Origin of the sequence: Neiella holothuriorum, from assembly GCF_019457915.1 — a bacterium.
Classification (GTDB): Bacteria; Pseudomonadota; Gammaproteobacteria; order Enterobacterales; family Neiellaceae; genus Neiella; species Neiella holothuriorum.
In genome coordinates this window covers 1-83,290 of record NZ_JAHZSS010000021.1, presented here as the reverse complement: position 1 = coordinate 83,290, position 83,290 = coordinate 1, and the positions used below count along the sequence as shown (strand labels likewise).

General features: G+C 49.1%; 70 protein-coding genes. 39 read left to right on the top strand and 31 right to left on the bottom strand.

Features of this window, described 5'->3' with window-relative positions; genetic code table 11:
- Positions 1-95 precede the first annotated feature (95 nt).
- The 3 genes from K0504_RS15070 to K0504_RS15060 form a co-directional block, all read right to left on the bottom strand.
- Positions 96-2,159 (bottom strand): extracellular solute-binding protein, encoded by a 2,064-nt coding sequence (locus tag K0504_RS15070; RefSeq protein WP_220104977.1) that lies wholly within the window; start codon positions 2,157-2,159, stop codon positions 96-98.
- A 286-nt stretch (positions 2,160-2,445) separates the two neighbouring features.
- Positions 2,446-4,509: an extracellular solute-binding protein gene (locus K0504_RS15065; RefSeq protein WP_220104976.1), complete on the bottom strand. Its 2,064-nt coding sequence runs from the start codon at positions 4,507-4,509 to the stop codon at positions 2,446-2,448.
- 351 nt (positions 4,510-4,860) lie between these two features.
- Complete coding sequence (locus K0504_RS15060) at positions 4,861-5,037, bottom strand: DUF3545 family protein (RefSeq protein WP_220104975.1); 177 nt, start codon at positions 5,035-5,037, stop codon at positions 4,861-4,863.
- Between the two features lie 350 nt (positions 5,038-5,387).
- On the opposite strand from K0504_RS15060, the gene pgi reads away from it, so the two are divergent.
- From pgi to yaaA, 6 genes are all read left to right on the top strand, one after another.
- Positions 5,388-7,037 (top strand): glucose-6-phosphate isomerase, encoded by a 1,650-nt coding sequence (gene pgi, locus K0504_RS15055; RefSeq protein WP_220104974.1) that lies wholly within the window; start codon positions 5,388-5,390, stop codon positions 7,035-7,037.
- A 122-nt stretch (positions 7,038-7,159) separates the two neighbouring features.
- Positions 7,160-8,029: a Dyp-type peroxidase gene (locus tag K0504_RS15050; protein ID WP_220104973.1), complete on the top strand. Its 870-nt coding sequence runs from the start codon at positions 7,160-7,162 to the stop codon at positions 8,027-8,029.
- A gap of 67 nt (positions 8,030-8,096) precedes the next feature.
- Positions 8,097-8,546, top strand: coding sequence for an META domain-containing protein (locus K0504_RS15045; RefSeq protein ID WP_220104972.1), 450 nt, complete (start codon positions 8,097-8,099; stop codon positions 8,544-8,546).
- A 56-nt stretch (positions 8,547-8,602) separates the two neighbouring features.
- Positions 8,603-8,788: a hypothetical protein gene (locus K0504_RS15040; protein ID WP_220104971.1), complete on the top strand. Its 186-nt coding sequence runs from the start codon at positions 8,603-8,605 to the stop codon at positions 8,786-8,788.
- Positions 8,789-9,198: 410 nt separating this feature from the next.
- Positions 9,199-10,650: an alanine/glycine:cation symporter family protein gene (locus tag K0504_RS15035; protein WP_220104970.1), complete on the top strand. Its 1,452-nt coding sequence runs from the start codon at positions 9,199-9,201 to the stop codon at positions 10,648-10,650.
- A 67-nt stretch (positions 10,651-10,717) separates the two neighbouring features.
- Entirely contained in the window at positions 10,718-11,491 is a 774-nt protein-coding gene (yaaA, locus tag K0504_RS15030) for a peroxide stress protein YaaA (RefSeq protein WP_220104969.1), read from the top strand.
- Positions 11,492-11,618: 127 nt separating this feature from the next.
- Here the strand turns inward: yaaA and K0504_RS15025 are convergent, their stop codons facing one another.
- A complete protein-coding gene (locus K0504_RS15025; protein ID WP_220104968.1) occupies positions 11,619-12,473 on the bottom strand; it encodes an MOSC domain-containing protein in 855 nt (284 codons plus the stop codon).
- 16 nt (positions 12,474-12,489) lie between these two features.
- A complete protein-coding gene (gene srmB / locus K0504_RS15020; RefSeq protein WP_220104967.1) occupies positions 12,490-13,839 on the bottom strand; it encodes an ATP-dependent RNA helicase SrmB in 1,350 nt (449 codons plus the stop codon).
- 155 nt (positions 13,840-13,994) lie between these two features.
- On the opposite strand from srmB, the gene K0504_RS15015 reads away from it, so the two are divergent.
- From K0504_RS15015 to brnQ (K0504_RS15005), 3 genes are all read left to right on the top strand, one after another.
- On the top strand, positions 13,995-14,711 hold the full coding sequence (locus K0504_RS15015; RefSeq protein WP_220104966.1) for a tRNA1(Val) (adenine(37)-N6)-methyltransferase: 717 nt from the start codon (positions 13,995-13,997) through the stop codon (positions 14,709-14,711).
- A gap of 112 nt (positions 14,712-14,823) precedes the next feature.
- A complete protein-coding gene (brnQ, locus tag K0504_RS15010) occupies positions 14,824-16,146 on the top strand; it encodes a branched-chain amino acid transport system II carrier protein (protein ID WP_220104965.1) in 1,323 nt (440 codons plus the stop codon).
- Between the two features lie 88 nt (positions 16,147-16,234).
- Positions 16,235-17,572, top strand: coding sequence for a branched-chain amino acid transport system II carrier protein (brnQ, locus tag K0504_RS15005; protein ID WP_220104964.1), 1,338 nt, complete (start codon positions 16,235-16,237; stop codon positions 17,570-17,572).
- 49 nt (positions 17,573-17,621) lie between these two features.
- Here brnQ (K0504_RS15005) and fldB read toward each other — a convergent pair whose 3' ends face one another.
- The gene (fldB, locus tag K0504_RS15000; protein WP_220104963.1) at positions 17,622-18,149 is read right to left on the bottom strand and encodes a flavodoxin FldB; all 528 of its coding nucleotides are present in this window, start codon (positions 18,147-18,149) and stop codon (positions 17,622-17,624) included.
- A gap of 76 nt (positions 18,150-18,225) precedes the next feature.
- Between fldB and K0504_RS14995 the strand changes: the two genes are divergently transcribed.
- From K0504_RS14995 to recJ, 4 genes are all read left to right on the top strand, one after another.
- Positions 18,226-18,699: a methylated-DNA--[protein]-cysteine S-methyltransferase gene (locus tag K0504_RS14995; RefSeq protein ID WP_220104962.1), complete on the top strand. Its 474-nt coding sequence runs from the start codon at positions 18,226-18,228 to the stop codon at positions 18,697-18,699.
- A 1-nt stretch (position 18,700) separates the two neighbouring features.
- Positions 18,701-19,603 carry a site-specific tyrosine recombinase XerD gene (gene xerD / locus K0504_RS14990; RefSeq protein ID WP_225918172.1) on the top strand — a complete coding sequence of 301 codons (903 nt, stop codon included), beginning with the start codon at positions 18,701-18,703 and terminating at the stop codon, positions 19,601-19,603.
- Between the two features lie 72 nt (positions 19,604-19,675).
- Positions 19,676-20,404 (top strand): thioredoxin fold domain-containing protein, encoded by a 729-nt coding sequence (locus tag K0504_RS14985; protein WP_220104961.1) that lies wholly within the window; start codon positions 19,676-19,678, stop codon positions 20,402-20,404.
- A 13-nt stretch (positions 20,405-20,417) separates the two neighbouring features.
- Positions 20,418-22,145: a single-stranded-DNA-specific exonuclease RecJ gene (recJ, locus tag K0504_RS14980; protein ID WP_220104960.1), complete on the top strand. Its 1,728-nt coding sequence runs from the start codon at positions 20,418-20,420 to the stop codon at positions 22,143-22,145.
- Positions 22,146-22,191: 46 nt separating this feature from the next.
- On the opposite strand, the gene K0504_RS14975 is transcribed toward recJ, so the two are convergent.
- Positions 22,192-22,635 carry a DUF6491 family protein gene (locus tag K0504_RS14975; RefSeq protein ID WP_220104959.1) on the bottom strand — a complete coding sequence of 148 codons (444 nt, stop codon included), beginning with the start codon at positions 22,633-22,635 and terminating at the stop codon, positions 22,192-22,194.
- 202 nt (positions 22,636-22,837) lie between these two features.
- On the opposite strand from K0504_RS14975, the gene prfB reads away from it, so the two are divergent.
- The 3 genes from prfB to K0504_RS14960 all read left to right on the top strand — a co-directional run bounded on the left by prfB (position 22,838) and on the right by K0504_RS14960 (position 26,555).
- A complete protein-coding gene (prfB, locus tag K0504_RS14970) occupies positions 22,838-23,935 on the top strand; it encodes a peptide chain release factor 2 (protein ID WP_220104958.1) in 1,098 nt (365 codons plus the stop codon).
- Positions 23,936-23,948: 13 nt separating this feature from the next.
- A complete protein-coding gene (gene lysS, locus K0504_RS14965; RefSeq protein ID WP_220104957.1) occupies positions 23,949-25,448 on the top strand; it encodes a lysine--tRNA ligase in 1,500 nt (499 codons plus the stop codon).
- Between the two features lie 522 nt (positions 25,449-25,970).
- The gene (locus K0504_RS14960; RefSeq protein WP_220104956.1) at positions 25,971-26,555 is read left to right on the top strand and encodes a DUF5610 domain-containing protein; all 585 of its coding nucleotides are present in this window, start codon (positions 25,971-25,973) and stop codon (positions 26,553-26,555) included.
- Positions 26,556-26,603: 48 nt separating this feature from the next.
- Here the strand turns inward: K0504_RS14960 and K0504_RS14955 are convergent, their stop codons facing one another.
- Positions 26,604-29,165 carry a LamG-like jellyroll fold domain-containing protein gene (locus K0504_RS14955; RefSeq protein WP_220104955.1) on the bottom strand — a complete coding sequence of 854 codons (2,562 nt, stop codon included), beginning with the start codon at positions 29,163-29,165 and terminating at the stop codon, positions 26,604-26,606.
- 369 nt (positions 29,166-29,534) lie between these two features.
- On the opposite strand from K0504_RS14955, the gene K0504_RS14950 reads away from it, so the two are divergent.
- Both K0504_RS14950 and K0504_RS14945 read left to right on the top strand, forming a co-directional pair.
- Complete coding sequence (locus K0504_RS14950) at positions 29,535-31,610, top strand: M13 family metallopeptidase (RefSeq protein WP_220104982.1); 2,076 nt, start codon at positions 29,535-29,537, stop codon at positions 31,608-31,610.
- Between the two features lie 97 nt (positions 31,611-31,707).
- Positions 31,708-32,571 (top strand): DUF3014 domain-containing protein, encoded by an 864-nt coding sequence (locus K0504_RS14945; RefSeq protein WP_220104954.1) that lies wholly within the window; start codon positions 31,708-31,710, stop codon positions 32,569-32,571.
- A gap of 69 nt (positions 32,572-32,640) precedes the next feature.
- On the opposite strand, the gene K0504_RS14940 is transcribed toward K0504_RS14945, so the two are convergent.
- Together K0504_RS14940 and K0504_RS14935 are read right to left on the bottom strand one after the other, a co-directional pair.
- The gene (locus K0504_RS14940; protein ID WP_220104953.1) at positions 32,641-33,612 is read right to left on the bottom strand and encodes a diguanylate cyclase; all 972 of its coding nucleotides are present in this window, start codon (positions 33,610-33,612) and stop codon (positions 32,641-32,643) included.
- The gene (locus K0504_RS14935) at positions 33,609-34,613 is read right to left on the bottom strand and encodes a response regulator (RefSeq protein WP_220104952.1); all 1,005 of its coding nucleotides are present in this window, start codon (positions 34,611-34,613) and stop codon (positions 33,609-33,611) included. The genes K0504_RS14940 and K0504_RS14935 overlap by 4 nt, the downstream gene beginning before the upstream one ends.
- A gap of 462 nt (positions 34,614-35,075) precedes the next feature.
- On the opposite strand from K0504_RS14935, the gene acnB reads away from it, so the two are divergent.
- Together acnB and K0504_RS14925 are read left to right on the top strand one after the other, a co-directional pair.
- Positions 35,076-37,676, top strand: a complete 2,601-nt coding sequence (gene acnB, locus K0504_RS14930; RefSeq protein WP_220104981.1) for a bifunctional aconitate hydratase 2/2-methylisocitrate dehydratase — start codon at positions 35,076-35,078, stop codon at positions 37,674-37,676.
- A gap of 197 nt (positions 37,677-37,873) precedes the next feature.
- Positions 37,874-38,395 carry a DUF2058 domain-containing protein gene (locus K0504_RS14925; protein ID WP_220104951.1) on the top strand — a complete coding sequence of 174 codons (522 nt, stop codon included), beginning with the start codon at positions 37,874-37,876 and terminating at the stop codon, positions 38,393-38,395.
- A gap of 72 nt (positions 38,396-38,467) precedes the next feature.
- Here the strand turns inward: K0504_RS14925 and K0504_RS14920 are convergent, their stop codons facing one another.
- Both K0504_RS14920 and msrP read right to left on the bottom strand, forming a co-directional pair.
- The gene (locus tag K0504_RS14920; RefSeq protein WP_220104950.1) at positions 38,468-39,082 is read right to left on the bottom strand and encodes a protein-methionine-sulfoxide reductase heme-binding subunit MsrQ; all 615 of its coding nucleotides are present in this window, start codon (positions 39,080-39,082) and stop codon (positions 38,468-38,470) included.
- Between the two features lie 8 nt (positions 39,083-39,090).
- Positions 39,091-40,050 carry a protein-methionine-sulfoxide reductase catalytic subunit MsrP gene (gene msrP, locus K0504_RS14915; protein ID WP_220104949.1) on the bottom strand — a complete coding sequence of 320 codons (960 nt, stop codon included), beginning with the start codon at positions 40,048-40,050 and terminating at the stop codon, positions 39,091-39,093.
- Between the two features lie 110 nt (positions 40,051-40,160).
- Between msrP and K0504_RS14910 the strand changes: the two genes are divergently transcribed.
- From K0504_RS14910 to K0504_RS14900, 3 genes are all read left to right on the top strand, one after another.
- A complete protein-coding gene (locus tag K0504_RS14910; protein ID WP_220104948.1) occupies positions 40,161-40,523 on the top strand; it encodes a YacL family protein in 363 nt (120 codons plus the stop codon).
- A 259-nt stretch (positions 40,524-40,782) separates the two neighbouring features.
- Positions 40,783-41,121 (top strand): P-II family nitrogen regulator, encoded by a 339-nt coding sequence (gene glnK / locus K0504_RS14905; RefSeq protein WP_220104947.1) that lies wholly within the window; start codon positions 40,783-40,785, stop codon positions 41,119-41,121.
- Positions 41,122-41,159: 38 nt separating this feature from the next.
- A complete protein-coding gene (locus tag K0504_RS14900; protein WP_220104946.1) occupies positions 41,160-42,440 on the top strand; it encodes an ammonium transporter in 1,281 nt (426 codons plus the stop codon).
- 341 nt (positions 42,441-42,781) lie between these two features.
- Here the strand turns inward: K0504_RS14900 and argR are convergent, their stop codons facing one another.
- Positions 42,782-43,249, bottom strand: a complete 468-nt coding sequence (gene argR, locus K0504_RS14895; protein WP_220104945.1) for a transcriptional regulator ArgR — start codon at positions 43,247-43,249, stop codon at positions 42,782-42,784.
- 241 nt (positions 43,250-43,490) lie between these two features.
- Here argR and mdh point away from each other — a divergent pair, with 241 nt between their 5' ends.
- On the top strand, positions 43,491-44,426 hold the full coding sequence (gene mdh, locus K0504_RS14890; RefSeq protein WP_220104944.1) for a malate dehydrogenase: 936 nt from the start codon (positions 43,491-43,493) through the stop codon (positions 44,424-44,426).
- Positions 44,427-44,530: 104 nt separating this feature from the next.
- On the opposite strand, the gene ispB is transcribed toward mdh, so the two are convergent.
- Positions 44,531-45,502, bottom strand: a complete 972-nt coding sequence (ispB, locus tag K0504_RS14885; protein WP_220104943.1) for an octaprenyl diphosphate synthase — start codon at positions 45,500-45,502, stop codon at positions 44,531-44,533.
- Positions 45,503-45,741: 239 nt separating this feature from the next.
- On the opposite strand from ispB, the gene rplU reads away from it, so the two are divergent.
- From rplU to K0504_RS14860, 5 genes are all read left to right on the top strand, one after another.
- Positions 45,742-46,053, top strand: a complete 312-nt coding sequence (rplU, locus tag K0504_RS14880; protein WP_220104942.1) for a 50S ribosomal protein L21 — start codon at positions 45,742-45,744, stop codon at positions 46,051-46,053.
- A gap of 18 nt (positions 46,054-46,071) precedes the next feature.
- Positions 46,072-46,326, top strand: a complete 255-nt coding sequence (gene rpmA, locus K0504_RS14875; protein ID WP_087507105.1) for a 50S ribosomal protein L27 — start codon at positions 46,072-46,074, stop codon at positions 46,324-46,326.
- 150 nt (positions 46,327-46,476) lie between these two features.
- Entirely contained in the window at positions 46,477-47,658 is a 1,182-nt protein-coding gene (cgtA, locus tag K0504_RS14870) for an Obg family GTPase CgtA (protein WP_220104941.1), read from the top strand.
- A gap of 114 nt (positions 47,659-47,772) precedes the next feature.
- On the top strand, positions 47,773-48,255 hold the full coding sequence (folA, locus tag K0504_RS14865; RefSeq protein WP_220104940.1) for a type 3 dihydrofolate reductase: 483 nt from the start codon (positions 47,773-47,775) through the stop codon (positions 48,253-48,255).
- A gap of 112 nt (positions 48,256-48,367) precedes the next feature.
- Positions 48,368-48,763, top strand: a complete 396-nt coding sequence (locus K0504_RS14860; RefSeq protein ID WP_220104939.1) for a DUF3718 domain-containing protein — start codon at positions 48,368-48,370, stop codon at positions 48,761-48,763.
- A gap of 76 nt (positions 48,764-48,839) precedes the next feature.
- Here K0504_RS14860 and K0504_RS14855 read toward each other — a convergent pair whose 3' ends face one another.
- The 7 genes from K0504_RS14855 to lptD form a co-directional block, all read right to left on the bottom strand.
- Entirely contained in the window at positions 48,840-50,864 is a 2,025-nt protein-coding gene (locus K0504_RS14855) for a methyl-accepting chemotaxis protein (RefSeq protein WP_220104938.1), read from the bottom strand.
- A 111-nt stretch (positions 50,865-50,975) separates the two neighbouring features.
- Positions 50,976-51,785 carry a symmetrical bis(5'-nucleosyl)-tetraphosphatase gene (locus tag K0504_RS14850; protein ID WP_220104937.1) on the bottom strand — a complete coding sequence of 270 codons (810 nt, stop codon included), beginning with the start codon at positions 51,783-51,785 and terminating at the stop codon, positions 50,976-50,978.
- A gap of 10 nt (positions 51,786-51,795) precedes the next feature.
- Entirely contained in the window at positions 51,796-52,179 is a 384-nt protein-coding gene (gene apaG / locus K0504_RS14845) for a Co2+/Mg2+ efflux protein ApaG (RefSeq protein WP_220104936.1), read from the bottom strand.
- Positions 52,172-53,005 carry a 16S rRNA (adenine(1518)-N(6)/adenine(1519)-N(6))-dimethyltransferase RsmA gene (gene rsmA, locus K0504_RS14840; protein WP_220104935.1) on the bottom strand — a complete coding sequence of 278 codons (834 nt, stop codon included), beginning with the start codon at positions 53,003-53,005 and terminating at the stop codon, positions 52,172-52,174. The genes apaG and rsmA overlap by 8 nt, the downstream gene beginning before the upstream one ends.
- Positions 53,002-54,006 carry a 4-hydroxythreonine-4-phosphate dehydrogenase PdxA gene (gene pdxA / locus K0504_RS14835; RefSeq protein ID WP_220104934.1) on the bottom strand — a complete coding sequence of 335 codons (1,005 nt, stop codon included), beginning with the start codon at positions 54,004-54,006 and terminating at the stop codon, positions 53,002-53,004. The genes rsmA and pdxA overlap by 4 nt, the downstream gene beginning before the upstream one ends.
- Positions 54,007-54,012: 6 nt before the next feature.
- Positions 54,013-55,314, bottom strand: a complete 1,302-nt coding sequence (surA, locus tag K0504_RS14830) for a peptidylprolyl isomerase SurA (protein ID WP_225918169.1) — start codon at positions 55,312-55,314, stop codon at positions 54,013-54,015.
- 142 nt (positions 55,315-55,456) lie between these two features.
- Complete coding sequence (gene lptD / locus K0504_RS14825) at positions 55,457-57,781, bottom strand: LPS assembly protein LptD (protein WP_220104933.1); 2,325 nt, start codon at positions 57,779-57,781, stop codon at positions 55,457-55,459.
- Between the two features lie 118 nt (positions 57,782-57,899).
- Here lptD and K0504_RS14820 point away from each other — a divergent pair, with 118 nt between their 5' ends.
- From K0504_RS14820 to djlA, 3 genes are read left to right on the top strand one after another with little or no spacing between them, the layout of a single operon-like run.
- Positions 57,900-58,913 (top strand): aminoglycoside phosphotransferase family protein, encoded by a 1,014-nt coding sequence (locus K0504_RS14820; RefSeq protein ID WP_220104932.1) that lies wholly within the window; start codon positions 57,900-57,902, stop codon positions 58,911-58,913.
- Positions 58,910-59,602, top strand: coding sequence for an N-acetylmuramate alpha-1-phosphate uridylyltransferase MurU (murU, locus tag K0504_RS14815; protein WP_225918168.1), 693 nt, complete (start codon positions 58,910-58,912; stop codon positions 59,600-59,602). The genes K0504_RS14820 and murU overlap by 4 nt, the downstream gene beginning before the upstream one ends.
- Position 59,603: 1 nt before the next feature.
- Entirely contained in the window at positions 59,604-60,422 is an 819-nt protein-coding gene (djlA, locus tag K0504_RS14810; protein WP_220104979.1) for a co-chaperone DjlA, read from the top strand.
- Between the two features lie 28 nt (positions 60,423-60,450).
- On the opposite strand, the gene K0504_RS14805 is transcribed toward djlA, so the two are convergent.
- The 4 genes from K0504_RS14805 to rapA form a co-directional block, all read right to left on the bottom strand.
- On the bottom strand, positions 60,451-60,966 hold the full coding sequence (locus K0504_RS14805; protein ID WP_220104931.1) for a hypothetical protein: 516 nt from the start codon (positions 60,964-60,966) through the stop codon (positions 60,451-60,453).
- Positions 60,967-61,028: 62 nt separating this feature from the next.
- The gene (locus tag K0504_RS14800) at positions 61,029-61,754 is read right to left on the bottom strand and encodes a DUF3530 family protein (RefSeq protein WP_220104930.1); all 726 of its coding nucleotides are present in this window, start codon (positions 61,752-61,754) and stop codon (positions 61,029-61,031) included.
- A gap of 53 nt (positions 61,755-61,807) precedes the next feature.
- Entirely contained in the window at positions 61,808-62,482 is a 675-nt protein-coding gene (locus tag K0504_RS14795) for an RluA family pseudouridine synthase (RefSeq protein ID WP_220104929.1), read from the bottom strand.
- Between the two features lie 74 nt (positions 62,483-62,556).
- Entirely contained in the window at positions 62,557-65,454 is a 2,898-nt protein-coding gene (gene rapA / locus K0504_RS14790) for an RNA polymerase-associated protein RapA (RefSeq protein WP_220104928.1), read from the bottom strand.
- A 218-nt stretch (positions 65,455-65,672) separates the two neighbouring features.
- Here rapA and K0504_RS14785 point away from each other — a divergent pair, with 218 nt between their 5' ends.
- Entirely contained in the window at positions 65,673-67,055 is a 1,383-nt protein-coding gene (locus K0504_RS14785; protein WP_220104927.1) for a PhoH family protein, read from the top strand.
- A gap of 20 nt (positions 67,056-67,075) precedes the next feature.
- Here K0504_RS14785 and K0504_RS14780 read toward each other — a convergent pair whose 3' ends face one another.
- Positions 67,076-68,029: a hypothetical protein gene (locus K0504_RS14780; RefSeq protein ID WP_220104926.1), complete on the bottom strand. Its 954-nt coding sequence runs from the start codon at positions 68,027-68,029 to the stop codon at positions 67,076-67,078.
- 295 nt (positions 68,030-68,324) lie between these two features.
- Between K0504_RS14780 and K0504_RS14775 the strand changes: the two genes are divergently transcribed.
- Positions 68,325-68,849 carry an EF-hand domain-containing protein gene (locus K0504_RS14775; protein WP_220104925.1) on the top strand — a complete coding sequence of 175 codons (525 nt, stop codon included), beginning with the start codon at positions 68,325-68,327 and terminating at the stop codon, positions 68,847-68,849.
- A gap of 96 nt (positions 68,850-68,945) precedes the next feature.
- Here the strand turns inward: K0504_RS14775 and leuD are convergent, their stop codons facing one another.
- The 4 genes from leuD to leuA are packed head-to-tail and all read right to left on the bottom strand — an operon-like array spanning position 68,946 to position 73,605.
- A complete protein-coding gene (leuD, locus tag K0504_RS14770) occupies positions 68,946-69,551 on the bottom strand; it encodes a 3-isopropylmalate dehydratase small subunit (RefSeq protein ID WP_220104924.1) in 606 nt (201 codons plus the stop codon).
- A gap of 2 nt (positions 69,552-69,553) precedes the next feature.
- A complete protein-coding gene (leuC, locus tag K0504_RS14765) occupies positions 69,554-70,951 on the bottom strand; it encodes a 3-isopropylmalate dehydratase large subunit (RefSeq protein ID WP_220104923.1) in 1,398 nt (465 codons plus the stop codon).
- Between the two features lie 3 nt (positions 70,952-70,954).
- Positions 70,955-72,049: a 3-isopropylmalate dehydrogenase gene (gene leuB, locus K0504_RS14760; protein WP_220104922.1), complete on the bottom strand. Its 1,095-nt coding sequence runs from the start codon at positions 72,047-72,049 to the stop codon at positions 70,955-70,957.
- Entirely contained in the window at positions 72,046-73,605 is a 1,560-nt protein-coding gene (gene leuA / locus K0504_RS14755) for a 2-isopropylmalate synthase (RefSeq protein ID WP_220104921.1), read from the bottom strand. Before leuA ends, leuB begins: the two co-directional genes overlap by 4 nt.
- A gap of 399 nt (positions 73,606-74,004) precedes the next feature.
- Between leuA and K0504_RS14750 the strand changes: the two genes are divergently transcribed.
- Positions 74,005-74,799: a sulfite exporter TauE/SafE family protein gene (locus tag K0504_RS14750; RefSeq protein ID WP_220104920.1), complete on the top strand. Its 795-nt coding sequence runs from the start codon at positions 74,005-74,007 to the stop codon at positions 74,797-74,799.
- 168 nt (positions 74,800-74,967) lie between these two features.
- Here K0504_RS14750 and K0504_RS14745 read toward each other — a convergent pair whose 3' ends face one another.
- On the bottom strand, positions 74,968-75,825 hold the full coding sequence (locus K0504_RS14745) for a thioredoxin family protein (protein WP_220104919.1): 858 nt from the start codon (positions 75,823-75,825) through the stop codon (positions 74,968-74,970).
- A gap of 156 nt (positions 75,826-75,981) precedes the next feature.
- Here K0504_RS14745 and K0504_RS14740 point away from each other — a divergent pair, with 156 nt between their 5' ends.
- From K0504_RS14740 to K0504_RS14725, 4 genes are all read left to right on the top strand, one after another.
- On the top strand, positions 75,982-76,323 hold the full coding sequence (locus tag K0504_RS14740; RefSeq protein WP_220104918.1) for an Hpt domain-containing protein: 342 nt from the start codon (positions 75,982-75,984) through the stop codon (positions 76,321-76,323).
- Positions 76,324-76,346: 23 nt separating this feature from the next.
- A complete protein-coding gene (locus K0504_RS14735) occupies positions 76,347-77,561 on the top strand; it encodes an FIST signal transduction protein (protein ID WP_220104917.1) in 1,215 nt (404 codons plus the stop codon).
- Between the two features lie 2 nt (positions 77,562-77,563).
- Complete coding sequence (locus tag K0504_RS14730; RefSeq protein WP_220104916.1) at positions 77,564-78,988, top strand: response regulator; 1,425 nt, start codon at positions 77,564-77,566, stop codon at positions 78,986-78,988.
- Between the two features lie 196 nt (positions 78,989-79,184).
- A partial coding sequence (locus tag K0504_RS14725; protein ID WP_220104915.1) for a retention module-containing protein occupies positions 79,185-83,290 on the top strand: 4,106 nt, incomplete at its 3' end.

Here is an 83,290-nt window from a genome sequence, read left to right as displayed (position 1 = left end):
GAACAAGTGCACAAAAAAGCCAGCGTTGAAGGAACGCTGGCTTAATAAAAACCGTCAACTTATTTTAGGACGGCACATTAACAAAGCTCTATAGGTTATTCCCTTGGCTTCATGTAGCCCGCAGCCATCAGACGTTGTTCGGCAAATACCTGTGATGAGGTAAGCGAGTGATTGACGCTGATCTTTCCAGTCAGCGCCCGATTGATTTGATAGCCAACTTCTGTACCCAGGGATGGGAATTCATTGATATCAATATACTGAATGCCTTGATAGGGCGAAGGCGGCAAGGTGCTGTCCTTAGTGCTAGCGTTCATAATGCTGCTCATAACCAACGGTGCAAAAGGGGCGATAGCTTGGTATTGCTTCGAAGCATAAGTTGAATAACGCGTACCCGGTGGAACGGCAACCCAGCCAAATGTGTTGGCTACCAGCTCGATGTATTGTTTTGACGTTGCCCACGTAATTAGCTGTTGTGCTTCTTGCTTTAACTTTGACGAACTTGGGATGGCGAGAGACCAAGCCCAGAGCCATGCATTGCCTTTATCCGTCACTGCCGATGGTGCTTCTGTTACGGCTACTTTGCTCGCGACTTTGGAGCGCGATGGATCATACAAAAGGCCGGCAGCGACCGTTGCATCTATCCAAATGCCGCAATGGCCGGCAGCAAACAATTCTAAGTTTTCGGCATAGCCATTTTGATGAGCGTTGGGTGGGCCATAATTTTGTAGTAACTGGATATAGTGACTGATGGCTTGTTTCCATGGTTTGGAGGTCATCGTAGGCTGCCAATCCATGTTGACCCACTGACCGCCATAAGCGTTTACCATGGTTGATACGAAGGCCATGTTTTCGCCCCAGCCGGCCTTGCCTCGTAAGCACACGCCGTAAACTTGGTTTTCGGGATCATGAATTGCCTGCGCATAACGCAGAATGTCATCATAACTTGGCTTCTCCGCCATTTTCAGCCGAGCCTTTTCAAACAGGTCGGTGCGATAGTAGGTAAAACTAGTTTCTCCGTAAAATGGCAATGCCATGAGAGAGCCCTTGTATGACAAGCTTTCTCTAATTGGGAGAATGAGATCCTCGATATCATAATGGCTCGGTAAATCACCAAAAGGCGTCAACCATCCTTTGGGAGCCCAAGTTGACGCTTCCAAAGAGCCGATGGTCAGCACATCATACTGGCCGGCGCCGATCGCCAGATCACTTAACAGCCGCCGTCTCAGGGTGTTTTCTTCCAATACGTGCCATTCAAGCTTGATGTCGGGATGCTGGTTTTCGAAGTGAGTGGACAAGCGCTGCATCGCCAACATGTCGTCATTTTCAACGGTTGCGATACGAATGACTTTTTTGTCGTTGGGCTGCTCGAACGTATATAAACCGTGGCTATACAGGATCTGTTGCAACTGACCGGACTCACGCACTTTGGTAAGGCCTTCATTAAATTGGAAGGCCAAGTATTCGGCGTTGTACTGGTGGCGATTAAATGCAACATGGAAATCCAATGGCGCCATGCCCGCATCATCGAAATCAAACTTGCCGATAAGTTCGGGGATACTATCGACCATTAAGTCGGCAGCGGTAAATTTGTCGATGAACACAAAATCGAGGCGGCCTAACGCTAACATTTCCAACAGCGTTTGATTATCGTCTTTGATAACTATTCGCGCTTGTGGAAATCGTTGCGGTGCAAGGCGAGACAAGCTACCGCGAATCACGCCAATGGTTTGCCCTTGTCCTTCAGAGTTTATAGGAGAGGATTGTTGAGTGCGTTTTAATAACCCAGGTTGAAAGCCTGGCATCGGATCCGAGTAGATAAAATCTTTGGCGAGCTGGGCGTCATAAATGACAGGAAACATGGCATGAGTAATGCCCCTATATGCCAAGCTTTGGGCACGCTTTGGCGCATGTATTTGAACTTCGGCTGCGCCGAGCGAGCTTTGTCCAATGGATGCTTTGACAATCTCAGTAATTGCACCTTGCTGATGAAGGTGAATGCCTACGTAAGGGCTTAATTCATACGTTGAGAGATTGATTGTAGGCGCAGCGAAGCAATGGCCAGACAATAAGGCGAGGCCAAGTAAATTTGCGACATGAAAACGGCAGGCCCTTTTACTGCGCAAGCAACTTCGCTTGAACAGATCAACAATTAAGCTCACTACGGTGCGCCCTCTGACTGCGTTTCTAGGTTCTATGATGTTGAGCTGTTTTAGAGCATATATCGGATTGTATGCAATATGTATTTTTACTCGGTTCAAAAATGTAGGAATCGGCGCTAGCCCACGTTTCATGTCGATAGATAAGAGAGGTTGTGGCTCGCAACATAAAGATTGTGAGGAGAGCTGTCTTATTGGGCAAGCACTTTCGAGCGCAGTGCGGATAACCTCAGTTGAGGTTGCCATGAATGTGGCCAACAGGCGTTTCGCTCATGGATTACTCCGCCTCTTATTTGTCTTGCTCATTTGATGGTGCGTCGGTCTCTGTGTCTTGGTGGTCTTGGGGGTGGTAATTCGCTAATCTCATTTTTGCCTGCACGAAACGTTGCGCTGCGAGCAAGGCTTGCTCAACCGTCTTTTCGCCTCGCAGCACTTGAGCAGCTTGCAATCCAACTTGGGTACCAATGGCCGGAAACTCGGCAATGGCCGCAAACTGAATGCCACTGTATGGCGATGGTGGCAGGGTATTGTCAAATGGTGTGGCGTTTTCAATGTACTCAAGAATATCAGGTGAAAATGGCGCCGCAGCGCGGTATTTTTCTGACGCATAGGTTGAATGACGGGTGCCCGGCGGCACAGCGATCCAACCCGACATTTGGGCAACCAACTGGATGTATGCAGGGGAGGTGGCCCAGGCAATAAATTCCAGTGCTTCGGGTTTTAACTTTGATGACGACGGCACAGCCAGTGACCAAGTCCATAGCCAGCTTGAGCCTTTGCTGGTAATCGCTTTAGGAGCGGGGGCCATAGCCACGCTGTTGCTGACGGTTGATGTTGTGGGTGAAAACAAGGTGCCCGCAGCTACCGATGCGTCAATCCAAATGCCGCACTTACCGGCCGCAAACAACTGTAAGTTTTGCTTGTAGCCTTTTTCCTCAGGGATGGGAGGGCCGTAATTAACCAGCAATTCGTGATAGCGACTTAGGGCTTTTTGCCAAGCCTCTGTCGTTAATTGAGGCTGCCACTGCATATCAAACCATTGTCCGCCATAGGCATTGGCCATGGTCGACAACAGAGCAATGTTCTCGCCCCAGCCGGGCTTTCCGCGTAAACATATGCCGTATGTTCCTGCTTGCGGATTATGAATGGCTTTGGCGTATCGTAAAATATCGTCGTAGCTAGGGTGAGATGCCATCGATAACCCTGCAGTGGCGAATAAGTCAGTGCGGTAGTAGGTAACACTGGTTTCGCCATAAAACGGCAAAGCGGTCATATGGCCGTCAAAGGTTAGGCTGTCACGAATCGATGTAATGATATCGTTCTCTAGGTAATCATCGGGCAAGTTAGCGATAGGGGTAAGCCATCCGCGCTTGGCCCAAGTAGCCGCCTCATAGGCGCCTATGGTCATCACATCGTATTGACCTTTGCCGATGGCCAGCTCACTAAGTAATCGACGCCGTAAAATATTCTCATCCAACACGTGCCACTCAAATTGGATGTTTGGATGCTCAAATTGGTAAAGGTTGGCCAATTTTTGCATGGTCAACATTTCATTGTTGGCGACGGTGGCGACACGCAAAACTTGCTTGCCTTTGCTTGCCGTAAACAATGACAAGCCATGTTGATAGTAGATTTTCTGCATGTCGCCGGAGGCGATCAGTTGATTCAAATTCCGATTAAACTGCGCCGCTAGATTTTCAGCATTGGCGAACGAACGGCTAAACGCTAAGTGAAAATCAACGCTTAAGGTTGTCGACTCAACAAATTCGAGCTGACCGATCATTTCTGGGTATTGATCGACCATTAAATCCGCAGCGGTGAATTTGTTGATAAGGATAAAGTCGAGCCGATCAGCCATCAGCATTTTTAACAGAATTTGGTTGTTAGCTTTTTCATGAAATGTCGCACCAGTAAAGCGTTTGGAGATAACTGGTGGTATGGCGCCCCGCACGATGCCGATGGATTTGCCCACTAACGTGAGTGACGAATGTGGTTGCCCGGTTTTTTTGCGCAACAGACCAACTTTAATGCCGGGAATCGCATCGCTATATACCAATTTGCTGCTGAGTTCTGCATCGTAAACCGCCGGAAAAACCGCATCTACCAGCCCCTGAATCGCTAACTCCTTCGCGCGAGCGGCTTTATAGAAGGAAATGTCAGCGCTATATGGGGTCTGCTGCAATGCCGCTGAGACAATTTCGCTGGTTGCCCCCAGTTGCTCTAACTGGCTGCCCACATAGGGATGAAGTTCATAGGTTGCGACTTTCAACGCGGTCTTTGCCTGAACATGTCCGAGCGTGGCAAGTGATAAGAGAAATAGCGACAAGGCTAATAGTTGCAGCCGTTTGCTCATTGCCCACCCAACTGAACGAATTGTTGCATTGCAAACCTCTCGGTAAGAACTTTTGGTTGCCGCTAGCGAATGGACAACGCTTGGTGGCACAGGTCATTGTGATTCAGTGCAAGAGCGATAACAGAAATCGACCATGTTAATGAGCGACCTCGCGGAGACTTTTAGTTTAGTACAGGTTCAAAGGGCGGCGGTAAGTCTATGAAAAGTGTGATGTCGCGTGATCGAATTAGCAGAGTGCTGAGTCAATGAGGTTTGACGCCATGGCATTCATTAGCGCGCAGTAAGCCAGTCTCCAAGTGGTGACGTTTAGGCGGTGGTGGATAACAAAAAGCCCCGCAAGCGGGGCTTTTCCTACAGCTCTAGTTCTGAGACAGCGAAGTCGTCGCCCCAGTCTAGTTCCTGTAGTTCTTTCTTTAAGCGGTATTTTTCTTTGAGAGATTCAATTTCGCGCCATTTGCGTTTATTGCGAGTTGCGCGGCCCGGTTTATCATAGGAGTGTTCGGAGTAACCAAATTCCAATCGTTCCATTGTGCATTCCCCAAAAAAATGCTCAAACATCGTGGTGATGTCATTAAAAAATGACACTGTTTTGATATCACAGCAGGATGAAAAGTAAACGACAAATGTTGCATTTATGTGACGCTGCTCATTCGCAATGAAATGGGGTGAGATCAAAGACTAATTTCAGTAATATGCGAACCTCTCTGCTATCTTTTCCCGGCAAGCCAGCAAGGGCGCTACGCTTGCATGAGGTGAAGTCAAACCAACAAGTTGTACACTGTCACCTTAATACTTCTAACAAATTTGCCAATGTCACCAAAGGATTGGCAAGGTAAACGTGTGCATCGCTAGCTCGAGCTCGAATTAGAGGAGAACCCATGCTCAAATCAATTAATCCGTCACAAACACAAGCCTGGTCTGAACTTGGCGAACACGCTGGTGCAATGAAAGAAACCAGTATCAAAGCCCTGTTCGGCGAAGACAACGAGCGTTTCAACAAATATTCGCTTCAATTCGAAGACATTCTGTTTGATTACTCAAAAAACCTTATCACAGACGAAACCCTGACTAAGTTGTTTGCCCTCGCTGAACAAACTGAGTTGAAACAAGCCATTGCCGCTATGTTTGGGGGCGAAAAAATTAACGCCACCGAAAATCGCGCGGTTCTGCACACGGCATTGCGTAATCGTAGCAATACGGAAGTCGTTGTGGATGGCGAAAATGTGATGCCATTGGTTAATGCCGAATTGGCTAAAATGAAAGCCTTCTGTGAAAAAGTTCATAGTGGTAGCTGGACCGGCTATACCGGCAAAGCCATTACCGATGTTGTGAATATTGGTATTGGTGGCTCAGATTTAGGGCCAGTGATGGTGACCGAGTCACTCAAGCCATACTGGAAAAACGTCACCCCTCACTTTGTTTCTAACGTTGATGGCACTCATATTGTTGAGATCCTGAAGAAGGTTGACCCAGAAACAACCTTGTTCCTTATTGCCTCTAAAACATTTACCACGCAAGAAACGATGACCAACGCCCACAGTGCGCGCGATTGGTTCTTAAATGCTGCTGGCGATGAGGCTCACGTTGCCAAACACTTCGCAGCCCTTTCCACCAACAAAGATTCAGTGGTTGCGTTTGGTATCGATGCCGCCAATATGTTCGAATTCTGGGATTGGGTCGGTGGTCGGTACAGCTTGTGGAGTGCGATCGGTTTGTCGATTGCTTTGACCATCGGCTACGACAACTTCGAAGCTATTTTGCAAGGCGCTCATGAAGTTGACCTGCACGTTCAGCAAGCTGACTTCGCTGAAAATATTCCTGTGTTGATGGCGCTGTTAGGCATTTGGTATGGCAACTTCTTTGATGCCGATTCCGAGGCCATTCTGCCGTACGACCAATACATGCATCGTTTTGCTGCTTATTTCCAGCAGGGCAATATGGAAAGCAACGGTAAATACGTTAGCCGTAGCGGTGAAGCCGTTGATTACCAAACTGGCCCAATTATCTGGGGCGAGCCCGGTACCAATGGTCAGCACGCGTTTTATCAGCTGATTCACCAAGGCACGAAACTGATCCCATGTGACTTTTTAGCGCCTGCTGTTAGCCACAACCCTACGGGTGATCACCATCCAAAATTGTTGGCTAATTTCTTTGCACAAACCGAAGCGCTGGCATTTGGTAAAACCAAACAGCAAGTGGAAGCTGAATTTGCCGCAGCGGGTAAATCTGCTGCAGACGTCGCTGAACTAGTGCCGCATAAAGTCTTCGAAGGAAATCGCCCAACTAACTCGATTTTATTCAAGCAAATGACGCCGGCGACGTTAGGCCGCTTGATTGCCTTATATGAACATAAGATTTTCGTTCAAGGCGTTATCTGGAACATCTATAGCTTTGATCAGTGGGGCGTCGAATTGGGCAAACAATTAGCCAGCCAAATTTTGCCTGAGTTAGACGATGATGCAGACGTTAGCAGTCACGACAGCTCTACCAATGGCTTAATTAATACCTATAAAGCTTGGCGTAAGTAAGGCTTAGGTCAGATAAAAGGCCGCTTAAGCGGCCTTTTTTGTTTGTAAACAATGTCATCTTAACAATCGCAATCTAGGATTAGAGTTTTCGTTAGCTCGTTTTAATGTGTAGGAGAACATCCATGCAATCTGCAATTCTGCAGCCGATTCCCCAACATGGCATTTATCTGTGCCTCGACAAATTACCTGAAATCCCTTTAAGCCAAGCAATTCATTGCGTTCAGCAATTGGAATTGTCTGCCGAGCATGTCCTTGGTTTAGGGGCGTCGTTGATCCCTGCTGGTTCGACTGCAGCTATTGATGTTTTCCCTGCCATGGCCGGCCCTGGTGTGACGGTACCTTCGACGCAAACCGATTTATGGATTTGGTTGCGCGGTGAAGAGCCTGGCCCATTGGCGATTGAAGCGCAATTAATGGTGTCAGAACTGAGCGAATGCTTTGATTTGATTCAGCAAACGCAAGCCTTCAAACATGGTTCGGGACGCGATCTGACCGGCTACGAAGATGGCACTGAAAACCCTGAAGGGGATGACGCTGTAGCAGCGGCATTTGCTGCAAATAAAGGCGAAGGACTTGATGGCAGTAGTTGCGTTGCGGTGCAGCAATGGGTGCATGATTTAGCGTCGTTTTCCATGCATTCGCAAGATCAAAAAGACAACATGATTGGCCGCCACCTATCGGACAACACTGAATTTGATGCGCCAGCCAGCGCCCATGTGAAGCGCACGGCGCAAGAGCAATTTACGCCTGAAGCATTTGTGGTGCGTCGCTCAATGCCGTGGGCCGAGTCTTCAGAAGCCGGTTTAATGTTCATTGCGTTTGGTCACTCGACCTTAGCGTTTGAACAACAAATGCGCCGCATGGCTGGATTGGATGATGGCATTGTGGATGCGTTGTTCCGATTCACACGACCAGTAACTGGCGGTTATTTCTGGTGTCCGCCACGTTCAGGTGATGCGTTCGACTGGCGCGCAGTTGCGATTGGCGACTAGATTGACCTAACAGCTTTGCGTGGGGCAACGCGCAAGCAAGGATCGATACTCAATTTCTGGAGGCAACATGTTGAAAGTTTGGTTGGTAACCATCATGGCCGTGTTAGCTGGCTGTTCATCAACAACTCAGTTACAGGGAAAAGTGCCCACCGAGGAGGAACTTGTCCATCATCATTACAATTTGGAATGGGTGGATGGTAAACCGCTCAGTGAGTTGGTTGAGATGGAATTAACGCCCGGCAAGCGGCCAGATATTGAGTTTCAAGAAGGGTTTCGGTTGGCAGGTATTGCCGGCTGTAATCGATTCATGGGGCAAGGCAGCATAAAGCAAGCCGCTTTGTATATGGCTCCTGGGCCATCAACACGGATGGCTTGTTTGGGCGAATTGTCGCAAGTCGAGCAGACCGTTTTTCAGGTGTTGAACGATGGCGCGCAAATTCGTATCAAAGGCAATCAACTCATATTGATGCATCAAGACCATAAGTTAATTTATGAATTGGCTGACTATGTGCAATAAAGCCAAAGGGTCATAGAGAAAGCTTAAACGGATGATGGCGCACCAGGAGGTGATTCATGTATGAGCATAATGGCAGTGGGCCGCGAGATATCAAACAAGCATCAATGCTGATGGCAGGCGGAAAATTACTAGGTTATGCGGCCGGACAGCAACTCGCCAAGATGCCGAAAACCATCATTGTGTTATTTGTCGGGCTAATTGTGTTGTACGGTTTGCCGTTTATATTGCAGCTGTTTTACTAAGCCCATTTGACCGCTTGATGTTGCGTCATACTATTACGCCATAAAAAAAGGGAACCGAAACTTTCGGTTCCCTTGAATGGCAAATAGCTGCCAATAGAGCCAGACGAGATTGTGCGACCCTGACCAGACCAGTGCATGGTCGCAACACTTGAGCAAGCTAACTCCCGCTCAGGAGTAATTCTCAAGTTGAAATCATCATAGATCCTATTTTTTATTAATGCAAATGATAACTATAATCATTTAATAAATTTATTGGGTATTACCCAATAAAGGCTTGGCGCGCGCGTCGAGCTTTGTTAAAACGCGTTCTCCATTTGAACTAAGCTGTTACATACAGCGTTCATCGTCACCACAACTGGCGCGAGTCATTGCTAGCTACCGCTAAGTTACTTTCGAATTAAAGGAACCACATGTTTGAGCAAACAATCGATTTCATGAATGACATCTTGTGGGGTAAGTTGCTGATTTACCTACTGCTCGGTGTTGGTCTTTTGTTCACTGTGCGATTGGGCTTCATTCAGTTTCGCCATTTTGGCCATATGTTTTCTGTGCTCAAACACAGCCGCCAAGCTGATAGCAATGGTATTTCCTCATTTCAGGCGTTGTGCACCAGCTTAGCGGCGCGAGTCGGCACGGGTAACTTAGCCGGTGTAGCGGTGGCGTTATATTTAGGTGGGCCGGGTGCCATTTTTTGGATGTGGCTGATTGCTTTAATCGGTATGGCAACATCGTTTGCCGAATCGAGTCTGGCGCAACTTTATAAAGTGAAAGATGACGACGGTAATTTCCGTGGCGGGCCTGCTTACTACATGGAGCGGGGCCTTGGGCAACGTTGGATGGGCGTTGCTTTTGCCATCTGCCTGATTATTGCCTTTGGCTTAGTGTTCAATGCGGTGCAAGCCAATGCTATTGCCAATGCGGCGCAGGTTGCGTTTGGCTGGCAGAGTTACCAAACCGGGATCTTAGTTCAGCTGCTCACTGGGCTTATTATTTTTGGTGGCATTCGCTCCATTGCTCGCTTCGCGGAGCTGATTGTTCCCTTTATGGCGTTAGCCTATCTACTCATAGCGTTAGTGGTGGTGGTTGCCAATCTTAGCGAATTGCCAGCGGTATTTAGCCTGATCTTTAAGAGTGCTTTTGGTTGGCAAGAAGCGGCCTCTGGCGGATTAGGTTATACCATTGCGCAGGCCATGATGAACGGTATTAAACGCGGCTTGTTCTCTAACGAGGCCGGCATGGGGAGTGCGCCTAATGCTGCCGCAACCGCTTCACCTTATCCGCCGCACCCGGCGTCGCAAGGCTATGTGCAGATGCTTGGTGTATTCGTTGATACCATTGTGATTTGTACCTGTACCGCATCGGTTATTTTGATTTCCGGTGCGCTGCAACCTGGCTCTGAAGTTTCTGGTATTGAGCTGACCCAAATGGCACTGGGGAATGAAATTGGCGACTTTGGTAAGTACTTTATTGCGGTTGCGATTTTCTTCTTCGCCTTCACGTCGATTGTGGCGAACTACTCCTATGCCGAGACCAACCTCATTTTCCTTGAGCACCAACACCCACGCGGTTTGCAGTTTTTCCGCTGCTTTGTGTTGGCGATGGTGATGTTCGGTGCCATGGCTGAACTGCCCATTGTTTGGAAAATGGCCGACTTATCGATGGCCTTCATGAGCATCATTAACCTCACCGCCATGGTGCTATTGTCTGGCGTCGTCGTGAAGTTGGCAAACGACTATAACGAGCAGCGTAAGGCGGGTAAATTGCCCACTTTTGACCGCAGTAAATACCCTGAGTTAGATAAAGATCTAGCGGATGATATCTGGCAACCAGAGGTGACTTCGAACCATATCGACAAGCCCTGATATTGCTGATCTGGTAGGTTGCTATGTTATAGTGCCTACCAGATTTTGACTCATTTGGACGCCAGTAATGCTTGTTGTTATCTCCCCGGCTAAAACGCTCGATTTTGAATCCGCACCCACTACAGAAACCTACACCCAACCTGCATTGTTAGAACACTCAGCTGAGTTAATTGAACATTGCCGAGCGCTGGCGCCCGCCGATATCGCCAAGCTCATGAAAGTATCTGACAAGATCGCCGGTTTGAATGCCGCCCGATTTGCCGAGTGGCAATCAACATTCACGCCAGAGAATGCTAAACAAGCCGTGTTGGCCTTTAAAGGGGACGTATATACAGGTCTTGATGCGCAAAGTTTAGATGAAGCGAGCTTCGCCTATACCCAACAGCATCTGCGTATTTTATCGGGTTTGTATGGCGTGCTGCGGCCACTCGATTTGATGATGCCGTATCGTTTGGAAATGGGCACTAAGCTTGCCAATGAACGAGGTGCGAATTTATACGCATTTTGGGGCGACATCGTTACCGATGCGGTGAATCAAGCGCTTGAAGCACAGGGCGATGATGTCCTAATCAATTTAGCGTCCAACGAATACTTCAAAGCGGTTAAGCCAAAGCTGTTACAAGGGCGCGTGGTTACCCCAGTATTCAAAGACTGCAAAAATGGCCAATTCAAAATTATTAGCTTCTATGCCAAAAAAGCGCGCGGCCTCATGACCCGTTACATTATTGATAACCAGCTATCTAATGTAGAGCAGCTCAAGCAATTTGATACTGACGGCTATTACTTTAGTGAAACGCAGTCATCGTCCGATGAGCTGGTGTTTTTGCGTGACGAGCAATAAACATTGAGCCAAAAGAGCTGAGCTATGGGCTAGGAATTCCAATGGTTGAGCAACCAGCTGGTTGCTCTCCGATACGGCTCGCTCAACCGCGAAGGGCATAAGCAAACTATCACTACATGTGGGTTGGTTAACTGTCAGCCCGCAGACCATCACCCACTTCAATCAATTCGCCAATGCCACGGCTGATAATTGCATTCTGGCCAAAATAGGCGCCGCTGCCATTTCCCAAACTGTCAAACTCGATGAGTGCTTTTAGTGGCAAGCCTTGCTCCGGACGGGCTCCGGTTTGTTGATCGGTAGTGATCATCGGGCAGCGCTCGCACGGTTTACGCAGAGCAAATTGATAGCGGTTGGCTTGCTCACTCAATTCACTGGTTTGATTTTCTTGCCAAGCCGGCCAGTCGGTGACGACCACGTTGGCGCGAAAGCGATTCATGGACAGCGGCGTTAATTCTTTGGTTCGCAAGAAACGGTTGAATTGATCCAACGATGCGGTATTGCTCACCAAGATGGGGTAACCATCGGCAAAGGCCACTTGGCTTTGTTCGCCTGACCACAAATGCTTGGTACTAACAGGGCGAACGGAATCGTCACCAAAACGAACCAGTCGAAGGCCTTCTTTACCTGTGGCGTCGGCAAGCCATTGGCTTACAAGATCACCCTCGTCATAGCCTTTGACGTTATCCCGCCAGACCGTTACTTGCTGTGGGCGGCTGACATCGTAATCATAACAAATCGCGATGCTGCCATGCTCCGCATGATGGAGATGCAAGGCTTGGTCGGTCAATTCCGTTTGAATTTGTGCCAGTTGTGGCAATTGCCGCTGAGTAATAAAGCGTCCGTCAGCGTTGACCAAAACCCATTGGCGATCGGCAACTTTGTCACGCCAACGAAGTCCGGTGGTGCCTAGCGTGGCGCTCGCCACACTGAAACCTGCCAACGATTTAACCGGATAAATATAAAGAGCTGATACCACCGCCACGGCAAAACCTCGTTTTCTATTCGTCGCTGGTTGGCTTGGCTGCCGATGGTTTCGGTGAGCCAGAGCCATCCTGTTTAGATTTTAGCCAGCGCGGTGCACCTTTGTTCTTCTTATCGCGTAGTCGCTGCTTCGCCGGTTTCACCGCATCGGCTAATTTTTTCTGATTTTTTTTCTTCTCAGATTTTTTAACCGGTTTGGCTTTTTTACCAATGGCCGCTTCTTTATGTTTGGGGCGTAAGCCTTTAACAAAACGGCGAGGTAATGGCTCGTCGATGTAGCGCTCGATACGATCCAGTTGCGGCATATCATGGGCTTCAACCAATGAAATGGCGGTGCCTTTGGCGCCCGCTCGCCCCGTTCGACCAATTCGGTGAACATACACATCAGCGGTGCGCGGCAGGTCAAAGTTGATGACATGGCTAATATCGCGCACGTCAATGCCTCGAGCAGCAACATCCGATGACAAAATACAGCAGCGCTCTTGTTCGCTGAAACGCTGAAGTGCTTCATTGCGCTTGTGCTGATCCATGCTGCCGCGGATCTCAAATGGCTCAGTACCTTGGCTGCGCAGCCAATCACCTAACTCTGCTAGGCCGGCGCGGGTTTTACCAAATACAATGATTTTTTGAGCCTGATCGGACGTTAAGTAGTGCAACAACAGCTGACGCTTGTGATCGATGTTGTCGGCGATGTGAACCCACTGGTGAATGCGATTCTTTTCACTGCGAGGCACTTGCGTAGCTTCAATTCTGACGGGCTCTTCGAGCAAGCGCTCGGCAAAATCCGCGACCAAGTTTCCTTCCAGCGTAGCTGACAGCAACAGCGTTTGTTTGCGCCAACGGGCTTCGGCAGCAATGATTTCTACATCCTGACCATGACCCATTTCGAGTGTCCGGTCGGCTTCATCAATGATCAGCAGTTCAACACTGCGCGGATCAACGAGTTCCTGATTTAGGTATTCCAGCAATCGGCCCGGGGTGGCAATCAGCACATCGATATTACGACGTAGCATTTGCGAGTATTCAGCGTGATCAACACCGCCGGTGAGCACTCGGCAGTCGAGGTGAGTAAATTGACTCAAACGCTCGGCATATTCCAATACTTGAGCGGCTAGCTCGCGCGTTGGCACCAATACTAGTACCCGAGGCGGGCCAGATTTGGCGCGCGGAAAATCCAGCAAATGCTGTAATGCTGGCAATAAATAGGCCGCTGTTTTGCCGGTCCCCGTAGGCGCATTGGCCAAGACGTCAACGCCGTCTAATACGGTTGGCACCATGTGTTGCTGAATGGTGGTTGGGCGTTTATAGCCGCTGGCGGACAGGGCTTTTAATAATTTTGATGATAGGTCGAGTTCGGCAAAATCCATGGCATGATTGTCGGCTGTCTATGGAGCCCGATAGTATACCCGAAGTCAGCCAATGGGGTTTGACTTTCATATGATTAATACGGCTTTGTGGTGAACGATAGGTTTGTGGCGCCCAAACATTGAGCTAAATAGCGAGATTAAGTAGCAATAACATCATGAGTGGATTTCAGTGTAAGGCATTTTATGTGGGTCACGATCGGTGTGGCATGAAAGTGGGCACCGATTCCTTGTTGCTCGGCAGTTGGGTGTCGCTCAGTGAAACTCGTCAGGTGCTCGATATTGGTACCGGTAGCGGGATTTTGGCGTTAATGATGGCGCAGCGTTTAACTGAACAAGGCACCGCCAATGCGATTGTTGATGCCGTTGAACTCGATACGGCTGCGGCGCAGCAAGCGGCTGACAATTTTGCTGCATCGCCTTGGACCGATAGGCTCACTGCCATCCAAGCCGATATTCTGCAATGGAGCAGTCAAACGCGGTACGACTTGGTGATCAGTAACCCGCCATATTTCGTTGCAGGTCAACAGCTTGCTTGCGAGCAACGTCAACAAGCCCGCCTTGAATCGTCGTTAACGTTGGCGATGGTACTTACCCGTGCAGAAGGTTTGTGCAGTCAGCAAGGGCGCATTGGGTTAGTTTTACCCCTAGAGCGTCTTGTTGATGTGTCGGCATGGGCTGATAACAACGGTTGGTATGTGGCGCGCACCTTGTCGATTCGAGGTCGGCAGAATAAACCTGTTAAGCGAGTACTAATAGAATTGACGCGCGAGTCGATTGCGCCGGACCATCAAACCCTGACCATTCATGATGCCGACAATCAATATAGTGAGGCTTTTCAAGCGCTGACACGGCGGTTTTATCTAGCTTTTTGAGTATTGCGGTCTGGTGTTGGCATGGTAAGGTTGCAAGTTATTTTTAGTTGTTCTGTAAATATATCGGGACAGTCTTGTCAACTTGCTACGACTGACCGAGAAGGAAGATGAGTTGAAACAGTTCTCAACGGCCGACACTTTGGGCTTTGGCTTTATGATAATGGCCTTTTTTCTAGGCGCTGGTAACTGGATTTTCCCGCCGATGGCTGGTTATCTGGCTGGCCAAGAAGTGATGCCTGCCACGTTTGGCTTTCTGCTGACCGCCGCCGGTTTACCATTGCTCGGTATCATCGCCCTCGCTTATGCTGGTGGTGGCTTTTCTGCACTCGGCCGCTACTTACCTAACTCGATGAGTGTGCTGCTGGCCTTGGTGATTTACCTGATTATGGTGCCGGGCTTCGGGATCCCTCGTACTGCACTCGTTTCTTTTGAATTAGCCGTTAAACCGTTCGTCGAAACCCCAGATTCTGCAGTACTACTGGCCTCATTCTCGGCCGTTTATTTTGCATTGGTGTTCCTAATTGCCAGTAAGCCGGGTCAGCTACTCGACACCGTTGGCAAAATCATCGCGCCGCTCATGTTGTTGTTGGTGGCCGTATTAGGCGTAAATCTGTTGTTGTCACCATTGGGTGATATTGGTCAGGGTGAAGGCAAATTTGCCGAGTCACCCATGATTAACGGCTTTCTTGAAGGCTACATGACCATGGATTTGCTCGCGGCAATGTTATTTGGTGTCTTGCTTATCAATACGCTGAAAGATAAAGGTGTGAGCGATCATAAATCGCAATTCAAGGCGCTGTTTTACGGTGGTTTAATTGCTGCTTCAGGTCTTGCGCTGGTGTACTTCATCTTGTTTTACATGGGAGCGATTAGCGGCCCTGTGGCGGAAGGTGCTGCCAACGGTGGTGAAATTTTTGCCCGCTATATGGCGGCGTCTATGGGGCCATTTGGCCAAGCAATTTTGGCGTTGGTGATCACCCTGGCTTGTCTTACAACCGGTGTGGGTGGCTGTTGTGCGTTTGCTGAATATCTTGATGAGCGTTCTAACAAAATTCCCTATCGACCCACATTAGCCATCATTGTGGTGGTGTGTTGGGCCATGGCCAATATCGGCTTGGACGAGTTAATCGCGCTGTATATTCCTGTATTGGTTGCCATTTACCCCATTGCTATCAGCGTGGTGTTACTCAACATTGTGGCGCATCGATTACCAAACCCTGTTGCGACCTTCCGCTGTGTTGTCGCGACAGCTGCCATTTTCGGGCTGTTTGATGCGGTTGCAGCTGCTGGCGTTTTGGCGGAATTACCCGGCCATGATTTGCTTTCGCTGGTGCCTTTGTTTGACAGCGGTATGGGCTGGTTGGTGCCGTCAATCGTCGCATTGCTATTGAGTTTTATCGTGCCTCGTTCAGAGCCAACCAAAGAAACGGCGTAGACCGTGTTTGAATCCCCGTGGCGACACACTAAAACTAAAATTAGTCGCTCCGGGAGTTGTTGTAACTACACCATAATTAGAGATCGACATGACAGATACGCGTCTCAATAAACAGAATATTTTTGCTTTAGGATTCATGACGTTCGCGTTCTTTTTGGGCGCGGGCAATATTATCTTTCCACCTTTGGCGGGGCAGCTAGCCGGTAGCGAAGTAACGCTGGCGATGCTCGGTTTTTTGGTGACGGCAGTTGGTTTGCCATTGCTGACGTTAATCGCGGTGGCAATTGCTGGCGGTGATATGGAGTCGGTTACGCGGGACTTGCCTCGAGCTGTTGCGGTGACTATCACGGTCGCCATTTTTATTGTGATTGGTCCGGCATTCGCATTGCCTCGCACCTCACTAGTCGCCTATGAAACAGGCATGAAGCCTTTATTTGGTGAAGACGCCGTGCCGTTGTGGGCCTATACCATAGGGTTCTTTTTAGTTGCTTCCGCATTGGCATTGCATCGTGGTTCGCTGATTGATTACATCGGTAAAATATTGACGCCAATTCTCATCGTGTTGCTGGCGATTCTGGGAATTTCGGTGGTGGTTGAGCCGCTTGCTCCGCTTGGCGCCATGACCGATGGCACGGCCATTTCTGCAGCGTCAGAAGCTTATCGCAGCGCGCCGTTTAGCAAAGGGTTCATCGAAGGCTACAACACCATGGATACCTTTGGTGCTCTGATGTTTGGTGTGCTGATTGTTGATGTGCTGCGGAAAAAAGGCGTCAATGATCGTGGTTTTCAAGCCAGCTATTTAATTCAGGCCGGTATCATTGCCGCTATTGGACTGGCACTGGTGTATATGTCGCTATTTTATTTAGGTGCGACCAGTGGCACGGTTGCCGCCGGTGCTGATAATGGCGGTGAGATCCTCGCTAAATATGTACAAGGCATGTTCGGCCAACCGGGCCAGTGGATTTTGTCCGCAGTGGTGACTCTAGCCTGTTTAACCACAGCGATTGGTTTAACGGGGGCTTGTAGTGATTACTTTGCCAACTTACTGGGCATGCAATATCGCACATTGGTTGTTGTGTTCGCGGCGGTTAGTGCTTTGGTTGCCAATGTTGGCCTGAGCTACCTGATTGCGGTTTCTATTCCGGTGTTGATCGCCTTGTACCCAGTCGCAGTTGCGCTGGTGGTACTGAACCTAGTGCGGCGCTATTTGAATCACCCAAAACAGTCGTTCCGTTGGGTCATTGGCATTGCGCTTGTGCTGAGCTTACTGGATGCCATCAAAGCTGCGAAAGTACCGGGTACCACAACGTTGGTTGAGACGGCGAGTCACTTGCCATTGTTTGGCTATGGCTTGGCTTGGTTGATCCCTGTGACTGCTGCGGTGATTGTGGCGTTGGCATGGCCGGATCGATCATCCAAAGATTAATTCAAACAAAAAAGCCCGCATCGCGGGCTTTTTTATGGCTGACGGTTAGTTATTCAATCGCCCAAGCTTCAAGTTCTTCAAGTAGTTGGGCGCACCATTTCTGAATGCGTTCTTCGGTCAAGTCAAATTGACTATCTTCATCCAGGGCGAGGCCAACAAACTGACTGTCATCGGCAGTGAGTGCTTTGCTGGCATTAAAGTCATAGTCATCGCCATTGGGCCAAAAACCAATCCGTACGACACCGTTGCCGTCAATGGCATCGTGGAGCATGCCCAAAGCATCTTGGAACCAATCAGCATAGCCTTCTTGATCGCCTAAGCCATACAAAGCGACAATTTTGCCCGACAAATCGAGACCAGAGACCTGCGACCACTGGCTTTCCCAGTCTTCCTGAAGTTCACCATAATCCCAGGTGCTGATGCCAAAAATAAGAATGTCGTATTGCTCGGTATGGCTAAGCGAGACATCTTTAATATTGTGAATATCCACCAAGTCGGTGGTTAACAATTGCTGGATTTTCTCGGCTGCCATTTCGGTGTAGCAAGTCGAAGATCCGTAAAAAAGGCCAATTTTCATCTTGAATTATATGTAGGGTTCAGCGTTAAATCGGCACCATGGTAACAGAAATTTAAGCAAGGCTGGCAAGGGCATCATGGTTAATCGAAGTGAATTAGTATCGCCCTGGGGCCGTTGGCAGTTACAAGACGATGGTGACCATATTATTGCGCTTGATTATTGGAGCCAACAATCAGACCACGACCATCACAACGAGCCACTTTCGCCATTAGCCATTGAAGCGCAACAGCAATTAGACGCTTACCTCCACTCAGCCGCGTTCCAATTTAGCCTGCCTTTAAAAGTCAAAGGCACACCTTTTCAGCAAAAACTATGGTGCCACCTCCAAGCTATTCCAGCGGGTGAAGTACAAACATACGGTGAGGTGGCTAAGTTACTCAATTCCGCTGCGCGTGCTATTGGTGGTGCCTGCCGGGCCAACCCCATTCCGTTATTTATTCCGTGCCACAGAATTGTTGCCAAAGGTGGTTTGGGCGGGTTTTCCGGCCATACTCAGGGCGAACGTATTGATTTAAAGCGTCAATTACTAATGCACGAAGGAGTGTGTTGATTTGGCTAAGCCGTCATACCCAGAATTAGACGTTTTTCTTGATGCCATGTGGATCCAGCGCGGCCTGAGCGATAATACGCTGCAAGCTTACCGAACTGATCTAACCAAGTTATTTGACTGGCTGGCCAAGCAAAACATCAACTTGGCAGCGGTGAGTACGGCTGATATTCAACACTACCTTAGCCTGCGGCATGAGCAGGGGCTAAAAGCTCGCTCCACGGCTCGCGCTCTGTCCACCATGCGGCGCTTTTTTCAATACGCGGTGGCGCAACAATGGTTGACGGTCAACCCCATGGCCTTAATTGAAAACCCTAAGTTGCCAAAGCCATTGCCGAAAAGCTTGAGTGAACAACAGATTGAACTATTGCTGGCGGCACCGAATCCCGAAATAGCCATGGAATTGCGCGACAAAGCCATGATTGAACTCATGTACGCCACCGGCCTGCGGGTGTCTGAATTGGTCAACATGACGTTGAGTGATGTGTCGCTTCGGCAGGGCGTGGTGCGGGTAACCGGTAAAGGTGGCAAAGAACGCATCGTGCCGATGGGCGAAGAAGCGCTGCATTGGCTAACATCGTATGTGCAGCTGGCGCGCGCGGAATTACTCAAAGGCTGTGACAGTGACGCTATGTTTCCCGGTCGGCAAGGTAACAGCATGACGCGGCAGACTTTTTGGCATCGGCTGAAACATTATGCAACACGTGCAGGGTTGCAATCGTTGCCATCACCCCACATGTTAAGGCATGCTTTCGCCACACATTTGCTAAACCACGGCGCTGATTTGCGGGTTGTACAATTATTGCTGGGTCACTCCGATTTATCGACCACGCAAATATACACCCATGTGGCAAATGCCCGATTACAGCAAGTACATGCTCAACACCACCCCAGAGCACAAGGTTAACGGTGCCAGGAGATGGCGATGAACCGCGTTGGTGTTGGCACATTACTATCAAAATTAATAGGTTGTCATTTCATGTTGAAATTGTTGTCGGCGCTTGGCGCCATTGTGTTGAGCTTCTCGGTGATGGCCCAAGCGGCAGACGTTAAAGACGATGTTGAAAATCGTGTGCGTGCCAAAGTCATCGCCACTTTTGGTGAAGCGCCTCGGATGATCGTGCCAGCACCACTGCCAGGCTACACGCAGGCAGTGACCTCGCAAGGCAATTTCTTTGTGTCGAATGACGGCAACTACATGATTTATGGCCGCTTGTTTGAATTGAAAGATGGCTTAGTGGAAATTACCGATAGCGGCCTCAATGGTTATCGGGCTGAACATATTAGTGAGCTGAAACAGGACACCATCAGCTATCCAGCCAAAGGCGATGAGAAGTACAGCGTGTATGTTTTTACAGACATTACCTGCGGCTTTTGCCGTAAAATGCACCGCCAAATTGAAGACTACCAAGAGTTGGGTATTTCTGTTCACTACCTGGCGTGGCCTCGTTCCGACCAATCGATGGCTGATATGCAAAAAATCTGGTGTGCTGACGATAAAGTAGCTGCGCTGAGCGATGCAAAGTTACACGGCGAAGTGCCTGAGCAAGTGTGTAAAACTGACGATCAAACTGTTCAGGAGCAGTGGATGATGGGCTCTCAATTTGGCGTGCGTGGCACCCCAGCCATTATGCTCGACAATGGCGCAATGATCCCGGGTTATCGTGAGCCTGCAGACCTATTGGAAGCCCTCGGCAAGCTGAAATAAGCTAGGCGCTGCCATGTCGGACATTACTATTCGGCGACGTCAGGTCGCCGACTCTTCACTACCTGACTCCATCCATCCTATTTTACGTCGTGTTTATCAGGCTCGTGGTATCACTCAACCTGAGCAGCTTGACCATTCTGCTCGGTTCTTGCTGCATGTCAGCGAACTCGCCGGTATGGAGCAGGCTGTTGCGCTACTGAGCAAGGCCATGGCCAACAATCAGCGCATTACCATTGTTGGCGACTTTGATGCCGATGGCGCGACTAGCACGGCGTTGTGCGTATTGGCGCTAAAGCGTTTTGGTCATCATAACGTGGGCTATTTGGTTCCTAATCGATTTGTGACTGGCTATGGTTTGACGCCGCCAATTGCTGATCAAGCGGCAGCTATGGGAACCGACCTGCTGGTAACCGTCGATAACGGCGTGTCTGCGATCTCTGGCGTAGCCCGAGCCAAAGCGTTAGGCATGCAGGTACTGGTTACCGATCATCACTTACCCGGCGACGAACTACCGGCAGCCGATGCCATGGTGAATCCAAACCTCCATCACTGTGAATTCCCATCGAAGAACTTGGCGGGTGTTGGCGTTGCGTTTTATTTAATGGCGGCATTGCGACAGCACTTAGCAGACCAAAGTTGGTATCAACAACAGCCCATTAATTTGGCTGAATTGCTAGATATTGTGGCGGTCGGCACGGTGGCCGATGTGGTGTCGTTAGATCATAACAATCGTATTTTGGTGAATCAGGGGTTGCAACGGATCCGTGCGGGGCGCTGTCGACCGGGGATCTTAGCGTTGGCGCAAGTTGCCAAACGTGAGCCCGCCAAACTGCAAGCAAGTGATTTGGGGTTTGCCATTGGCCCACGGCTCAATGCCGCAGGGCGATTGGATGATATGGCGTTAGGCATTGAATGTTTGCTGACTGACGATTGGCATCAAGCACAATCAATGGCGCAGCAGCTGGACGAGTTGAATCTGGCGCGCCGTGATATTGAACGGGGCATGGAGCAAGAAGCGCTGCAAGCGTTAGATAAGCTTCTTGCTGGCGCTGACTTTGAGCAATTGCCGCCGGTGATTTGTTTATATCAGGCCGATTGGCACCAAGGGGTGATTGGTATTCTTGCTGCTCGAGTTAAGGAGCGTTTTCACCGCCCTGTATTGGCATTTGCAGCCGATGATAATGGCATGCTCAAGGGCTCAGCACGTTCGGTGCAGGGTGTGCACATGCGCGATATGCTGGCTGCTTTAGATACCAAATACCCGCAACTGATTGAGCGGTTCGGGGGCCATGCCATGGCCGCCGGTTTGTCGATTCAGGATTCGCAATTTCAAGCATTTCGAGACGCTTTGAATGAAGTGGCTGCGGATTGGATCACCGACGATCACCTCAACCACATTTTACTCAGTGATGGTGAATTAGCCGCGGAAGACATGAACTTACCGCTCGCGCAGACTTTGCGTGACGCTGGTCCGTGGGGGCAATCCTTCCCTGAACCTTTGTTTGACGGTGAATTTCGTTTGGTGCAGCAGCGTATTGTTGGTGAGCGCCATTTAAAAATGGTGTTGCAGCCGGTTGGCTCAGAAGCGGTGTTTGATGGTATTGCCTTTAATATTGATACCGGATTATGGCCTGATGAGTCGGTGCAACGAGTCCACGTTGCTTATCAGTTGGACATCAATGAATTTCGAGGCAATACCCAAGTTCAATTGCTGGTCAAAGCGATTAAACCAATGCAGTAGCGAGCAGGCATTGCTCGCTCTGGTTTATCGATAAGTTCAGGCCAGCTTAATTTCTTTCATTTGCAGCATCGGCCTTGGCTTTTGCGTCCTTAACCATTTGCCGTACACGCTCTAATTCTTCTTTACCATCAACCTTGTAAATGGTTCGAATGGGGATGCCAACCTTGATTGCCGTATCCAGCGCATACAACCGAGTTTGGCCTGCCACAATATCGTTGCCGCGTCTGACAATGCCAATTCCGCCGTGGAACTTAAAGGCACTGTCTGGTCGCGCCAACACCAAAATATATTTCGTGTTGATGGTGTCCGATAGCATGATCACCTGATCATTCATCGGTGACATACTGAATGAGCGGGACGGGAAGAAGCGCTCTACATTGGTTAACTCAGGGAAGTCATAATCTGCCTCGACTTGGCGACTGCCAGTGCCAGCACAGCCGGTGATAATGACCGCGAAAACTACCAGTAGCGTAAGTTTTAGGTGTTGCATGGGAAGACTCTAAATCAGCTTTCATTCAATAGTATTTAAGACCAAGGTTAGCGCGAGTTGTTCCCCTAGCGAGCCGATGCGCTTTTTAATGGCGCTGTATTCGAACATTGACAGCCGTTAGCCGGCCTTAGCCTCTATTCAAGGCACGGGTGATCCTGTACAATTCCGCGGCTAAATTTCACCTTGGGCTGAGACTCTCCACATGTTCGAAATTAATCCGGTTCAAAACAAAATTGCCGATATGCGCGATCGCGGCAATGCGCTGCGCGGTTACCTTGATTATGACGCCAAGGCTGAACGCCTTGAAGAAGTCATGCGGGAACTTGAGTCGCCAGAGGTTTGGAATGAACCTGAGCGCGCACAAGCGTTAGGTAAAGAGCGCTCGGCTCTGGAAGTGGTCGTTGAAACCATTGATGCGCTCGAACAAGGTTTGGAAGATGTAGAAGGTCTGCTAGAGCTTGCTATTGAGGCAGAAGACGAAGATACCTTCCATGAAGCGGAAGCTGAATTGGAAGGGCTGGAAAGCAAGTTGGTGAAGCTTGAATTCCGACGCATGTTCTCTGGCGAGCAAGACCAATGTGATGCTTATATCGATTTACAATCAGGCTCGGGCGGTACCGAGGCGCAAGACTGGTGCAACATGCTGTTGCGCATGTACCTACGCTGGGCTGAAGCAAAAGGCTTTAAAGCCGAGCTGATTGAAGTGTCTGAAGGTGAAGTTGCCGGTCTTAAGTCGGCCACGGTTCGTGTTTCTGGCGAATATGCTTACGGTTGGTTGCGCACCGAAACCGGCGTTCACCGCTTGGTCCGTAAAAGCCCGTTTGACTCCGGTGGCCGTCGCCACACCTCGTTTTCCAGTGCATTCGTTTACCCAGAAATTGATGACTCCATTGAAGTGGACATCAACCCGGCGGATTTGCGTATTGACGTTTATCGCGCCTCGGGCGCTGGTGGTCAGCACGTGAACAAAACCGAGTCGGCTGTTCGTATTACTCACTTGCCAACCAATATTGTGGTGCAGTGTCAGAACGACCGTTCGCAACATAAAAACAAAGACCAAGCCATGAAGCAGCTAAAAGCCAAGCTTTATGAGTTTGAATTAATGAAACAAAACGCTGAAAAACAAGCCGCGGAAGATGCCAAGTCAGACATTGGCTGGGGCAGCCAGATCCGCTCGTATGTGCTTGATGACAGCCGTATTAAAGATTTACGAACCGGTGTTGAAAACCGCAACACTCAAGCCGTCCTCGATGGCGATCTCGACCGATTTATTGAAGCCAGCCTGAAATCTGGCCTGTAAAGGAAACCGCTCCATGACTGACATCCAGCAAGATGAAAACAAGCTGATTGCCGAGCGTCGCGCCAAACTCGATGCGATTCGTGAGAACTGCCCGGCCAATGGCCACCCGAACACGTGGCGTCCAAGCCATCAGTCTGCGGCATTGCAAACTGAGTTTGGTGACAAAACCAAAGAAGAGTTGGCCGAGCTTGGCCACGTTGTTGCGATTGCTGGCCGGATCATGGCTAAACGTGGTCCATTCCTAGCGATTCAAGACGTTACCGGTCGCATTCAAGGTTATGCTGCCAAAGACGTGCAAAAAGAATTGAAAGCGATTGGTGGCCTAGATATTGGCGACATCATTGGCATCAAAGGCCAGCTGCACAAATCAGGTAAAGGCGATCTGTATGTTGATATGGCCGAATACCAATTGCTGACCAAAGCACTGCGTCCGTTGCCGGAAAAATTCCACGGCCTGACGGATCAAGAACAACGTTACCGTCAGCGTTACGTTGATTTGATTGTGAACGAAGAATCACGCAACGCGTTTAAAGTGCGGTCGAAGCTGGTTGCCGGTATTCGCCGCTACATGGAGTCAAAAGACTTCATGGAAGTTGAAACGCCAATGATGCAAGTGATCCCTGGCGGCGCGACGGCTCGCCCATTTGTTACTCATCACAATGCGCTGGACCAAGAAATGTTCCTGCGTATCGCGCCAGAGCTTTACCTTAAGCGTTTGGTTGTGGGTGGTTTTGATCGCGTATTCGAAATCAACCGTAACTTCCGTAACGAAGGTTTGTCGCCACGCCATAATCCAGAATTCACCATGATGGAATTCTACATGGCGTATGCTGACTACAACGATTTGATGGATTTGACCGAAGACATGCTGCGCACTGTTGCCATTGAGGTGTTGGGCTCATCAAGCATGCCTTACGGTGAAGAGACTGTTGAATTCGGCGGAACTTATCCGCGCTTGAGCATGCTCGACGCCATTAAGCAATACAACCCAGATCATGCCGACATTCAGTCGCTGGATTACGACAAAGTACAAGACCGTGACTTCATGGTTGCGATTGCTAAGTCGGTTCACGTTCAGCCAGAAACTTTCTGGACTTGCGGCCAGCTGTTAGAAGAAATCTTCGGTGAAACCGCAGAGCCAAAACTGATTCAGCCGACCTTTATCACGGAGTACCCAGCTGAGATCTCTCCGTTGGCACGCCGTAATGATGACAACCCATTCATCACCGACCGTTTTGAATTCTTCATTGGTGGCCGCGAAGTGGCCAACGGCTTCTCGGAGCTGAACGATGCTGAAGACCAAGACGCGCGCTTTAAAGCACAGGTCAATGCCAAAGATGCCGGTGACGATGAAGCCATGTACTACGATGCTGACTACATCACTGCACTAGAGCACGGCTTGCCACCAACAGCGGGTCAGGGCATTGGTATCGATCGCTTAGCGATGCTGTTTACCAACACGCACACCATTCGTGATGTGATTTTGTTCCCAGCGATGCGTCCGCAAGGTTAAGGTAATTGTTACCCTTCGATACCTTCCTTCGACAGGTTCAGGATCGACGAGGCGAACACTAGTGCGCCGAGCTGTATGAATGACTCTTTTAAAGCCAGCCTCCGGGTTGGCTTTTTTATGTTCAGGACGAACGGTATCCGTCCTTAGGTCCGTAAACAGCACATCCATGTGCTACTTCTGCCGCGGGTGCATGGATGCGCAGGAGCGGCGATGTTCAGGACGAACGGTATCCGCCCTTAGGTTCGTAAACAGCACATCCATGTGCTACTTCTGCCGCGGGCGCATTGACTTAACTACGAGCGCAGGAACGGCGATGTTCAGGACGACGGCCAGCCGCGAATGAGTGAATACCGTTGGTACTGAGGTATCGCAATTTCAGTCGCTGTTGTTGTGTTTTGTTTGCATTTGTTGGTTTGCTGCTCTTAGCACGTTAAATGATCAGTTTTTGCGCTATTTTTACTCAATACTTTGTCAATTCTGCCGATAACATGGCTAATTGAATTACGACGTTTGGAAACCATCATGGCTATTACTCCTTTATCAACAACGTCGCTCTACCGGAATGTTGAGCAGACTAAAACTGCGACTAGTGCAGACACGAGCAAGGATGCCTTAGGTTCAAATTATGAGCAGCAACAAGCCGCTAAAAATACGGCGATTGTTGAAGCGCAGTTAGAAGTCAGCATGCAGGCGGGTAACCAGCCTATGGAATTGCTGTACCGCTCGGCGCTTGATGCCATTAATGAAGAGTTAGCGCCGGTATTTGGTGACAATGCTGCCCAACAGGCGGTTGATGATGGCGTTGATGTGTCGCCTGAAGCCACGGCCGATCGAATTGTTGCTGGTTCCACTAAATACTTTGAAGCCTTCCTCGAAGTAAACACCGATCTTGATGGTGAGGCTGCCGTTAATGAATACATGAGTATCATTTCTGGCGCTGTGGACAAAGGCTTTGAGGAAGCGCACGACATTCTCGATAGTTTAGCGGTGCTCGAAGGCGATATCGCCAACAACATCGATGCCACATACACCTTGGTGCAAGAAGGTTTACAGCAGTTTATGCAAACGCAGCTCGATAACTTCGCGCCGCCAGCGGCAAGCGAATAATTGTTTAGTTTGAAAGTAAAAAGCCCAGCTCTCGCTGGGCTTTTGGGTTTATGGGGCTCGCTCGGCTAGGCGGTAAATTTCATCGTTGGTCAACGTACGGCCATAGAGCTGAACATCATCAATGGCCCCGTCAAAAAATTCAGCCACGCCTTTGGTACCTGCGATGACTAAATCGCCAGTGCCGCTGCCATCTTTGGCTGATCCGGAACCAGCTAATTCACCGTTGTGATACAAATAACGTTTGCCTGCGCTGCCATCTTGCATCACCACGACATGCTGCCATTCGTCAGCAAGTGCCGGGCTCGTGGTTAAGTGGCCTTGCTGAGCGCCAAACACTAACTCGCCGTTCGGACTAAGCCATAAGCCCCACCAGTTGCCTAAATCGCGAGATTTAGTGACCACGCCCTGCCAGCCATTTTCAATCTGTTTTGGCTTAAACCACACTGACAGGCTGAAGGAGTCATTAGTTGAAAAACGCAGCTCCGAGCTGTCGGGGATTTCGATATAAGTTGTCGCACCATCAAATTCGACTCCGGAATGAGTATTCAGACGCCATGCTAACGAGTATGGTTCTGCTGATACTTGCCCGGTATGCTGGCCGGCAACTTCATCGGTTACTTTTCCGGGGACATCGCTATATCTTGATGCAGGATCTTGATCGAACAACCAGCTGCCTATTCTCCCTTCGGACACAGGCGGAAATTCGTGATCGAAATAGACAGTTACCCTTGATGGTTCCGATAGCTGACCAAATATATCTCGGGTGATCAGTGTCAGTTGATCTTGCGCAACGCGCTTGAGTAGCACGTAGGCAGAGCCGTCGCAGCATGACTCTAGCGATTCGCCCGTTAGTGAAAAGTCGAGCGGAATACCTGGATCAGACCAAGTCATTGGCGTGGTTGGGTATTGATAGCCTTTTTTATCTGCTAGGTTCAGTAGTTCGAAACCGCCGTTCCACGGATCAATAGCCTGGTCATAGAAAATGTCAGTGTCATTGGGAATCTCAAGTGTCAGGGATGTGTCGATGGCTTGGCGCGTCAATGGTGGACTGACGGTTGCCAATTGCATCACTTCGTCTGCAGTGACGCCGCCTTTGTAGATGCGTACATCATCAATGAGACCTTTGAAGTATTCGCTCACACCGCCAGCGCCGCCGAATATGAGTTGACCGCTTCCGGTTTGTGGGAGTGGTTCTGATTCGGCTTGCAATGTGCCGTCAACGTATAGTTGCCGTGTATTCTCAGTGTTAACTAAGGCTATGTGATGCCAGCCCGGGGTTACTTGATTGCCGTGCAGGTTATCACCACCGAAAACCCACTTGCCGTCGGGAGAAATCCAAAGACCAAGCCAAGGTGCTTGTTCGCGCGATTGAGTGACGATACCCGCCCAGCCTTGCTGATCGCCATCGGCTTTAACCCAAAGTGAAATCGTATAATTGTACCCTAACCACCAGGTTGGAATAGGGTCTAAAACAAGGGCATCATCGACACCGTCGAAAGACAATGCTTTGCCAAACTTGCCATCGACCAAGCTCGGGCCATTGGCTGGTAAAACGATATCGTTGTCAAATGACCAGTAACGTAGATCTTGCTTCACAAAATCGAAAGGCCATGGTGCAGTGTAAGGGTTTGGGTGTAATTGCGGGAAACTGGCTGTTAAATCGTATTCAACCGTCACCACATCGCTCATTTCGTTATCGTCGCCGTAGCTGCGCGCTTTGACGGTCGCTTGGCCGCCGTCAAACTGTTGTTCATCGATTACAAATGCTTCGGCATAGAGAAGGCTGCCAGTATCAGGCTCGCTACCATCGAGCGTGTAATAGGTCGTTCCTGTGGTCGTCAGTTCGACTTGCACATAGGTTACATAGAGCCCTGAGGGGTAGGTAAACTCGGGATCCGAAAAGGTGACAGGCGGCTCTTCGCTATCACCTGAGTCGTCAGTATTATCTAGATTAACCAGCGCTAAAATTTGCTCGTTGCTGAGCGCCACATCGTAGAGCTGAACTTCATCGAGTGCGCCTTGAAAACTTTCTGATACGCCACTTGCTGCACCAAATATTAGATCGCCCGTGCCGTTGCCGTTCGTCGCATTGTCGGTAGCGGTGAGCACCCCATCAATGTAAATATCTCGCGTTTGACTCGAGCCTTGTTGGACCAAAGCGATGTGATGCCAGCTAGTGTCGGCCGCGCCGCCGCTAAAATTACTGGTGCCAAAGATCCAATTTCCTGAAGGAGATAACCACAAGCCATACCATGGTGCTTGCTCTCTAGATTTGTTGACGATTCCTTGCCAGCCACTATATGGCGTATCGGATTTAACCCAAGCGGCTAACGTAAAGCTTTGATTGGCAGTAAAGCGAAGGCCGGGGTGATCCGGCACGGTGACTCGATCATCAATGCCATCGAAATATAAGGCTTGGCCTTGTTTACCCTCAACTGACTGCGCACCACTAACGGTGCCTGCGTGCATGTCAGACGCTTCATTGAGTGCTTGGTTGGCCGATAGCTCGTCAAATGACCAGTAACCAATAGGCGGGGGAGTGGCCCCACATGACAATGAAAGGGGAGCCAGTAGGGCAAAAAGACAAAAAGTTCTAAATTCTATCGTCATCTGATTCGCATTCCTTTGTAAAAGCTCGTTAAAGCACTTGCTTGCATCCGTGAACCTCCAATGAGTCTAGGCTCGGTTCAGTGCGGAACGACCGGAATATTGAGAATCTTTTGGTCTAAAAGAGATGAGTAAAACACACTCTAGTTATATGTTTAACTTCTTGATTAGATATAAAAAAATTAGATTTTATTGGTTCTTTGTTGGCCATTTCATTTTATCGTTATGGATTCAAGCAGTTGAAATGATCTCGTGACGACATCATGGTTGAAAGTGTTACAAATCGTGTCGAGCAATCGATTATTGGCGCAATCTTCAATACCATCAAACCCTACCGATGAAACCTCACAAGGACTCAGGTTAATAATGAAAATGAATAAAACCTTACTCGCTGCCAGTATTGCGCTGGCGGCAATGACTTCAGCTTGCTCCGATAACAAGCAAACAGCTGCGCCAGAAGTGACGCCAGAAGCTGCCGCAGTGGAAGCTGCGCCAGTACTTAAGTCAGGTATCACTCAAGAAAACTGGGATGCCAGCGTTCGCCATCAAGATGATTTTTATCTGAGTGTAAATGGCGCTTGGCTGAAGAATACTGAAATTCCTGCTGATCGCTCTAACTACGGCAGTTTTACTGTGTTGTTAGAAGAATCTCAGTTGGCGCTGCGTGAAATTATTGAACGCGCTGCGGCAAGCGAGCAAGTGACGGGCTCTGAAGGTCAGAAAGTAGGTGATTTTTATAAAACCTTTATGGATGAAAAAGCCGTTGAAGAAGCGGGTCTGAAGCCTATTGCTGCCGACTTGGCTGCCATTGATGCGCTGACCTCGCATTCGGACGTTGCTGCCAAGCTGGGTGAAATCTTGGTCAATGGTGGTGGCTCTTTGTTTGGTTTTTATGTCAACAATGATGCCAAGCAATCTGATCAGTACATTGTCTACTTATACCAATCTGGTCTGGGCCTGCCTGATCGCGATTACTACAGCAAAGAAGATGAAAAGTCAGAAACCTTACGCCAGCAATATCGTGACTATATTGCCGATATGCTAGATAAAGTTGGCCACGCCGATGCTGCTGATGCTGCCTCTGCGGTTATTGCATTGGAAAGCCAGCTTGCTGAAGCACACTGGACACGCGTTGAGCGCCGTGACGCCAACAAGTCTTATAACAAAATGACCAGCGAAGAGTTGGCCGCCTTGTTAGGCGATTTTGATTTTGCCGCCTATGCCAAAGCTGCAGGGATTGATAGCGTCACCGACTACGTGGTGCGTCAGCCAAGCTACATTGAAGCTGTTGGTGCCATGTTTGTTGATGTGCCAGTTGAACACTGGAAAGCCTATCTTAAAATGCGCCTGCTGAACTCGGTCGCCGATTACCTGAGCTCAGAATACGTTGACCGTAGCTTTGAATTCTACGGTAAGACGTTACGTGGGATTCAAGAGCAAAAACCTCGCTGGAAGCGTGCGGTTGAAGATGTTGACAGCATGATGGGCGAAGCCGTTGGCAAGCTCTACGTGCAAGAGCACTTTAAGCCAGAAGCGAAAGAGCGGATGGAAACACTGGTTGAAAACTTGATCAAGGCATTCGAAGTGTCGATCAAAGATTTGGACTGGATGACCGAAGAAACCAAAGTTCAGGCACTGGAAAAACTCGCTAAATTTACGCCAAAAATTGGCTATCCAGATAAGTGGCGTGATTACTCTGCCCTAGAAATTGTTGCTGGCGATCTGGTGGGCAATATTCGTCGCTCTGCCAACTACGAATATCAATTCATGTTGAACAAATTGGGCGAGCCAATTGATAAAACTGAATGGCACATGACGCCGCAGACAGTGAACGCTTACTACAACCCAGTGAATAACGAAATCGTATTCCCTGCCGCTATTCTGCAACCGCCATTCTTTGATATGGAAGCAGACGATGCCGTTAACTATGGTGGAATTGGCGCGGTTATTGGCCATGAAATTGGTCACGGTTTCGACGATCAGGGCAGCAAATATGACGGCGACGGCAATTTGCGTAACTGGTGGACTGATGCTGACCGTGAAGCTTTTGAAGAGCGCACATCTCGCCTAGTAGAACAATACAATGGTTATTACCCATTCGAAGACGCACACGTAAACGGTGAGTTCACCTTGGGTGAAAACATTGGTGACTTAGGTGGTTTGTCGGTGGCTTATAAAGCACTGCAACTGAGCCTGAATGGCGGCGAAGGGGAAGTTATCGATGGCCTAACAGCAGATCAACGCTTCTTTATGGGTTGGTCTCAGGTGTGGCGTCGTAACTACCGCGAAGAAGAATTACGCCAGCGTTTGGTGACCGATCCGCATAGTCCTTCGCACTATCGTGTGATTGGAGTGGTTTCGAATATTCCAGAATATTACCAAGCGTTTGATGTCAAAGAAGGGGATGCCATGTACATTGCCCCAGAAAATCGTGTGAAAATCTGGTAATTGTTTGGTAGAGCAGTAAATTTCGCTTGCTGCTCTTACCAATTTAAGCGATGTTAACGGCACCGGTCTGGTGCCGTTGTTGTTTTCGAGGAACTCTATGTCCGCCACTCAAATCCGAAACTTGTTAATTGCCCTTGCTGCTGTCGCTGTGGTGGCAATTGGCGTTGTTGCATGGTTAGCAAAGTCTGGCAACGAAGCCGTTGTTGCGCCGTTGGACGTCACGCCTGAGCCTGCCGTTGAAGTACTTCCTGAACCCATTGTGGTGCCAGAGCCCGACGTGGTGGAACCAGAGCCGCAGCCGGTCGTTGTTGAGCCCGAGCCTGCTCCAATGCCAGAACCCGAGCCTGAACCTAAAGTATTTGATTTTGAGTTGCCGCCGTTAGCTTCCAGTGACGCGACCTTGCTTGAGGCGCTGCAGCAGAAAATAGTTAGCAAAAGCATTGGCTTGTTGGTGGACGAAGCGCTAATCGAGCACTTTGTTGCCTCTGTAGATGCGTTATCGCGTGGGCAAATTACCTATAATTTACTACCGGTTGAACGTCCGGTCGGTCGCTATAAAGTGATTGAAGCTGAGGGTAAATTGTATGGTTCAACGGCAAACATTGCGCGTTACCAACCTTATTTAGACCTAATGACGGCGATGCCACGAGAGCACTGGCTTGCTTTCTATCAGCATGTTTACCCGTTGTTACAACAAGCCTATGAACAATTAGGTTATCCCGATCAGGCATTTCATGGGGTGTTTTTGCAAGCTATCGAACGTTTGCTTGCGACGCCAAAGCCTGGTCCGTCAATTGAATTAGAGCAACCGCATGTTATGTATGAGTATGCTGATGAGGCTTTGCAGAATTTAACGCCTGCAGATAAGTTGATGACGCGTTTGGGGCCGAATCTGAATGGCAAGGTTCGACTGTTGTTGTCAGGCTTACAGCAGCCGTTGCAGGAATGGCAGCCTAATTAGCGGGTTGTGTTGTATTGAGCGCACGAAGATAACAATTAAAAAAGGACGGCTTAGCCGTCCTTTTTTATATTAACCGTCTAAATAGGGTTTGCTTTCGCTCATGGTTACGCGGTTTCGCCCTTCGCGCTTGGAGGTATAGAGGGCTTCATCAGCTTTTTCTAACCAGTTCTGATGAGACTCAATATCCGCTGAGTTTTGGGCAATGCCAACACTGATAGTCAGGCTGATGGAATGCTGTTCAAATTCAACGGCTTTTTTCTCAACCACCTTACGCAAGCGTTCAGCAAAGTAGAGCGCCTGGTCTGGCTCCGTATCCAATAGCAGTACGGCAAACTCTTCGCCGCCATAGCGTCCTGCGATATCAGTGGTGCGCTTGGTGCGCTTGATGCGGCGAGCCACTTCTCGAATCACTTCGTCACCGGCAAGGTGCCCATATTCGTCATTGATTCGTTTGAAGTGGTCAATATCAAGCATGATCAATGTACTGGGTCGTTTGGAGCGCTGCATGCGCGCGTACTCTTGGCGCAACTGCTCTTCCCAATGGCCCCGATTAAACAACTGAGTGAGGGCGTCGGTGCGACTAATTTCCTGCAATCGGCTATTCGCCAGCTTTTGCTCAATCTTGTTAACGGCTTCGTCAGTTACATCGTAAATAATCAGTGCGATATGCTCGACTTCGCCGGTCAGTGATTCCAGCGGTACAACCGTCATGTTTTGGTACATGTAGCTTGATGAGCCGGTGATCGGTCGATAATTCTGAAAGCGGAATACATACGGGCGTTGCTCCCAAGTGGTAAAGGAGCGTGATTTTAACAGTCGAGCGCTATCTAGCTTATGGCGGAACCATTTCTCAGGCAGGTCGGGGTAGACCTTGAAAATTTCCCGGTTGCGTACTTGATCGGGGGCGAGTCCTGAATGGTTTTTCATGAAACCATTCCATACTTCAATGCGATAATTTTTATCAAGCACCACCAAACCCACATCAATGTGGTGGATCATGGTGATCATCCAGTGCATTTCGCGGAAGTCACTACTACTCATGACTCCTCCAGCAAGTATTTAATATTTTCACGAAGCACAGGCAACGACTCTTCAGTGAACACCAACAACAAATCACAATTGATTTCGTGGGTTTCTACTTTGTAATTAATTTCAATCGCAAGGTTTTTTTGCCAGCGATTTTGGTTGGCGGCAATAAGATCTTTTACCTGACAATGTTGCCCCAATACAACGGGGTGGCCTTGGCTAAAGTGCACATGCAACATATCTGCGATGCCCTTTAAGCAAGCACCAATTAAGATATTGGACAAGTCCATCAAGACTTCAATTTCGCCTTGTGAATCCATGTAGCCGTCGTGACCCAGTAATTCCGCCATGTCATCGAAGCGTGTGTCATCGAATAACAAGAACGCTTCGCCTGAAATTCCATCGCCAATAAAACCCTGGCAGACGGCAGATAAGGTGCTGTAATCGCTAACGGCTTGGAGAGCCATGTGCAATTCGGAGCTTTCCAGGATATTAACGTTTGGAATGGGCAGTTTGACAAACAGGTTAAGAATTTCCGCCATTAAACCGCCGGCCCGTCCCATGGCAACGTTGGCCAATTCGCGGTAGGCGTCCATTTCTGACACTTCCATCTCTGAAAAGTCAGCGCCGGCGTCAGTTTTACCTTGACTGGTGTACCAACCATGGCGTTCAAGAATATGTTGGATTTCAGCTTTGCTAGCGGGTTTGCGCAGGAACTCTGCAGCACCCAACGCGGTGACACGTTCTAAGGCTTTGGTTTGAATGTCGCCCGATACCACCACAATGTCTGGGCGCTCGGCATCGTGTTGTAACTTCTCAAGGACCTGATAACCATCCATGACCGGCATGGTGAGGTCGAGAAACATTAAATCAATTTGTTGAGTCTGACATAGGTTGGCGCCTTCTTGCCCATCTTTGGCAAAAAGAACTTCCACATCCCAGCCCGCTGGCAAACTTCGATGAAGTTGCTTACGAGCTAGTGCTGAGTCATCACATATTAGAACAGTCTTAACCACAGAATATCGCTAAATAAAATGTATAAAATAAATACTAAATTCGGATGATACACGAACAGCGCACTTTTATAAGGGTGGTAACGAGTTAAAGCACTGGTTATGTGAACTTGCTAGGGGCTGGATCGTGTCAAATGTTAAGCCTTATTGATTGGTTGCATGGCAAGGAGTCAATCTTGCAAAACTTCACATCCGAGAATCGTAAATAGCATTAAGCTTAACGCTACGTTAAATTGCCTTGATAAGCAGCTGATCGCCATAACGCCATCTTGGCGTTGATTAACCTTATGGCGAGTAAGTCTCAGTTGCGATTCTGTGATGGTGTTAGCCTTTGGTCTTATTGGCCTTTAGTCGCTATAACAGATATAATTTTGCGCTCAATTTATGGGCAGATCCGATACTAAAAACAGATGCCCAGCCTATGAATACGTGCACAAGGCCCCCACTGACGAGAGGATGATAACTGTGCTAGACGCTTACCGTTCGCATGTTGAAGAACGTGCTTCCCAAGGGGTGGTTGCTAAACCACTAAATGCCGAACAAACGGCCCAACTGATAGAACTTATTAAAACGCCTCCTGCTGGCGAAGAAGAATTCCTGTTGGAATTGTTATCTCAGCGCGTTCCCCCTGGTGTTGATGAAGCCGCTTACGTCAAAGCTGGCTTTTTAGCTGCAATCGCTAAAGGCGAAGCAAGCTCTCCAATTTTGTCACCAGAGCTTGCTACTGAATGGCTCGGCACCATGCAAGGTGGTTACAACATTGCTTCACTGATTGAGCTGCTCGAGATTGATGCGCTGGCGCCAATTTCAGTTAAAGCCTTGTCACACACCTTGTTGATGTTTGATGCCTTTTACGATGTAGAAGAGAAGGCCAAGGCCGGCAATGCATTTGCTCAGCAAGTCATGGATTCATGGGCAAATGCCGAATGGTTCCTGAGCAAGCCTGCGCTGCAAGAGAAAATTACCTTAACGGTCTTTAAAGTGACCGGTGAAACCAATACCGATGACCTGTCGCCTGCGCCAGATGCTTGGTCGCGTCCAGACATTCCTGTGCACGCGCTGGCGATGCTGAAAAATGCGCGCGATGGCATTGACCCTGTTAAGCCGGGCGAAATTGGTCCGTTAGAGCAAATCGAAGCCATGAAAGCCAAAGGTCATCCAGTGGCTTATGTTGGTGATGTTGTGGGTACCGGTTCTTCGCGTAAGTCAGCCACTAACTCAGTGTTGTGGTTTTTCGGCGATGATATTCCTTACGTTCCAAACAAGCGCACTGGCGGCTTTGTATTGGGCGGTAAGATTGCTCCTATCTTCTTCAATACCATGGAAGATTCCGGAGCTTTGCCAATTGAAGTTGACGTTACGTCATTGAATATGGGCGACGTGATTGACATCTACCCGTTTGAAGGCAAGGTTTGCCAACACGGCACTGACGAAGTGATTTCTACCTTCGAACTAAAAACTGACGTGTTGATTGATGAAGTCCGCGCCGGTGGCCGTATTCCATTAATTATTGGTCGCGGCTTAACGGATCGTGCTCGTGAGTCTCTGGGCTTGCCAGTGAGCGAGGTGTTCCGTCGTCCTGCTGCCGTTGTTGCTTCTGACAAAGGCTTTACCTTGGCGCAGAAGATGGTTGGTAAAGCATGTGGTGTTGAAGGCGTACGCCCGAATCAATACTGTGAGCCTAAAATGACCACCGTTGGTTCGCAAGATACTACCGGCCCGATGACGCGTGATGAGCTGAAAGATTTGGCTTGTCTTGGTTTCTCTGCTGATTTGACCATGCAGTCATTCTGTCACACATCGGCTTATCCAAAGCCTGTTGATGTGGAAACTCACCACACCTTGCCTGATTTCATCATGAATCGTGGTGGTGTTTCATTGCGTCCAGGTGATGGCGTGATCCACAGCTGGTTGAACCGCATGCTGTTGCCAGACACCGTTGGTACTGGTGGCGACTCACACACCCGCTTCCCGTTGGGCATTTCATTCCCTGCTGGTTCTGGTTTGGTGGCGTTTGCGGCGGCAACCGGTGTGATGCCATTGGATATGCCGGAATCAATTCTGGTTCGCTTCAAAGGCGAGATGCAACCGGGCATTACCCTGCGCGATTTGGTTCACGCCATTCCGCTGTACGGCATCAAGCAAGGTTTGCTGACGGTTGAGAAAGCGGGCAAGAAAAATGCCTTCTCTGGTCGAGTCCTTGAAATTGAAGGTCTTGAGACGTTGAGTGTCGAGCAAGCGTTTGAATTATCAGATGCTTCTGCTGAGCGTTCTGCGGCTGGCTGTACCATTAAGCTAGATAAAGAACCAATCATCGAATACTTGAATTCGAACATCGTGATGCTCAAGTGGATGATCGCGGAAGGTTACGGCGACCGTCGGACCATCGAACGTCGTATCACAGCAATGGAAGCTTGGCTAGAAAACCCTGAGTTGATGGAAGCCGATGCGGACGCTGAATACGCGGAAATCATCGAAATCGATTTGGCTGATATTAAAGAACCAATCTTGTGTTGCCCGAATGATCCAGATGATGCCAAGACTTTGTCTGACGTTGCTGGCGTTGGTATTGATGAAGTATTCATCGGTTCTTGTATGACCAACATTGGTCACTTCCGCGCAGCCGGTAAGCTGTTGCAAGATTTTGCTGGTCAGCTGCCAACCCGCCTGTGGGTTGCACCACCGACCAAAATGGATGCTCAGCAGTTAACTGACGAAGGTTACTACAGCGTTTATGGTAAAGTCGGTGCGCGCACTGAATCGCCGGGTTGTTCGCTGTGTATGGGGAACCAGGCACGAGTTGCAGATAACGCAACGGTTGTTTCTACCTCTACCCGTAACTTCCCGAACCGTTTAGGTACTGGCGCTAACGTTTACTTGGCGTCTGCTGAATTGGCAGCTGTTGCTTCCATTATCGGCAAGATCCCGAACGCCGATGAGTACATGACGTATGCCAAAACCATCGATAAAGATGCGGCGGACACCTACCGTTACCTGAACTTCCACCAGATGCCAAGCTATACCAAAAAGGCAGATGATGTGATTTTCCAAACAGCCGAAGTTTAATTTAGTTAAACATCAGCAGCTAATAACAAACCTCGCTTCGGCGGGGTTTGTTGTTTTTAAGGCCATTGAAAGTTGGTACGCGAGGCAATGTAAGGAGCAATTGTTGCTCGGTATTCTAGAGCAGCCATTGCAGGAGCAAATGCTTGGCAGTAGTCTGTTACGCAAGAAACAAATACAGATCAGAAGAGAGTTACAGAATGGCTAAATTAAGCCTTCAAGAGCAAATGCTAAAAACTGGCTTGGTCAGCAAGAAAAAAGCGGGCAAGGTGGCCAAGCAAGCTAAAAAAGGTCGAGTACAGGCTCGGGAAGTAAAAGCTGCCGCAGAAGAAAAACGCCTCGCGGAGCAAGAAAAAGCCAAAGAGTTGAATCGTCAACGCGATGAAGCAGCGAAGCAAAAAGCCATTGTCGCACAAATTAAGCAACTCATTGAAGTCAACCGCATTGATCGTGCCAGGGGCGACATTAGCTACAACTTTACTGATGGCTCCGTGGTGAAGAATGTGCACGTTGACCAAGCTACCCAAAAAGAATTGATGAAAGGCCGCTTAGCCATTGTTCGATATGGCGAAGGCTATGAAGTGGTACCAGCTGGCGTGGCAGATAAAATTGCCCAACGTGACGAAAGCTTGGTGGTGCTAAACAATTTGGTTGATGATAAAGAAACCGATGAAGACGATCCGTATGCTGAGTTTGTCGTGCCCGACGATTTGATGTGGTAATAACCCCGCCTCGTAAACACAGTTAAACGGTTGATGGGCTCTGATGCCACCAGCAGAGCCTATCAAGCCAGCCTATTTCACCAATCGAACCCAAGCCAGTAACTGTTTACGCTTACTATAAAGAAGTAGCGTCCCTGCCAGAGCATAAAGCAGAGCGTCGTTCCATGGGCTTTTCTGTGACCAATAAAAATGCAACAACACTAGGGCGAAAGCTGGGTACACCAGACTATGTAGCTGCACCCATCGGGCTCCCATTTTTCGTTGTATCAACTTGAGCGACGTTGTTGTTAACGCCATGAGCACAAGCCAAGCAATGAAGCCAACAGTGATGTAAGGCCTGCGAATTACCTCGTCAATTACATCTATCCACTGCAATTGCCACTCAAACACCAAAAAGCACAGAATATGAAAGGTCGCATAAAAAGCGACATAAAGGCCGAGCATGCGCCGGCATCGCATCAACAAAGGTGTTTTACGCCAACGGCTCAGCGGCGAGACAAGTAGTGTGGCAAATAGGCAATGAACAGCGCCAATGCCGTAGAAATGAATCAATTCCTTGACGGGATCGGCACCTAAATCATCGATGGCGGCCAAATAAAACAGCCAAATGGCGGGCAATAGACAGGCACCATGAATGACTAATTTAAGCGCCCAAAGTTGAGGCTTGGTTGTTATTAATTGCGGCATTCGGTTGCTCAGAAAAAATGATTCTCTTTGATACCACTGTATAAGCTAGCCACTTGTTCACCATAGCCATTATAGAGTTCAGTATCACGACGCTTTTGGCTAAAGATGCCTCCGCTACCAATGATTCGCTCGCTCGCTTGACTCCAACGAGGGTGCGCAACGCTAGGATTCACATTGGCAAAAAAACCGTATTCATTGGGAGCTAAGTCATGCCATGTTGTGCGCGGCCGGCGTTCACTAAAGTGAATACTGACGATGGATTTAATGCTCTTAAAGCCATATTTCCAAGGAACGACTAATCGTATCGGGGCACCGTTTTGCGGTGGTAGCGTTTTACCGTATAAACCAACGGCCATAAGAGTCAGCGGGTGCATTGCCTCTGCAATGGTTAAGCCTTCAACATAGGGGTAGTTAATACCGCCACCAGCCCAGCGATTTCGCTGACCGGGCATTTGGGCCGGATCATGTAGAGTTTTAAAAACGACGTATTTGGCTTTGCTTGTGGGCTTAAAACGCTTCAGCATATCGCCAAGTGAAAAACCTATCCACGGGATCACCATGGACCAAGCTTCAACGCAACGCAGCCGATAAATACGCTCCTCTAGCGGATTCCATTTCAATATGTCTTCTAAATTAAACGAGCCTGTAATTTCTGCTTCACCACTGATCGCAACCTGCCAAGGCTTGGTTTTGAGTGCCTGGGCATGCTTGGCTGGATCGGCTTTGTCGGTACCAAACTCATAGAAATTATTATAAGTGGTGACTTTCTTTTCAGGCGTCAGATCTAAGTTGGACTCAGCGCGCTGATAGTTAAGGGGCTGGCGTTGCGCTGCCGCAGCCCGCTTAGCTGGCATCAAGCTTAACGCCGAGATGGCAGTAGCACCTTTTATCAATTGGCGCCGATTTAAATACAAGGCCTCATCGGTGACGAGAGACTCTGGTAGCGAAGGAGCTAGTTTGTTCATCATTCAAACCGAGTTAATGAGATTAATGACACAGACCGAACGTTGAGGCTAAAAGTTTCAAGCGAGTTTCAGCTATCATTGTAAACGGCAACGATAATTTGAATGATCACAGTATGGACTACGAATTTTCCACCAATGTTATCGATGGCACACCCGTCGCTAAAGTAGATGATCCGCAAAGCGCCTTTGGGACTTGGCTCACGAGTGAAGTTGGCCTTGATATCCCGCGTGTCAAAGCGCTTTTGAAATTGCTCGAGAGCACGGCCGATAGCTGGCAAGAAGAAGGACGAGAGTGGCTACTCGAATGCGAAAGCGGTGATATTCAATTGGCGCACCATAGCATGACATGTGATGATGAGATGCCCTTATCTGGTGAGAATGATTTACGGGATGATCATGAGAATCTTTCCGCTGAAGCCGGATTAGAAGATTTTTGTGCATTGCTAACTTCTTGGTTTCACCATATTTCTTCGTAATTACGCCTCGTTCTCTTGGTCGTTGCTTAGGCCCTCCGCACGATTATAGTGCTAGATCCTCAATAAACGTGATTGCATCCCCTTTGTGCGCTAGTTTGGTGCGTTGCAAGGGATCAATATGGTGCGTGGCGCTGCTCATGTTCCCTTGTTTGTAACTACTGCTATTTATAACTTACTGATTAATAGGCTTTTGTATTGTTTGGCATGATGCTTGTTAACAAAACCTTGAACAATAAATAAATACCCGAGGGAGTACGCGATGAAACTTGTGACTGCAATCATCAAGCCGTTCAAGCTGGATGATGTCAGAGAAGCAATCTCAGAAGTCGGCATAGAAGGCCTGACTGTGACTGAGGTTAAGGGTTTTGGCCGTCAGAAAGGTCATACCGAATTATACCGTGGCGCTGAATACCAAGTAGATTTCTTGCCAAAAGTTAAGCTGGAAATCGCCACTAATGACGAAAACGTTGAGCGCTTGGTTGAAGCCATCAGCAAAGCGGCTTACACCGGTAAAATCGGTGACGGCAAATTGTTCGTCTACGACTTAGAACAAGCTGTACGGATCCGTACAGGCGAGGCCGATGCAGAAGCCCTTTAAGGCGCTGCTGTCCAGTCTGACTATTCCGGGAGAAAATAATGGATAATCTAAATTATATTTTTGAATTGCAGTACGCAATTGACACGTTCTACTTTCTAATTTGTGGTGCATTGGTTTGGTGGATGGCAGCTGGCTTTGCCATGCTAGAAGCCGGTTTGGTGCGCTCAAAAAACACCACTGAGATCCTGACCAAGAACGTCGCGTTGTTCGCGATTGCTTGTACCATGTACCTGATCTGTGGTTATGAGTTCATGTACGGCGGTGGTTACTTCCTGTCTGGCGTAACAACTGTTGCTGGTATGGATGACGCTGCAGTCGCTGCTGTTTTGGCTTCATCTCATGAGTCTGGTTTTGGTGACATGGGCGAATATGCCGGTGCATCTGACTTCTTCTTCCAGGTGGTATTCGTAGCAACGTCTATGTCTATCGTATCTGGTGCGGTTGCTGAGCGTATGAAATTATTCGCTTTCTTGGCATTCGCAGTGGTAATGACTGGTTTCATCTATCCAATGGAAGGTGGCTGGACTTGGGGCGGTAACTCTGTCTTCGGTCTTTACGAGCTGAGCTTTTCTGACTATGCCGGTTCCGGTATTGTTCACTTGGCTGGTGCTGCTGCTGCTTTGGCTGGTGTCCTGTTACTGGGTGCTCGTAAAGGCAAATATGGCCCTAACGGTGAAGTTCGCGCGATTCCAGGTGCAAACCTGCCATTAGCTGCGCTAGGTACCTTCATCTTGTGGATGGGTTGGTTCGGCTTCAACGGTGGTTCTACCCTGAAATTAGGTGGTATCGCGGTAGCGAACGAGGTTGCTAACGTGTTCTTGAACACCAACGCCGCCGCTGCTGGTGGTGCAATTGCTGCTCTTATCGTCGCTAAGATTTTGTTCAAGAAAGCTGACCTAACCATGATTTTGAATGGAGCCTTGGCTGGCTTGGTCGCTATTACTGCAGAACCTGCTGATCCGACGCCGCTGCTGTCTACCTTAATTGGTGCTGCTGGTGGTGCCTTGGTTGTCTTCTCAATTATCACTCTTGATAAGCTGAAGGTTGATGATCCAGTTGGTGCTATCTCTGTTCATGGTGTTGTTGGTATCTGGGGTATCTTCGCGGTACTTCTGTCTGACCCTGACGCGACCTTCATGGGTCAGTTAGTCGGTACATTGACTATCTTCGTATGGGTATTCGTAACAAGCTTGATTGTCTGGGCAATCATCAAAGCGGTTATGGGCATCCGTGTTAGCGAAGAAGAAGAATATGTCGGCACTGATGTTACCGATTGTGGCTTGGAAGCCTACCCAGAGTTTGGCGCTTCAGCCAAATAACTCGACGCTTCCCCACATTGAAAAACCGGAGCATTTGCTCCGGTTTTTTTATGCCTCGATTTTGGTACCGGCATACCTCTGAGCTTTGGCGTGAGGGGTTATAGCGAAAGAAAAGGGGGCTATAGGCGTTACAAAGACGGATGACGGCCGCTTGAATACCAGTGCTCATTCGGTTCAACCGAATGGTACAGCGCAAAGTGGCAAATGGTGTCAGCAGGAAAGCTTCAGTCGTTGCGAGCAACCCAAACAAAAAGTCCCATCGTGCTGGAATGGGACTTTGTTGCATGTTTAATCAATGTTTACGACTAAGGTCTAAATTGTATAGATTGAGGATTTTGGCACTATTCGCTGTAGCCAAATAAGCTACGAACAGATTGAATCGTTGAGTCAATCCCCGCAGCTTTGGTTGGGGTGATGAAGATGGTATCATCGCCAGCGATTGTGCCCAGGATCCCTTCGGCTTTGCCGATGGAATCAAGTAACCGAGCAATCAATTGTGCGGCGCCCGGACTCGTGCGAATCACAATCATAAAATCGTTGTGATCAATGTCGATGACAAGGTTTTTTAACGGACTCGATGTGGTTGGAACCCCAAGTTCTGCGGGCAAGCAGTAAACCATTTCTTGTTTCGCGTTGCGGGTTCGGACGGCTCCGAATTTCGAAAGCATGCGCGATACTTTAGATTGGTTTACATTGCTAAAGCCTTGGTCTTTTAGTGCGCTGACTATCTCTCCTTGCGAGCCAAATCGCTCTTGCTTGAGAAGATTATGGAATGCTTTGACTAAGGCATCTTGCTGACTGGATTGCATAACTGGCCCCTAATTGGTTATGCACTCATTGTGCATAAGTTTGCAATGTGGGGCAAACTTATGAGGCCTTGATTACTCGGAATGTGCGTTGCTTTTTGTTTACGACTTATTTTACTCCAAAAATAAGTAAAACTGAGCTTTGATTTCGCACAACTCATTCCCCTTCATTTGGGTGCAGGCTATTGTTGCTAAGAAATAAAAATACCCTACACAAACTATAAATCCTATTAGGAGAATAACTATGAAAGTTGCTGTACTTGGCGCCGCAGGCGGAATCGGACAAGCGTTGTCGCTTCTGCTAAAAACCCAATTACCAGCAGGCACTGATCTTGCCCTGTATGATATTGCCCCGGTAACGCCAGGCGTTGCTAAAGACCTGAGCCACATTCCAACTGCTGTGCCAATTGAAGGCTATGGTAAAGATGATTTACACAAAGCACTTGAAGGTGCTGATATTGTTATGATCCCTGCCGGTGTGCCGCGTAAGCCTGGTATGGATCGCGCTGATTTATTTAACGTTAATGCGGGTGTGGTGAAGCACCTAGCTGAGCAGATTGCTGACGTTTGTCCGACTGCTTGTGTTGGTATTATTACTAACCCAGTCAACACGACTGTTGCTATTGCTGCTGAAGTATTTAAAGCCAAAGGCTGTTACAACAAGAACAAGTTGTTCGGTGTGACTACTCTGGACGTCATTCGTGCTGAAACCTTCATTGCTGAAGCTAAAGGCCTTAACCCTGCGGATGTGAACATTAATGTTATTGGTGGCCACAGTGGTGTAACGATTTTGCCGCTACTAAGCCAGTTGGGCCTTGATTTTTCTGATGACGAAATTGCTGCCATGACGCATCGTATCCAGAATGCTGGTACTGAAGTGGTGGAAGCTAAAGCCGGTGGCGGTTCTGCGACCTTGTCCATGGGCCAAGCTGCAGCTCGTTTCTGCCTGAGTTTGATCAAAGCTCTGAACGGTGAAGAAGGCGTTGTTGAGTGCACCTATGTTGATGGTGGCTCTGAACACGCAAGCTTGTTCGCACAGCCTGTTAAGTTAGGCAAAAATGGTGTTGAAGAAGTTCTGCCATATGGCGACATCAGTGCCTATGAGAAAGAAGCACTTGACGGCATGCTCGAAACCTTAACTGGCGATATCGCCAAAGGTGTTGAGTTCGTCAACGGCTAACTGATACTGAACGATAAAAAAACCAGCCAATCGGCTGGTTTTTTTGTTTGTGGCTCATTGAATATTAAACGATGAACATACGCTCAAGTTGAGCGTAAGTGCAATTAGTGATTACGCTCCACAGCAATGTTAGCCAAGCCGATCAGTGCTTGTTTATACTCCGAATCTGCCATAAAGCTTAGCGCGGCAATGGCTTTGTCGGCTTCTTCTTCAGCCTTTTGACGAGTGTAATCAAGCGAGCCAACACGAGCCATGGTTGCCTGAATAGTGGCTAAATGCGGTAATCCATTCGCGTTCTCGATGGCATCTTTAATTAAAGCCGCTTCGGCTTCGTTGCCGTTTCGCATGGCGTGCAGCAACGGCAAGGTGGGTTTGCCTTCAGCTAAATCATCGCCGGCATTTTTTCCCATTGTGTCGGCATCTGCGGTGTAGTCGAGTACATCGTCAATGAGCTGAAATGCTGTGCCCAAGTGTTTGCCATAATCAAGCATCGCTTGTTCGATATCGGGTGTTTGCGCTGATATCACTGCGGCTAGACGGGTCGCAGCTTCAAAAAGCTTGGCCGTTTTGCAATAAATCACTTGGAAGTAATTGGCTTCATCAACAGCTGAATCATTAACGTTCATGAGCTGCAAGACTTCACCTTCGGCAATTCGATTAGTCGCGTCAGATAAGATGTCCATCACTTTCATGTCATCAAACTGAACCATCATTTGAAAAGCGCGTGTATAAAGGAAGTCGCCCACCAAAACGCTGGCTTGATTACCAAACAATGCGTTGGCCGTTTCTCGACCACGGCGCATGGTTGATTCATCCACCACATCATCATGTAACAGGGTTGCTGTGTGAATAAACTCAATTAGCGTGGCGAGTTGAATATGGTGTTTGCCGTTATAGCCAAGGGCGCGCGCGGCCAATACCGTTAGCAGCGGACGAAGTCGCTTTCCGCCGCTATTGACGATATAAAAACCAAGTTGATTAATCAGCGCCACATCGGAAGTGAGCTGTTCGCCAATTAATGTATTGACGGCATTCATGTCGCCTTGGGCGATATGCTGAATTCGATCCAATTTCATCTGACTTGTCGAAATATGAAGCAGTTAGGGGGCAAAAGTTGAAAGGAGTTTACGCTCAAATTGACCATTAAGACAGTTAGACAAACGAATGATTTCCACTGTGTGCAAAAAACGAACGAAGGTTGCCGCTAGACAGTTGTTTTTTGTTTGTAGATCGCATAGAATTCGCGCCCTAAAGTTTTAAGGCTACAAGTACCTTGCCTTATAAAAGGTACTGAAATTTTCGGAGTATAAGAAATATGTACGCGGTTTTTCAAAGTGGCGGTAAACAGCACCGAGTTGCAGAAGGCCAAACCGTCCGCCTGGAAAAGCTGGACGTCGAAACCGGCACTGCCGTTGAATTCGACAAAGTCCTGTTAGTCGCGAACGGTGACGATGTAACAATCGGCGCACCTTTCGTTGAAGGCGGAAAAGTTAAAGCAGAAGTTGTGACTCACGGTCGCGGCAAGAAAGTTAAGATTGTTAAGTTCAATCGCCGTAAGCACTCTCGCAAGCAAGCGGGACATCGTCAGTGGTTCACTGAAGTGAAAATCACTGCAATTAGCGGTTAATCAGAGGAGTCATAACTAATGGCACACAAAAAAGCTGGCGGTAGTACTCGAAACGGCCGCGATTCTGAAAGTAAACGTCTTGGTGTTAAGCGCTACGGCGGTCAAACAGTTTTAGCTGGTAACATCTTAGTTCGTCAACGTGGTACAAAATTCCACGCTGGTGACAACGTTGGTATTGGTAAAGACCACACTTTGTTTGCAACTGCAGACGGTGTTGTTAAGTTTGAAGTTAAAGGCCCTAAAAATCGTAAATTCGTTAGCATCGTAGCGTAATTTCGACCGCCTTAACTTGAAAAGCCCTGCCGTGTTCGGTGGGGCTTTTTGTTTTATGAAAGCCTTGTTGCTTTGCAAATAGCGCCACTTTTTTGCAGCAACCTCCAACAGCCCCTAAAATTCCTGAGAGATCAGCAATAGGCAAACGCCATGAAATTTGTAGATGAAGCACGAATCCACATCGAAGCCGGTAAAGGCGGCAACGGCATTATTAGTTTTCGCCGTGAAAAGTACATTCCCAAAGGCGGCCCTGATGGTGGTGATGGTGGTGATGGCGGACATATCTATATTCAGGCTGATGAAAACCTCAGCACGCTGATCGATTACCAATTTGAAAAAGCATTTCAGGCTGAGCACGGTGAGAATGGCCAAAGCCGAAACTGTACCGGTCGTCGTGGTCAAGATAAGACCTTGATGGTGCCTGTGGGTACCCGCATTTGCGATGAGGACACACAGGAAGTACTCGGCGACCTGACGGAGCACGGCCAGCGTATGCTCGCTGCTAAGGGCGGATTTCACGGCTTAGGTAATGCTCGCTTCAAAAGCTCAACGAATCGTGCGCCGCGGCAAAAAAGTAATGGTACGCCAGGTGAAGGTCGACATATTACCTTAGAGCTGATGTTGTTGGCGGATGTTGGTTTACTCGGGTTGCCAAATGCGGGTAAGTCCACCTTTATTCGCTCTGTTTCTGCCGCCAAGCCAAAAGTTGCTGATTATCCGTTTACGACTTTGGTACCAAACCTTGGTGTTGTGCGTTTAGGCAGTGGCAGTAGCTTTGTAATTGCTGATATTCCTGGCCTGATCGAAGGCGCAAGTGATGGTGCCGGTTTAGGCGTGCAGTTCCTCAAGCACCTAGAGCGTTGCCGCATTCTGTTGCACTTGGTTGATGTGATGCCAGCTGATTGCTCCGATCCTGTTGATAACGCCATGACTATCGTTAATGAGATTGAGTCTCATAGTGAGGCACTTGCTGATAAGCCGCGCTGGTTAGTTTTCAATAAGACTGATTTGATGCTTGAAGATGAATTGGCTGAAGTCATTGGGCGTGTCGTCGATGCGCTGGCCTGGGAAGGCCCTGTATTTCAAATTTCAGCAGCCGAGCGCAACGGCACCGAAGCCTTAACGCAAGTTATTGGCGAGCAATTAGAGCAAATGCCGCGGGTTGTTGAAGAGCAGTCGGACGAGCCTGAAGAAGTTGAGTTTCAGTGGGATCACTACCACAAAGAGCAACTCGAAGACGCCGACGCAAACCCCGATTTCGAAGATTGGGATGATGACGATGACTTGGATGATGATGAGGAAGATGACGGTCACGTCATTTACCAAAAATAAGCAAGTTAAGGTAAAACGTGAATGAGCAGCCCAAGGGCTGCTTTTTTGCTATTTGGCGCAACCATTCTTTGGTTGTTATCCTAGCCCACTAACATTTCAATGAGTAATGGTGACATGCGAATTTCTCTGATCGCGGCAATGGGTCGAAACCGCGTCATAGGTAAAGACAACAAAATGCCTTGGCACATGCCTGCCGATCTTAAACATTTTAAAGCTGTGACGATGGGCAAACCTGTTGTCATGGGACGCAAAACCTTTGAATCGATTGGTCGCCCGTTGCCGGGCCGAATGAATATTGTGGTGACACGAGATGAGGACTATCGAGCGGATGGTGTAGAGGTCGTTCGAAGCCCAACGCAAGCCATCGAGTTGGCGAGTAAAGCCACCGAAGATGTCATGATTATTGGCGGCGGTCAGATCTATCAGCACTTCTTACCGATGGCCACAGACCTGTATTTAACCTTCATTGATGCCGAGCCGGAAGGCGATGCTTACTTCCCTGAATGGCCCACAAAATTCCGTCAGGTGTCAGTATCCCGTCACGAAAAAGACGATAAAAATGACCATGCATGCGAATTCGTGCATTTGGCAATTTAAAGTAACAGGCAGTGGTTAGAAACTTGTTATTAAGCACAAATAAAATGTGGGTTGCAGGGTGAAAATTCGGTAACATTAGCTCAATTAATGACTTATTTTCTAGGAGTACAAGATGTCTTCTTTGGCCAAAGCGCTAGCCGTGAGTGCGGTACTCAGCGTATCTATGATTTCTTTGCCTTCAGCAAATGCTAATAGCGTTGAGCAGGCCCTAACCAGTGTGTGTGAGTACACTGCACAAAACGATAAATCTCGTGTTCGTAAAGCGTTGAAAAATGCGTCACTGCGCTTGCGCGACATTTACGTTGGCTTTGAGTGCAACGGCTTGAGCTTACTGCGTTTTGCTATGTCTAAGAATGCTGATGACACAGGTGAGTTTATCGCCAAGAAACTGTCTAAGAAAATTCTAAGTGCGCCAGAAAAAGACGGCCAGACGATATTGGACTGGGCTAATGCTAATGGGCATGGCGGTTCTGCTACGGTTGCAGCGATTCAATCTCGTATCAACTAATTGCCTTTTGTTCTCGGCATAAAAAAACGCGCCTACATGGCGCGTTTTTTGTTGCTAAAGCTCGGTTAGACGTTGGTTAGACAACGAATTGCTCAATGGATTGCTTAAGCTGAGTCGATAGCTCAGAGACTTGGTGACTAGCCTGTGAGGTTTGTTGTGCACCAGATGCATTCTCTTCGGCAATGGTCACGATCTGCTCGAGTCGCTCGCTGATTTGCGCGGTCACAGAGGTTTGCTCCTGAGCTGCGGTATTAATCTGGCTGCTAATGTCGTGAGCATGGTGTACCGAGTCCGTAATGACCTGTAGCGCATTGGTGGACTCTTCAGTTTGCTTCACACACTGGGTTGCTTTTTCTTTGCCTTGTACCATGGATTTCACAGCACGCTCCGCACCTTCTTGCAGCTTCTCAATCATGTCATTGATTTCTTGCGTCGATTGCTGAGTACGGCTGGCAAGTGAACGAACTTCATCAGCAACGACCGCAAAGCCTCGGCCTTGTTCGCCGGCGCGAGCCGCTTCAATCGCCGCGTTAAGTGCCAGCAAGTTGGTTTGCTCAGCAACACCGCGGATGACATCAAGTACCGAGCTAATGCTGGTGCTATCTTCATGCAGTTGATTAATTACCGCAGAAGCGTTGTCGACTTCTTCCGCCAAGGATTCCATGGTTTGACGGTTAGTAAGAGCAAGCTCTTTAACGTGCTCTGCTTCATCATCAGCGTGTTTGATGGCTGCTAAGGTGTCATTGGCGCTATTAACAACTTGCTGAGCTGTGCTATTCATTTCTGTGGTTGCAGCTGCAACCTGTTCAATCTCAGAGCGCTGTTGCTGAATTGAAGCTGTGGTTTGCTCGGTAATGGCCGATGTTTGTTCGGCAGCAGAGCCTAACTGACTTGAGCGATCAACAATGCCGTTAATCAACTGGCGCAGGTTGTCGGTCAGAATGTTGACGTTACCCGACAGAACGCCAAACTCATCGTTTTGCGAGTCTTCTAAGCGATGCGTTAAATCACCTGAAGCAATGGTCTTCAGCATCGAGTTGACGCGGTTTAGCGGCCGGATAATGCTACGAACCACCACAAATGCAATTCCCGCGGCGAGTAGCACAGAAATGATCATCACAATGGTATTGATTTGCTTACCGCTACTCACCACTTGGGTGACGTCTTGCTGAGCTTGCTGGCTGAACTGACTAACCGTTTCTGCCATGGCAATCAGTAGCGTTGATAACTCTTTGCTCTGCGCTTCAAACTGATCGTGACGTAACTCGGCAGTTTGTTGTTGCTCAATGGCAATACGCTGTTGAGACAACGGAGACTGACTGCTTGTAAGCATTTGTATTAGGCTGTCGATCGCGTCTTTAGCGTCATCGACATACTCAGGCTCTTGGAGTTGATCTTGATACTGAGCAATTTGGCTGAAAGTGCCTTGGATATCACGGATAACAAAGTCAATTTCACTTTTACCCGTCTTCAACTGCTCGGTACGCGTCATGGTTAACACGTCTTGCAATACCGTTTGAATTGATACTGTTTTTGCTTCCAGACTATTGGCTAAGCTTGCCACCAGCTGAGAAGCTTCGTCATCTTCGCTTTCTGTGGCGTCAAGCAAGTCCAGTAAATAACCGCCAGCATCATCCGCCGCATCTGAGATCTCATCGAAGCTATCGAGTGCTTGTTGTCGCGCCACTAAACTGTTGCGGTGCGCACTGATTGATTCGCGAGCAAGCTTATCGTATGACGCGACGATGTTTGCTGCGCTTTGGCGTTTGTCCGTAAATTCGCGGTTGTCGAACTGGATGGTATCTAATGTGGTTAAGGCACCTGCGAGTTCGACCAAGCTTTGCTCAAATAAACCAACATTTTGATCAAGTTTGCTGGTGGTGTCGGTATAGTAAACTTCCAGGCCGACAGTATGGCTGGCAGCAATTTTCAATTGTAAATTGCTAACAGCGTTTAAGGTGGGGATGGCCACATCGTTAACTTGCTTTTGCGAGGTGTTAACAGTGCTTAGTGAGAACAACGAGCTGGCGCCACTAAACAACAGCAGCGCCGTAATGACGGTGAACCCAAGAATGACTCGCATTGCTACAGATAGTTTCATGCCAAATTTATTCCTGACTAAAAATTGTTAAATGTTAATACGGTTTTTATATTGTTATTTTTGTGACCAAAGTACCGGAATTCATGTGGTTTATCTATGGTTTTGGCGCAATCAGGACAGCATTTGCTGTTTGAAATACTTGCCAGACTGCCAACACAGCATGGTGAGTTCATTGCCCCAAACACACCCAGTATCAAGTGCTATGTATCTACTTTCATTAGTTTTTCCCATCAACGAAGCCCAATGCCCAAAGACATAATTATGGCTATTACATTGATGCTGATGATGCAATTCAAACCATGGCGTTAATAACTCATCGGCATGTTCTGGGCTGACTTTAGTATTTAACTCCAATGTGCCATTGGGGTGACAAAAACGCATCCGCGTCAGTGCATTAATAACAAAACGCCAGCGCTCTGGGCCGATAAGCTGATATGACCAAATAGCAGGTGAGTCACCGTACATTGCTTGGAGTAGCGAGAGGTAATGTTTGCCCCGTAGCTGTTGTGAGACTTCTTGAGCCAGCATATCGGCTTGCTCAACGCTCCAGCGTGGGTAAATACCGGCGTGAGTCATAACAATGGGAAAGTCAGGATGGCGCATCAATAAAGGTTGTTGACGCAACCATTGCATTAATTCATCGCGATCTTTCGCAGTCAAAATCGAATCGATTTTATCTTTGGCTTTTGCTGGCTTAATGCCTTCGGCAACCGCCAACAAATGCAGATCGTGGTTGCCCAGCACGGTATGGACATTTGGTTGCTGTTTAACCCAACGCAATGTCTTGAGAGACTTAGGCCCGCGCGCCACTAGATCGCCCGTCAGCCAGAGAGTATCGTCGCTGCCAAAATCAACTTGCTGGAGCAGTAACTGCAATTCATCAAAGCAGCCCTGAATATCACCGACTAAGTAAAGCGCCAAGCGTTGCCTCCTAATGGAGTGTGTTGGGCGAAGCTAAACGAAAAGCAGGAATAGGAACATCAAACACTGTGCCTGATTGGCTACAGAATGTGTAATGGCCATGCATGGTGCCGACGGCTGTTTCAATAACGGCACTGCTGGTATAGGCAAATTGTTCGCCACTTGCGATATCGGGCTGCTTGCCAACAACACCAGGGCCGTCAACTGTATTCACTTCGCCATCGCCATTGGTAATTTGCCAATGGCGGGTCATCAGCTTGGCAGGCTCATCACCATGATTGGTAATGGTGATGTTATAAGCAAATAAATAGTGGTCTTGATCGGGGAGCGATTGCCGCTCTAAGTAACTGACTTCAACTTTAATGGAAATCGAATCACTTAAGGTTTTAGTCATGAGATTCTGCCGCGTTGTCTTCAACCGAGCCATGCTGATTCACATAATTACTTATTTCTACGAACTGCTCGATGGAGATCTGCTCAGGGCGTAAGCCAGGATCAATCCCAAGTTGTTGTAACGAATCTGCAGAAATCTTTCGTTTTAAGCTGTTACGAAGAGTTTTGCGTCGTTGATTAAATGCATCACTGACGACTTGCTCAAGCATCGAAATATTGTCTGCAGGCCAACGTGGTGGCGCAGGAATTAAGCGAACCACAGCGCTGTCGACTTTTGGTGATGGTTTAAAAGCCGTCGGCGGCACTTCCAATACAGGCACAGCTTTACAGTAATATTGAGTCATCACTGACAGGCGACCATAGGCTTTACTGCCAGGGCCTGCAGCCATGCGAACGACCACTTCCTTTTGCAACATGAAGTGCATGTTCTCAATGCTGTCTTGAAACGTGAGCAGGTGAAAAATTAAGGGCGTCGATACGTTATAAGGCAGGTTACCGAATACTTTGATTTTTTTGCCGTCTTGGCAAAGCTGACGAAAATCGAACTTGAGCGCATCGCCTTCATGCACGGTCAGTTTGCTGGCGATAAACGGGTGATGGCGCAGGCGTTTAGCCAAATCGCGATCGAGCTCTACCACATGCAAATGATCCGCGACTTCGGCAACTGGCTCTGTGAGGGCTCCTAAGCCAGGGCCAATTTCCACCAGAGTATCATCTGGCTGCGGATTAATGGCACGAACGATACCATCAATAACGTGGGTGTCGGTCAAGAAATTCTGGCCGAATCGCTTACGAGCGGTATGACCTAAATGATTACGTTGGTTCACGCGGATGCCTCTTTTTGTTCTGCTCGCGCTGTAGCCATTTTAATGGCTTCAGATAAGGCGACAATCAGGCTGCCTTCATCAGCATTGCCTGAGCCAGCAAGCTCAAGTGCAGTGCCGTGATCAACCGATGTGCGAATAAATGGCAGGCCAAGGGTGATGTTCATCGAGGCGCCAAAGCCGCGTGCTTTAAGCACCGGTAAGCCCTGATCGTGATACATAGCCAATACAGCATCTGCGTTATCTAAATATTTGGGTTGGAACAGCGTGTCGGCTGGCAAGCAACCCACTAAGTCCATGCCTTGCTCTCGCAATTGAGTCACGACCGGGTTGATGGTCGTGATTTCTTCGGTACCTAAATGACCATCTTCGCCGGCGTGAGGGTTCAGGCCACACACGTAAATTCGAGGGTTGGCAATGGCAAATTTTTCCTGCAAATCGTGGTGCAGGATCCGAATTATTTTTTCTACCCGATCGGCAGTAATCGCTTTAGAAACATAGGCCAGAGGAATGTGAGTGGTCACTAATGCTACGCGCAAACCTTCGGTTGCTAGCATCATCACGACATCTGGCGTATTGGCGTGCTGCGCAAAAAATTCGGTGTGACCACTAAAAGAAATTCCAGCTTCGTTGATCACGCCTTTATGCACAGGGCCAGTGACGACGGCACTAAATTCACCGCTCATATTGCCGTTAATAGCGGTTAGCAACGTGTCTAGAACATACGGGCCATTATCAGGTGACAATGTGCCAGCTTCTACCGGCGCTGCGAGTGAATGATTTGCAACGTGCAAAGTGCCGGCTACTGAAGGCTCTGCCGGCTGGCTCGCATCGTAATGCTGCAACGAAACGGGAAGGCCAAGCTGTGCCGCCCGTTGTTGCATTAGTTCTATATTGCCGCAAACCACCAATTGCACTGGCCAGTCTCGCTGAGCTAACTTCAAGACTAAATCTGGACCGATGCCAGCGGGCTCTCCTGGTGTAATGGCGATACGTAATGTCATTCGCGCTTACTCGTCGATGACATCAATGTAAGCAGATTCACGCATTTCGCGTAACCATGTTGCTGACTCTTCGGTAAATTTACGTTTGGCGATCATTTGATAAGCTCGGTCTGCCCAGCGTTGCTCTGAGGCATCGAGAATGCGCTTATCAAGCAACTGAACAATATGCCAACCGTGCGTTGTGCGGAACGGCTCACTAATTTGGTTCTTTTCTAACGCACCAAGTTGTGCCGAAAATTCGGGTACATACATCGCTGGATTGGCCCAACCTAAATCACCGCCATTGGCTGCTGAACCTGGATCTTCTGAATACTCTTCAGCCAGCTCTGCAAATTTGCTGTCGTCTTGGCGTAATTCTTTGACGAATGACTGCAACATTGAACGAGCTTTGGCTTCGCTCATGATGATCGATGGCTTAAGTAAGATGTGGCGAGAGTGAATTTCTTCAAGCTCAACGGCTTCGACACCACGCACATCAAATACTTTGATTAAGTGAAAGCCGACTGGGCTGCGAACAGGACCAAGCAAATCGCCTTTGTCGGCATTGCGCAATGAATCGGCAAAAATGGTGGGCACTTCGTTAATGTTCATCCAACCCCAATCACCACCTTCCAACGCTTTTGGTCCTTGCGATGATGTGGTTGCTTGACGGCGGAAATCAGAGCCTTCTTCTTTTAACAGGCTCAGGATTTTATTGATGCGGGCTTCAGCATCTTCAATTTCTTGTTTACTGGAATCCGTATCTGCAATCACCATAATGTGGCCAAAATGCATCTCACGGTTATTTTGGCTTTGCTCTTCCAACATTTTGGCAAGGCCTTCAACTTCCTGTGGCGAAACATTAATGCGATTGCGAACCGCCATGCGCGTTACGTCACCAATGACCAATTCATCGCGGATCTCTTCGCGATAAAGCTGATAGCTGCTGCCGCCAGATTCAATCTCTGCGCGCATTTGCTCAATGGTCATGCCTTCTTGGGCCGCCACACTGGTAATAGTTTGATCGAGTTGAGCATCTGAAATGCGAAGTCCCATCCGATCAGCCATGGAGAGTTGTAATTTACGATCAACCAAGCGCTCGGTGATTTGAGTGCGCAGGACACTATCGCGCGGCAGTGTTTGTCCAGCGTCTAAAGCGCGGGCTTTAACATCTTCCAACATGCGCTGAACTTCGCTTTCTAGGACTACCGAGTTGTTGACCCGAACAACAACACGATCAATAAGTTGTGGCTCGGCAATTGCTGAGGACTGAAGCGCTAGCGCCACGGCAAGAGCTTTAATAGCGCTGAGAGTAATTCGTTTCATCATGATTTCTACTTCGATTATTTGTTTGCCAGCCCAAACTCACTAAGTTCAGAGGCGTTCGACAGGGCACGAGATTAACACAATTTAATTAGCCTGTTGACCTTTCGCCCACAGGCTTGCAACCCCAGTTATATTCAATGTCACGTTAGTTGTTCAGGTAGTAATTTTTACGGTAGCCAAAGAGCGACTGATCAATCATGGTTGAGTGACCACTGCTGTCGCGATTACCGCCTAAGCCTTTTAATTCAAACTGCAGGGCAATGCCCGAGTCATATGCGTCACGATCCGACAAGGATTCATTTTCATCTGGGAAATTGGTGTTGAGGTTACGCTGATACACCAAACGCACAGCCCAACAACACGATTGATATTGAATGCCAGCCAAAGTTTCGACTGACCGCTTCAAATCTGTATCGCGATAATGGCTGGCAACCAGTTGATAGCGATCGGAGAGAGGCCAGCTAACCACTGAGCCGAGTTGGTTGATCTCCCGGCTGTCGAGAGGATCGTCCGACTCATTGGTAAAGTTCAGGGGCTCTGGCGAATAGCGATATCCCAATTGAATCAATTTTCGCTCACCTGGCGAGTAGTTGACCAAAATACTGGAAGCATCGGTATCACTGCGCTCAAAGTTGTAGCGGTATTCGGCGTGAATACTGTAGTCCCCGAAATAAGTGTCGAGTGCTGTTGCAAACGCACTGGTGTCTTCAACTTTGCGACCTGATAACTCTTCAATGATTTTGCTTTCGTCAAAATAGAAAATTTGACCGAATGAAAACCGTAAGGTTTCTTTATTGTCGCTATTAAATAAGCGTGTGGTTGCACCCAAGGTAATTTGATTGGTGTCGGCGATTCGATCTAAACCACTGAAGCGGCGATCACGATACAAGCCATGCACATCCTCGCGCAGTGCAACTGTATCGTATAGGCCAATTTCATCTTGTTGTTGATGACCAATCAGTAGGTACTGAACCTGCGGCTCGAGTCGTTGAGTGTAGTCGTTACCAAACCAGCTAATCTCGCGCTCAAAATTCAGCTGACCATACAGGCGTAATGACGGCAGGGTACGATTAACTGATGAGCTGTATTCATCGTCAACCGTATCTTGGTCATAGTAGGTTTGATAAATCTTGGCTTCGGCTTCAAATTCAGCTGCGGGTGAATGCCAGTTGTAGGTAATTGTTGGTTCGACATGAAAACGATCAGCGGTAACCGTGTCGTTATCCGTATGATCAAAGCGATTGTACTCACCATAGATCTCGGCATTGAACCATTCGTTGAGATAAGGAAGTCGGTAAGTGAAGTCGACTCGTGGTAACTGCCGATAGACATCAGGCGTGTCGCCGAAAATATCAAAGTCGGTCACGGTGATGTTACTGTCGAATTGTTCAGACAAAAAACTAACTTGACCGATTCGTTCTAGTCGGTTGTCGGTTTCACTGGCAACATCGCTGCCTAAATCATTGAAATAGTTATCATCAGATACAGCCGTGTACTCAACGAAGCTGCGAATGTTGTCGGTGAAACGACCTTGGTGTAGCCAACGGTATAAGTAGCGTTCGTCATCACTGGCGATGGCGTCATCGGATGATAAATATTCTAAGTTGAACTGGTTGTATTGTTTCTCGCGCAAATAGCGGATCTCGGTGCCTAATTGTGTGCCTGAATTACCGATATAACGTGGTGTTAAGGTGGCATCAACGTTTGGCGCTATGTTCCAATAATAGGGTTGCCTTAGATCTAAGCCGTTGCGACTGCTATTGGATATTGTGGGAAAGAGTAGGCCACTTTTACGCTTATCTGACAGCGGAAAGGTCATGTACGGCAGCCATAACACAGGCACGTTGCCAACGCGTATCACTGAGTTGCGTGCTTCGCCCCACTCGCTTTGGCCATCGAGTTGAATTTCATCGGCATTCATCACCCAGCTCTCATCCCCTTTGGGACAAGTGGTAAAGCTACCGTCAATCAACACAAATTTCTTATCGTTCTGGCGAATTTCGATGTGTTCTGCTGAGCCGTGGGTCGGGTTATTGACCATTTGATAACTCGACTCACTCATCGTTATGACACTACTCGCGCCATTAGCTGACAAGTTACTGGAATCAACAACAATGTTGGGAGCCTGATAATGAACGTTGCCAGTAGCCTCAAGTTGCTGTGTTTGGCGATCCATGGTGGCTTGTTCAGCCGTTAGTGAATGCTGGCCACGAGTTACTTTCACTTGCCCAGTAAACGCAAGTTTGTTTTGGTGATCTCCGCTGACATTGTCGGCGGAAATCGTCAACGGTAAATTTTCATCGACTGGCGCGAAATTGATCCCTGCATCAACTTGAACGGCTGAAGATAGGCATTGGCCGGTAACGTCTTCTGCTACGGGCTCCTCGTCGGTCGTGCTATTGGCCCATGTTGGTGCTGAAAAAAGTAGGCTCAGGATGACGAATACGTCGGTATTACGGCGTGTGCTCAAGTTGACGTCCCTAAAGTTCAACTCTAAGTTGAGTTCTGATCTGGTAAGCTGCTAATGTTGCGGCGTAATCATAATTCATCTTAGTCTCGACTGCTATGGATGTCTCCTCTTGAAGTCAATGAATAAACAACAGCGTGAGCAGGCGCTTAGCGCTTGGTTACAAAATGCTCTGAATAACCCGAATTTGGCCATCGAACTGGTTTCTGGTGATGCTAGTTTTCGTCGTTATTTTCGTGTGTTGGGTGAATCATCGTCGCTAATTGCGGTAGATGCGCCTGCGCCTCATGAAGATTGCGGCTTGTTTTTACGCGTGGCCGATGCGTTTCAGCAGCAATCGATACGGGTTCCTCAAGTTATTGCGGCGGATGCTGAGCAAGGCTTTATGTGCCTTGAAGATTTTGGCAATCGACTGCTATTAGACGAGCTTACCCCTAACAACAACGGCCATTGGTACCCTTTGGCTATTCGTCCACTTATCGACATTGCTAAAGTCCGTGCGACACCTGCAGGTGCTTTACCTGCGTTCGACTCTGCACATATTGCGCGCGAAAATAGTTTGTTTACCGACTGGCTATTAGGCACGCATTTGCAGCTGGCAATGACCGAGCGTGAACAGCAATCCGTTGCACAGGCCTTTAGCGCCATTACCGACAATGCGCTGGCTCAGCCACAAGTTGGTGTGCACCGCGACTATCATGCCCGCAATATTATGTTGCTTGGCTTAGGCGATGATGCCGAAGTTGGCGTGATTGATTTTCAAGATGCCGTGCTCGGCCCGATTACCTATGATTTGGTGTCATTGTTGCGCGATTGCTATATCGAATGGCCTGATGACTTTGTCTATCAACAATTACGCCTGTGGGCAGTTCAAGCACAATCTGCTGGTCTGATGCCTGAGACCGAAGACGCTACATTGGTCCGTTGGTTCGATTTGATGGGCATTCAGCGTCACATTAAAGCCAGTGGCATTTTCTGCCGCTTGTGTCACCGCGATGGCAAACAAGGTTACCTCGATGACGTGCCACGCACGCTAGGTTATATCGCACGTATTGCCGCAAAGTATCAACAAACCGCAGCCCTAGCTGATTTTGTTTTGCAGCGCGTGTTACCTGCTTGGCAGGCTAAGCGATGAGCCAATCTGGCGTGATTGATACGGCCATGATCTTAGCTGCAGGCCGCGGTGAACGGATGCGACCACTCACGGATACCACGCCAAAACCGATGTTGACGGTAGCTGGCAAACCGCTGATTGTGTGGCACCTCGAACGGTTGGCTGCAGCAGGCGTTAAACGGGTCATTATTAATTTGGCTCATTTAGGCGATGTGATAGAGCGAGCCTTAGCCGATGGTCATCAATTCGGGCTGACTATTCTCTATTCCCATGAACTGGACGGCGCACTTGAAACGGCCGGAGGCATTGTGAAAGCGTTGCCCTTGTTGGGCGATGCGCCGTTCTGGTTAGTTAATGGTGATGTTTGGTCGGATTGGTCATTTGCGCAAACGGTAACCTTAGCAGACCATGAATTAGCTAAATTAGTCTTGGTGACGAATCCAGAACATAATCCTCAAGGCGACTTTGCCATGGGCAAAGATGGATTTTTGGAACAAAAACAAGCCAGTAATAGCCTGACGTATGCTGGTATCGGCGTTTATTCTCCCCGTCTGTTTGCCGACTGTGTGCCTGGCAAGGCGGCTTTAGCGCCGCTTTTAAAAGCTCAGCTGAATAATCGCTCCATTGCCGCGTGGCACCACCAAGGACAGTGGTGCGATGTTGGCACGCCGCAGCGGCTACTCGAACTTAATCAACGTGTGGGGGCGTAGCATGCCTTTTGCCGGTAAATTGCTCGGTTTTATTTTTGGCTTTATGTTTGGCCATATTATTGGTGCCGTTGCTGGTCTTTGGATCGGCCATATGTTTGATAAAGGCATGGCTCGCGAATTTACTCAGCGCGGTGGCTTTGGCGGTATGTTTAACCAAGACCGCTCTTCGCTGACGAATCACATGCTGTTTCTGCATTGTACGTATGCCGTGATGGGCCATATTGCCAAAGCGAGTGGGCAAGTAACGCAAGCGGATATTGCTATTGCCAATTCACTCATGGATCGGATGGGGCTTGAAGGAGAGCGCCGACGGGAAATGCAAGAGGCGCACCGAGAAGGACGACTGGCCGGATTTCCTCTGCGACAGAATCTGCGTGAGTTTAAAGAAGCCTGTTTTGGTCGACACGATGTGATGCAGGTGTTTTTAGAAATTCAATTGCAGGCTGCTTTTGCTGATGGTGAATTGCACACTCGCGAACAACGAATCTTGTATACCATTGCGGATGAACTGGGCTTTGCTCGCGCTTCGCTCGATCAGTTATTTTCGATGTGGCAAGCTGAACATGGCTTTCGACAACATGCCCACGGCAAGCATCAACCGAATGCGCAACAACAACTGGCACAGGCCTATCAGATTTTGGGGATGAGTCAGGATGCTGATTTTGCAGCGGTGAAAAAAGCCTATCGTAAGTTGATGGCGCAGCATCATCCTGACAAGTTGATGGCCAAAGGGGTACCGAAAGAAGCATTAGAGTTAGCGAAAGAAAAAACCCAGGATATTCAAGCAGCTTACGAGCTGATAAAAAAATCGGTTAGCTAACGGGTTGATGATTTTTACAGTAACGTAATTAAAACTGATAGCCCACCGACATCAGCGGATTTAGGCCGAATTCTTCTACATCATCGGCTGGCTCCGCTAACTGCACCACGCCTTCTAAATACATACCATTGCCAAAACTGTAGCGAACGCCACCGCCAAAGTTCATGGTTTCTGCCGACTGCTCGCGCAGCGCCATGGCGGTGTTGGGATCGGCCATGATGAACGTCCCTCCCGCCACTTGCACAAAGCCCTGCCAGTGACTTGAAAAGTCGTAGGCACCGCGCAAATTAATGGCATCAGGTTCTTTCGATGTTTGGATTTGAGCACCGGGCTGATAATGCAGGTAATCGACGGTGAAGGTGACGTTTTCTGAAACGTGGAACTGTCCTGAGCCTGCAACTTGCCAAAAGCCAGTGGTGGATACGGGGGAAAGGAATTGAGTATTGCTGACAGGATGCGGAACAGTAAGCGAGGCATCATCAGTTGCCAACGCTGGCGTTGAAGCCAGTGCCGCTAGCAAACTTGCCGCCGCTACGTATCGCATGTTCAGATCCCTGAAATGAATTCTTTTTGTTATGTCATTTCAGTATAGGCAAGGATCTGACTTTACCAACCTAGATGATCGATCCAGCCATGGATTTGTCGGGTTAGCCAGCGTTGAGCGCTATCGTTTGGCGGAGGAACGGCTAAATTGACTTGCCGAAAATCAAGCCGAACTTGCTTGCGGGCTGCGGTGGCTCTTTGGGTGACCGTGCTTTGCGCCCAGCGATTGTCAAACGAGGTATAGAAATCCATGAGCGGATAACCAGACTGGCCAAACCAGCCAATAATTTCCTGATTCAATGCCACGTCTGGTACATAGGGCGACAGCAGCACCAAGGCTTCCGGTTGCGCTAATGCGCCATCAGAAAATATCTTCATGGTGCTGGAAGCGCTCAATCCTTCGGCAATAAAAAGCGTGCGACCGCGTAGCGTTTCGGTGAGCTCAAGCGCGGCTTTGATACGGACGGTCAGTTGACGACGGTGCTCATTCCAGAATTGCGGTTGGTCGGTATCCGGCCACGGCGGAGGTTCAATGAGTAAGGTGTTCCAGCCTAGTTCAGCTAAAGAGCGTCGCAAATACATCATCTGGTAGGGGGAAACAACTTGCTTGCCGGCTTCTGGAATTAAAATCGCATTGCCAGTGATATTAACGCTTTCTGAATGACGTAATAACGCTGGAACCGGCGTTTGTCCGCTAATGTTCAACCATTTGATGTCGCGCCGAGCTTCAATGGGCCAGTCATCTGGGGCGGCCGGCGCGTCGGCAGCGGTTGCTAAGGTTGAGAGCATGCACAGCAGCAGACAACACAAACGGATCATAATGATTTTGTTATCCCATTGGATTATTGAAGAAACTCTAACGCTTGGCTGGCGGGGCTGTCAAAACACATCCGCTGCCCTGTGACCGGGTGGGTAAACTGCAATTGGCTGGCGTGAAGTTGTAAGCGTGGCGCAGCCGCTTTTTGGCAAACGGTGCCGTAAAGTTGATCGCCAAGAATAGTGTGCCCTAAGTGCAACATGTGAACCCGTAATTGATGAGAACGACCGCTAATAGGGTGTAATTCGATCAAGCTGCGGTCGGAGCGTTTTGTCAACGCGCGCCATAGCGTTTGTGCAGGTTTACCTTGTTGATGATCCACCATTTGCTTCGGGCGATTGGGCCAGTCACAAATCAATGGCTGATCGATAAGGCCTCCGTCAGCGTTGACCTCGCCATCAACCCAAGCTGTGTAAATCTTGGTGGTGAGCCGCTCTTGAAATTGCCGAGCCAGATGACTCATTGCTGGTCGGTTCAATGGCATGACCATAATGCCTGATGTGGCCATGTCTAACCGGTGAATCACCACGGCTGTTGGCAACGCACGTTGCACGCGCAACATCAAACTATCTTGATGTTCCGGCAAGCGACCAGGAACTGACAATAAACCACTGGGTTTATCCAACACCACCAAGTCGTCATCTTGATAGAGCACATCGAGGTAGGGCGTTGTTGGTGGTTGATAAACGAATTTAGACATCAATGGGCGTCGTGGTTAGTAACAGGCGAGTTGCCATTGTATGTCAACTCGCACTGTTTAATCCGAATAGATGGTTACGCGTGGTGTACCACTATTAGTTGAATTGATTCCAACTTAAGTTGCGCTTGAGATAACGCTGCGAGCCCTTGTTCAGCTTGAGATTGCAGGTGCTCGAGTTCATCGTCGCGAACATTAGGGTTAACGGCTTGCAATGCCGAGAGCCTATCTAACTCGCCTCGGAAGTACTGATCCAGTTGGGTGGTAGCATCCGCAATGGCTAATTCGGCTTTTTGCTGAGCGGCGGCTTCGGCACTTCGCAACAGTGGTGGAAGTTGTTGCCTAAGTGCCGCCACAAGCTTAGTCGCGGTGTGTTTACCAATTGGGCTCAACTGTGGTGACAGCTGATCAAAAGCCACTTTGTCCGATAGATCATTGCTGTTCCGATCAAACAAAATACGAATCGGCTCACTCGGTAGGAAGCGAGCTAATTGCAGATACCCCGGAGCAGGTGCATGTAACGTGAAGACCCCTTGCAACATGTAACTGCCTTCCGGCAAGGCTTTATTCTTCAGCACTGCGACATTGGTCGAGCCGGTAGTGGTGCCAAGAATAGCATCCACTGCGCCTGCGACCATTGGGTGATCCCAGCTAAGAAATTGCACTTCTTCACGGCTTAGAGCGGTTTGGCGATCAAACGTGACCGTGGCACCTTCTTCTGTCAGGGTCGGTAAATCACCGCCGAGCATTTCCTCACTTGGCATCAGGGCAATGCACTGAGCACCTTTTTCATCTTGGTTGACGCCGTACACATCCCATAAGCGAAGCATAAACTGAGTGAGTACCACGTCATCATCTTGCTTGGCAATGGCACTAACGAGTTGTTCGGCAGAGCCTTTGCCGCGCGAGCCGATTTCTAGCAAACGGTCGCGTCCATTTTCTAATATGGCAATCAATTCATCGCGGCGCTGACGGGTGTGGTTCAGCGTTTGCTGCCAGTGTTCGTCATCCACTTGTAAGCGCAAACCGTCTAGCAATGATGTTTCAAATTCATCATATATCTGTTTGCCGATACTCAGGGTTGATTCAATGGCGTTAAGGCCTTGATGGAGCCACTGCAGCAGGCGCTGCTGAGCCGTGCCTTTGAATACTGGCAAATGGATCTGAATATCATGCTGTTGACCAATACGATCGAGGCGGCCAATACGTTGTTCCAATAAGTCTGGATTGAGTGGCAGATCAAATAACACGAGGTGATGTGCAAACTGGAAGTTTCGCCCTTCAGAACCAATCTCTGAGCACAGTAGAATTTGTGCGCCATCTTCATCAGATGCGAAATGAGCGGCAGCGCGGTCGCGCTCTACAATGCTCATGTCTTCGTGGAACACTGCCACTTGCATGCCGGTTTTATTGCGCAGCGCTTCGGCAAGTTGCAGTACGGTTCGTTTGAGCGCACAAATCAGCAATACTTTTGCCGGTTTCACGTCGGCAAGTGTGTCAATTAGCCAGTCGAGTCGTGGATCAATCTTCAACCAAGCATCGCTTTCGCCTTCAAGTTCGCTATAGCTTTGCTCGGGAGCCAGCATCTGCATGAGCTGCAATTGCGCATCATTTTTAACGTTAACCTTCAATGCTGTTTCATAAGCTTGCGGCAACGGCAATTCGGTTATGCTGAGCTGACGACTTGGAAAGCCTTGAATTGCCGCGCGAGTATTACGGAACAGCACGCGGCTTGTGCCGTGGCGATCGAGTAATTGTTGCAGCAATTCGGAGCGAGCTTGCTCACGTAATTCGTTATCGAGCGCTTCGTCTTGCACACATTTAAGGAGCGGCTCAATATCATTTTCACTAATCAACTCATTCAACAAACCGAGTTGTTGCTCGCTAAGTAGCTGTTTGTCGAGCAGGGCATTAGCGGCATCAGCCACTTGCTGGTAACCCTTTTCTTCATCAACAAAGGCTTGGTAATCGTGAAATCGATTTGGATCGAGCAAACGTAGACGAGCGAAATGGCCTTCGTGGCCAAGTTGATCAGGTGTTGCTGTGAGCAATAATAAGCCGGGAGTTTCTTCGGCTAACTCGGCCACTTGCCGGTATGCTCGACTCGGCTGACCATCTTGCCAACTCAGGTGATGGGCTTCGTCAACAATCAATAGATCCCAGCCGGCGTCCACCGCTGCCTGTTGATATTGTTTGTTGTTTAATAACGTTTGCGGGCACAGCACCACTTGTTCGGTTTCAAATGGATTTAAGCCGTCGAGCATGGCCGATGCAACCCGCTCTTTGTCGAATAAGGCTGCCGCAACATTGAAGCGGCGCAGTAATTCGACGAGCCATTGATGCAGCAGAGGCTCTGGCACCAAAATTAACACTCGATTGGCACGTTCAGTGAGTAATTGTTGATGCAAGATCAAGCCGGCTTCAATGGTTTTGCCTAAGCCCACTTCATCGGCCAGCAACAAACGAGGGGCATAACGTTGGCCTGCTTCTTTAGCAATATGAAGCTGATGAGGAATTAAGCCAATGCGAGCACCGTTCAAACCGCGTAACTCTGAGCTTTGTAAGCGGGCACGCTGCTGCAAACATTGGTAACGCAGATTGAAATGTTCTAACCGATCGACCTGACCAGCAAATAGGCGGTCTTGTGGCTTATTGACAATAATGGCCGGGTGAATTTCTGTTTCTAGCAGGCCCGTTTCTTCGCCGGTTTCGGTATGAGTACCAAAGTAAACCAGCACGCCGTTTTTTTCTTCAATACTGCTCACGCGCAATTGCCAATCGTCTAAGTGACGAATCTCATCGCCTTCGGCAAAGGCTAAGCGGGTAATGGGCGCATCCTTTTTACTGTAGACACGTCGCTCACCGGTTGCCGGAAACGAGAGAGTTACAGTGCGTCCATCAAAATCACTAAGAAGTCCTATTCCGAGTTCAGATTCGTTATCACTAAGCCAACGTTGGCCAATTGCATGGGGCATAAAGTCTGCCTGTTCGGTTTTTTGAAAGGCGCGAATAGTAATGGATTTCGCGGTGACAATCACCCGAAAAATGAGGCAAAAACGAAGCCTTTTATGATGAGACCACGGTTACAAAGTTTTGCTCATAAATCGCTTTCAATCTTGGAGTACAGAGTTTAGTCTAGAACTGAACGATTAAGTTCACAGACTAACCAATTGGCCAACAGTGGGAGTTGCCTATGGGTCAGGAAGACAAGAAAGTCTATATTCTCGATACCAACGTACTGCTGCACGAACCCCTCGCTATTTACTCTTTTCAAGAGCACGATGTCATCATCCCGATGACGGTTTTAGAAGAACTCGACCACATTAAAGACCGACGTAAAGACGTCAGCCGCGATGCCCGTATTGCCATTCGCGCTATTGATGATGCGCTGCGCGATGCAACACCAGAGCAAATCGCAGAAGGCGTTAGGTTAGAAAAGCCCGGAGAAGAAACCCTCTCTGGTCATTTGTCGATTTACCCCGATCATGCCCTTCCTGAAAAAAGTGGCTTCTTGCCCGCAGTAGAGAATGACAACCGCATCATTAACACCGCTTTGTATTTGCAGAATGAAAAAGATCCGCAACTCGTGGTGTTGGTGACCAAAGACATCAACATGCGTCTGAAAGCAAAAGGCGCAGGCATGCAACATGTGGAGGATTACCGCACCGATCAGCTGATTTCTGATGTGAGTTTGATGTCCAAAGGATTTCGTCAACTCGATCATGGATTTTGGGATGAAGTGGGTGAAGTTGAAAGCTTTCAAGAAGGCCGAGACACCTTCCATGTCGTCGATGAGTCGGTGTTACCGGACGCCTTTCCCAATGAGTATGTTATTGATAATGGCGAACAGTTTGCTGCGCGAGTCGTTACCAAAAGTGACGGCAAGGTCACCTTGCATGATTTAGGACGCGAGCGATTACTAGGCCGTCAGGCTTGGGGCGTTCAGCCGAAGAACGTCTACCAAGGGATGGCGCTTGACGCATTGCTCGATCCGAATTTGGACTTGGTGGTGTTAACCGGCCCCGCGGGTTGCGGCAAGACTTTATTGGCTTTGGCTGCAGCGTTAGAAATGGTGGTTGAAAAAGGCATTTATTCGAAAGTCATCGTGACTCGAAATACGCCTGAAATTGCCGAGTCTATTGGTTTCTTACCTGGTACTGAAGAAGAGAAAATGGCGCCTTGGCTGGCCGCTGTGACCGATACGCTGGAAGTACTGCATCGCCATGATGAATCGCCGGATGGTTCGATGGAATACATCATGGATAAAGCAAATATCCAGTTTAAATCGGTTAACTTTATGCGTGGTCGAAGCATCCAAAATGCCTTGGTGCTGCTCGATGAATGTCAGAATCTGACCGCGTCCCAGTTAAAAACCATTATTACGCGCTGTGGTGAAGGCACTAAGATCGTGTGCTCTGGTAACTTGGCGCAAATTGATAGTAACTACCTAACGCCGGTAACGTCCGGTTTAACTTATATCGCGGAGCGATTTAAGAGCTTTGATGGCGCGGCCCATGTTTATCTTAACGGCGTGGTACGTAGTCGGTTGGCTTCATTCGCTGAAGAACAACTGTAGTCAAATCTGGTGCTCGTTCGTTAAGGAACGGGCACCAACTTAAACGCTCTTGCGGCCAATTCTCGGCTCGATTGGATGCTTGTTTTACCAATGGCCAATACGCTTGGACCAGCCACTTCTGCAGGTAGCCAACGTTCGCCCTCATGATTAAACCAATCCCCCTGCACGTCGTAGCCAAAATTTACGGCTAATAGCGCATGCTTTTTTAGATAAACAATCGCCAATTTGCGGCGCGGATAAACGCCTCGAATGAGCGCAATGGCAAGCGCAGCTTTGGAATCACAATCGCCTTTATTGTCGAAGATGACCGATGCTGGCGAGATGAAGCTGCTTTCAATTCGATCCAGTGAACTATATGGAATGGCCTGCACAAAGCTGATAATGCGATCGATTGCAATGTGTGGTGGTAATTGATGCACTTGCTTGTAGAAAGCGCCGATTAAAGGAGCCAGTGGTTGCTGGTTGGCGCGGGCGTAATATAAGTGATCGGGAATGATACCTTGCATCCCGTAACCATCTTGGAATTTAGTTAAGTGCCGATCCTTTAAATACTGATTCTCGGTTTGGTTAATGAGGCGGCGGAGGATTTGCTTGGCTTGTTTAATGTCGTCAGCGTCGCGGCCATCCAAGTGTACTGAATAGCTGTAGCCTGAGTTGACCAAGCGCAAATTAACGCCGGCAGGCAGATCGACCTCGGCTTTGCGAACGGCTTGATTGAGCGAGCGGGCAAGGTGGCGTGGTTTGAACTGTTGCAGCGCTCGGCTGGCGTCTAACATCAGCTTGGTGTCGAGAGACGCCTTGACGTAATACTCGGTCTTTCTGCTGTCTTGCCAAACATAGCTGACAAGGGTTTGATCGCCTTGAGTGATCTTATTGTACTCGCGCTGAGCTGGCTGTTGCGTCTTGGCCTGCACGAGCAGACTGGTCAGCACAAGGCTGAAAAGCAGCGCACTATAGCAGCTCAGTCGAGTCAAAATCACTCCTACGGATTCATCGCGTTATCTGTCATCTTGTTATCGGCGCAAACGGGCAAACATTAACTTGCTTGTGCCGGCAGGATCATGCCACTTGCTTGCCGCTTTTCATTGTAGCGCTTCATACCAACGGTCGAGTTGGCTCAATATGTCTTTTATAACGGCTGAAACTTCACATTGTCTGCACATTTTCCTGGCTAATGTGAAGATGGTGTGGATTTGGCTGGGTTTTCGTCGAGTTGGTCAAGCACTTGCCTGTTTATATTTGGAATCAACAACCTACAGGAGTTTTCCAATGAATGTAACAGGTATGGGCGGCATGCCCCCGCCACCGCCACAAATGCGCCAGCAAATGGATGATGCGTTTTCTGCGGCCGATAGTGACGAAAGCGGCGGTGTTACCCTTGAGGAATTAACCGCAAGTTTAGAAGAGCAGGGCGTTGCCTATGACGCGCAGCGGCTTGAAACTCACTATGCCGAGATGGATGCTGACGGTAATGGCGAAGTAACTGATGGCGAAAGACAAGAGCATCTCGATAGCATGCGTGAGCGGCTAGAAGGTACATCGATTGCTGGTGGCGTAACAGTCAACGGTATGCTTGGCGGCACGGCCAATGGCTTTGCTGGCCAGCCAGCGGGTGATTCGATGACTAACTTATTAGCCGAGATTGCTGCCGATCAAGAAAATGGCAGTGAATTAAAAGCCGGCATTGAAGATCTATTGGCAAAAATCGAAACCGAAGGTTTTAACGGCAAGAACATCGATTCAGCCATGGGGTTTGTGTCTGGGCTGGTGGGCTCGGTTAATACAACGGCCTAATGACAGCGCTGCGACCTTATTATCGACACAAAAAAGCCGGGCCATGCCCGGCTTTCTATTAACTGCTCGATATGAACTTAACGGCTCAATGTTAACTTAACTGCGCCAAGCGGGGATCTTGGCTTCATATTCGCTAATGGCATCTTCAAATTGTAGGGTCCAGCCAATGCTGTCCAAGCCTTTTAAGAGGCATTCACGATGGAAGTCGTTGAGGTCAAAATCGTAACAGGTACCATCGGGCGCAATCACGGTTTTACTTTCCAGATCGACGGTCATTTGTGCGCCGGGCTCAGCCAGCAGCTGCTTCATAATGACGTCGATGACTTGCTCGCTTAATTTCACCGGTAGCATGCCGTTGTTGAGGGCATTGCCATAGAAAATATCAGCAAAGCTAGGCGCCAAAATGATGGTGTAACCCATTTCTTTCAACGCCCAAGGCGCGTGTTCACGAGATGAGCCACAGCCGAAATTCTCACGGGTCACCAGAATATGCGCATCCTGATACACCGGTTGGTTGAGAATGAAGTCAGGGTTAACCTGAGTACCGGCTTCATCGAGATAACGCCAGTCGTGGAAGCAGTGCTCACCAAACCCAACGCGTTCAACTTTGGTTAAAAATTGCTTTGGGATAATTTGATCGGTATCGACGTTAGAGCGATCTAACGGTGCTGCAACGCTGATCATTTTTTGAATTCCAGCCATGACTATATCTCCCTTACATCGGCAAAGCGGCCAGCAATCGCTGCTGCGGCGGCCATTGATGGGCTGACCAAGTGCGTGCGGCCGCCTCGGCCTTGGCGGCCTTCAAAGTTGCGGTTTGAGGTTGATGCACAGCGCTGGCCGGCACCTAGTTTGTCGTCATTCATGGCCAAGCACATGGAGCAGCCAGGTAAACGCCACTCAAAGCCCGCGTCGATCAGGATCTTATCTAACCCTTCATCTTCGGCCTGCTTTTTCACCAAACCAGAGCCGGGAACGACAATGGCTTCAACGTTTTCTGCAACCTTTTTACCTTGTGCCACTTCGGCAACGGCGCGAATATCTTCGATGCGACCATTGGTGCATGAACCGATGAATACCACGTCAATGGCTAAGTCGGTTAGCTTCTGGCCGTCTTTTATGCCCATGTAAGAGCGTGCTTTGGCACAAGAGTCGGCGGCAACGGCATCGGTAAAATCAGCTGGGCTTGGAATTGGATCATTCACACCAATTACCTGACCTGGGTTGGTTCCCCATGTCACCATCGGCGAAATATCATCGGCATTGAGCTCAACAACCGCGTCAAATTCGGCGTCATCATCAGACTTCAGGGTCGACCAGTATTCAACCGCTTCGTCCCACGCATCACCTTTCGGCGCAAAAGGACGACCTTCGACGTAATCGATTGTGGTTTGGTCGGGGGCAATCATGCCCACCTTGGCACCAATTTCGATGCTCATGTTACACAAGGTCATACGACCTTCCATCGACAGTGCTTCGATGGCGGTGCCACAAAACTCGATGGCATAACCGGTACCGCCGGACGAGGTGGTAACGCCAGCAATCGCCAGAATCACGTCTTTAGCACTTAGGCTTTCATGGAGCTTGCCATTCACCTGCACTTTCATGGTTTTGAAGCGCGGCTGTTTCAGCGTTTGGGTTGCCATCACATGTTCAACTTCAGACGTACCAATACCGAACGAAATGGCACCGAATGCGCCGTGAGTCGCGGTATGAGAGTCACCACAAACAATTGTGGTGCCCGGCAATGTCAAACCTTGCTCTGGGCCCATTACATGGACAATACCTTGATTAATATGGCCTAAGCCGAATAGCTCAACACCAAACTCTTCACAGTTGGCGCGCAAGGTTCGTAGCTGAGTTTCTGATTGATCACCACAAGCATCAATAGCCAGCGAACGGGTGGAGACGTTGTGATCCATGGTCGCGATGGTTTTGCTCGGTTGACGCATTTTACGGCCAGTCGCACGTAAGCCTGAAAAGGCTTGCGGCGAGGTGACTTCGTGCGCCAACTGGCGATCGATATAAATGAGCGGGGTTTCGCCTGCAACTTCACGCACCACGTGTGCGTTGAAGACTTTCTCGTATAAGGTCTGGCCCATGAATTAAGACTCCTGAACTAATTTGGCGATGTAATCGCCCATCTCGGCTGTTGATTTGGCGTCTGCTTTTTTATCGGCTGGTAGCAGTTCGCCTGTCAGGTAACCATCGGCTAGCGCTTTGCTGACCGCCGCTTCAATGGCGTCGGCAGCCGCATCTTGATTTAGGCTAAAGCGGAGCATCAGCGCCGCTGACAAGATCTGTGCGACGGGATTAGCAATGCCTTGGCCTGCAATGTCGGGGGCAGATCCGCCGGCAGGCTCGTACATGCCAAAGCCATCTTCATTTAAGCTAGCTGAAGGCAGTAAGCCCATCGAGCCGGTGATCATGGCGCACTCGTCAGACAGAATGTCGCCCATCAGATTCGAACATAGCAAAACGTCGAACTGGCTTGGATCTTTCACCAACTGCATGGTGGCGTTATCGATATAGATGTGTTCTAGCTCGACATCTGGGTATTCCTTGGCCACATCAATAACCACTTCGCGCCACAAAATGCTGGTGGCAAGCACATTTGCTTTGTCCACTGAGGTGACTTTGCTGCCGCGCTTTTGTGCCGCTTGGAAAGCGATGTGAGCAATGCGCTTAATTTCACGGCGTGAATAGCGCATGGTGTCAAAACCGTACTCTTCATCACCTTCGCCTTCACGGCCTTTGGGCTTACCGAAATAGATGCCGCCGGTGAGTTCGCGCACCACTAAGATGTCAAAGCCGCGCTCAGAAATATCCGCACGCAATGGCGATAATGGCTCTAAGCCGCTATGAATTTTGCCTGGGCGAAAGTTACAGAACAAATCAAAATGGCCGCGCAATGGCAGCAGTGATCCACGCTCTGGCTGAAGATCAGGTGGTAACCCTTCCCATTTTGGGCCTCCGACAGAGCCAAACAAAATGGCGTCTGATTGTTGGCAAGCCGCCATGGTTGAATCTGGCAGCGGCACACCATGATTATCGATGGCTGCGCCACCGACATCATGGGCATCATAATTTAGGGTAAAGCCGAACTTTTGTTGCGCGACATCCAGCACTTTTAGTGCTTCTGCCATGACTTCCGGTCCGATTCCGTCGCCTGCTAGGACGGCAATGTTGTACTGGCTCATACGGTTTCTTTCTCTTCCTTTAACTTCAATTTTTGTTCGGCAACAGCTTCGGCGCGCTGGACGTGATTCATAACATGAATCAAAGCGTTGGCTGACGATTCAACAATGTCTGTTGCAAGGCCCATGCCGTGGAAACGGCGACCATTGTAGATGGCAACAATATCAACCTGACCCAAGGCATCTTTACCTTTACCTTTGGAGCTGATGTGATAATCCACCACTTCGATATTTAAGTTGGTAATGCGGTTAATGGCTTGGTAAACGGCATCGACTGGGCCATTACCCGTTGCGGCTTCAATCTGCGTCTCGCCTCCGCACAGCAGTTTTACGCTGGCGGTGGACATGACTGACGAGCCGGATTGAACGCTAAGGTAGTCCAGTTTATAGAACTCGTCTTCGTCATGCATTTTGCTAAAGAACAACAAGGCTTCCAAGTCATAATCAAACACCTGCCCTTTTTTGTCCGCTAGCTCCAAGAAGCTTGCATACAACTCATCCAAATTGTAATCAGAGTCGGTATAACCCATGGTTTCCATGCGGTGTTTGATGACATGTCGACCGGAACGTGATGTCAGATTCAGCACATTTTGACTCAAACCAATGCTTTCTGGGGTAATGATTTCATAAGTATTTTTAGATTTCAGAACACCATCTTGGTGAATACCCGAGGAGTGGGAGAATGCATTTGAGCCGACAATTGCCTTATTGGGCTGAACGGGCATGTTGCACAAGGTGCTCACTAATTGACTGGTGCGTGCAATTTCCTTGTGGTTGATGTTGGTCGTGACACCCAGCAAATCTTGGCGAGTGTTGATGATCATGGCTACTTCTTCGAGTGAGCAATTACCTGCTCGCTCACCAATGCCGTTGACGGTACATTCAATCTGACGGGCACCCATTTGCACGGCACTGATTGAGTTGGCAACGGACAAACCTAAGTCATCGTGACAGTGCACGGAGATAATGGCTTTGTCGATATTGGGAACTCGGTTAAACAAGGTTTGAATGATGCCGCCGAACTGACTTGGGATGGTGTAGCCAACGGTGTCAGGAATATTGATGGTGGAAGCACCGGCGCTAATGGCGGCTTCAACCATGCGACACAAATTGTCGATTGGCGTACGGCCGGCATCTTCACACGAGAACTCAACATTGTCGGTGTAATTGCGAGCGCGTTTGACGGCGTTAACGCCCATCGTCAACACATCGTCAAAGCTGCGGCGCAATTTACTTTGCACGTGAATATCGGATGTGGAGATAAACGTGTGAATGCGGAAGTTATCCGACACTTTCAACGCTTCGCCCGCCGCATCAATATCTTTCTCTACGGCGCGAGCTAAGCCACAGACCGTTGAATTTTTGATATGACGCGCAATGGTTTGCACGGACTCAAAATCACCAGGTGAAGAAACCGGAAAGCCGACTTCCATCACGTCAACGCCGAGTCGTTCGAGAGCCAGCGCAATCTGCAATTTTTCTTTTACTGTCAGGCTGGCAGACAATGCCTGCTCGCCATCGCGCAAGGTGGTGTCGAATATGATGACCTGGTCACTCATGACGTGATCTCCCAGTTAGTGACGCTTCTCGTAGATTCATTGCGTCGTTGTAAAAAGCTATTGAGCCAAAAACGAAAAAACCCGCGCTTAGTGCGCGGGTTTTATGTGTACTTGTTGAGGTTTACTCTGACACGACCTACCCGCGCTGCTCGGTTAAGAGAGCGAGAAGAAGTAGTAGAGTCAGACGAGAAAATGCCATTCGTTTGTAATCCTCTTGCCGAACCAAATCATTTCAGTTCGATTAATGGCCACACTATGGCGAACCGCAAGGTATGTGTCAAGAGACATTTCCATTGGTCCGAGGATGTTTTTTATCTGTTGCTTGACAAGCGCAAGATTACAGCGACTGGAACGCTCTATATACTCGCTCAAGAAACATGAGTTTAAGGTGTTGGCTTTATGGAAATTGCGCTGTATTTAGGGCTGGGATGTTTCGCTGGTTTTCTTGCCGGCTTATTCGGCATTGGTGGCGGTTTAATTATTGTGCCGGTGCTGGTGTGGACCTTCACTCATCAGGGGATTGATATTGGTGTAGCGATGCACATGGCATTGGCAACATCATTAGCAACGATCGTGATTACCACCCTTAATTCCGCTTATGCCCACCACCAACAAGGTCACGTTCATTGGCCTACAGTTCGCGCGTTGGTGCTGTTTCTGATGCTCGGTTCTGTCATTGGCGTTTCTGTCGCGCATCATTTGCCGGGACAGCTGCTCAGTAATATTTTTATGGGCTTCTTATTGCTGATGTCGGTTTACATGTGGTTTAGCAAAGAGCCTAAACAAGAGCGGCTCCGCAAAGCCAACTGGCGCTGGAAGTTGGCCAGCAGTGTCATGGGTTTTTTGTCGGCCATTCTCGGTATCGGCGGCGCTTTGTTTATGGTGCCGTTTTTGAAATCTAAGCGAATGGCGATTCGCTATACCATCGGCACCGCCGCTTTTTGTGCTGCGCCGTTAGCGTTTACGGGGGCTGTCAGCTACATGTTGGCGGGTAGTGATGTAACTTCCTTGCCGGCAGCAACCATTGGCTATGTGCACATTTGGGCATTTATGGGCATTGTGCTGACCAGCTCAGTGTTCAGTCAGATTGGCGCAAAATTGGTTTCGAGATTACCGCCGAAGGCGATGAAGCGGGCTTTTTCGGTGTTTTTGTGGGTGCTAGCCGGCAACCTTATTTGGAAGCTATACGGTTAGACGTCACGATCGGGCGCTGTTATTTCATCGCAGCGCCATCATTCACACAGTACATTCACACAGTACATTCACACAGTTCAACGCACTCCATGAGCTTCCGTCGCGCCCCATTCTCTTTGTGAGAGGACGCTGGCGAACCTCAATTTCTAGCGAGTCAGTTCGTCAAATTTAGTACAGCAAGCTGTAGAGTTTACGGCGGTAACTGGCAGCCGTAGCGTCGCCGGCTGGTTGAGCGGCCAACAAATCCATAAAGCCTTTTTTCAGAGCGCCATCTAGCGCATTTAAGTCGTTCTTTAAAACGTCAAACAGCATGGATAAAGCTTCTTCCGCGCGGCCAACTTCGTTTAATTGTGCGGCAAGTTGTAGCTTTAACTCGTGGTTATCTGGTTGTTGTTGGACTTGTTCGATTAGGGTTCTGATTTCTGGTGAGTCGGCTGCTTGCTGTCGGATTTCCAACGCAGAACAAAGGTTGTGGTAGTCGCCGTTTTGATCGGCTAGGCCAATGCTATTTAAGAGATCGGCAGCCAGCTCTAAGCGACCCGCTTGGATGCTTGCATCCGCCAATGCCAATTTGATTTCAGCGATCTCAGGCGCTAATTCATGAGCTTTGGCTAGCAGCGGCAGGGCTTCGTTGAATTGACCTGTGCCGAGTAACATCCGCGCGTCAGCAAGTAGTGTTTCGTGCTCTTTTGGCAGGAATTTTTCAATCATTTCTCGCAGCGCCGCTTCTGGTTGCGGCCCCACTAAGCCATCAACGCCCTGGCCATCTTTAAATACCGCAACGGTTGGTAGCGCTTGCACACCAAACTGCATGGCAATTTGCTGCTCAACAGCACAATCGATACGCGCTAGCGTGAAATGTTGCTGATATTCCAACGCCAATTTGTTCAAACTCGCAGACACTTCCACACACGGCTCATGGCCTTCTGCCCAGAACTCAATGACCACAATCTGTTGTTTAGAGCCTTCTAAGATGACTTGTTGGAAATTTTGGACGTTAATATCAACAATATTGGTAGCTTGCATGGTTATGAATTCACTGTGTAGTTTGACTTAAGGCTGTCGATAACATGCGGATGATTTGTGCCTTTTTCAAGGCTTGAGTTGGACTTCTGGTGTCGCACGTTTCATTTGTGTGGAAAATAAGGTTAGTATTTTCTTCCTGCATACTATTGGGACGATATGGCTGCGATGGATGCGCACCAGCAATTGATCAATCATCAGACGTTAGACAATTTGAAACAACAAATTGGTAGCGAGATGTTGCCTGTTGTTATTGCCACCTTTATCAAAGAAGGAGAGCAAACGCTTTCCGAGCTTTCGTCTTTATCTCGCGACGAATTAAAACGTTGTTACCACACCTTAAAAAGTAGTGCCGCCGCCATCGGAGCCGAAGCGCTCGCGAAACAAGCCAGCCAACTAGACGCTGCGCTCAAACAAAACCCTCACACCCAAACGAATATCGCACCGCTCGTACAAGTGTACCTCGAAACATTGTCAGCATTGCGAAACATGCTTAAGTAACGAATTGGAGTGACAGGAATCGAATGCAAATAGAAACAGTTCAATCAAAGCTCGGGCAAGCAAGCCTCGCTGTACAGGAAGTACAAGCGTTGTTGGCAATGCAATCGCCGGATTTATTGGTCGTTGCTGGCTCGCCTGCGGCTCATTTCAGTGAATGTGCAACCTTGCTGCAACGGGCGTTTCCTGATGCGGCAGTGATTGGTTGTAGCAGCTTTGGTGGCATTCTATCGGAACAAGGTCATTGCGTGTCGGATTCGGGCGACAGCTTAGGGGTTTGGGCACTATCAGATAGTGCCGGTAGTTATGGGGTTGGTATGCAAGCCTATAAACAACAGGAACAAGCACTTGCTAACCAAGAGCCCATTGAGCAAGCAACTAGAAACGCATTGGAAGATGCGTTGTTATCGGCCAATCGGCCGGGCGAACAACCGGCACTGATTTGGCTACACTCCAGCCCGGGTCAAGAAGAGTGTATTTTAAGAACTCTCGAACAAGAAGTCGGCGGCGCGGTTCCTGTGATTGGTGGTGCAGCGGCGCCAAACCCTGGCGGTAATGCGTTGGCCATTCACGGCGCCGGCCGTTCATCGTCAGCGGGGCTAGCACTGGCGGTGCTGTTTCCGTCAGGTCGAGTTGGTTATTCGTTTCACTCCGGCTGCGCAATGGCGAAGTCTTTGGGCGTAGTGACCAAAGCTCAGGGACGAGAAATTTTTGAACTTGATGGTCGGCCAGCGTTGCAAGTTTACCAGCATGCCATTGGTCAGCCGGTGCAAGAAGCTATTGAGCAGCAACGTTGGACTCAACTTCCGGTCGGTCGAGTCATCGGTGAACACCACAATATGCCGGTATTCTCATTGGTGTTGCCGGTAGCGGTAAAAGAGCAGAGCATTGAATTTCTCGCCGAGTTGGCAGAAGGCGAATCGATCTACCTGATGCATGGCACCGAACAGAGTCTGCGGGGGCGAAGCCAACGCGTGCTCGAAGGGGCAAAGCAGATGACGCCAGAGGGTCGACTTGGAAGTACACCCGCCGGTGCGTTGGTGGTGTATTGCGCTTGCTGTAAGCAGGTGGTTTCCAGTGATTTAGACGAAGTCCGTCAATCCATGTCGGCAGTACTTGGTGAGACAACGCCATTTATTACGTTGTTTACTTACGGTGAACAAGGGCCGTTACTGGAGTCTAAAAATATCCACGGAAACTTAATGATCGCGGCATTGGTTTTCTTCGCAGAGGGGGCTTAACGATGCAACCTAACGACCTTGATAATGAAGGGTTACAGGAAAAGCTGTTAGATCTGTTGCGACGCAATGATCAAGTACAGCAGCAGCAAACGGATGCCGCTGCGCTACTCGATATTATGCAAGTTACGGGCTCGGCCCAGTCGCGCACTGAGTTACTCACCACCTTGCTACAAGGGTTGCAGGTGTTGACTGGTCATCAGCACGTTGCTGTCTTGGAGCGAAGCAGCGAGCTTTCTCTCATTTGGACCTCAAGCTTTGCCAGTACCAATGTACTGGTGAATTCAGTGTGGCAATCGGGGCAGGTTTTCGAGCGAGCGTTAAATGGTGATGTGGTTGCATTATTTAAACCTGAGCAGGTTGATGAATTCCGCCAGCAAGAGCGAGACATTTGTGAGTTAGCTGGATCGGCGCTGGTATTTGGTTTGGAATCTGTTGCTGGAGTCAGCCTGGTTGTGCTGTTTCATGCTGAAAAAAACTCATTTACGCCAAATCAGAAAGAAGCGGTTCGACGCTTAAAGCCCATGGCCGAACAGCGTCTTCAAAACCTTGAATATGACTTAAAGTTACGCGATCTCGTGGCGCGTCGTACCAATGAATTGCGTCATTCACAAAAACGGTTGGCCTGTTTTGCTCGAACCTCATCAGATTGGTTCTGGGAAGTTGATGAAGAATTCCGTTTCTCATATACCTCCAAACTTGATGACAATGAGCTACCTGAATTAAGAGGTAACTTGTATGGCAAAACCATTATGGAGCTGCGGACCGCCACCGAAAGCCAGAATTTGAATAAATGGTTTGCCGTGACCCGTACTTTTCAGGAGCGACAACCAATTCGTGGATTCGAATTTGAATTGGCGCTTCCTAAACGAAATCCAGTCTGGATACGCATTAATGGCGAACCCTTCTATTCAGAGCAAGGTGTTTTTCTTGGCTATCGCGGCACAGCTAAAAACATTTCGCTGCGTAAATCTCAAGATCGTCAGCTTAGCCAGCAAATTCAGCAAGTCTCCAACCGTTCGAAATTGATTGAACACGATACCGAGAACGTGCTGGCGGATGTCTCCCAAGCAAGTCATGTGTTGCTGGTTGACGATTGCGAGTCGAGCCAAATGATCACGCAGCTCATGTTGGTTAATTTAGGCTACACCACCAGTGTGGTTGAAAGTGGAGTTAAAGCGCTGAACTTTGACGACTTGGAATCTGTTGATGCTGTTCTAATGGACTTGGAAATGCCTGACATGAGTGGCGAAGAAGTTAGCCGAGCGATGCGCGATAAAGGCTTGACGATGCCAATTCTAGCGTTAACCGGCTGTAGTTTTGGCGAGCGCGGTGAACAAGTCGCGGCGTCAGGCATGAATGGTTTTATTGAAAAGCCTGTTCGCCTCAATGTGTTGCAGCAGGAGCTAGGGCAATTGCTCACAAACTAAAGGTGTAAAAAGTAATTAATCACTAACGGCGAATCGCAATAAAGATCACATGGCGCAAATTGTTGCGCCCCAAAAATTTTTCTTTTGCTCAACAAATGCTTTACAGTCGGCATATTGAGCTCACGTCATGTCTGCTGTTACGAGTTCCTGTTGCCAGTAGTCAGTTGTTGCGTGGGAGAAGTCAGGGGGTAGAGCCGTGAATGATCAACTTTCGACCATTGATGTAACACAAGCTGTAGACGTTACAGCAGTCCAGGGCCAAGCCCTAATTTTGTTGCCAAATGGCGACCAACTGCCGGTACGCCCTGGCGAACCCATTCCAAGTGATGCTTCTCTTACGCTTGAGCCTGGCGCAACCATCCAATTGAAAACCGCCGATGGGCGTTTAATACAACTGCAGGGGCCGCTATCAGCAGCGCTTGCGTCGTTGGCTACCCCTGATGCCGATTCGGCTGAAATAAACACCGATTTGTCTGGTTTGATTGCCAATGACGACGAAGAAACACTGGCAGACATTGAAGCCATTCAACAAGCGTTGTTAGAAGGTGCCGATCCAACCGTTGACCTACCCGCAGCTGCAGCCGGTGCAGGTCAAAGTGGCGGCTTGAATCCGCCTGAAAATATCGCTCGAACAGCCAACGAACAAGAGATCAGTAGTGGTTTAGATACTGAGATCCCTGACGTAGTCGCGCCTACTTTGCTTGACTTTTCGGACGGCAACCCTGAAGAGTCAGAGCAAACAAACCCAACCATTTCTATTGATGGCGCAGAAGTTAATTACGATGAAAGCACCAGTGTTGTGATTTCTGGTGTTGCCACCGACATCGAAGAAGGCGCAGTACTCGACGTCGTGCTAACCGATGCAGATGGCAATACTGTTACCGGAGCAGGCGTCGTTGCCGAAGATGGCTCATTTGTTATCGTCATTAGCGACATCGACGATTTAAATGAAGGACCTGTAACGGTAACTGTTACGGGGACTAACGAAGCTGGGGATAGTGCTTCCGCATCAGACGATGTGGTGTATGACTTGTTACCTACAGTAACCATCAACGCCGCCACGCCGGGTGAAGACACCACGCCAACTTTCTCAGGCACTTCATCGAACACCGAGGGTAATTTAACCCTGACAGTGAACGGCATTGACTATGCGGTGACGCCAGATAGCGACGGCAATTGGGAATTCACCCTGCCAGATGACGCGGCACTAGAAGACGGCGAGTACACCGCGACCATTACCGGCAGTGACGCCCAAGGCAATGACGCCCCTGAGGACGCTGTTGAGTTCGAAGTCGATCAACTGCCAACGGTTTCTATTAACGCCGCTACACTAGGTGAAGACACCACGCCAACCTTCTCAGGCACTAGCACCAACACCGAGGGTAATTTAACCCTGACAGTGAACGGCATTGACTATGCAGTCACGCCAGATAGCGACGGCAATTGGGAATTCACCCTGCCAGATGACGCAGCACTAGAAGACGGCGAGTACACGGCCACCATTACTGGCTCGGACGCTCAAGGTAATGATGCCCCTGAGGACGCTGTTGAGTTCGAAGTCGATCAATTACCAACGGTCAGCATCAACGCTGCCACGCCGGGCGAAGACACCACGCCAACCTTCTCAGGCACGAGCACCAACACCGAGGGTAATTTAACCCTGACAGTGAACGGTGTTGACTATGCGGTCACGCCAGATAGTGACGGCAATTGGGAATTTACCCTGCCAGATGACGCAGCATTGGAAGATGGCGAGTACACGGCCACCATTACCGGCAGTGATGCCCAAGGCAATGATGCGCCTGAGGACGCTGTTGAGTTCGAAGTGGATCAATTGCCTACCGTTTCCATTAACGCCGCCACACCGGGCGAAGACACCACACCAACCTTCTCAGGCACCTCATCGAACACCGAGGGTAATTTAACCCTGACGGTCAACGGTATTGACTATGCGGTGACACCCGATAGCGACGGCAATTGGGAATTCACCCTGCCAGATGACGCGGCACTAGACGACGGCGAGTACACGGCCACCATTACTGGCAGTGATGCACAAGGCAATGATGCCCCTGAGGACGCTGTTGAGTTCGAAGTCGATCAACTGCCAACGGTTTCCATTAACGCCGCCACACCGGGTGAAGACACCACGCCAACCTTCTCAGGCACCTCATCGAACACCGAGGGTAATTTAACCCTGACAGTGAACGGCATTGACTATGCAATCACGCCAGATAGCGACGGCAATTGGGAATTCACCCTGCCAGATGACGCAGCACTAGAAGATGGCGAGTACACGGCCACCATTACTGGCTCGGACGCTCAAGGCAATGACGCCCCTGATGCGTCCACTAATTTCGAAGTCGACCAACTGCCAACGGTCAGCATCAACGCCGCTACACCGGGTGAAGACACCACGCCGACCTTCTCAGGTATGTCATCGAACACCGAGGGTAATTTAACCCTGACAGTGAACGGCATTGACTATGCAGTCACGCCAGATAGCGACGGCAATTGGGAATTCACCTTGCCAGATGACGCAGCATTGGAAGATGGCGAGTACACGGCGACCATTACGGGCAGTGATGCACAAGGCAATGATGCCCCTGATGCGTCCACTAATTTCGAAGTCGATCAACTGCCAACGGTTTCTATTAACGCCGCTACACCAGGTGAAGACACCACACCAACTTTCTCGGGCACGAGCGCCAATACCGAGGGTAATTTAACCCTGACGGTCAACGGCATTGACTATGCAGTCACGCCAGATAGCGCCGGCAATTGGGAATTCACCCTGCCAGATGACGCAGCCTTGGAAGATGGCGAGTACACGGCGACCATTACCGGCAGTGACGCCCAAGGCAATGATGCGCCTGATGCGTCCACTAATTTCGAAGTCGATCAACTGCCTACCGTTTCCATTAACGCCGCCACACCGGGTGAAGACACCACGCCAACCTTCTCAGGCACCTCATCGAACACCGAGGGTAATTTAACCCTGACAGTGAACGGCATTGACTATGCAATCACGCCAGATAGCGACGGCAATTGGGAATTCACCCTGCCAGATGACGCAGCACTAGAAGATGGCGAGTACACGGCCACCATTACTGGCTCGGACGCTCAAGGCAATGACGCCCCTGATGCGTCCACTAATTTCGAAGTCGACCAACTGCCAACGGTCAGCATCAACGCCGCTACACCGGGTGAAGACACCACGCCAACTTTCTCGGGCACAAGTGCCAACACCGAGGGTAATTTAACCCTGACAGTGAACGGCATTGACTATGCAGTCACGCCAGATAGCGCCGGCAATTGGGAGTTCACCCTACCAGATGACGCGGCACTAGAAGATGGCGAGTACACAGCGACCATTACCGGCAGTGATGCTCAAGGTAATGATGCCCCTGAGGACACAACAGGTTTCGTAGTCAACTCATCGCCACCGGTGGATGACACCGCCCCGAGTGCGCCGACGGTGCAGATCACCGAAGATGCGGACAACGATGGTGAGATCAGCGACGCGGAATTGAGCGGCACGGTTGGGGTCACGGTGACCTTGCCAGACGATGCGGTTGCGGGAGACACCTTAACGGTGACCGGTCAAACGCCGATCACATTGACCAGCAGTCATATCAGTGATGGCGAGCTGACCTTTGAATACGATGCGCCAGCGGCGGGTGACACCATCACCGTTGAAGCGACCGTTACGGATCAAGCCGACAATGAATCGGCTGCGGGTAGCGACAGTGCCTTGGTAGTTGAGGCGCCAGTTGTCACCCCACCGGTGGATGACACCGCGCCGAGTGCGCCGACGGTGCAGATCACCGAAGATGCGAACAACGATGGTGAGATCAGCGACGCGGAATTGAACGGCACAGTTGGGGTCACGGTGACTTTGCCAGACGATGCGGTTGCGGGTGACACCTTAACGGTGACCGGTCAAACGCCGATCACACTGACCAGCAGTCATATCAGTGATGGCGAGCTGACCTTTGAATACGATGCGCCAGCAGCGGGTGACACCATCACCGTTGAAGCGACCGTCACGGATCAAGCCGACAATGAATCAGCTGCGGGTAGCGACAGTGCCTTGCTGGTTGAGGCGCCAGTTGTCACCCCTCCGGTGGATGACACAGCCCCGAGTGCGCCGACGGTGGTGATCACCGAAGATGCGGACAACGATGGTGAGATCAGCGACGCGGAATTGAGCGGCACGGTTGGGGTCACGGTGACCTTGCCAGACGATGCGGTTGCGGGTGACACCTTAACGGTGACCGGTCAAACGCCGATCACATTGACCAG

Excerpts from the sequence above, each read along its gene's own strand:
- K0504_RS14805 (WP_220104931.1), bottom strand. The coding sequence starts at position 60,966 with ATGCGATACGTAGCGGCGGCAAGTTTGCTAGCGGCACTGGCTTCAACG.
- pdxA (WP_220104934.1), bottom strand. The coding sequence starts at position 54,006 with ATGACATTACGTATCGCCATTACACCAGGAGAGCCCGCTGGCATCGGT.
- K0504_RS14945 (WP_220104954.1), top strand. The coding sequence starts at position 31,708 with ATGTCCGCCACTCAAATCCGAAACTTGTTAATTGCCCTTGCTGCTGTC.
- K0504_RS14985 (WP_220104961.1), top strand. The coding sequence starts at position 19,676 with ATGTTGAAATTGTTGTCGGCGCTTGGCGCCATTGTGTTGAGCTTCTCG.
- K0504_RS14820 (WP_220104932.1), top strand. The coding sequence starts at position 57,900 with ATGAATAAACAACAGCGTGAGCAGGCGCTTAGCGCTTGGTTACAAAAT.
- K0504_RS14975 (WP_220104959.1), bottom strand. The coding sequence starts at position 22,635 with ATGCAACACCTAAAACTTACGCTACTGGTAGTTTTCGCGGTCATTATC.
- glnK (WP_220104947.1), top strand. The coding sequence starts at position 40,783 with ATGAAACTTGTGACTGCAATCATCAAGCCGTTCAAGCTGGATGATGTC.
- pgi (WP_220104974.1), top strand. The coding sequence starts at position 5,388 with ATGCTCAAATCAATTAATCCGTCACAAACACAAGCCTGGTCTGAACTT.
- djlA (WP_220104979.1), top strand. The coding sequence starts at position 59,604 with ATGCCTTTTGCCGGTAAATTGCTCGGTTTTATTTTTGGCTTTATGTTT.
- rapA (WP_220104928.1), bottom strand. The coding sequence starts at position 65,454 with ATGCCCCATGCAATTGGCCAACGTTGGCTTAGTGATAACGAATCTGAA.
- murU (WP_225918168.1), top strand. The coding sequence starts at position 58,910 with ATGAGCCAATCTGGCGTGATTGATACGGCCATGATCTTAGCTGCAGGC.
- K0504_RS15045 (WP_220104972.1), top strand. The coding sequence starts at position 8,097 with ATGTTGAAAGTTTGGTTGGTAACCATCATGGCCGTGTTAGCTGGCTGT.
- K0504_RS15065 (WP_220104976.1), bottom strand. The coding sequence starts at position 4,509 with ATGAGCAAACGGCTGCAACTATTAGCCTTGTCGCTATTTCTCTTATCA.
- leuC (WP_220104923.1), bottom strand. The coding sequence starts at position 70,951 with ATGGGCCAGACCTTATACGAGAAAGTCTTCAACGCACACGTGGTGCGT.
- fldB (WP_220104963.1), bottom strand. The coding sequence starts at position 18,149 with ATGAAAATTGGCCTTTTTTACGGATCTTCGACTTGCTACACCGAAATG.
- ispB (WP_220104943.1), bottom strand. The coding sequence starts at position 45,502 with ATGAAATTGGATCGAATTCAGCATATCGCCCAAGGCGACATGAATGCC.
- K0504_RS14750 (WP_220104920.1), top strand. The coding sequence starts at position 74,005 with ATGGAAATTGCGCTGTATTTAGGGCTGGGATGTTTCGCTGGTTTTCTT.
- K0504_RS15035 (WP_220104970.1), top strand. The coding sequence starts at position 9,199 with ATGTTTGAGCAAACAATCGATTTCATGAATGACATCTTGTGGGGTAAG.
- yaaA (WP_220104969.1), top strand. The coding sequence starts at position 10,718 with ATGCTTGTTGTTATCTCCCCGGCTAAAACGCTCGATTTTGAATCCGCA.
- K0504_RS15050 (WP_220104973.1), top strand. The coding sequence starts at position 7,160 with ATGCAATCTGCAATTCTGCAGCCGATTCCCCAACATGGCATTTATCTG.
- K0504_RS14960 (WP_220104956.1), top strand. The coding sequence starts at position 25,971 with ATGGCTATTACTCCTTTATCAACAACGTCGCTCTACCGGAATGTTGAG.
- lysS (WP_220104957.1), top strand. The coding sequence starts at position 23,949 with ATGACTGACATCCAGCAAGATGAAAACAAGCTGATTGCCGAGCGTCGC.
- K0504_RS14900 (WP_220104946.1), top strand. The coding sequence starts at position 41,160 with ATGGATAATCTAAATTATATTTTTGAATTGCAGTACGCAATTGACACG.
- leuB (WP_220104922.1), bottom strand. The coding sequence starts at position 72,049 with ATGAGCCAGTACAACATTGCCGTCCTAGCAGGCGACGGAATCGGACCG.
- recJ (WP_220104960.1), top strand. The coding sequence starts at position 20,418 with ATGTCGGACATTACTATTCGGCGACGTCAGGTCGCCGACTCTTCACTA.
- K0504_RS14775 (WP_220104925.1), top strand. The coding sequence starts at position 68,325 with ATGAATGTAACAGGTATGGGCGGCATGCCCCCGCCACCGCCACAAATG.
- K0504_RS14800 (WP_220104930.1), bottom strand. The coding sequence starts at position 61,754 with ATGCTCTCAACCTTAGCAACCGCTGCCGACGCGCCGGCCGCCCCAGAT.
- K0504_RS14740 (WP_220104918.1), top strand. The coding sequence starts at position 75,982 with ATGGCTGCGATGGATGCGCACCAGCAATTGATCAATCATCAGACGTTA.
- srmB (WP_220104967.1), bottom strand. The coding sequence starts at position 13,839 with ATGGATTTTGCCGAACTCGACCTATCATCAAAATTATTAAAAGCCCTG.
- prfB (WP_220104958.1), top strand. The coding sequence starts at position 22,838 with ATGTTCGAAATTAATCCGGTTCAAAACAAAATTGCCGATATGCGCGAT.
- K0504_RS14785 (WP_220104927.1), top strand. The coding sequence starts at position 65,673 with ATGGGTCAGGAAGACAAGAAAGTCTATATTCTCGATACCAACGTACTG.
- folA (WP_220104940.1), top strand. The coding sequence starts at position 47,773 with ATGCGAATTTCTCTGATCGCGGCAATGGGTCGAAACCGCGTCATAGGT.
- mdh (WP_220104944.1), top strand. The coding sequence starts at position 43,491 with ATGAAAGTTGCTGTACTTGGCGCCGCAGGCGGAATCGGACAAGCGTTG.
- leuD (WP_220104924.1), bottom strand. The coding sequence starts at position 69,551 with ATGGCTGGAATTCAAAAAATGATCAGCGTTGCAGCACCGTTAGATCGC.
- brnQ (WP_220104964.1), top strand. The coding sequence starts at position 16,235 with ATGACAGATACGCGTCTCAATAAACAGAATATTTTTGCTTTAGGATTC.
- K0504_RS15060 (WP_220104975.1), bottom strand. The coding sequence starts at position 5,037 with ATGGAACGATTGGAATTTGGTTACTCCGAACACTCCTATGATAAACCG.
- K0504_RS14795 (WP_220104929.1), bottom strand. The coding sequence starts at position 62,482 with ATGTCTAAATTCGTTTATCAACCACCAACAACGCCCTACCTCGATGTG.
- K0504_RS14940 (WP_220104953.1), bottom strand. The coding sequence starts at position 33,612 with ATGAGTAGTAGTGACTTCCGCGAAATGCACTGGATGATCACCATGATC.
- K0504_RS14855 (WP_220104938.1), bottom strand. The coding sequence starts at position 50,864 with ATGAAACTATCTGTAGCAATGCGAGTCATTCTTGGGTTCACCGTCATT.
- K0504_RS14925 (WP_220104951.1), top strand. The coding sequence starts at position 37,874 with ATGGCTAAATTAAGCCTTCAAGAGCAAATGCTAAAAACTGGCTTGGTC.
- rplU (WP_220104942.1), top strand. The coding sequence starts at position 45,742 with ATGTACGCGGTTTTTCAAAGTGGCGGTAAACAGCACCGAGTTGCAGAA.
- msrP (WP_220104949.1), bottom strand. The coding sequence starts at position 40,050 with ATGATGAACAAACTAGCTCCTTCGCTACCAGAGTCTCTCGTCACCGAT.
- surA (WP_225918169.1), bottom strand. The coding sequence starts at position 55,314 with ATGATGAAACGAATTACTCTCAGCGCTATTAAAGCTCTTGCCGTGGCG.
- K0504_RS14745 (WP_220104919.1), bottom strand. The coding sequence starts at position 75,825 with ATGCAAGCTACCAATATTGTTGATATTAACGTCCAAAATTTCCAACAA.
- K0504_RS14910 (WP_220104948.1), top strand. The coding sequence starts at position 40,161 with ATGGACTACGAATTTTCCACCAATGTTATCGATGGCACACCCGTCGCT.
- K0504_RS15015 (WP_220104966.1), top strand. The coding sequence starts at position 13,995 with ATGAGTGGATTTCAGTGTAAGGCATTTTATGTGGGTCACGATCGGTGT.
- rpmA (WP_087507105.1), top strand. The coding sequence starts at position 46,072 with ATGGCACACAAAAAAGCTGGCGGTAGTACTCGAAACGGCCGCGATTCT.
- cgtA (WP_220104941.1), top strand. The coding sequence starts at position 46,477 with ATGAAATTTGTAGATGAAGCACGAATCCACATCGAAGCCGGTAAAGGC.
- K0504_RS14950 (WP_220104982.1), top strand. The coding sequence starts at position 29,535 with ATGAATAAAACCTTACTCGCTGCCAGTATTGCGCTGGCGGCAATGACT.
- apaG (WP_220104936.1), bottom strand. The coding sequence starts at position 52,179 with ATGACTAAAACCTTAAGTGATTCGATTTCCATTAAAGTTGAAGTCAGT.
- argR (WP_220104945.1), bottom strand. The coding sequence starts at position 43,249 with ATGCAATCCAGTCAGCAAGATGCCTTAGTCAAAGCATTCCATAATCTT.
- K0504_RS14955 (WP_220104955.1), bottom strand. The coding sequence starts at position 29,165 with ATGACGATAGAATTTAGAACTTTTTGTCTTTTTGCCCTACTGGCTCCC.
- K0504_RS15040 (WP_220104971.1), top strand. The coding sequence starts at position 8,603 with ATGTATGAGCATAATGGCAGTGGGCCGCGAGATATCAAACAAGCATCA.
- K0504_RS14920 (WP_220104950.1), bottom strand. The coding sequence starts at position 39,082 with ATGCCGCAATTAATAACAACCAAGCCTCAACTTTGGGCGCTTAAATTA.
- leuA (WP_220104921.1), bottom strand. The coding sequence starts at position 73,605 with ATGAGTGACCAGGTCATCATATTCGACACCACCTTGCGCGATGGCGAG.
- K0504_RS14730 (WP_220104916.1), top strand. The coding sequence starts at position 77,564 with ATGCAACCTAACGACCTTGATAATGAAGGGTTACAGGAAAAGCTGTTA.
- K0504_RS14860 (WP_220104939.1), top strand. The coding sequence starts at position 48,368 with ATGTCTTCTTTGGCCAAAGCGCTAGCCGTGAGTGCGGTACTCAGCGTA.
- K0504_RS14735 (WP_220104917.1), top strand. The coding sequence starts at position 76,347 with ATGCAAATAGAAACAGTTCAATCAAAGCTCGGGCAAGCAAGCCTCGCT.
- K0504_RS14995 (WP_220104962.1), top strand. The coding sequence starts at position 18,226 with ATGGTTAATCGAAGTGAATTAGTATCGCCCTGGGGCCGTTGGCAGTTA.